This window comes from Mesorhizobium sp. WSM4829 (assembly GCF_055811475.1).
In genome coordinates, this window is record NZ_JBVVQJ010000008.1 from 117,155 (window position 1) to 203,923 (window position 86,769).

General features: G+C 61.3%; 81 protein-coding genes, 3 tRNA genes and 1 pseudogene (1 of these 85 running past the window's edge). 30 read left to right on the forward strand and 55 right to left on the reverse strand.

Features of this window, described 5'->3' with window-relative positions:
- From AC0L17_RS10440 to AC0L17_RS10455, 4 genes are all read left to right on the forward strand, one after another.
- Window positions 1-324 carry the final stretch of a cytochrome c oxidase subunit 3 gene (locus AC0L17_RS10440; protein ID WP_091596997.1) on the forward strand. It extends 381 nt beyond the left edge of the window, so only the last 324 of its 705 coding nucleotides appear in the window; its start codon lies off the left edge, out of view; the stop codon is at window positions 322-324.
- A 13-nt stretch (window positions 325-337) separates the two neighbouring features.
- Window positions 338-1,060, forward strand: coding sequence for a heme-copper oxidase subunit III family protein (locus AC0L17_RS10445; protein ID WP_473515759.1), 723 nt, complete (start codon window positions 338-340; stop codon window positions 1,058-1,060).
- A 31-nt stretch (window positions 1,061-1,091) separates the two neighbouring features.
- On the forward strand, window positions 1,092-1,496 hold the full coding sequence (locus tag AC0L17_RS10450; RefSeq protein ID WP_473515760.1) for a cytochrome C oxidase subunit IV family protein: 405 nt from the start codon (window positions 1,092-1,094) through the stop codon (window positions 1,494-1,496).
- A gap of 179 nt (window positions 1,497-1,675) precedes the next feature.
- Window positions 1,676-2,149 (forward strand): aminoacyl-tRNA deacylase, encoded by a 474-nt coding sequence (locus AC0L17_RS10455; RefSeq protein WP_023802548.1) that lies wholly within the window; start codon window positions 1,676-1,678, stop codon window positions 2,147-2,149.
- Window positions 2,150-2,207: 58 nt separating this feature from the next.
- Here AC0L17_RS10455 and AC0L17_RS10460 read toward each other — a convergent pair whose 3' ends face one another.
- The 3 genes from AC0L17_RS10460 to AC0L17_RS10470 all read right to left on the reverse strand — a co-directional run bounded on the left by AC0L17_RS10460 (window position 2,208) and on the right by AC0L17_RS10470 (window position 4,874).
- Window positions 2,208-3,026, reverse strand: a complete 819-nt coding sequence (locus AC0L17_RS10460) for a DUF2189 domain-containing protein (protein ID WP_473515761.1) — start codon at window positions 3,024-3,026, stop codon at window positions 2,208-2,210.
- A gap of 408 nt (window positions 3,027-3,434) precedes the next feature.
- Window positions 3,435-4,382 carry a heme o synthase gene (locus tag AC0L17_RS10465; protein ID WP_473515762.1) on the reverse strand — a complete coding sequence of 316 codons (948 nt, stop codon included), beginning with the start codon at window positions 4,380-4,382 and terminating at the stop codon, window positions 3,435-3,437.
- A 111-nt stretch (window positions 4,383-4,493) separates the two neighbouring features.
- A complete protein-coding gene (locus AC0L17_RS10470; protein WP_023802551.1) occupies window positions 4,494-4,874 on the reverse strand; it encodes a c-type cytochrome in 381 nt (126 codons plus the stop codon).
- Between the two features lie 284 nt (window positions 4,875-5,158).
- Here AC0L17_RS10470 and AC0L17_RS10475 point away from each other — a divergent pair, with 284 nt between their 5' ends.
- A complete protein-coding gene (locus tag AC0L17_RS10475) occupies window positions 5,159-6,040 on the forward strand; it encodes an alpha/beta fold hydrolase (protein WP_473515763.1) in 882 nt (293 codons plus the stop codon).
- A gap of 64 nt (window positions 6,041-6,104) precedes the next feature.
- Window positions 6,105-6,431, forward strand: coding sequence for an antibiotic biosynthesis monooxygenase family protein (locus AC0L17_RS10480; RefSeq protein ID WP_473515764.1), 327 nt, complete (start codon window positions 6,105-6,107; stop codon window positions 6,429-6,431).
- A gap of 61 nt (window positions 6,432-6,492) precedes the next feature.
- On the opposite strand, the gene tig is transcribed toward AC0L17_RS10480, so the two are convergent.
- Window positions 6,493-7,965, reverse strand: a complete 1,473-nt coding sequence (tig, locus tag AC0L17_RS10485) for a trigger factor (RefSeq protein WP_091597207.1) — start codon at window positions 7,963-7,965, stop codon at window positions 6,493-6,495.
- A gap of 638 nt (window positions 7,966-8,603) precedes the next feature.
- Window positions 8,604-9,446: a hypothetical protein gene (locus AC0L17_RS10490; protein ID WP_473515765.1), complete on the reverse strand. Its 843-nt coding sequence runs from the start codon at window positions 9,444-9,446 to the stop codon at window positions 8,604-8,606.
- Window positions 9,447-9,873: 427 nt separating this feature from the next.
- On the opposite strand from AC0L17_RS10490, the gene AC0L17_RS10495 reads away from it, so the two are divergent.
- The gene (locus AC0L17_RS10495; protein WP_473515766.1) at window positions 9,874-10,359 is read left to right on the forward strand and encodes a DUF5343 domain-containing protein; all 486 of its coding nucleotides are present in this window, start codon (window positions 9,874-9,876) and stop codon (window positions 10,357-10,359) included.
- A gap of 174 nt (window positions 10,360-10,533) precedes the next feature.
- Complete coding sequence (locus AC0L17_RS10500) at window positions 10,534-11,019, forward strand: TIGR02391 family protein (protein ID WP_473515767.1); 486 nt, start codon at window positions 10,534-10,536, stop codon at window positions 11,017-11,019.
- 6 nt (window positions 11,020-11,025) lie between these two features.
- Here the strand turns inward: AC0L17_RS10500 and AC0L17_RS10505 are convergent.
- The 3 genes from AC0L17_RS10505 to AC0L17_RS10515 form a co-directional block, all read right to left on the reverse strand.
- Window positions 11,026-11,110: transfer RNA gene (locus AC0L17_RS10505), tRNA-Leu, on the reverse strand.
- Window positions 11,111-11,430: 320 nt separating this feature from the next.
- Window positions 11,431-12,012 carry a GDYXXLXY domain-containing protein gene (locus tag AC0L17_RS10510; protein ID WP_473515768.1) on the reverse strand — a complete coding sequence of 194 codons (582 nt, stop codon included), beginning with the start codon at window positions 12,010-12,012 and terminating at the stop codon, window positions 11,431-11,433.
- The gene (locus AC0L17_RS10515) at window positions 12,009-13,124 is read right to left on the reverse strand and encodes a DUF2157 domain-containing protein (RefSeq protein WP_473515769.1); all 1,116 of its coding nucleotides are present in this window, start codon (window positions 13,122-13,124) and stop codon (window positions 12,009-12,011) included. The genes AC0L17_RS10510 and AC0L17_RS10515 overlap by 4 nt, the downstream gene beginning before the upstream one ends.
- A 236-nt stretch (window positions 13,125-13,360) precedes the next feature.
- Between AC0L17_RS10515 and AC0L17_RS10520 the strand changes: the two genes are divergently transcribed.
- Together AC0L17_RS10520 and AC0L17_RS10525 are read left to right on the forward strand one after the other, a co-directional pair.
- Window positions 13,361-13,501, forward strand: a complete 141-nt coding sequence (locus AC0L17_RS10520; protein WP_006335194.1) for a DUF1127 domain-containing protein — start codon at window positions 13,361-13,363, stop codon at window positions 13,499-13,501.
- 54 nt (window positions 13,502-13,555) lie between these two features.
- On the forward strand, window positions 13,556-13,696 hold the full coding sequence (locus tag AC0L17_RS10525; RefSeq protein ID WP_023802557.1) for a DUF1127 domain-containing protein: 141 nt from the start codon (window positions 13,556-13,558) through the stop codon (window positions 13,694-13,696).
- Between the two features lie 369 nt (window positions 13,697-14,065).
- Here AC0L17_RS10525 and AC0L17_RS10530 read toward each other — a convergent pair whose 3' ends face one another.
- Complete coding sequence (locus tag AC0L17_RS10530; protein WP_473515770.1) at window positions 14,066-14,665, reverse strand: hypothetical protein; 600 nt, start codon at window positions 14,663-14,665, stop codon at window positions 14,066-14,068.
- Between the two features lie 99 nt (window positions 14,666-14,764).
- On the opposite strand from AC0L17_RS10530, the gene trmFO reads away from it, so the two are divergent.
- From trmFO to AC0L17_RS10545, 3 genes and pseudogenes are all read left to right on the forward strand, one after another.
- Entirely contained in the window at window positions 14,765-16,174 is a 1,410-nt protein-coding gene (trmFO, locus tag AC0L17_RS10535) for a methylenetetrahydrofolate--tRNA-(uracil(54)-C(5))-methyltransferase (FADH(2)-oxidizing) TrmFO (protein ID WP_473515771.1), read from the forward strand.
- Between the two features lie 72 nt (window positions 16,175-16,246).
- A complete protein-coding gene (locus tag AC0L17_RS10540; RefSeq protein ID WP_473515772.1) occupies window positions 16,247-16,549 on the forward strand; it encodes a type II toxin-antitoxin system ParD family antitoxin in 303 nt (100 codons plus the stop codon).
- Window positions 16,521-16,858, forward strand: a pseudogene (locus AC0L17_RS10545) (type II toxin-antitoxin system RelE/ParE family toxin). The gene AC0L17_RS10540 and the pseudogene AC0L17_RS10545 overlap by 29 nt, the downstream one beginning before the upstream one ends.
- A 61-nt stretch (window positions 16,859-16,919) precedes the next feature.
- Here the strand turns inward: AC0L17_RS10545 and AC0L17_RS10550 are convergent.
- The 4 genes from AC0L17_RS10550 to yajC all read right to left on the reverse strand — a co-directional run bounded on the left by AC0L17_RS10550 (window position 16,920) and on the right by yajC (window position 21,395).
- The gene (locus AC0L17_RS10550) at window positions 16,920-17,771 is read right to left on the reverse strand and encodes a phytoene/squalene synthase family protein (protein ID WP_287345735.1); all 852 of its coding nucleotides are present in this window, start codon (window positions 17,769-17,771) and stop codon (window positions 16,920-16,922) included.
- A 1-nt stretch (window position 17,772) separates the two neighbouring features.
- Complete coding sequence (locus AC0L17_RS10555; RefSeq protein ID WP_023802563.1) at window positions 17,773-18,162, reverse strand: Mth938-like domain-containing protein; 390 nt, start codon at window positions 18,160-18,162, stop codon at window positions 17,773-17,775.
- 15 nt (window positions 18,163-18,177) lie between these two features.
- Window positions 18,178-20,730, reverse strand: coding sequence for a protein translocase subunit SecDF (gene secDF / locus AC0L17_RS10560; RefSeq protein WP_473515773.1), 2,553 nt, complete (start codon window positions 20,728-20,730; stop codon window positions 18,178-18,180).
- 326 nt (window positions 20,731-21,056) lie between these two features.
- Window positions 21,057-21,395: a preprotein translocase subunit YajC gene (yajC, locus tag AC0L17_RS10565; protein WP_023802565.1), complete on the reverse strand. Its 339-nt coding sequence runs from the start codon at window positions 21,393-21,395 to the stop codon at window positions 21,057-21,059.
- Window positions 21,396-21,672: 277 nt separating this feature from the next.
- Here yajC and AC0L17_RS10570 point away from each other — a divergent pair, with 277 nt between their 5' ends.
- Window positions 21,673-22,548 (forward strand): ATP-binding protein, encoded by an 876-nt coding sequence (locus AC0L17_RS10570; RefSeq protein WP_473515774.1) that lies wholly within the window; start codon window positions 21,673-21,675, stop codon window positions 22,546-22,548.
- A 226-nt stretch (window positions 22,549-22,774) separates the two neighbouring features.
- Here the strand turns inward: AC0L17_RS10570 and AC0L17_RS10575 are convergent, their stop codons facing one another.
- From AC0L17_RS10575 to AC0L17_RS10635, 13 genes are all read right to left on the reverse strand, one after another.
- Entirely contained in the window at window positions 22,775-24,280 is a 1,506-nt protein-coding gene (locus AC0L17_RS10575; protein WP_473515775.1) for a peptidoglycan DD-metalloendopeptidase family protein, read from the reverse strand.
- Window positions 24,281-24,479: 199 nt separating this feature from the next.
- Window positions 24,480-25,145 (reverse strand): protein-L-isoaspartate(D-aspartate) O-methyltransferase, encoded by a 666-nt coding sequence (locus AC0L17_RS10580; RefSeq protein ID WP_473515776.1) that lies wholly within the window; start codon window positions 25,143-25,145, stop codon window positions 24,480-24,482.
- On the reverse strand, window positions 25,142-25,900 hold the full coding sequence (surE, locus tag AC0L17_RS10585; RefSeq protein WP_027156218.1) for a 5'/3'-nucleotidase SurE: 759 nt from the start codon (window positions 25,898-25,900) through the stop codon (window positions 25,142-25,144). Before surE ends, AC0L17_RS10580 begins: the two co-directional genes overlap by 4 nt.
- Window positions 25,900-27,204 (reverse strand): serine--tRNA ligase, encoded by a 1,305-nt coding sequence (gene serS / locus AC0L17_RS10590; RefSeq protein WP_473515777.1) that lies wholly within the window; start codon window positions 27,202-27,204, stop codon window positions 25,900-25,902. The genes surE and serS overlap by 1 nt, the downstream gene beginning before the upstream one ends.
- A gap of 125 nt (window positions 27,205-27,329) precedes the next feature.
- Window positions 27,330-28,139: a twin-arginine translocase subunit TatC gene (gene tatC, locus AC0L17_RS10595; RefSeq protein ID WP_051407946.1), complete on the reverse strand. Its 810-nt coding sequence runs from the start codon at window positions 28,137-28,139 to the stop codon at window positions 27,330-27,332.
- Between the two features lie 44 nt (window positions 28,140-28,183).
- Complete coding sequence (gene tatB / locus AC0L17_RS10600) at window positions 28,184-28,864, reverse strand: Sec-independent protein translocase protein TatB (RefSeq protein WP_473515778.1); 681 nt, start codon at window positions 28,862-28,864, stop codon at window positions 28,184-28,186.
- Window positions 28,865-28,893: 29 nt separating this feature from the next.
- Window positions 28,894-29,115, reverse strand: a complete 222-nt coding sequence (locus AC0L17_RS10605; protein ID WP_023802572.1) for a twin-arginine translocase TatA/TatE family subunit — start codon at window positions 29,113-29,115, stop codon at window positions 28,894-28,896.
- 178 nt (window positions 29,116-29,293) lie between these two features.
- Window positions 29,294-30,073, reverse strand: coding sequence for an SMC-Scp complex subunit ScpB (gene scpB, locus AC0L17_RS10610; RefSeq protein WP_287229315.1), 780 nt, complete (start codon window positions 30,071-30,073; stop codon window positions 29,294-29,296).
- Entirely contained in the window at window positions 30,070-30,870 is an 801-nt protein-coding gene (locus AC0L17_RS10615) for a segregation and condensation protein A (RefSeq protein ID WP_023802574.1), read from the reverse strand. Before AC0L17_RS10615 ends, scpB begins: the two co-directional genes overlap by 4 nt.
- A gap of 126 nt (window positions 30,871-30,996) precedes the next feature.
- Window positions 30,997-32,016 (reverse strand): beta-N-acetylhexosaminidase, encoded by a 1,020-nt coding sequence (gene nagZ / locus AC0L17_RS10620; RefSeq protein WP_473515779.1) that lies wholly within the window; start codon window positions 32,014-32,016, stop codon window positions 30,997-30,999.
- Window positions 32,017-32,179: 163 nt separating this feature from the next.
- Window positions 32,180-35,959 carry an SPOR domain-containing protein gene (locus AC0L17_RS10625; protein WP_473515780.1) on the reverse strand — a complete coding sequence of 1,260 codons (3,780 nt, stop codon included), beginning with the start codon at window positions 35,957-35,959 and terminating at the stop codon, window positions 32,180-32,182.
- A gap of 103 nt (window positions 35,960-36,062) precedes the next feature.
- Window positions 36,063-37,820: an arginine--tRNA ligase gene (gene argS, locus AC0L17_RS10630; RefSeq protein WP_473515781.1), complete on the reverse strand. Its 1,758-nt coding sequence runs from the start codon at window positions 37,818-37,820 to the stop codon at window positions 36,063-36,065.
- Between the two features lie 67 nt (window positions 37,821-37,887).
- Window positions 37,888-39,102, reverse strand: a complete 1,215-nt coding sequence (locus tag AC0L17_RS10635) for a deoxyguanosinetriphosphate triphosphohydrolase (protein WP_473515782.1) — start codon at window positions 39,100-39,102, stop codon at window positions 37,888-37,890.
- A 129-nt stretch (window positions 39,103-39,231) separates the two neighbouring features.
- Between AC0L17_RS10635 and erpA the strand changes: the two genes are divergently transcribed.
- Genes erpA through xth form a run of 3 tightly spaced genes read left to right on the forward strand, consistent with a single transcriptional unit; the run spans window position 39,232 to window position 40,777 of the window.
- Entirely contained in the window at window positions 39,232-39,579 is a 348-nt protein-coding gene (erpA, locus tag AC0L17_RS10640) for an iron-sulfur cluster insertion protein ErpA (protein ID WP_006335221.1), read from the forward strand.
- Window positions 39,580-39,582: 3 nt separating this feature from the next.
- Window positions 39,583-39,975, forward strand: a complete 393-nt coding sequence (locus AC0L17_RS10645) for a VOC family protein (RefSeq protein WP_473515783.1) — start codon at window positions 39,583-39,585, stop codon at window positions 39,973-39,975.
- Between the two features lie 7 nt (window positions 39,976-39,982).
- Window positions 39,983-40,777 carry an exodeoxyribonuclease III gene (xth, locus tag AC0L17_RS10650; protein WP_473515784.1) on the forward strand — a complete coding sequence of 265 codons (795 nt, stop codon included), beginning with the start codon at window positions 39,983-39,985 and terminating at the stop codon, window positions 40,775-40,777.
- A 454-nt stretch (window positions 40,778-41,231) separates the two neighbouring features.
- Here xth and AC0L17_RS10655 read toward each other — a convergent pair whose 3' ends face one another.
- The 9 genes from AC0L17_RS10655 to AC0L17_RS10695 form a co-directional block, all read right to left on the reverse strand.
- Window positions 41,232-42,068 (reverse strand): tetratricopeptide repeat protein, encoded by an 837-nt coding sequence (locus AC0L17_RS10655; RefSeq protein ID WP_473490380.1) that lies wholly within the window; start codon window positions 42,066-42,068, stop codon window positions 41,232-41,234.
- Complete coding sequence (gene ilvD, locus AC0L17_RS10660; RefSeq protein ID WP_473515785.1) at window positions 42,055-43,779, reverse strand: dihydroxy-acid dehydratase; 1,725 nt, start codon at window positions 43,777-43,779, stop codon at window positions 42,055-42,057. Before ilvD ends, AC0L17_RS10655 begins: the two co-directional genes overlap by 14 nt.
- Window positions 43,780-44,069: 290 nt before the next feature.
- Window positions 44,070-45,317: an OmpP1/FadL family transporter gene (locus tag AC0L17_RS10665; RefSeq protein ID WP_473515786.1), complete on the reverse strand. Its 1,248-nt coding sequence runs from the start codon at window positions 45,315-45,317 to the stop codon at window positions 44,070-44,072.
- A gap of 434 nt (window positions 45,318-45,751) precedes the next feature.
- Window positions 45,752-48,535, reverse strand: a complete 2,784-nt coding sequence (locus AC0L17_RS10670; RefSeq protein WP_473515787.1) for a valine--tRNA ligase — start codon at window positions 48,533-48,535, stop codon at window positions 45,752-45,754.
- Between the two features lie 377 nt (window positions 48,536-48,912).
- Window positions 48,913-49,800 carry a PopZ family protein gene (locus AC0L17_RS10675; RefSeq protein WP_473515788.1) on the reverse strand — a complete coding sequence of 296 codons (888 nt, stop codon included), beginning with the start codon at window positions 49,798-49,800 and terminating at the stop codon, window positions 48,913-48,915.
- A 214-nt stretch (window positions 49,801-50,014) separates the two neighbouring features.
- On the reverse strand, window positions 50,015-51,415 hold the full coding sequence (locus tag AC0L17_RS10680; protein ID WP_473515789.1) for a TolC family outer membrane protein: 1,401 nt from the start codon (window positions 51,413-51,415) through the stop codon (window positions 50,015-50,017).
- Window positions 51,416-51,601: 186 nt separating this feature from the next.
- A complete protein-coding gene (locus tag AC0L17_RS10685) occupies window positions 51,602-52,270 on the reverse strand; it encodes a protein-L-isoaspartate O-methyltransferase family protein (RefSeq protein ID WP_473515790.1) in 669 nt (222 codons plus the stop codon).
- A gap of 131 nt (window positions 52,271-52,401) precedes the next feature.
- A tRNA-Cys gene (locus AC0L17_RS10690) sits at window positions 52,402-52,475 on the reverse strand.
- Window positions 52,476-52,809: 334 nt separating this feature from the next.
- Complete coding sequence (locus AC0L17_RS10695; protein WP_023802589.1) at window positions 52,810-53,070, reverse strand: hypothetical protein; 261 nt, start codon at window positions 53,068-53,070, stop codon at window positions 52,810-52,812.
- Between the two features lie 221 nt (window positions 53,071-53,291).
- Here AC0L17_RS10695 and AC0L17_RS10700 point away from each other — a divergent pair.
- Window positions 53,292-53,366 (forward strand) — tRNA-Asn (locus AC0L17_RS10700).
- 776 nt (window positions 53,367-54,142) lie between these two features.
- Here AC0L17_RS10700 and pcaF read toward each other — a convergent pair.
- The 6 genes from pcaF to AC0L17_RS10730 form a co-directional block, all read right to left on the reverse strand.
- Complete coding sequence (gene pcaF / locus AC0L17_RS10705; RefSeq protein WP_473515791.1) at window positions 54,143-55,345, reverse strand: 3-oxoadipyl-CoA thiolase; 1,203 nt, start codon at window positions 55,343-55,345, stop codon at window positions 54,143-54,145.
- 2 nt (window positions 55,346-55,347) lie between these two features.
- On the reverse strand, window positions 55,348-56,019 hold the full coding sequence (locus AC0L17_RS10710) for a 3-oxoacid CoA-transferase subunit B (RefSeq protein ID WP_473515792.1): 672 nt from the start codon (window positions 56,017-56,019) through the stop codon (window positions 55,348-55,350).
- Window positions 56,016-56,738, reverse strand: coding sequence for a 3-oxoacid CoA-transferase subunit A (locus AC0L17_RS10715; RefSeq protein WP_473515829.1), 723 nt, complete (start codon window positions 56,736-56,738; stop codon window positions 56,016-56,018). Before AC0L17_RS10715 ends, AC0L17_RS10710 begins: the two co-directional genes overlap by 4 nt.
- 322 nt (window positions 56,739-57,060) lie before the next feature.
- Window positions 57,061-58,152, reverse strand: coding sequence for a Gfo/Idh/MocA family protein (locus tag AC0L17_RS10720; protein WP_473515793.1), 1,092 nt, complete (start codon window positions 58,150-58,152; stop codon window positions 57,061-57,063).
- Window positions 58,153-58,241: 89 nt separating this feature from the next.
- Window positions 58,242-59,126 carry a sugar phosphate isomerase/epimerase family protein gene (locus AC0L17_RS10725; RefSeq protein ID WP_473515794.1) on the reverse strand — a complete coding sequence of 295 codons (885 nt, stop codon included), beginning with the start codon at window positions 59,124-59,126 and terminating at the stop codon, window positions 58,242-58,244.
- Between the two features lie 107 nt (window positions 59,127-59,233).
- A complete protein-coding gene (locus tag AC0L17_RS10730; RefSeq protein WP_473515830.1) occupies window positions 59,234-60,217 on the reverse strand; it encodes a LysR family transcriptional regulator in 984 nt (327 codons plus the stop codon).
- Between the two features lie 42 nt (window positions 60,218-60,259).
- Here AC0L17_RS10730 and AC0L17_RS10735 point away from each other — a divergent pair, with 42 nt between their 5' ends.
- Genes AC0L17_RS10735 through AC0L17_RS10765 form a run of 7 tightly spaced genes read left to right on the forward strand, consistent with a single transcriptional unit; the run spans window position 60,260 to window position 65,889 of the window.
- Entirely contained in the window at window positions 60,260-60,613 is a 354-nt protein-coding gene (locus AC0L17_RS10735; protein ID WP_077378143.1) for a Dabb family protein, read from the forward strand.
- Entirely contained in the window at window positions 60,610-60,897 is a 288-nt protein-coding gene (locus AC0L17_RS10740; RefSeq protein WP_091600589.1) for a YciI family protein, read from the forward strand. Before AC0L17_RS10735 ends, AC0L17_RS10740 begins: the two co-directional genes overlap by 4 nt.
- A gap of 5 nt (window positions 60,898-60,902) precedes the next feature.
- The gene (locus tag AC0L17_RS10745) at window positions 60,903-61,979 is read left to right on the forward strand and encodes a maleylacetate reductase (RefSeq protein ID WP_473515795.1); all 1,077 of its coding nucleotides are present in this window, start codon (window positions 60,903-60,905) and stop codon (window positions 61,977-61,979) included.
- A gap of 8 nt (window positions 61,980-61,987) precedes the next feature.
- Window positions 61,988-62,773: an SDR family NAD(P)-dependent oxidoreductase gene (locus tag AC0L17_RS10750; protein ID WP_473515796.1), complete on the forward strand. Its 786-nt coding sequence runs from the start codon at window positions 61,988-61,990 to the stop codon at window positions 62,771-62,773.
- Between the two features lie 26 nt (window positions 62,774-62,799).
- Window positions 62,800-63,600, forward strand: coding sequence for an SDR family NAD(P)-dependent oxidoreductase (locus tag AC0L17_RS10755; RefSeq protein ID WP_473515797.1), 801 nt, complete (start codon window positions 62,800-62,802; stop codon window positions 63,598-63,600).
- On the forward strand, window positions 63,575-64,822 hold the full coding sequence (locus tag AC0L17_RS10760; RefSeq protein WP_473515798.1) for an MFS transporter: 1,248 nt from the start codon (window positions 63,575-63,577) through the stop codon (window positions 64,820-64,822). The genes AC0L17_RS10755 and AC0L17_RS10760 overlap by 26 nt, the downstream gene beginning before the upstream one ends.
- The gene (locus AC0L17_RS10765) at window positions 64,819-65,889 is read left to right on the forward strand and encodes a 2,3-butanediol dehydrogenase (RefSeq protein ID WP_473515799.1); all 1,071 of its coding nucleotides are present in this window, start codon (window positions 64,819-64,821) and stop codon (window positions 65,887-65,889) included. Before AC0L17_RS10760 ends, AC0L17_RS10765 begins: the two co-directional genes overlap by 4 nt.
- Window positions 65,890-65,960: 71 nt before the next feature.
- Here the strand turns inward: AC0L17_RS10765 and AC0L17_RS10770 are convergent, their stop codons facing one another.
- The 4 genes from AC0L17_RS10770 to AC0L17_RS10785 form a co-directional block, all read right to left on the reverse strand.
- Entirely contained in the window at window positions 65,961-66,749 is a 789-nt protein-coding gene (locus AC0L17_RS10770; RefSeq protein WP_473515831.1) for an intradiol ring-cleavage dioxygenase, read from the reverse strand.
- Window positions 66,750-66,853: 104 nt separating this feature from the next.
- Window positions 66,854-67,633: an ATP-binding cassette domain-containing protein gene (locus AC0L17_RS10775; protein ID WP_473515800.1), complete on the reverse strand. Its 780-nt coding sequence runs from the start codon at window positions 67,631-67,633 to the stop codon at window positions 66,854-66,856.
- Entirely contained in the window at window positions 67,633-68,745 is a 1,113-nt protein-coding gene (locus AC0L17_RS10780) for an ABC transporter permease (protein ID WP_473515801.1), read from the reverse strand. The genes AC0L17_RS10775 and AC0L17_RS10780 overlap by 1 nt, the downstream gene beginning before the upstream one ends.
- An 80-nt stretch (window positions 68,746-68,825) precedes the next feature.
- The gene (locus tag AC0L17_RS10785; protein WP_473515802.1) at window positions 68,826-69,779 is read right to left on the reverse strand and encodes a sugar ABC transporter substrate-binding protein; all 954 of its coding nucleotides are present in this window, start codon (window positions 69,777-69,779) and stop codon (window positions 68,826-68,828) included.
- Window positions 69,780-70,294: 515 nt separating this feature from the next.
- On the opposite strand from AC0L17_RS10785, the gene AC0L17_RS10790 reads away from it, so the two are divergent.
- Window positions 70,295-70,528 carry a hypothetical protein gene (locus AC0L17_RS10790; protein WP_473515803.1) on the forward strand — a complete coding sequence of 78 codons (234 nt, stop codon included), beginning with the start codon at window positions 70,295-70,297 and terminating at the stop codon, window positions 70,526-70,528.
- Between the two features lie 476 nt (window positions 70,529-71,004).
- Here AC0L17_RS10790 and AC0L17_RS10795 read toward each other — a convergent pair whose 3' ends face one another.
- The 7 genes from AC0L17_RS10795 to AC0L17_RS10825 all read right to left on the reverse strand — a co-directional run bounded on the left by AC0L17_RS10795 (window position 71,005) and on the right by AC0L17_RS10825 (window position 79,760).
- Complete coding sequence (locus tag AC0L17_RS10795; protein WP_473515804.1) at window positions 71,005-71,898, reverse strand: LysR family transcriptional regulator; 894 nt, start codon at window positions 71,896-71,898, stop codon at window positions 71,005-71,007.
- A gap of 232 nt (window positions 71,899-72,130) precedes the next feature.
- Entirely contained in the window at window positions 72,131-74,377 is a 2,247-nt protein-coding gene (locus AC0L17_RS10800) for a xanthine dehydrogenase family protein molybdopterin-binding subunit (protein ID WP_473515805.1), read from the reverse strand.
- An 11-nt stretch (window positions 74,378-74,388) separates the two neighbouring features.
- Entirely contained in the window at window positions 74,389-74,862 is a 474-nt protein-coding gene (locus AC0L17_RS10805; RefSeq protein ID WP_473515806.1) for a (2Fe-2S)-binding protein, read from the reverse strand.
- A 537-nt stretch (window positions 74,863-75,399) separates the two neighbouring features.
- On the reverse strand, window positions 75,400-76,224 hold the full coding sequence (gene pssA / locus AC0L17_RS10810) for a CDP-diacylglycerol--serine O-phosphatidyltransferase (RefSeq protein ID WP_473495626.1): 825 nt from the start codon (window positions 76,222-76,224) through the stop codon (window positions 75,400-75,402).
- A gap of 32 nt (window positions 76,225-76,256) precedes the next feature.
- On the reverse strand, window positions 76,257-77,942 hold the full coding sequence (locus AC0L17_RS10815) for a sulfatase-like hydrolase/transferase (protein ID WP_473515807.1): 1,686 nt from the start codon (window positions 77,940-77,942) through the stop codon (window positions 76,257-76,259).
- A 676-nt stretch (window positions 77,943-78,618) separates the two neighbouring features.
- Window positions 78,619-79,155, reverse strand: a complete 537-nt coding sequence (locus AC0L17_RS10820; protein ID WP_473515808.1) for a c-type cytochrome — start codon at window positions 79,153-79,155, stop codon at window positions 78,619-78,621.
- Window positions 79,156-79,457: 302 nt separating this feature from the next.
- Window positions 79,458-79,760, reverse strand: a complete 303-nt coding sequence (locus AC0L17_RS10825; RefSeq protein ID WP_473515809.1) for a DUF982 domain-containing protein — start codon at window positions 79,758-79,760, stop codon at window positions 79,458-79,460.
- Window positions 79,761-80,511: 751 nt separating this feature from the next.
- Between AC0L17_RS10825 and AC0L17_RS10830 the strand changes: the two genes are divergently transcribed.
- Both AC0L17_RS10830 and AC0L17_RS10835 read left to right on the forward strand, forming a co-directional pair.
- Window positions 80,512-81,243: a DUF1236 domain-containing protein gene (locus tag AC0L17_RS10830; protein ID WP_473515810.1), complete on the forward strand. Its 732-nt coding sequence runs from the start codon at window positions 80,512-80,514 to the stop codon at window positions 81,241-81,243.
- Window positions 81,244-82,087: 844 nt separating this feature from the next.
- On the forward strand, window positions 82,088-82,672 hold the full coding sequence (locus AC0L17_RS10835; RefSeq protein ID WP_473515811.1) for a hypothetical protein: 585 nt from the start codon (window positions 82,088-82,090) through the stop codon (window positions 82,670-82,672).
- 34 nt (window positions 82,673-82,706) lie between these two features.
- On the opposite strand, the gene AC0L17_RS10840 is transcribed toward AC0L17_RS10835, so the two are convergent.
- The 3 genes from AC0L17_RS10840 to AC0L17_RS10850 all read right to left on the reverse strand — a co-directional run bounded on the left by AC0L17_RS10840 (window position 82,707) and on the right by AC0L17_RS10850 (window position 85,383).
- The gene (locus tag AC0L17_RS10840; protein ID WP_473513718.1) at window positions 82,707-83,381 is read right to left on the reverse strand and encodes a LuxR C-terminal-related transcriptional regulator; all 675 of its coding nucleotides are present in this window, start codon (window positions 83,379-83,381) and stop codon (window positions 82,707-82,709) included.
- Window positions 83,381-84,784, reverse strand: a complete 1,404-nt coding sequence (locus AC0L17_RS10845; RefSeq protein WP_473515832.1) for a sensor histidine kinase — start codon at window positions 84,782-84,784, stop codon at window positions 83,381-83,383. The genes AC0L17_RS10840 and AC0L17_RS10845 overlap by 1 nt, the downstream gene beginning before the upstream one ends.
- Before the next feature lie 278 nt (window positions 84,785-85,062).
- Window positions 85,063-85,383, reverse strand: a complete 321-nt coding sequence (locus tag AC0L17_RS10850) for a DUF3606 domain-containing protein (protein WP_473515812.1) — start codon at window positions 85,381-85,383, stop codon at window positions 85,063-85,065.
- Window positions 85,384-85,737: 354 nt separating this feature from the next.
- On the opposite strand from AC0L17_RS10850, the gene AC0L17_RS10855 reads away from it, so the two are divergent.
- Complete coding sequence (locus tag AC0L17_RS10855) at window positions 85,738-86,037, forward strand: DUF1236 domain-containing protein (RefSeq protein WP_027156174.1); 300 nt, start codon at window positions 85,738-85,740, stop codon at window positions 86,035-86,037.
- A gap of 320 nt (window positions 86,038-86,357) precedes the next feature.
- Window positions 86,358-86,657 (forward strand): DUF1236 domain-containing protein, encoded by a 300-nt coding sequence (locus AC0L17_RS10860; RefSeq protein ID WP_031256955.1) that lies wholly within the window; start codon window positions 86,358-86,360, stop codon window positions 86,655-86,657.
- The last annotated feature ends 112 nt before the right edge of the window (window positions 86,658-86,769 follow it).

Here is an 86,769-nt window from a genome sequence, read left to right on the forward strand (position 1 = left end):
ACCGCTCTTGCCTTCCTGGTCGGACAGCTTGTGGCCTGGCGGGAACTGACCGCCGACGGCTACTTGCTGACCGCCAATCCGGCCAACAGTTTTTTCTACCTGATAACCGGGATGCATGGGCTGCACATACTGGGCGGGCTGGTGGGCCTGGGCAGAACAACTGCCGGCGCCTGGAACGGAGCACGGCCGGAGCGGCTTCGCCTCAGCGTCGAACTGTGCGCCATGTACTGGCATTTCCTGCTTTTCGTCTGGCTCGCCATTTTTGCACTTCTGGCCGGCTGGGCCGCGACTTTTATCGAAATTTGCCGACAGCTGCTGACCTAGGAGGGCCGGACGGATGGCAGACACGACAGTGACGCATACCGGCCAAGCACAGGCGCGGCCGGCTGGCTTGCAAGGCGTCGCCGCCGACTGGTCCTCGGATCAGCGCGCGTTCAAGAACGTGTCCTGGGGCAAGGCCATGATGTGGATCTTCCTGCTCAGCGACACCTTCGTCTTCGGCTGCTTCCTGCTCTCCTACATGACCGCGCGCATGTCCACCCGAGTGCCGTGGCCCAATCCGAGCGAGGTCTTTGCCCTTCATATCCGCGGCTCGAATATTCCACTGATCCTTATCGCCATCATGACTTTCGTGCTGATTTCGAGCAGCGGAACGATGGCCATGGCGGTGAATTTCGGCTACCGCCACGACCGCCGCAAGACGGCGATCCTGATGCTTTTGACCGCAGCGCTCGGCGCAACCTTCGTCGGCATGCAGGCCTTCGAATGGACCAAGCTGATCTCCGAGGGGGTACGGCCCTGGGGCAATCCGTGGGGTGCGGCGCAGTTCGGGTCATCCTTCTTCATGATCACCGGCTTTCACGGCACCCATGTGACATTCGGAGTGATCTTCCTGATCATCGTGGCGCGAAAGGTCTGGCGCGGAGATTACGAAACCGGCCGGCCCGGGTTCTTCACCAGCCGCAGGGGCAGCTACGAGCACGTCGAGATCATGGGACTCTACTGGCATTTCGTCGACCTGGTCTGGGTGTTCATTTTCGCATTCTTCTATCTTTGGTGAGAGGCAGACATGGCTTTGGTGAGAGGCAGATATGGCTGAAGCAACCGCAAACGGTCTGGGGCAACATACGCTGCACGGAACGCAAGCGCATGATCCGGCAGCAGCAGGCATTGCCCCTGCGGAGGTCCATCAGGAGCACCCGATCAGGCTCTATCTGGTGGTCTGGGCATGGCTGTTCATCCTCAGCGCCTGCTCCTATCTGGTCGACTATGTCGGCCTCCACGGCTATCTCAGATGGTCGCTGATCCTGATCTTCATGATGCTCAAGGCCGGGCTGATCGTCGCGGTCTTCATGCACATGGCCTGGGAGCGGCTGGCACTGACCTATGCGATCATATTGCCGCCGATCCTGGTGCTGGTGTTTGTGGCAATGATGGTCTTCGAATCGGAGTACACGCTTCTCACCCGGATGCTGTTTTTTGGGGCCGAGCCCTGACGCGCAATCCGGGTTCGGGCAGCATTTCCCGTCGAGGGCCGGAGGGGCTGTTCACGGCCCGCTCTGCGTTGCCTTGAAACGGTCGACAGCTGGCCCATTTTTGTCACCACCGGAAAACGACAGAAGGAGAACGATTTTCGTCGGTTCTCCGTCGTGAACTCCAGGAAGGGAGGCTCAAGATGACGATCGCAAACAGATTGAAGGACTTTATCGACGAGAAAGGAATTTCCTACGATACCGTCGAGCACCACCGCACGTCGACAAGCAGGCAGTCCGCCTTAGCGGCACATGTGCCCGGCAGCATAATGGCCAAATCGGTGGTGGTTCACCACGACGGTGGCTATGCGCTGGCCGTGGTCCCGAGCACGCACAGGATCGAGCTCGGCACATTGCAGGACGTCATGCACCAGCGCATTGGGCTCGCCTCCGAGGACGAGGTGGTTTCGCTCTTCGAGGATTGCGACACCGGCGCAATCCCGCCGATCGGCGCGGCCTACGATGTGCCGGTGATTGTCGATGAAAGCCTCGGCAATGCCGGCGATATCTATTTCGAGGGTGGCGACCACAGGACGCTCGTGCATGTCAGCGGCAAGGATTTCCGCAACCTGACCAGCGACGCACAGCAAGCCCGCTTTAGCTACCCGGCTTACTAAAACGCTCTTGCCAACCTGCCGCAGCGGCCTCTCGCCGGTGCGGCAGGGCAGGGTTTTTTCAGTCCGCCGGTCTGGTGGAGGCCGGCGATTTCACGACTTTCCGATAGACGTGCCAGGTGGCGTGACCGAGGATCGGCAGCACCACCGCCAGCCCGGCGAACACCGGCAGCGAGCCTATGATCAGGGCGACGGCGACAATCAGGCCCCAGACAGCCATCACAATCGGGTTCGCCAGGACCACCCGCACCGAGGTGTGGATGGCTTCGTAGGCGCCGACGTCGCGGTCGAGCAACAACGGGAACGCGACGACCGTGGTGCACAACACGACCGCGGCGAAGACGAAGCCGATCGCGTGGCCAACGATAATCAGCGTCCAGCCGCGCCCGGTGGCGAATATTTCACTGATGAAGCTGGACAGTGATTCCGGCGGGGCTGGACCGAACACCTGCTGATAAAATATCTGCGCGGTCAACAGCCAGGCGACGAAGATCGCAAGCAGCATGATCCCGACCGCCGCGATGGCCGGCAGCGCTGGAGAATTCCTGACCTCGAAGGCGTGGCTCCATGAGGCGTCGAGCCCGGCCTCTCTCCGCCGGCTGATCTCATAAAGGCCGAGCGCCGCGAATGGACCGATCAGCGCAAAACCAGACACCAGCGGAAACAACAGCGGCAACGTGTTGTTGCCCGACGTCCAGACAGCGAGCACGACGCCGACAAGTGGATAAATCAGGCAGAGGAAAACGATGTGCGACGGTTTGACCATGAAATCGTCGACGCCACGCTTGAGCGCGTCGAAAAGGTCGGAAACGCCTATCTTTCGAATTCTGGTGTGCTCCAGCGTCTCGCTGGCGCCTGCAATCACATGAAAACTTGCCATGACCATTCCTCCAGACCAGGTCCGGTAAAGGTCGCGATTTCACGGTGCTGTCGTTCAGCGTGACTGGCCACGCAAAACCGCGACCTGCACCATGATCAACATACGCTCTTGCATGCCATTTGTCGCGGCCCCTTTGTCTGTGGGGACGGCTCCGGTGATCCCGCTGGCTCTAACGGCCTTTCTTCGCTAGTCTCAAAGCTGGGTTGAAGGGGTGAAGGTCATGGATGGAAAGACCGTTCTTATACTCGGCCTTGGCATAGTTATTCTGCTGGTGCTGGGATTCTGCGCAGTGCCAACGTGAGGTTTGAGCAGGTTCGGACGCACCTCGTTCAGCCATCGCCGATTCTCAACCCGGCAAACAATCCGAGAACATCAGGATTCAATGCAGCCACGAGGCAGGTCCTGCCGTCAATTTCCGGCTGACATGACGACACGCATTGCAACGGTATCGGCAAGCAGCACGGCAAAGATCGCGAAAAGATAGAGAATCGAATAGGCAAACAGCGCCTTTGCGCGTTTCATCTCCCGTCCTTCAGCCAATCTTTTGTCGACCAGAAGCTTCCAGGCATGCCAGATGAAACCCGCGCCCAATGCGGCCGAAACAATCCCGTACAATCCGCTCGCGAATCCGACAGCCCAAGGGAGCACGCCGATTGGTGCCAGGATCAGCGAATAGACGAAGATTTGCTTTCTGGTCGAAACCTGGCCGGCCACGTTCGGCATCATCGGAATGCCGGCCGCGGCATAGTCGCCGATCTTGAACAGCGCGAGCGCCCAGAAATGCGGCGGAGTCCAGAGGAAAATGATCAGAAACAGGACGAGACTTTCAACCCCGACGGCGCCGGTGGCGGCGGCCCACCCGATGACCGGAGGAAGCGCACCCGCGGCGCCGCCTATGACGATGTTCTGCGGCGTCGAGCGTTTCAGCCACATCGTGTAGATGACGACGTAGAAGAAGATGGTGAAGGCCAGCAGCGATGCGGCGAGCCACCCCACCAGCACGCCGAGCGTCATGATCGAAAGTACGGAAAGCACCATGCCGAAGCCGAGCGCTTCGCCTGGCGTGACCCGGCCTGACGGGACCGGCCGCTTTGACGTGCGCGACATCAACGCGTCAATATCGGCATCGTACCACATGTTGAGTGCCCCGGCCGCCCCCGCTCCAACCGCAATTGCACCGATTGCAATCACGGCGATGACCGGATTCATCGCCCCGGGCGCCACCATCAAGCCGACGAAAGCGGTAAAGACAGCAAGCGCCATGACGCGTGGTTTCAAAAGCGCGAAGAAATCACTGACCGTCGCTTCAGAGATCTGGATACCGGTATCCTTGAGGCCGCTTTCCCGAGCCGACATTTCAGGCGACTACCGATTGGCACACGCAATCTGGCCGGCCCATCGGCCGACGGAAGAACCGGGTTACTTCCTGGCGGAAGAACCGGGCTACTTCCTGGCGGAAGAACTGGGTCATTTGGAGAATTGCTTCAGATAGGCGATGACATTGGCGAGATCCTCGTCCTTCTTGAGGCCGGGAAACGCCATCTTCCCACCTTTGATCATGGCCTTGGGATCGCGAAGATAATTCGTCAGCGTGGCGTCGTCCCATTTGACGCCGGATTTACCCGCCTCGGTCATGGCTTTGGAATACTTGAACCCGGGATGCGTGCCGGCCGTCCGGCCGATGACGCCGCTCAGCGACGGACCGACCTTGTTCTGGTCCTTGTCAACGACGTGACAAACCTTGCATTTGGCGAAGACCTTCTCACCCGCGGCGGCATCCTGTGCCTGGGATTGGCTCGTGACAAAGGTCGCAACGGACACGACTGCGAAAAACGCGATTGCACGCATGGCATATCCTCCCGATCGCCAAATCTGCCTTGGACGATCAGCGCGTGCCGACACGGCATGCGCCCCTTCACGACAGAGCGGAATATCCGCCTCTCCCGCATGGAATTGCGGCATCTACATACCACAGAATCCGGCCGGCAGATAGAAGAAGTCGACCCGCGGGATCGCGGCAGAGGCGACGAGGCAGGCCGATCGGCGTCGAGCGCAATCGGAACGCATACCGGATAATGGCGTTAGATCAGCTACGGTTAAACATCTGGAAGATCAAAAGATCAGAGAAGTGTATGAACGACAGGAGCGACCTGGAGGTGCGCCACGGCACCCGCACGATCGACGGCGACACCGTCTTTTACAGACAAGCAGGTCCTGAAACCGCGCCGGTGTTGCTGCTTCCGCATGGCTATCCCTGCTCATCCTTCCAATATCGCCGGCTGATGCCGGCGCTCGCCGATCGGTGGCGGACGGTCGCGCCGGATTTCCCCGGCTTTGGCTACAGTGGCGATCCGGCACGGTTCGGTTATGATTTTGATGCCTATGCAACGTTCCTTGAGCGGTTCACCGACGCGCTGGAGCTCGGTAGCTACGCGCTATGGTTGCACGACTACGGCTCGCAGATCGGCCTGCGCCACGCCATAGCGCACCCATCGCGGATCAGGGCCCTGATCATCCAGAATGGCGACATCTACGCCGATGCTCTTGGCCCGAAGTATAAAACGATCCGGCGTTTCTGGCGTGATCCTTCACCAGCGAACCGTGCGCCGCTCGAGCAGGCGGTGAGCGAAGACGGCTTTCGCGCCGAGTTCGTAGGCGAAGTGGATGACGACGTCGCTCGACGTGTCCCGCCCGATCTGTGGAAGTTGCATTGGCCGCTGATGGATACGCCTGTGCGCCGTGCGCTTTCAGTCGGACTGATGGAGAAGCTCAAGGCTAATCTCGACTGGTTCCCTCGTTACCAGGCATACCTGCGCGAGCACCGGCCACCGGCAATGATCCTTTGGGGACCGAAGGACGAATACATGCCCGAGCCGGCAGCGCGCGCCTATCTGCGCGATCTCCCCGAGGCCGAGCTGCATTTGCTGGACGACGCAGGGCACTGGCTGCTGGAGACACACTTCGAGGTCGCCCTGCCACTTGTGCGACGGTTTCTGGGCAAGGTCCTGCATTAATCGCCCGCACAACGCCGCAGCGGATTCCGCCATTGCTGACCACCCATCGAGAGGAGCGCACTCCATGATCGACAACGCCACAATCGCCCGGATCTGGCGGGGAACGACACGCCGTGACTTGGCGGACGCCTACGAGCCATATCTACGCCGCGAAGGCATTCCGCCGCTTCAGGAGAAGGCACTTGGCGTGCAGTTGTTTCGCGAGGATCGCGAAGAAGAAACAGAGTTCGTGACGATCTCGTACTGGCCTGATGTCGAAGCAATGGCGAGCTTCACCGGCGGTGACCCGCACAAGATCCATCACCTGCCGCGTGACGAAGAGTTTCTCGTTGAGCTGCCCAAGCGAGTAACCGTGATGCGTATCCTCGTCAGCCAATTGGCTCACGAGTAATGCGGCGCGGCGAAAAAAAGGCCGCCTCTAGGGCGGCCTTTCACATCCAGCAGATGTTGTGCTATTCGGCGTCCTTGGCAGCTTTCTTCTTCGGCGCGGCCTTCTTCTTGGGCTCTTCCGCATCGTCGGCCTTGTTGGCGTCGGCCTTCTTTGCTGCGGCTTTCTTCGCCGGCTTCGCCTTGGCCGTCTCGCTGTCCTCGTCGTCGGCCATCAGTTCTTCCTTGCTGACCTTGACGTCGGTGACCGAAATCTGGCTGAGCAGATGGTCGACCACCTTCTCCTCGAACAGCGGCGCGCGCAACGTGTTCAGCGCTTCAGGATTGCTGCGGTAGAATTCGAAGGCTTCCTGCTGCTGGTTGGCCGGATAGCGGCGCACCTGCTCGAGCAGGCCGCGCTGCAATTCCTCGTCCGACACGGTGACGCCGGCCTTCTCGCCGATTTCGGCGAGAACCAGGCCGAGACGCACACGGCGCTCGGCAAGCCGCATATATTCGGCGCGCGCCTCTTCTTCCGTCGTCTCCTCGTCGGCGAAGGTGCGGCCGGCGGCTTCCAGATCGCGGTTGACCTGGTTCCAGATGTTGTTGAACTCGGCCTCGACAAGCTTCGACGGCGCTTCGAACGAGTAGGCGGCATCGAGCTGGTCGAGCAGTTGGCGCTTGATCTTCTGGCGCGTCATCGAGCCGAACTGGTTCTCGATCTGGCCGCGCACCACCTCACGCAGGCGCTCCAGCGACTCCAGGCCGAGGTTCTTGGCCATTTCGTCGTTGATCTCCAACGCACCGGGCTGGGACACTTCCTTGACGGTGACGTCGAAGGTGGCTTCCTTGCCGGCAAGATGCGCCGCCTGGTAGTTTTCCGGGAACGTGACCGTGACCTGCCTCTCGTCACCGGCCTTGCTGCCGATGAGCTGATCCTCGAAGCCGGGAATGAATTCCTTGGAGCCGAGCACCAGCGGCTGGTCGGTGCCGGCGCCGCCGCTGAAGGCTTCGCCATCGATCTTGCCGACATAGTCGATCGTCACGCGGTCGCCCTCGGCGGCCTTGCCGGTCTTCGGTTCGTAGGTGCGCGCCGATTCGGCGACACGCTTGACCTGCTCGTCGATTTCCGAATCCGGCACGTCAAACACCTGACGCGTCACCTTGATGTCGGAGAAATCCTTGATCTCGATCGGCGGAATGATCTCGTAGTTCAGGCGGAACTCGAAGTCGGCGCCGCCGGCCAGGATCTTCTCGGCCTCCTTCTCGTCCTCGGTCATGATCACTTCGGGCTGCATGGCAGCCTTTTCGCCACGGCCGGTAATGATCGAACGGGTCGAATCGTTGAGGATCTCGTTGACCACTTCGGCCATGAACGACTTGCCATAGACCTTGCGCAGGTGCTGCACCGGCACCTTGCCGGGGCGAAAGCCGTTGATGCGGACCTTGCTCCTGGCATCTGAAAGCCGCGCCATCAGCTTGGCTTCCATATCACCGGCCGGCACGGTGATCTTGATCTCGCGCTTGAGACCGGAGTTGAGCGTTTCGGTGACCTGCATCATAGAACCTTCGTTTCCGCAGCCAAACGGCTCTTGCCGTTTACAGCCTGCCGGTATGATCTTGCCGGGAGTGGCTTTTGGTGCGGGACTTGGCGATCTGTCCACTCAACGTGGCTCAAACCGTCCAGAAACACGCTCCAAAATGTGAATAAGTCTTTGTTTTTCCGATTTCTTATCACATTCTGCAGAAGTGGATCGTCGCATCCCGTCACATTCGACACGCCTTTTGTCACAGGCGCGGCCGATTTTCAACCATCTTCGCGTCTACAGCGCCGCGCGTCATCTTGGACGCGCACAGGAAGCTGGAGCACCTTGATTTTGGCGCATGATCCCCAAAAATACGATTTTCGGGATCATGCGCCGGCGAACGGCCGTATTTTGACCGCGACATTGACAGAATGATGGCTGCCTGCCGGGCAACGCGGATGCGGCGGAATTGCTGGCCGCGCTGGATTTTAGGCACCACTCCGACTTGGCTCCCGCTGGTGTAGCTACCCCGAAGTCGTCATCCGCTCAGCGCAGCGGTCCTGACGCAGAGAAACCCGCCACCTTGCGAGTGGCGGGCCGGCCGCGAGGCCAGGAGAGTGTTGTCAAGCCTGTACGGCCGATGCGACACTCCCGTCTGCGCAACAGTTTTCTCAGCGGCGTGCGATCAGCAAGCAAAGCTCACGCAGGTCGCGATCGTATGTGCCGCCGCTCCCGAGCACATCCACGCAGCGCTTCTTCATCCGTATCAACTGGCTGCTGGACATCTGCGCGACCACGCTCACGCCAGGAGTCCCGGGTGTTCCAGGAGTCGCGGGTGTGCCAGCAAGGGTCCCGCCGCCGACGCCTACACCGACGCCGACCCCGGTCGTCCCACCAACATTGGCACTCACACCCGCTGCAACGAGGCCGGTGCCGCCTACATTTGCGCCTGCGCCAGCAGTGATACCGCCGGTGCCGTCGGCATTGGCGCCCAGGCCGGCCGTGACGCCACGAGTGCCGCCGAGATTGGCACCCAGGCCAGCCGTGACGCCACGAGTGCCGCCGACATTGGCGCCCAGGCCAGCCATGACGCCACGAGTGCCGCCGACATTGGCGCCGGCACCAGCGCTAATGCCCCTGCTGCCGCCGATCGATGCACCGGCGCCGGCATTCACCCCGCTTCGGCCCCCGATCGAAGCGCCGACACCCGCGATAATGCGTTTCTTGCCGCCGATCGATGCGCCGGCTCCCGTATTTACCCCGCTGCTACCGCCGATCGAAGCGCCGACTCCCGCATTGACGCCGCCACTGCCGCCGATCGAGGCGCCGAGACCGGCGTTTACGCTGCCTCGGCCGCCAACCGATGCGCCGAGACCGGCGTTTACACCGCCTCGGCCGCCAACCGATGCGCCGGCGCCGACGCTAATGCCGCCTGCGCTGGAGGGAAAAGAAAGAGATAAAACAAGTGCACTACAGGCCAAAGCTGCGGCGAAACTGTTAACGACGTTTGCCATGACACTCTCCTTTGGAAATTACCCCACAGCAGCAGTTTCAAATTTGCTACTTTAGCAACAACGAACCCAGAGCGTGTTTGAATCGCTAACACGAAACAATGTTTGCGGTCGTGACTTACGGGTAGAAAAATATTCCGAATCAATTTGAAAGAATTTGAATACATCCTTGGGCAGGTAGACCCGGCCGCCGACGAGTTCGTTCGCGCCGCAAACTGTCACTCAAGCCATTTCGAGCGCATTACGATGCAATTGACCAGCTGCGCAGGAACCTAAGAAGGCCCTCAACTTATTAAACGATAGGCCGGCGGGCTACGAGAAGCCCCATGCAGCGCCGATGTCGCGGGCATAGGCTACTAATTACTCTGATCCTCAGTTGACCGGCTTCTAGACTCGGTAGAACTTACCCCCTCAACTACTAGGGGGAAAAATGGCGACGCACCCGTATATTTCAGGCCCAGGCAACGTCACGCAGATGATCCAGTTTCTGCGGAAGAACTTTCCGGCAACTGTTAATTCAGACACGGTGAAAAGACTTGGCCTCGCCTCAAACAACGAGAGCTACGTAATCAACGTACTCCAGTTTCTCAAGCTCGTTGACGAGCAGGGCAAGCGTACGGATAAGGGGCATGAGGTCATGACGATCCATGACGATCCTTCCTTCCACGAAGCCTTTAGCGATCTGGTCCGGACGGCCTACGCCGACCTTTTTGAACTCAGAGGTGATGACGCCTGGAATTTTACTCGAAATCAGTTGACGAATTACTTTAGGTCAGTGGACAAAACGAGCGACATTATTGGGTCTCGTCAGGCAGGAGTTTTCATAGCGCTGCGTGAATTGGCGGGTCATCAAGCTTCGGAACCCGATGGCAACCTCTGGCCCAAGGGCAAAGCCTGCCACTTCAGTGAGACCTAAGCCCGCGCAGGCGTATGCTTCAGGGCCGCCCCCAGCAGCGTCCACTCCGCCCCCTACCGCGAAAGTGAAGGCCGACATGGCCCTCACTGTTAGGATTGAGATCAATTTGCCTGCCGAAGGCACTCAGGAAACGTATGACGCCATCTTCAAAAGCATTAAAGCCAACCTGTTTCCGTGATCGACCGGCTGACCCAATTTGAACGGGTTGTCAGGGTAGCGAAGAATGTCGGCGCGACACTCGACAAGGCTGATCGACGCACCGCGCATCCGTTCGATGAGCGCAACATTCACACGGACATATCGTCGGTATCCCTCAAACTCTTTGACAATGGCCATTTTTCTCAAGCCACGTTCGAGGCGTTCAAATTGCTCGAATATCGCATACGGATGCTATCCGGCTTAGAGGAAACAGGCTTCAGCCTTATGATGAATGCCTTCAATGAAGGTGGCCCGAAGATCGCTCTGACCGACCTGATAACGATCAGCGACAAGGATGAGCAAAAGGGATTCAGGCATATCTTCGCTGGCGCTCTGGCCGGCATTCGAAATCCACGCGGCCACGACATACGAGTAGATCCAATTGATCTCTGTTTGGATCACCTCTCTGTGGCATCGGTGTTGCTTCGTACGCTGGAGGCCCGAAAGTCACCGCCGGCATGACCGCTATGGTGCGCGTGAAGGGACTCGAACCCCCACACCTTGCGGCGGCAGGACCTAAACCTGCTGCGTCTACCAATTCCGCCACACGCGCTCCGGCGCTTCCTCTACAGGCACCGGACACTTGGCGCAAGACTGTGCCCGAAAGTGTGTCCGGTATGCCCGTACTGTGCCCCGGCATGTCCAGCGTATTGTCAAATTACGCAATGAAATCAACGCAGCACTGACACCGTCCATGGGATTTAGGTTCTGGCGTAAGAACGTCGGGGTTCGAGTCCCTCTATCCGCACCACTGCTCCCCTTGAACAGTGGATTAAGGTTTTGGTGAAGACTCCTCGAACACCTGGAGCGTGAACCATCTGTCAATTTCGCAGATTCAGGTCCCAGCATGCGATCGTCGCCGACCGGCCAATACTAATAGAGCGGTTCCTCGAACAGCGTCTTGTCGCCGTCCATCAGCGCCTTGATCTGCGCGGCGCCATCGGTTGCGATTGCGACGCGGACGCCGAACGGCCGCACCCGCATGTCGTTCTGGATCGCCATCCCCTCGCCTTCCGGCAGATAGAAGCGCTCGATGCCGTAATTCGGCGCGATCGTCGTGGCTGCGCTGAGATCCCACCCTTCTGACACATGCCCGACGATATCGACTTCATCGGATGCTGCCGGTGCCGGCGCTTGCCCGAACCAGGCCGTGGTCGCGCCCCAATAGCCGTCGGAGCCCCGTCTCAGCCTGACCACGATCGGCGTATCGTCGCTCGTGAGCTTGCCGGTCGGAATGTTGGCGATCAGCTTCACCGGCAGGCGCGAAATATCATAGCTGAGTATAATGTAGTCGCCGCGCAGCAGATCGCGCGGGTCGATCGGTTCGACCCTCAGCAGCACCTGCTTGCCGTCGCGCAGGATCGCCGCCCGGCCGGCGATGATCCAGCTCAGGAAGCCGATCTGGACGAGTGTCAGCACCAGCGCTGAAATGATCAGTTTTTTGCCGGTCATCATGCCGCTGCTCCTTCTACGCTCGGGAGCCTCATGCGCTTCTCCACGCGGAGGATGACAAGGGCAAGCAGGCCAAGAAGCACAGCGGCTGCAAGGAAGAAGCCTGCCGTGTCGAGCATCGACTGCAGCATCACCACATAGATGATGGCGAGTTCGAAGGCGAAGCCGGCATAGGCAACCCAGCGCAAGCCCCTGCTCTCGCGGCCGCCCAGCACGATTGCCGCGACAATGCCGGCAAGCGCAATGGCCGAGGCAATGCCAAAGCCGCTGTTATTGCTTTCACTGGCCAGTTCGAACTGGATCATCGCCAGGCCGGTGAGAAACCCGATCAGCGCGTGCAAGGGCAGATGGCCGCCAAGCTGCAATATCCGGTCGACGGGCTCGGCAGCGAGGATCGCAGCCGCGAAAAGCAGCGCCGACACGACAATGAGCGGGACGGCGACCTGCAGCGTTTCGTATTCCGTAAACAACAGCACGAGATAGAAGATGACCGACAGGACGATCAGATGCCGCGCCGCCTGGCTGCGGGTCCAGAACGAAATGGCGAACAACACGATCGCCATGGCGACGAAGAGGTGCGGAAATTCCGTGCGCCTGAAATAATCGAACCCTCTCAGGAACAGCCACGCGTCGGCAATGCCGACAGAAGCGACGGTCAGCGGGTTCGAGCGCAGCGCAACTGCCGCCAGGGCGGTGCCCGCGCCCCAGGTGATCAAGGCCGACGCTTCGTCGCCTGACAAATGATACATCTGGCCGATCAGCGCGATCGATCCGCCAAATGCCGCCGCGGCGACGATCCAGAGTGCCTCGCCGATTGCAGCATGGTCGCGTGTCTTCAGAACGGCGCCGCCGACATAGCCGGCGAAGATGATGGCGAAGAGGGCTGCCACCCGCGCCAGCCGCGGGATGGCTTCCCAGTTGGCGGCGACGAAGATCAGGACGGCCGCACCAAAAAGCAACGCCGCCATCATCGCCAGGATCGAGCCGAAGCTCAGCGATTTGCGCTCATTGGCCTCGACGTCGCGCGTCAGCGCGTCGGCCGTCGAGGCGTCGATCAGGCCAGCCTGCAGCCATCGTGCGATATCGGCCCTGACCCGCGACGAATAGCTCGCCATGCCTTTCTCCTCCAGCTTGGTCGTCTCTTCAGCCGACCCGGACAAACCGTTGACGCTACGGCATTTTCCGATTCTGGCCTATCTATGTCGAAGACGGGAATTGCGGGCGATTGTGCATTGCACAATTTGCATTGCTGCCATGCACCAATAGCGCTTTTAAATCGATATGACCCGACCTATCTTCAGGGCGTACACAAAGACGGAATGATCCGGAAGAAAGACGAAACGAGAATACCATGAACCTGATCCGCAACTACCGCAACTGGCGCCGCTACCGGGACACCGTTTCCGAGCTGAGCCGCCTGAGCAACCGTGAACTGACCGACCTCGGCATCAGCCGCAGCGACATCCACTACGTCGCCCGCAAGGCGGTCTAATCCTCTTCGGACCGCAAATGGTCCGAACCAGTTTGACTTGAAAAGAGAACGACAATGAACCTGATCCGCAACTATCGTAACTGGCGCGTTTATCGCTCGACGGTTACCGAGCTGGGTCGCCTTTCGAACCGCCAGCTGCATGATCTCGGCATCGTCCGCGAAGAGATCAAGAGCATCGCCCGCAAGGCGATCTAGTCAGAATTTCGCCAGGGTCGACCTCCTCCCCGACCCTGACGGATACGGTCAGCCTTCACCTCCTCCCGAGGGTTGACCACAAAAACGGCGCCCGCCGCACCTCCTCCCGCGGCGGGCGCTGTTTCCCCCAGGGCGAAGCAATTTCGTCCAAAAGGGTTTCGCCCCCTTTCATCAGGCGAAAGGAATTTCGTCAAAGCCGACCTCCTCCCCGGCGATGGCGAATACGGTCGATCTTCACCTCCTCCCGAGGATCGACCAGCAAAACGACACCCGCCGGATCCTCCCCCGGCGGGTGTTGTTGTTTTTCAGGCTCGACGCACGCTCTGAGAATCGTTCTGGGAATTCGTTCTGGCGGGGAAGTCCCTGTCGTCAGTCGAGCGCACCGCTTTCCAGCACACCCCTCTTCTTCCACTGGCTGAGCGGAAAAATGTCCGGTGCGCCGCCCATCGGCGCATACCAGGAATCCACCACCCACTCGGTGCCTCTGCGGTCGCTGATCACCGCCGTCCAATGGGGATAGCGCCCGTCGACAAACAAGCCTCGCGAGGCCTTGTCCTCGACCTTGTGGAACCTGAGCAATTTTCGCTCGGCAAGATAGACCAGCAGCGCATGGGTATTGGTCGATTCGTCGACACAATCCATCTGGCCCCTGATGCGCGATGCGCCGAATTCCGACTGCGGCAGATCGCGAATGCCGGTGGCCCGGAAAATGCGCTGCTCGAAATAGCGAACAGCCTTCGAAATGGCGGCTCGCTCGGCTTGGGGCGAACCGGCGCCGGCACGCAGGATAGAGCGGAAACGCGCGCCGTCACCGGAGCCAAGCGCCAGCATCGTGCGATAGTTGCAACTGTAGCCGTGGCAGATGGGGATCCGCTTGGAAGCCGTCGCAGCCAGTTCGCCGGCGGCCGCTGATCCGCCCACGGCGATCACGACTGTCAGAAATGTCGCTCTGGCAAAGATCCCAAGCATTCCGTCCATTCTCCGACAGTAGACGATTGCCGCGCTTGGCGGCAACAACGCCGGCTCGCGTAATTGCAATCGCAGCTACAAAGGATTATTTCGGCGCTCATGAACAAGAATCCCATTCACGTCGTCGGCGGTGGCCTGGCCGGTTCTGAAGCCGCTTGGCAGGCGGCCGAAGCCGGCGTTCCCGTCGTGCTGCATGAAATGCGCCCCATCCGCGGCACCGATGCGCACAAGACGGATGGATTGGCCGAACTCGTCTGTTCCAATTCCTTCCGCTCCGACGATGCGCAGACCAACGCCGTCGGCCTGCTGCACGCCGAAATGCGGCTGGCCGGTTCGCTGATCATGAGCGCCGGCGACGCGCACCAGGTGCCGGCCGGCGGTGCGCTGGCTGTCGACCGCGACGGGTTTTCCGGAGCGGTGACAAAAAAGCTCGAAGCGCACCCGCTCATCACCATCCAGCGCGAGGAAGTTCCAGGCCTGCCGCCCGCGGATTGGGACCAGGCGATCATCGCCACCGGCCCGCTGACCGCACCTGGGCTCGCCCAATCGATCGCGGAGGTGACCGGGGCCGATGCGCTCGCCTTCTTCGACGCCATCGCGCCGATCGTCCATTTCGACACGATCGACATGGACATCTGCTGGTTCCAGTCGCGCTACGACAAGGTCGGACCTGGCGGCACCGGCAAGGATTACATCAACTGTCCGATGGACAAGGAGCAATATCTTGCCTTCGTGCAGGCGCTTGTCGACGGCCAAAAGACCGAATTCAAGCAATGGGAAGGCACGCCCTATTTCGACGGCTGCCTGCCGATCGAGATCATGGCCGAGCGCGGCGTCGAGACGCTGCGCCATGGGCCGATGAAGCCGATGGGGCTGACCAATGCGCACAATCCGTCGGTAAAGGCCTATGCCGTCGTGCAGCTTCGCCAGGACAATGCGCTGGGCACGCTCTACAACATGGTCGGTTTCCAGACCAAGCTGAAGCACGCCGAGCAGGTGCGCGTGTTCCGCACCATCCCGGGCCTCGAAAACGCCGAGTTTGCCCGCCTCGGCGGCCTGCACCGCAACACCTATATCAATTCGCCGACGTTGCTTGACCGATCGCTGCAGTTGAAATCACGGCCCGGCCTGCGCTTCGCCGGCCAGATCACCGGCTGCGAGGGCTATGTCGAAAGTGCCGCCATCGGCCTGCTTGCCGGGCGCTTTGCCGCCGCCGAGCGGTTGGGCCACGCGCCGGCGCTGCCGCCGATGACCACAGCCTTTGGCGCGCTGCTCAACCATATTACCGGCGGCCACATCGTTTCCGACGACGAGCCGGGAAAGCGCTCATTCCAGCCGATGAACATCAATTTCGGCTTGTTCCCTCCGGTGGAAGCGCCGAAAGCCGAGGGAAAACGCCTGCGCGGCAAGGACAAGATCGTCGCCAAGCGGCGTGCTGTTACATCGCGTGCGTTGGATGATTGCCGGCAATGGCTAGGGCTGCCTTCGCGGGCGGAAGCAGCGGAGTAGCCTTTTCCGGTCTTGTCGATCAGTTGATCGGAGAGTAGGATATTATCCTACCTCGCCACAGGGAGCAATTCCATGGAGCCCGCCGAGAAACTGTCCGTCACCGTCACGCCCGCCATGGCGCGCATGATCCGCGAAAAAGTCGAGGATGGTACCTTTGGTTCGGCGAGCGAGGTGATCCGCGCAGCACTTCGTGCCTTACAGCGCGAGGAGGAAGAGCATGCCGAGCGGATGGCGTCGATCAGGGCGCTCGTAAAGGCATCGATCGAGGATACAAGGCCCGCTGTTTCGCTCGAAGAAGCAATCGACAGGGTAAAGAGCCGGATTTCACAACGCGAGCGAGACAATGATGATACAGCGTCTCGCCGTCGCTCTTAGCGAAGAAGCTATTGCCGATCTCGAAGCGATGGCTGCCTACATCCTTGAGAGCAGCGGCAGCGAAAGCATCGCAAATGGTTTTGTCGATCGGATTAGATTAAACAACGCTGCCAGAGCATCGGCAATGCGCCTCGCGGTGGCCGGTCGGGCGATGACATTGCGCCGGGATTGCGGACAGTGCCGTTCGAGCACTCTGCCATCATCGCTTACGTTGTCGATGACGAACTCGTCCGCATCGTCAACATCTTCTATGGCGGTCGCGACTATGAGGCGCTGATGCGCGATGGCGGATCGAGCGACCCATCGTGACAGAAGTCTACGGCTGCCGTGATAGTTCCAGCTTTCCGGATTCCTTCATCCTTGGCAGCCTTCAGGCGTCCGGCCAGCCTCGCGTCGCGCGGCGCAACAACAGAAAATGCCGGCGCCAGGCCGAGAGCCGCGCCACCTCGTTCAGAGGTGACTGACGAGAACTTTCCATCTTGCCGAGATAGGCGCGCGACAAGGCCAGCGGCAAAAATGCTGGTCTGAGCGAATCCGGCAACGACGCTGCGCCCTGCTCGAATGCTGCAAGATGTTCTTGCGCCAGCGCGATCATCGCGGCGACGGCGCGTTTTGCTCCAGGCCCGTCATCGCCCGCAACGAACTCCTCGGAAGACGATCCTGCCGCGGCCAGAATGTCGGCCGGGACAAAGCATTGCCCACGCTTGCGATGCAATGGCAGCAGCAGCAAAAGGCCGGTCATCGCTTGTGCGCAACCTGCCCTGCCCGCAAGTTCGGCGAAACGCGGCGCTTCGACCGGATCGAGCACCATGGCTGCAAGCTGGATGAGCGCCGCTGCTGTCTCGCCGCAATAGCCTTCCAGATCGGTGCGCGACGGCATGGGGTCGTCATAGAGATCGAAAATACGGGCTTCGAGCATGTTCTCGAAGGCGGGCTTCGGCAGGTGATGGGCGGAAATCGTCGCCTTCAACGCGTCGGCGACGGGATGGCCTGTGCCTACCCCGGCGTCCTCGGCGGCGATGACATCGCGCCACCATTGCAGTCGCACCTCGCCGGGCAGTGCCTCGCGGATACGGTCGCGAATGCCTGATATCTCGGCATTGAAGGCATAGAGCGAAAATAGCGCGTCACGCTTGTCCTCGGGCGCATAGAGCGCGCAAACATAGCGATCATGGTCGGCGGCGCGCACCGTTTCCATGACGATTTTGGCGTTTTCGCTCACGTCACTCGACGGCAATCAGCGCGGCGGCCACCGCACGATTTTCCGCCAGGAGAACATTGTAGGTCCGCACGGCAGCACCAGTCGACATCGGATCGGCCGCAATGCCCGCCGCCTTCAACACAGCACGCAGCGCCGCCGGCAACGGCCTGAGATCCTTGCCGGCGCCGACCAGCAGGATCTCGACCTGGTCCGCCTCGTTGAGCAGCTTGGCGAAATCCGCCGCCGTCAGTGCCAGGGGATCAGCCGGCTCCCAGCCATAGATGCCCGACGGCAGGCACAGGAGCGAGCCGCGATGCGACATGTCGGCGAAACGAAACCCGCCATTGCCATAGGCCTCGATCGGCGCACGGCCGGGGAAATGCGCCTCACGGATGACAATGCCTTTGGTCATCCCGTTGGCCGCCCGTCAGGTTGCTATGGCTTTGCCGCCGCTCACCGGCTTCTCCACATCGGCCGTCGCGGTTTCCGGCCGCAGCTTGAACAGGATGAGCAATGGCGCAGCGATGAAAATCGACGAATAGGTTCCGAAGACGACGCCGAACAGCATCGCCAGCGTGAACGAGCGGATCACCTCGCCGCCGAACAGCACCAGCGCCAGCAGCGCGAGCATCGTCGTCACCGAGGTCAGCGTCGTTCGCGACAGCGTCTCGTTGATGGCGTTGTTCAACAATTGCGGCAGCGGCATCCTCTTGTATTTTCGCAAGTCTTCGCGAACACGGTCATAGACGACGATCGTGTCATTGAGCGAGTAGCCGATGATGGTGAGTATCGCCGCAAGCGACGATTGGTTGAATTCGAGACCGGTGATGACAAAGAAGCCGATGGTCATGACCACATCGTGGACCGTGGCGATGATGGCGCCGACCGCGAACTGCCATTCGAAGCGGAACCAGACATAGACCAGGATTCCGAGCAGCGCGATCAGCATGGCGATGGTGCCTTGCTTGGCAAGCTCGCCGGAAACCGTCGGTCCCACCACCTCGACGCGGCGGAAATCGTAATGGTCCTGCAACTCGCCACGCACCTTGTCGATGACGGTCTGTTCGGCGTTCTCGCCGCCCTCCTGCGTGCCGACGCGAATCAAGACGTCGTTCGGGTCGCCGAACTGCTGCACCTGCACTTCGCCGATATTGAGTTCCGAAAGCCTGCCGCGGATGTCGGCAATATCGGCGGTGCCATCCTTGGCCTGGACCTCGATCAGCGACCCCCCCTTGAAGTCGATGCCGTAATTGATGTCGACGGTCATGAACAGCACGACCGCCAGGATCGACAGCACGCTGGACAGCGCGAATGTCCAGCGGCGGATGCCCATGAACGGAATTCGCGTGCCCGGCGGGACGAAGGTCACCGGCGCGCGCGGCAATTCCTTCGGGCGGGCGCGGCGAAGCCAGATCGACACCAGCAGGCGGGTGAAGGTGAAGGCGGTGAAGACGGTGGTCAGAATGCCGATGGCGAAGGTTACGGCAAAGCCCTTCACCGGGCCGGTCCCGAGCCAGAACAGCACCACGGTCGCGATCAGCGAGGTGACGTTCGAATCGACGATGGTCGCCAGCGCTTTGGAAAAGCCCGTGTCGATCGCCTGGATTACCGACCGGCCGTTTCGCCGCTCTTCGCGGATGCGCTCGTAGATGAGGACGTTTGAATCGACCGCCATGCCGATAGTCAGCACGATGCCGGCGATGCCGGGCAATGTCAGTGTCGCGCCAAGCAATGACAACAACCCGATGATCATCGCGACATGCACCGCCAGCGCGATGTTGGCAATGAAGCCGAGAAAGCCATAGGCCACGAACATGAACACGACGACGAGGATGGAGCCGATCACGCCGGCAACCTTGCCGGCGTGAATGGAATCCTCGCCGAGCCCAGGGCCTACCGTGCGCTCTTCGATCACCGTCAGCGTCGCCGGCAGCGCGCCGGCACGCAACAGCACGGCGAGATCGTTGGCGCTCTCGGCGGTGAAATTGCCTGAGATCTGGCCGCTGCCGCCGAGGATCGGTTCGCGGATTTGCGGCGCCGAAATCACCTGATTGTCGAGGATGATGGCAAACAGCTTGCCGACATTCTGCGAGGTGGCCTGGCCGAAACGCGCCGCCCCCTTGGAATCGAAGGTGAACGAAACCACCGGCTCATTAGTCTGGGAATTGTACGTCGCCTGCGCATCGACGAGACTCTCGCCAGAAACGATGACGCGGTTCTCGATCAGATAGGGAACCGGCGGATCATCCTGCGAATACAACACCGAGGATCCGGCCGGCGGACGACCGTTGAGCGCGTCCTGCACCGGCATCGACTGGTCGACCATCTGGAAGGTCAGCTTGGCGGTCTGGCCTAGAATGTCCTTCAGCCGTTGCGGATCCTGCAGGCCCGGCACCTGCACCAGAATGCGGTCGTCCCCTTGGCGTTGCACGATCGGCTCGGTGGTGCCGAGTTCGTTGACGCGGCGCTCGACGACTTCGAGCGACTGCGCCAGCGCCGTCGACGTGCGATATTTGATGCCGGCATCGGTGAAGGCGAATTTGAGCAGGCCGGACTCGGTATCATCCAGCGACATTTCCTGGACGGAGCCGCCGCTGAACAGGCCGGCGGCCACCGGATCGGTCAATGTCTTCAGCGCCGTCTTGGCGGCTTCGACCTGACCGGGATCGGTGATGCGGACCTGCACGGCCCGGCCTGATCCGGCAAGGCCGGTATAACCGATCTTGGCATCGCGCAGCCGCGTCCTGATTTCGTCGCGCGTCGTCTCCAGCCGATCCTTGATCAGATCGTTCGGATCCATCCTGAGCAGGATATGCGAGCCGCCCTGCAGATCGAGGCCGAGCGTCATCTGGCGCTTCGGCACCCAGTCGGGAAGCTTGGCGAGCGTGCTTGCCGAAAAAAGATTGGGCGCAGCCAGGATCACTGTGGCGGCCACGGCCAGCCAGATCAGGATCATCTTGAAGCGCGAGAAATAGAGCATATGGCGTCGTCCGTCACGGCATTCGGGCGGATCGTTCCGCCTGGAATTGGGTTATTTCTAGGCGCTCTGGTTCGCCACTGGCTCGCCGTGGTCCGCACAAAGGTTGATGTCGAGCACAAGGCAGTTCACTTTGATGCTGCCATCGGGCTTTCTTCAACTATTGTCAATCTTGCCGGCATGGGACCAGCGCGCAATGGCATCACGAGATCGTTGGCGCCCCGTGATACCGGCGGCCAGCCAGATCAGGTTCGTCCTGAAGCGCGAAAATACAGCAAATGGCGTTTGTCGGTCTGGGTGTATCCGCAGATCGTTCGCCGACAATCGGTTTATTTCTTGGCGTTCTGGTTCGCCACTGGCTCGCCCTTGACGCGCACATCGGCAATCGTCGAGCGCAGCGCCGTTACCTTGGTGCCACCGCCGAGATCGATCTCGAGCTCGTTGTCGTCGATGACCTTGGTCACCTTGCCGACGAAACCGCCGCCAGTGACGACCGTATCGCCGCGGCGCACCGCCGCCAGCATCTCGCCGCGCTTCTTCAACTGCGTGCGCTGCGGCCGGATGATCAGAAAATACATGATCACGAAAATCAGGACAAACGGCAAAATGCTGATGAACATATCCGGGGAGGTGCCGACGCCTTGGGCATATGCCGGTGTCACGAACATCGAAGTACTCCTGAATTTTGAAAAACAGCCGCCAAACGGGTAATTTGGCGGCCCCGTGAAATTTGGCCGGAATATAGTCGGTAAAGTTGCCAATGCAACTGCGGCCGAGCATTTCAGCTGCTTTTCCGGCTGGTTGAGCCGTGTTAGAGCATGGTCCCGAAAGATGGAGCGCGGTTCTCGAAAAAGATCGTGCCCTAACAAAAGGTTGGAGCCGGTTCCGAAACCGCCGGAATCAATAGGTTCCGTTGCTTCGTGAATGCAAAAACAAAAGACAAGAATGACCGACAGCACCATCGAAGCCCTGAACAGGAAGCTCGACCGCCTGATCGAGGCGGTCGCCCGCCTCGCCCCGCCTCCGGTGCCGGAAACCGATCTCGGCGGGGCCGACTGCTTCGTCTGGCAGGCTGATCCCGGCTATCTGGAGCCGGTGCGCAAGGTCAACCGCGTCGACATCGGTCTGATCCGCGGCGTCGACCGCGTCCGCGACATACTGGTCGACAACACCGAGCGTTTCGCGTCCGGTTACGCAGCCAACAACGTGCTGTTGTGGGGCGCACGCGGCATGGGAAAATCCTCGCTGGTCAAGGCCGTGCATGCGGCGGTCAACGCATCGGCAAAGCTGGACCTGCCACTCAAGCTCATCGAGATCCACCGCGAGGACATCGACACGCTGCCGAAGCTGATGGCGCTGCTGAAGGCAGCGCCTTACCGTTTTATCCTGTTTTGCGACGACCTTTCATTCGACCGCGACGACACGTCCTACAAGTCGCTGAAGGCGGCGCTCGAAGGCGGGGTCGAGGGCCGCCCGGCCAATGTGATCTTCTACGCCACGTCGAACCGGCGCCACCTTTTGCCGCGCGACATGATCGACAACGAGCGCTCGACCGCCATCAACCCGTCGGAAGCGGTCGAGGAAAAAGTCTCGCTCTCCGACCGTTTCGGCCTCTGGCTCGGCTTCCACAAATGCTCGCAGGACGAGTATCTCGACATGATCGACGGATATGTCCGCCATCACGGACTTGCCATCGATCCCGAGACGCTGCGCGCCGAGGCGCTGGAATGGGCGACGACGCGCGGCAGCCGTTCGGGCCGCGTCGCCTGGCAGTACACCCAGGATCTGGCAGGCCGGCTCGGCAAGTCGCTCCAGGATTAGACCATGATCCCGAACCGAAGGTCAGCGTAGCAAAAAGTGGAGCCCGGTTTTCGGACAAGATCATGGTCCGGAAAAGCCCCTGAAAAAGCCCGCCCCTTGCGGAGCGGGCTGAGCCGGCGGGCCGGACTGGAGGTCAGGCGGCCCGCAATCGCTTTTCTTGTTCTATTCAAGATAGGTCGAAGGATCGACTTTCTTTATTCAAGATAGGTCGAAGGATCGACTTTCTTTATTCAAGATAGGTCGAAGGATCGACCGGCGCCGAATTCTTGCGCACTTCGAAATGCAGTTTCGGCGAGTCGGTGGTGCCGCTCATGCCGGACTGCGCGATTTCCTGGCCGCGCTTGACCTTCTGGCCGCGCTGGACCTCTATCGAACGGGCGTGACCATAGACTGTGACCAAACCGTTCTCGTGGCGCACCAGCACCGTATTGCCGAATTCCTTGAGGCCATCGCCGGCATAGATGACGACGCCGTTCTCGGCCGCCTTGACTGGCGTTCCTTCCGGCACGGCGATGTCGACACCGTCCTTGCCGCCGCCGAAACTGGAGATCACGCGGCCGCGCACCGGCCAGCGCATCTTGCCGATACCGGTGGCGTTCGGCGCGACCGCGTCGTCGTCCTCGGCCTGCTGGATGACCTTTTCCTTCTTCGGCGGCGTGTAGGCGGCGAGCGTTTCCGACGGCGTCGTCTTCGCCGCAGGCGGGGTGGTGGCAGTCGTTACCGGATCGACCTTTGCCGGCTTGGCGTTGGCAACTGTCGCGGTTCCGCCGGCCGGCACCTTCAATGTCTGGCCGATCTTGAGCAGACCGTCCTGCATGCCGTTCGCCTGCTTCAACGCAACCACGCCGACGCCGGTCTTCCTGGCGATGGCCGACAGCGTATCACCCTGCTGCACGGTGTAGGCGCCACCGGCACCAGCCGCCTTGGGTGCGGCGTCCTTCGGCTGGCTTGCTGCGGCCGATGCATCCACCTGCGCGGCGGACTTGCCCTCCTTGAGCTTGGGCTGCTGCGGCAGCACGGCGACCATCTCCGGCGCCTTGGCCGGCACATCGTGCTTGGTGTCGTTCGCAGGCTTGGCGTCGGCAAGCTTCGGCGCCGGTTTCTTGCCCGAATAGGCATAGGCCGGGATGACGATCTTCTGGCCGGTCTTCAGCCCGTTGGTCGCGCTTAGCCCATTGACCTTCATCAGGGCGTCGGCGGGCACGCCGTAGCGCCGCGACAGGCCGGAAATGGTCTCGCCGTCCTTGACGATGATCTCGGTGGCACGCGGTTCGCCGCCCGCCGTCGCCATGCGCGGAGCATCGGGCTGTGACTCTTTGAACGGCTTTGCCACGGTTCCGGTCGCAGTCCGGTCGACCCGGGGAGCGGCTGGCGCCGAAGCGGTGCGAGCCGGACTGGCGGCGGGCGCCGACGCGGTAGCCGGCTGCGCCTGGTCGACCGGCGGCAATTGCTGCGTCGTGACCGGTTCGAGGCTTGAACGGCTTACCGACTGGGTGTGGCTGCCGTCGAGCGGCGCGGCCGAAACCGCGGCGGCATCGCCGGGATAGGGCTGGGCGGCGTCCTGCTTGTCGATGATGGCGCGCTGGTTGTTTGTCGACGACGTGAAGACGTCGTCGACACTGTTGAACCGCGAGACCTGGGAGCTGCATCCCGCTGTAGTGCCCGCAACCATCAGGACGGCGATACCCCGCGCCAGGTTGCGTCCGTTTGCCTTCAAAATACTGAATTGCATCGCATTTACCCGCAGATACCCGGTACAGACTGACCGTGATTAAAGCGCGTTAATGTTACCGGCCGGTTAAACCTCTAGAATCAGACGCAAATTTTCTTAAAATATTTAAAGCTGCATTGGACGAGCGTGATTCAGCTGAGGTAAGCCGGAGACGGACCAGACAGGTGAGTTGCGGGCATCACCTGAATATCGACAGATCCTAGATGACGGCGGCCACGCTGCGCAGGATCGGCTGCAGGCGTACGAGACCGATGTCCTCGCGTTCGAAGCGGCTGCCGACCTTGGTCAGCTTGGCCAGCACCTGCTCGCCCTCCTCGGGTCCGATCGGGGCGATGACGATGCCGCCGCTCGACAATTGATCGAGCAGGAAGCGCGGCAGGCTGTCGAAGGCCGCCCACGCGACGATACGGTCGAACGGCGCTTCATTGGCCAGTCCGTTGGAGCCGTCCGCCTGGCGCACGACGACATTGCCGATACCGAGCGCCTCGAAGCGCTGTTTGGCCTGCTCGACCAGCGTCTTGTAGCGATCGATTGTGACGACGCGCGCGGCGAGCCGCGACATCACCGCCGCCGTGTAGCCCGACCCGGTGCCGATCTCGAGCACCCGGTTGCCCGGCTCGATGGCAAGTGCTGCGATCACCGCAGCCTGCAGGTCGGCGCCCTCGATCGCCTCGCCGCATTCGATCGGTAGCATGCGGTCCGACCAGGCGATCGGATGGAACTGTGCGGAAAGGAAGCCGCGCCGCGGCGTCGCCTCGAAGGCGGCGATCAGCGCCTTCGGCACCACGCCCTTGCCGCGCAGACGGAGCAGGAAAGCGGCGAAGCCTTCGCGGTCATCGGCCGTCGGACCATGGTTCAGGTTCATGCGAGCGCCTTGGTCAGTTGATCGCGAATTTCATGCGCCGTGAGATCGAGCTGCAGCGGCGTCACCGACACCAGCCGGTTGCGCATGGCATGGAGATCAGTGCCTTGCTTGCCCTCGACCGGCTCGCGGCCGAAGCGCAGCCAATAATAGGGAAGCCCGCGGCCGTCGCGGCGCTCGTCGACCCACAGGCTGTGGACGAGCTTGCCTTGCGAGGTGACCACCGTGCCGGCGATCTCTTCGGGAAGGCAATTCGGAAAATTGACGTTGAGCAGCACGCCATCCGGCAGCGGCATGGCGACCAGTTTTTTGAGCAGCGCCGGCGCCAGCGCCTCGGTGGTCTCGTAAGGGACGAGGCGATCCTCGCCGACATAGGAATAAGCCTGGCTGAGCGCGATCGAGCGCACACCGAGCAGCGCGCCTTCCATGGCGCCGGCAACGGTGCCCGAATAGGTGACGTCGTCGGCGATGTTGGCGCCGGAATTGACCCCGGACAGGATCAGGTCTGGTGCTGCGGGCAGGATTTTTTTTACGCCCATGATGACGCAGTCGGTCGGCGTGCCGCGCACGGCAAAGTGCTTTTCGCCGATCTTTCTCAGGCGCAGCGGCTCCGAGATCGACAGCGAATGCGCATAGCCGGACTGATCCTGCTCCGGAGCCACCACCCAGACATCGTCCGACAGCGTGCGGGCGATGCGTTCGAGCGATGCAAGGCCCTCGGCATGGATGCCGTCATCATTGGTCAGGAGGATGCGCATTATCTCGATTCGATCTTTTCCAGACCGCCCATGTAAGGCCGAAGCGCTTCAGGAATGGTTACGCTGCCATCCTCATTCTGGTAGTTTTCAATGACGGCAATAAGGGCGCGGCCGACGGCGGTGCCGGAACCGTTCAGCGTGTGGACGAAGCGGTTGCCCTTGCCGTCCTTGTCCTTGTAGCGGGCATCCATGCGCCGTGCCTGAAAATCGCCACAGACCGAGCAGGACGAAATCTCGCGATAGGCGTTCTGGCCCGGCAGCCAGACCTCGATGTCATAGGTCTTGCGCGCGCCAAAGCCCATGTCGCCGGTGCACAGCGTCACGGTGCGGAACGGCAGGCCGAGCCGCTTCAACACTTCCTCAGCGCATTCGGTCATCCGCTCGTGCTCGGCAAGCGAGGCGTCCTGGTCGGTGATCGACACCAGTTCGACCTTGTAGAACTGGTGCTGGCGCAGCATGCCACGCGTGTCACGCCCGGCCGAGCCCGCTTCCGAGCGGAAGCACGAGGTCAGCGCGGTATAGCGCAGCGGCAGTTTTTCATGCGGCGTGATGTCTTCGCGCACGAGATTGGTCAGCGGCACTTCGGCGGTGGGAATGAGGCCAAGCCTGCCGTCCCCATGCGGGGCGAAGAACAGATCCTCCTCGAACTTCGGCAGTTGCCCGGTGCCGAAAAGAGCTTCGTCGCGCACCATCAGCGGCGGCTGGATCTCCTCGTAGCCATGCTCGGTCGTATGCAGATCCAGCATGAACTGGCCGAGCGCGCGCTCCATCCGTGCCAGTCCGCCCTTGAGCACCGTGAACCGCGAACCGGACAGTTTCGCCGCCCGCTCAAAATCCATCATGCCGAGCGCTTCGCCGATCTCGAAATGCTCCTTCACCCAGTTCGGGCGGGCCGGCACCTTGCCGACGGTGCGCTTGACGACGTTGTCGTGCTCGTCCTTGCCGACCGGCACGTCGTCGAGCGGCACGTTGGGCAGCACCGCCAATGCGTCATTCAGCGCCTTGTCGAGCTCGCGTTCGCGCGCCTCGCCGTTCTGGATGAAGGCCTTGATCTCGCCGACCTCGGCCTTCAGTCTTTCGGCAAGGGCGGCGTCGCCCGAGCGCATGGCGTTGCCGATTTCTCTCGAGGCGGCGTTGCGGCGCTCCTGCCTGGTCTGCAGCTCGGTCAGATGTTCGCGCCGCGCCTCGTCCCTGGCGATCAGATCATCGACCGTGGACTGCGCCTCCGCAACCGGCCACGAGCGCTTCTGGAGCGCCTCGACAAGGGCCTTCGGATTGTCGCGAATCCATTTGATGTCAAGCATGGTCTGTTCGTCCTCAAGTAGGCTAGAGGGGGCGTAAACCGCATCCTTGACCGATGCAAGATGTGAAGATCGAGTTCCCTCGCGCCCCGCGCTGTCCCGCAAACCTGAAGATAACGGCGATGCCGCTAGGTCGATGACGCGTCCGCCGGCTTTTCGGCCGCCGCTTCCGCAGCCTCCCGCTTCTCGCGCGCCAGACGTTCCCGTTCCTTGCTGCGCTCGATCAGCCGGGCCGACCAGATCGAGACCTCGTAGAGAAGGATGGTGGGAACGGCCAGGCCGATCTGGCTTATCGGGTCGGGCGGCGTCAGAATAGCCGCGACGACGAAAGCGATGACGATTGCCCATTTGCGCTTTTCGACCAGCGCCTCGGACGACAGCATGCCCACCCGCGTCATCAGGCTGGTCACCACCGGCAACTGGAACACCAGACCGAAGGAGAAGATCAGCGTCATGATCAGGCTGAGATATTCCGACACTTTCGGCAGCAGCGAAATCTGCACCTGGTCGTCGGTGCCGGCCTGCTGCATGGCGAGGAAGAACCACATCACCATCGGCGTGAAGAAGAAATAGACCAGCGACGCGCCCATCAGGAACAGGATCGGCGAAGCGATCAGGAACGGCAGGAAGGCGTTGCGTTCATTCTTGTAGAGGCCGGGCGCGATGAATTTGTAGATCTGGGTGGCGATCAGCGGAAAGGCGATCACCATGCCGCCGAACATCGCCAGCTTGACCTGGGTGAAGAAGAATTCCTGCGGCGCCGTGTAGATCAGCTCGACCTTGTGCGGGTCGAGCCCTGCCCATTGCGTCGCCCATTTGAACGGGATGACCAACAGGTTGAACAACTGCTTGGCGAAGAAGAAGCAGAACAGGAAGGCGACGAAGAACCCGCCGATCGACCACATCAGCCGCCGGCGCAACTCGATCAGATGCTCCATCAGCGGAGCCGCCGACTTGTCGATCTCGTCCTTTTCCGAAATGCTCACTTGGCGGCTCCCGCCGTCTTTTTGGCGGCTGCGGCCGGCTTCTTCACCGTTGCCGGTACGGGCTTCGGCTCGGCCTTTTTAGCCGCGGTCTTTGTCACAGCAGGTTTTGCCGCTGGCTTCGCTGCGGCCTTGGAGGCCGGCATCGCTTTCGCTGGCGCGCCCTCCGTCTTCGCCGCCGAGGCCTTTGGCGATGCGGCCGGCGCCGCCGTCGCGACAGGCGGTGTCACCGAACCATCGGTCATCGCCGGAAAGGTCGGCGCCGCCGGCGCCGCTTCCGGGGCATCGACGCCCGGCAGCACCGTCGCGCCATTGTTCAGCGCGGTATCCTGCGGCGTCGAAGCAGCCGGCGCGACCGGGTCTGCGGCCGGCTTCGGCTTCATCACCGCGTCGACGCCTGAACGGACGTCGGCCGCCGCCTGCTCGAACGGGTTGAGCTGTTTCCTGATCTCGGCGGCCGGGTTGAGGCTTCTGAGTGAATCGACCGACTTCTTGACGTCGTCAAGCTCGGCCTCCTTCAGCGCATCGTTGAACTGTTTCTGGAAGTCGGCTGCCATGCCGCGCATCTTCGCCGTCGTGCGACCAAAAGTGCGCAGCATCTTGGGCAAATCCTTAGGCCCGACGACCACGATCATGACGATCGCGATCACCAGCATCTCGGTCCAGCCGATGTCGAACATGGCGATACGTTCCGACTAAAGTTTTGGGCTCAGCTCTTGCTGGCCTTTTCCTTCGCTGCCGAAACGGTTTCGTCGGCACGGTGCTCGACGGTGCGCTTGTCCTCGGCAACCTCGTCGTCGGCGATGCCCTTCTTGAAGCTCTTGATACCCTTGGCCATGTCACCCATCAGCTCGGGAATCTTGCCGCGACCGAACACCAGCAGCACGATCACCAGCACGATCAGCCAATGCCAAATCGAAAATGAACCCATAACAATCTCTCTCGAAAGTTTTCTCTGACGATGATCTATGCGCTTTCGCGCCGGGATTCAAACACAACCGCGACAGAGTTTATAAATGAGTGGCCGAAGTCACGCAGTTTCGGCGCCTCAGCCCGCTACCTATCGGCGCAGCCGCTAAATACCATCGCTTTCGGCACGTCGTTTGCGGTCAATCTTCCTCGACGCGCGGCGTCAACAGGCCGAGTTCCTCAAGGTCGATGTCGGTCAGCGGATCCTCGTCATCGGTCAGCACGTCCGGGTCGGCCGGCGGCATCGGAATGGAAAAATTCGACGGCATGCGGCCCGAAAGCAGCCCGGCACCCTTCAATTCCTCCATGCCGGGAAGATCGCGGATCTCCTCCAACGCGAAATGGTCGAGGAAGATGTCGGTGGTGCCGTAGGTGACGGGACGGCCGGGCGTGCGGCGCCGGCCGCGCATCTTCACCCATTCGGTCTCCATCAGCGTGTCCAGCGTGCCCTTCGAGGTCTCGACGCCTCTGATATCCTCGATCTCGGCGCGCGTCACCGGCTGGTGGTAGGCGATGATCGCCAGCACTTCGAGCGCCGCACGGGACAGCTTCTTCTGCTGCACCGTGTCGCGGCTCATCAGGAAAGCGAGATCGCCGGCGGTGCGGAACGCCCAGGCATCGCCAACGCGCACCAGATTGACGCCGCGCCGCGCATAAATCTGCTGCAGCTCAGCCATCGCCGCGGCAATATTGATGCCGTCGGGCAGGCGCCCGGCAAGCTGCCTTTCGCTGACCGGTTCGGCGCTGGCGAAAACGATCGCCTCGGCCATGCGCACGGCCTCTGCCATATGCAGCCGCTCGCCGGGATTCTGGGACAAGTTCTGGGCCTGACTTTCTGCCGGCACCTCGGCGAGCACACCGTCTTCGGTCTCGTCGTCGACCTTGAACGGAATGACCGAAGCGTTGGTGCGCTCGCTCATGATGCCACCTCAACTGCCCTGATGCCTTGCGCACGACCGCGCAGATAGAGCGGCGCGAACACGTCGTCCTGCCGCATTTCCATTTTGCCTTCGCGCACCAGTTCCAGCGTCGCCGCAAACGAACTGGCAATCGCGGTACGCCGCTCGTCCGGGTCGGTCAGATATTCGACCAGGAAACGGTCCAGCGCCGTCCAGTCGGCAAGCGTGCCGATCAGCCTGTTCAGGATGTCGCGCGCATCCTTGAGCGACCACACACCGCGCCTGGCGATCGTCACATTGGTGATCGCCTGCTTCTGGCGTTGCGCCGCATAGGCAGTCAGCAGATCGTAGAGCGAGGCCGAATAGGCGTTGCGTTTCTCGACGATGACCATTTCCGGCATGCCGCGGGCGAACACGTCGCGCCCGAGCCGATTGCGATTGACCAGGCGTGCCGCCGCGTCACGCATCGCTTCCAGTCGCTTCAACCGGAATTGCAGCACCGCCGCCAGTTCCTCGCCGCTTTCACCGTCGTCGCCGGGTTGCTTGGGGATCAAGAGCTTCGACTTGAGAAACGCCAGCCACGCCGCCATCACCAGATAGTCGGCGGCAAGCTCTAGCCTGAGCGCCCTCACCTTTTCGACGAAAGCCAGATATTGCTCGGCCAGCGCCAGGATCGAGATGCGCGACAGATCGACCTTCTGGTTGCGGGCAAGATGCAGCAGAAGATCGAGCGGGCCCTCGAAACCGTCGACATCGACGACCAGCGCGGGATCGCCGGTCAGCCGCGAATCGTCGTTCTCGGCCCAAAGACGGTCCATCGGTGCGGCCTTGCCGGCCTTGCTGTCCAACGTTTCCGCCACTTCCTGTCGCTTCCTTTGCTTCTAACTTCGTGTTTGACCGTGATCTGTTCCGAAAAACCGGCTCCCACCGTTCGGGATCATGGTCTAGGCCACCGCATCGAAATAGGTGGCGAATTCGGCGCGTATCTCGGTTTCATCAGCCCGATCGCGGTTCTTGATATAGGTCAGTGCCCGCTGCGCGCGTTGCAGCGACGTGCCTTCAAGCCCCGTTGTGCGCGACGCAATGCCGACCATCTCCTCGAAAACGCCGTTGCAGTGAAGGACCAGATCGCAGCCCGCCGCAAGGATCGCCGCCGCCTTTGTCGGGAAATCCCCAGAAAGTGCCTTCATCGAGGTGTCGTCGCTCATCAGCAGCCCGTCGAAACCGATTTCGCCGCGGATGATCTCGTCGATGACCTTGCCGGAGGTGGTGGCCGGGTTCTTCGGGTCGATCGCGCTGTAGACGACATGCGCCGTCATCGCCATCGGCAAATGATTGAGCTCCCTGAACGGGGCGAAATCATGCCGCTGCAAGTCGCTCATCGAGGCATCGACGGTCGGCAGTTCGAAATGCGTGTCGGCAAAGGCCCGTCCATGCCCGGGAATATGCTTCATAACCGGCAGCACGCCTCCCGACATCAGGCCCTCTGCCGCGGCGCGGCCCAGTTCGATGACGGCACGAGGCTCCTTGCCATAGGCGCGCGCGCCGATGACGTCGCTGGCGCCCTCGATCGGCACGTCGAGCACCGGCAGGCAATCAGCCGTGATGCCGTAGCGCAGCAGGTCGAAAGCATGCAGCCGCGCCATCAGCCATGCTGCGCGGTTGCCGGCATCGTGGTCGTTGCGCCACAAGGCGCCGAGCGCGCCACCGGCCGGATAATTCGGTGCCAGCGGCGGCCGCAGGCGCTGCACACGGCCGCCTTCCTGGTCGATGAACACCGGGGCGTCCGGGCGCTCGACACAATCGCGCATCGCGGCGACCAGATCGCGGATCTGCTCGGCCTCGCCGATGTTGCGGGCAAACAGGATGAATCCCCACGGGCATTCGTTGCGATAGAAACTGATTTCGTCGCGTGTGAGCGATTTCCCGGCGCAGCCAAGGATCATGGATTTTGATTCGGTCATGGGCGGGAGTTTAGAGCTTCACGCAGACAAAGGGAATCGCATCGAGCCACATCGCTCGAGCCGGAACCCTTCCACACGAGGAACTCCTTCCACCATAGAAAACCGGCGCGGTCTGTGACCGCGCCGGTTCTTTCGGCCCAAGGGCGGGAGATTTGAAAAATGGTTAGCGCGACACGAAACAGTTGCCGCCAGCAGCCTTGTAGTTGGTGCACAGGCTGATCGCATCGTTGCGCGACTTCGCCGGGACGCGAACGCGATAGAACGTTCCCTTGCCGGCGATCTCGGCCTTGACGATGTTGGCCGTGTGGCCGGAAAGCACGCTGCCATAGCGACGCTGCAAATCCTGATAGGTCGACTGGGCGCTTTCGACGGTCGGCTGCGAGGCGATCTGCATCGACCACGAGCCACCGCCGGTCGAGGCCGCCGCCGGACTGATGGACGCAACCTGGTCGGGCTTGACCTCACCGACGACGTCGACCGGCTGGTCGGACGGACGCTGCGGCGCCACCGGAACCGTGGCCGGCGTGTTGGCAGGCTGGTTGGTTTGAGCTTCAGCCTCAGCCGTGGGCACGGCGGCCAGATTGACTGCTTCCGGCGTGGCGGTTTCGGCCCGGTCGCCGGCCACTGGGTCGCCCACCGGATCGCCGCCCAACAGGTCGCCACTTGCCTGGTCGGCAACAGACGCTACGGTACCGGTCTGCGCCGCGTCGCCGGCCTGACCCGCCGGGGCCACAAGCTGCGGCGCCGGATCGACAGGCTCGACGGCAGCCACCTGCGATGCCGCGGGCGCCGGATCCTCGCGCGCAACCAATGACCCATCTGATTTGACGACCATGGTTCTCACCTTGCGTGGCGCAACGGCGACGACATCCGGCTCGATGCCCTGCTCGGCCTCTTGCAGAACCTGGGCGATACGATCCTCGGACTTGGGTGCCGGCGCGGCATTCCCGGCCGCTTGCGTGCCGCCGGCAGCTTGCGTGCCGCCGGCAGCTTGCGTGCCGCCGGCAGCTTGCGTGCCGCCGGCCGCATCGGCGGCTTCAGCCGTGTCGATGTCGTCGGGCGTAAGATCGACCACACGGCTCTGCGGCGGTTCCTTGGCCGCCACGTCCACCGGCTCTTCGGCGTTGGTGACCAGTTTTTCCTGGACCGGTTCGGCAGGCCTCGCGCCCCCCTTGGCCACGGCGTCGTAAACCTTGTTGTCCTGGTTCGGCACGACGGTGCCGCCCGGGTTTTCCGGCCTGACCTTGATCGGTGCGTTGTCCGCCTTGACGATGACCGGCGCATCGGTGCCGCCGTTGCCGCCGAAAGACAGCGCGAAGGCGCCGAGACCGCCGGCGATCGCCACGGCGCCGACGACTGCGGCGACCAGCAGGCCGCGGCTCCGGGGCCTCGCGGCATCCTGCTCGGCCAGGCCTGGAACCGACATGGCCTCATCCAGTTCGGGGTCGTAGTCGAGTTCGTCCAGGGCAAAGTCGTTGGCTTGCGCTTGCGAAACCGGCCGGCCGCTGGGCAAGTCGCCCAGATCGAAGCCGCTGGCGGCATCGGCGTAAGACGCACTGACGGGCGCTGCTGCCGGTCTCGCCGCATAGGTCCGCGTTTCAACGCGGTCGGGCTCATGGCCTGACTGGAACCCGGCCGCTGACTGGAACCCTGCCCCCGGCTGGGGTCCGGCCCCCGGCTTGAATCCGGATTTGTAGGATTCGTCGTCATACGCCGTGCTGCGCGCCGGGCCGGCAGCGACGTCCACGGCATTCATTTCCGAGAGAAGGTTGGCGAACTCGGTATCGAGATCGTCATAGGCAGGCGCCGGCGGTGCGTCTTCATTGACGTCGAGTTCCGGAATATCGAGGTCGTCCGCCAGCGCTACGACGCGCTCGGGCACATCGACTGTCTCGACATCGGGCATCTCGTCATATGAAGAGGCTTGTTCGCTTTGCACCGGCGCAGGCGCCGCATCGACGGCATCGCCTTCGGCCGGCTCATCCTGATAGGCCGGCTCATCCTGATAGGAGGGTGCCGCAGCGGTTGGCGGTGTCGTTGTTTCTGTGGTCGCCGAAGCCGCCGGCTGGGCTGCAAAGGCGGGTTGCGGCTGTGCCACCGGCGTTACGCGGCTCCACGAACGGGCCGGCGCAGGCGCGGCGGAGGGTGCCGCCATCCAGCTGAGCGAATCATTCGGATCCTGCTGTGGAGCGGCGTCATCGCCATGATCCAGACCGATGTCCTTGGCGAAGGCGGCGTGCAATGCATCGTCGTCGAAATCGACATCAGCCGGTCCGGCAGCGTCTTCGGCGCCGAAATCATGGCCCACGAGCCCGTCGAGGAGAACGGTGTCGAGGTCGGCGTCGGCGGCCTGGACCGCGTCTTCATTCGACTGCTCCGAAAGGTCTTGCTCGTCAAGGCTCCCGGCCAGTTCGTCGGTGGGATCCACTGGTTCGTCGGCGGCTTCTCCAGCCGCGGCTACAGGTTGCTGGACCATGGCGGCCGCGGACGCTGCCACCGGGGCAGCCCGTGCGCTCATGGTGCCCAACAGCGCGTTCAATTCGTCTTCGAGGCTCCGCTCCTCAGCGACGGCGGCTGGCGCCGTCGGTTCGGCTGCAACGCCGGGGGCCCGAGTAGCCGGCTCCTCGGCTTCATCGGCAAGCGTGTCGTCGAAGCTCAATTCAAAATCGTCGTCGAACGCATGTTCCGGGGTCGCGGCGGAAGGCTCGTCGTCGTTGGCGGCGATAGAATCCGGCTCGTCAATTTCTGGCTCGTCGACTTCGACCGGCTCAGCCGTGCGAATGTCGAAATCCATGTCGACGTCATCCATGGCGACGTCGGCCATAGTGTCGTGGTCGGCAAAGTCCTCGTCGGACTCATCCGAAGCGGCCCAAACAGCCGCAGCGGGAGCCTCGACAGCGGCCTCGATCGGCTCATGCTCGTCGAGCGTCAGCTCGTCTTCGAGCGAGCTTGCGACGGCGTTGTCGAATTCATCGTCGAACGCGGGTTCGGCGGCCGGCGCGGCGATGTCGGCGGCTTCGGCAGCCTGCTCCACCTGCACGTGCTCGTCGAGCGTCAGCTCGTCTCCGAGTGAGCTGGCGACGGCGTTGTCGAATTCATCGTCGAAGGCGGGCTCAGCGGCCGGCGCGGCGGTGTCAGCGCCGGTATTTTGTTCGTCCGCCGCATCGTCGTCCAGCCGGAAATCCTGTTCGAGCGACGCAGAGAGTTCGTCGTTTACCGGCAAATCGTCTTCGAACGGCGACACGTCTTCGAGCGAACTGGCGATCGCATGGTCAAAATCGTCGTCGAACGCCGCTTCAACAGCCGGCGCGGATACTTCGGCAACACCGGAACCCAGGTCGGCGGCGGCAACGGCATGGGCAGTTTCGTCCGCCGTGTCGTCGTCCAGCCGGAAATCCTGTTCGAGCGACGCGGCAAGCTCGTCGTTCCCAAGCTCGTCGTTCCCAAGCCTGTCGTCCACCGGCAAATCGTCTTCGAATAGCGACACGTCTTCGAGCGAACTGGCGAGCGCTTCGTCGAAATCGTCGTCGAAAGCAGCTTCAGCAGCCGAGGGAGTTCCGGCAACGCCAGAGCGAACATCGTCGATAGCAACGGCATCGGCGATTTCGTCCGCCGCTTCATCGTCGAGCAGGAGATCCTGTTCGAGCGACGCGACAAGCTCGTCGTCGATTGGGTCAGTAGCAGCCGCGTCGAAAGCCGGCTCGCGAAGCTTGGCTGCGCCGTCATTGGCGTCGCCGCCGAATTCGCCCATCAACTCCTTCTCGAGGTCGATGCCGAAATCGCCGTCGTCCGCTGGCTGACTTGCTGCAGCCGCCGTCGACTGGGCCTGCGGCTTGACCGGCTGGCGCGGGTCGAAGCCCATGATCCTGGTCAGTTCCGCGAACGGATCATCGTTGGCGATATCGTTTTGGGCGGCTGCTTTCAGCTGGGTTCTGTCTGCCATTATTGTTCCCGAACTCGCACTCATTCGGACGCCGTTGACGTCGCGCAGGGTTGGCCCTTACCAGCGCAATGTGGGCAAAAGGTGACAGGTTTTTTAGTCAAACCTAACGCATTTCGGTGGGCGCATCGGCTCCGATCAGCGTCAGGCCGGACGTCAAAACGTCCGAAACAGCCTGCACCAGCCCTAGTCTGGCATGGGTCAATTGTCGGTCGTTAACCTTAACAAAACGTAAGTCGGGATTTTCGGTGCCGCGGTTCCAATGTCCGTGGAAGCTGGAGGCAAGATCGTAGAGGTAGAATGCCAGCCGGTGCGGCTCGAGCGCAAGTGCCGCGGATTCGATCAGCCGCGGATATTCGGCAAGCTTCCTGATCAGGCCGATCTCGCCTTCGTCGGTCAGCGAAGCGGTGGCGGCGGCCAGCCGATTGCGGTCGAAATTGGCCTCACCCAGCTGTTCGCTCGCCTGCCGGAACACCGAATGGCAGCGCGCCGAGGCGTACTGGACGTAGAACACCGGATTGTCCTTCGACTGCTCGGTCACCTTGGCGAAGTCGAAATCGAGCGGCGCATCGTTCTTGCGGTAGAGCATCATGAAGCGGATCGGGTCGCGACCGACCTCCTCCACCACTTCGCGCAGCGTTACGAAATCGCCCGACCGCTTCGACATGCGCACCGGCTCGCCCTCGCGAAAAAGTTTTACCAACTGGCAAAGCAGCACGGTAAGCTTCACCTCGTCGCCGGAAATCGCCCTGGCAAGCGCTTCCAGGCGCTTCACATAGCCGCCATGATCGGCGCCAAGCACATAGATCAGCTCGACGAAACCGCGATCGACCTTGTCCTTCAGATAGGCGACATCAGCGGCAAAATAGGTGAAGGTGCCGTCCGACTTGACCAGCGCCCGGTCCATGTCGTCGCCGACCGCTGTCGAGCGGAACAGCGTCTGCTCGCGATCCTCCCAGTCGTCCGGCTTCTCGCCCTTGGGCGGCGGCAGCTTGCCCTTGTAGATATGGCCCTTGAGGGTCAGGTCGTTGATCGCCGAGCGGATTTTCCGGGCGTTGTCGGCATGCAGGGTGCGCTCCGAGAAAAAGACGTCGTGATGCACATTGAGCAGCGCCAGATCCTCACGGATCATTGCCATCATCGCGTCGATCGTCCTGTCCTTGACAATGGCAAGCGCTTCCTCATCCTGCATCTGCAGCAAGGAACGGCCAAATTCGCTTACCAGAGCCTGGCCGACCGGCACGAGATAGTCGCCTGGATAGAGCCCGGCAGGAATCTCGCCGATGTCGTCGCCGAGCGCCTCGCGGTAACGCAGCATGGCGGAGCGGCCGAGCACGTCGATCTGCGAACCGGCGTCGTTGATGACATATTCCTTGATCACGTCATAACCGGCGAAGGCCATCAGATTGGCGAGCGCATCACCCACCACGGCGCCGCGGCAATGGCCGACATGCATCGGTCCGGTCGGGTTGGCCGAGACATATTCGACATTGGCCTTCTTGCCGCCGCCAACGGTCGAGCGGCCGTAATTGCGGCCTTCGCCGAGCAGCGCAGTCAGATGCACCTGCCAGAACTCGTCCTTGAGCCTGAGATTGACGAAGCCCGGACCGGCAATTTCTGCAGCGGCGATGTCCGGGTCGGCGCGCAGCGCTTGCGCCAGCCTTTCAGCCAGTACGCGCGGCGGCTGGCCGGTCGGCTTGGCCAGCACCATTGCCGCATTGGTCGCCAGGTCGCCATGGCTGGCGTCGCGCGGCGGCTCGACGGCGACGCGCGACAAGTCCAGCGAACCGCCGTCTTTGTCTTTCAAATCAAGCGCTTCGACGGCCTTTATAATTCGCGCGTTGAAATCGGCGAAGATGTTCATTGGTGTGGCCCTGGCTCTGGCGGCTTTGCGGGATTCCGGCCTATTGGCCGGCAAAATCGAGCCCCGCCTAGCTTAATTCAGGCGTATGGTCAAACAAACGGCGGTGTTCCTTCAAAGCGTAGGTATCCGTCATGCCCGCCAGGAAATCGGCGACGCTGCGCGCCTTGATGCGATCATCAGCCCGGTCGAGCCCTTCGCGCCAGCCATCGGGCATGGCGCGCGGATCGGCGATATAGACCTCGAACAGGTCGTTGACGATCTGCTCGGCCTGGTTGCGCACGCGCACGACTTCGCTGTGTCGATAGAGATGCTTGTAGAGAAAGGCTTTCAATTCCTCTTCGAAAGCGGCCATTTCGGCTGAAAAGGTCACCATCGTCTCGCCTGCCGCCCTCACCGCGTCGGCGCTGTCCGGCTTGATGCGGGCCAGATTGGCGGTGGTGGAGATGATGACATCCTCGACCATCATCGTGATCTGCCGGCGCATCAGTTCGTGCCCTGTCCTCACATCGTCCAGCGCCGGATAGCGCTGACGCACGCCGTCGAGGATCGAGCCGGGCAGCGAGACATTTTCCAGCATGTCCAGCTTCAGAAGGCCCGACCTCAGGCCGTCATCGATGTCATGGCTGTTGTAAGCAATGTCGTCGGCGATCGCCGCGCACTGCGCCTCGATGCCGGCGAAGCGGTCGAGCTCGAGGTCGTGCAGCTCCGAATAGTCGCGGATCGCTTGCGGCACCGGCCCCTTCAGCCCGTTTCCGCTGGCGTCGGTCAGCGGTCCGTTGTGCTTGACCAGCCCCTCCAGCGTCTCCCAGGTGAGGTTCAGCCCGTCGAATTCGGCATAGCGGCTCTCCAGCCGCGTCACCACGCGCAGCGACTGTGCATTGTGGTCGAAGCCGCCCCAGGCCGCCATCTTCTGGTTCAGCGCATCCTCGCCGGTATGGCCGAAGGGCGTGTGGCCGAAATCGTGCACCAGCGCCACCGCCTCTGCCAGGTCCTCGTCGCCGCGCAGCGCCCGCGCCAGGGCGCGCGCGATCTGCGCCACCTCGATCGAATGCGTCAGCCGGGTGCGGTAATGGTCGCCCTCATGCGCGACGAACACCTGCGTCTTGTGCTTCAGCCGGCGGAAGGCCGTCGAATGGATGATGCGGTCGCGGTCGCGCTGGAACGGCGTCCGGGTCGGGCTCTCCACCTCGTCGAACAGCCGCCCGCGCGACTTTGCCGGATCGCAGGCATAGGCGGCGCGTGGCCGATAGCCGAAACCGATGTCGCCCAACTCATTTGTCATCGCCCCAACCGATTTCCATAGCCCCAACCAATTTCCATAGCCCCGCCAATTTCCATAGCCTACGCCGCAGTTGACTTGCCCCCTCGCGCTTCATACCTATCATGTGAAACCGAAAGCAAGGTGACGCCCATGGGCGCTGATGCCAAGACCGCCATGAAAGTCGAGATGACCGACGCCGCCGCCAGGCGGATTGCCAAGATTGTGTCTGGCGAAGCCGGCAAGACGGCGCTGCGCGTTTCGGTCGAGGGCGGCGGCTGTTCCGGTTTTTCCTACAAGTTCGACCTGGTCGACACCCGCAACGATGACGACGTCGCCATCGAGAAGGACGGCGCCACCGTGCTGATCGATGACCTCTCGCTGGTCTATATGGGCGGCTCGGTGATCGATTTCGTCGACGATCTGATGGGCCAGTCGTTCCAGATCAGGAACCCGAATGCGGTCGCCTCGTGCGGCTGCGGCACCAGCTTCAGTATTTAGAGAATGCCTACCATTGGCGCGGTCCGTCAGGTCGCGCTTTCAGCCGGGCGCGATCTCGATGCAACGCTGGCGTTCTGGCAAGACGTGCTTGGCATGGCCGTGCACGTGCGCTTCGATCCGCCTGGCATCGCCTTCATCATGGCCGGCGATGTGCGGCTGCTGTTCACCGATGGCTTGCCGGCTGGCACCGTCTACCTCGACATTTCGGGCCTTGACGATTTCCACGCCTCGGCAAAAGCCGCCGGCGTCCCCTTCACTGCGCCGCCGATGCTCGTCCACCGCGATACCCAGGGCCTGTTCGGGCCGGCGGGGGAAAGCGAATGGATGGCCTTTCTAAAGGATCCGGCAGGCAATACGATCGGCCTCGTCGAACGCCATCCGCCCGAGCAGCAATGAGGCCGTCATGAAAATCGTCACCTGGAACATCAATGGCGTTCGGGCCCGTATCGGCAATTTGACCCACTGGCTGACGGAAAGCGCACCCGATATCGCCTGCCTGCAGGAGATCAAGACGGTCGACGAGCAGTTTCCGCGGGCCGAGATCGAGGCGCTTGGCTACAACGTCGAAATCTATGGCCAAAAGGGATTCAACGGCGTCGCCATCCTGTCGAAGCTGCGCTTCGACGAGGTCATCAGGGGCCTGCCGGGCGACGATGCCGACGATCAGGCGCGTTTCATCGAGGGCGTGTTCTCGACCGACAAGGGCGCTTTGCGCGTTGCCTCGCTCTACTTGCCGAACGGCAACCCGATCGACGACGAGAAGAAGTTCTCCTACAAGCTGTCCTGGATGGCGCGGCTGGAGCGCTGGGCCGAGGCAAGACTCGCGCTCGAAGAGGCGCTGGTGCTGGCCGGCGATTACAATGTCATCCCCGAACCGATCGATGCGAAGTTCCCGGAGAACTGGCTCGGCGATGCGCTGTTCCAGCCGCAGACCAGGCAGGCGTTCCGCCGGCTGAAGAACCTCGGCTTCACCGAAGCCGTGCGCGCGGTCAGCGACTCGCCGGACATTTTTACGTTCTGGGACTATCAGGCCGGCGCCTGGCAGAAGAACAACGGCATCCGCATCGATCACTTGCTGCTCTCGCCCGAGGCCGCCAATCGCTTTTCCTCGGCCTCGATCGAAAAGCATGTGCGCGCCTGGGAAAAGCCCTCGGATCACGTGCCGGTCGCCATCGAACTGGGTTTTGCGCCAATCTGATCATTCGGGGCCCGAACTGCCGGATTCCCGGTGGATGGACCGTCATATCGCCACAATCGGGGTTTCCGCTGCAATTCGGGTTCGGCCGGGGTTCAGGATGACGATCAGGCTTTTAATTTGCCCATGTGCCGCCGCGCTCGCCCTCGCGGCAACGTCGGCGTTTGCCAATCCTGCATGCCTGGCCAACGGAACATCATTCCAGATCGGCCAGGTCGCCTGCCTGACGCTTTCCGGTCGGAGCCATCTCGCCCGCTGCGACATGGTGCTCAACAACACGTCATGGACAAGGATCCGGGACGATTGTCCTAAAACCAAGCTGGCGCCGCCGGCCACGCCGATTTCAACGCCGGAGTCCGGTCCCGTTCCGACAAAACCGACCGTGAATTGATCCCGACTTTTTCGAGATCCCCACTCTTTCTATTGACCCAGTCTTTCCCAGCCGTTGGCTTCGCGACTACCGGTCGCCGCCACCCTTGGTGAGGATGTCGTCGGCCAGCGAAATCGCGGTGCGGCGGTCGGCCTCGCCCGCGGCGGCAAACGCCTCTTCCTGCATGCCGCGTATCCATGGCTGGTCGGAAGGCGCGGCCCGTTCAAGCGCCGCGGTCATCATCGCCAGCCCCCGAACGATCTTGCCGCTCTGGAAGAGCAGGTGACCGAGCGTCGCCTGCGCGCCGGCATGGCCCTTTTCCGCAGCGAGTTGGAACCAGCGTCCGGCCTGCTTGATGCTCGCCTTGACGCCGCCCTTGCCATTCAGGAAGATCTGGCCCATCTCGAACTGGGCATTCGGGTTGCGGTAGTTGGCGGCGGCGCGCATGTAGTACTCTTGGGCCGCCACCTCGTTCTCTTTGATCGGGCTGCCGGGGATGCCCGTCCTCAGATAGTCGCCGAGCGCCACGAGCGCATCCGAAACATAGCTCTCTTCCGGCGAGCCGGGCTCGACGTCCTGGTCGACGATCTCGCTGAAGAACTTGAACGCCGCGTAGTCGTCGCGCTCGACGCCGTCACCCTCGGCATACATGCGCGCAAGCTTCCAGGTGGCGCCGATCTGGCCGTTTTCGGCCGCGTATTTATAAGCCTCAGCAGCCTGCTCCTTGCGGCCGTTCTTGTAGGCGGAGAAGCCGAACTGGAACACCGCCCACGGGCTCGACTGCGGCTTCACGCCGGTCTTGTCGTCGAACACCTTGTCGTCGAAGGCCATGGCCTGGCCTGCGGCGCCCAAGGTCGCGCCAAAAGTGGCGATCGCGACCAGTGCCGAAAAGACAGACAGCCTCAGCAACTCAGATATCCGCATAACAATGTGTTTCTCTCGCACCACCGGGATGGGTGACCGCCCCGTCGCGGGCAGGCCCTACCGTTTGTGCATATTTCCAGATCGCGCCCGACTGATAGTCGGTCGCGCGCGCCTTCCATGCCTTTGCCCTGGTCGCCAGTTCGGTGTCGGACAGCGCCACCTCGATGGTGCCGTTCACCGCGTCGATCGAGATCAAGTCGCCATCCCTGAGCAGCCCGATCGGGCCACCCACGGCGGCTTCCGGCCCGACATGGCCGATGCAGAAACCGCGTGTCGCGCCCGAAAAACGCCCGTCGGTGATGAGAGCCACCTTGCCGCCCATGCCCTGGCCATAGAGAGCCGCCGTCGTCGACAGCATTTCGCGCATGCCCGGACCGCCGCGCGGTCCCTCGTAGCGGATCACGAGGACCTCGCCTTCGCTGTAGCTGCGATCCGTAACCGCCTGGAAACATTCCTCTTCCGAATCGAAGCAGCGTGCCGGGCCAGAGAATTTAAGCTCCGACATGCCCGCGACCTTCACGATCGCGCCTTCGGGGGCAAGGTTTCCCTTCAAGCCCACGACGCCACCCGTTCGGGTGATTGGTCGGTTGGCGGGACGAACCACATCCTGGCTATCATTCCAGGCAACGTGCTCCATATTTTCGGCTAAAGTGCGGCCGGTCACGGTCAGGCAGTCGCCATGCAGATAGCCGTGGTCGAGCAACGTCTTCATCAAGAGCGGAATGCCGCCGGCCTCGAACATGTCCTTGGCGACATATTTGCCGCCCGGCTTCAGGTCGGCGATATAAGGCGTCTTCTCGAAAATGCTGGCGACGTCGAACAGGTCGAACTTTATCCCCGCCTCATGCGCGATCGCCGGCAGATGCAGCGCCGCGTTGGTCGAGCCGCCGGTGGCCGAGACCACGGTCGCCGCATTCTCCAGCGCTTTCAGAGTGACGATGTCGCGCGGGCGAATATTTTTTGCGATCAGTTCCATGATCTTTTCGCCGGAGGCGAAATTGAAGCGGTCGCGCATCTCATAGGGCGCCGGCGCCCCGCAGGAATAGGGCAGCGCCAGCCCGATCGCCTCGGCGACGGTGGCCATGGTGTTGGCGGTGAACTGGGCGCCGCAGGAGCCGGCCGACGGACAAGCGGCTTGCTCGATTTCGAGGAGTTCGGCGTCGCCGATCGTGCCGACCGAGTGCTGGCCGACGGCCTCGAACACATCCTGCACGGTGATCTGCCGGCCCTTGTAGGAACCGGGCAGGATCGAGCCGCCATAAATGAAGATCGACGGCACATTGAGCCGCACCATGGCCATCATCATGCCGGGCAGCGACTTGTCGCAACCGGCAAGACCGACCAGCGCATCGTAGCAATGGCCGCGCATGGTGAGTTCGACCGAATCGGCGATGACCTCACGCGACACCAGCGACGATTTCATGCCCTGGTGGCCCATCGCAATGCCGTCCGTGACGGTGATGGTGCAGAATTCGCGCGGCGTGCCGTTCGCCGCGGCGACGCCCTTCTTGACCACCTGCGCCTGGCGCATCAGCGAGATGTTGCAGGGCGCCGCCTCGTTCCAGCAGCTGGCGACGCCGACCAGCGGCTGCGCGATCTCGGCCGCCGACAAGCCCATCGCATAAAGATAGGATCGGTGCGGCGCACGCGCCGGACCGACGGTCACATAGCGGCTGGGCAGCTTGGCTTTGGAGATGACTCTGGCGTTCATTCTCTTCCCTTGCCCCGGGGCGATGAGACCTGCGGTGCGACCTGCCCCAACGCCGAGCCTTTTGGCATGCCTGGGACGCATTCGAGGTGCGCCGGGTTTATGGCGGGAAGTAGGCAATGTCGGCGGGCGCGGTTGTGGCGCGAGGGTTGTTCAGAAACTGTTGCCAAAACATCACGATCGCGTGAGGCAGAGGGAAGCGGCGTCGTTGCAGCGCCGCTTTGGTCGCGGGCAAGCCCCTCAAGCAAAAAGGCCGGGCATCGTCCGGCCTTTTTGCTATTGAAAACAGATGTTTAGAACTTGACCTTAACCGAAGCTGAGCCGGCAAGGAGCAGATCGTCGTCATATGTGTAGGTGACGGCATTTGCCGTGTCGCCAACACCGGTGAAGGTCGACGACCCACTGGTCAGGACACCGATCGAGCCACCAAGTCTGACCTCGATCCTGTCGTTCGGCGAATAGGAGACGCCGCTGGCCACGGACCAGGTGTCCGACTGATAGCCGGAGGTCGTCGAGGTTCCACGATCCCAGGTCAGCGAAACCGCGGCCGACAACTGGTCGGTGAACTTGTGCGCTATGCCGCCCGAAACCGTCCAGCCGTCGCGATAGAGCAGGTCGAAGGAAACGGGCGAGTCTGGGGAGCCAGGTATGCCGCCGGTTATAGGGCTGCGGACACCTTGGATCGGAATTATGCCAAGCTTGCTCCATTCCTGCCAGCGGATAGAACCAAACGCCAGCCAGCCAGGCGCTATACCGCTCTGCAGCTTGAGTTCCACGGCCTGGGGTATTTCGGCCGAGGCGGACACAGGGAACACCCCCGTAGAGCCTGGAACAAGATCCGCCGGAGGGGTGCCCCTGAAACCGGTGGAGTCGACGGTTCCCGACAACTCGTCATATTTGTAGCGCGAAGAGTAGACCAGGCTTGCGCGCAAGGCGATTTCGGGAATTTCATAGGCGGCACCCACGCGCCAAGCCCATGCCTCATCGGAAAGCTGGAATTTGCCAAGGCCGGTATTGCCGAAGGCCAGCAAGGTCTGGCGCGACAGAAATGCATCGACCTCCTGGTAGGAGATCCCGCCAATGAACCGCAGGGCGCCCTTGCCGACATTCACCTTGTAGGAACAGGTAAGGCCGAAATCATTTGTTCTGACGTAGTATTCGACCGCTGATGGCGAATAGGCATTGTTCATTCCGAAGTCCGCCTCCGCGCCATACGGTTCCGTATAGGTCGCAAGGCAATCCACTGGTTCAAAAATGTTGGCCTTGATGCCGACGCGCGGCACCGCATAGTCGCCACCAACGTCCACTGACGAGGACGACAACGCAACCGGGGCTGGCGGAGAATCCAGGCGCCGCACATTCTTCAGTGTGCGCTGTGGCGAAACATAGGTGACGCCGGCGTCGAACGAATATGGCGCGGCATCGAACAACTGGTCGATGTTGACACCGCCCCGGTCGAAGCCGCCGGCGTTGGCAACGCCCGACATCAATAGCGAAAAGCACCCCGCCCCCAGCAGCGCTTTCAGACGCAAATTGTTCATGAATCTCCTCCCCTAGTACGAATGGACTAAGCTAGAACCAATTCGAGTTAACGGCGCAACAACGAATTCTCGATGCGTACATGTACGCCTTCGCCGACCGCATTTCAGACAAAGTGACAGATCCACAGCAAAGCCGGAAAACGGCTTGTTTGGCTGCAAATCGAGCAAAAACTCGGAAAAACGCACATGGAACGGCGCAAAAACCGCCCGTTTTGCGGCAACTGAGCCCATTGTTACATTATGGCAACAATGGGGCTAAAACATTCCGTTTACGTCAAGATTTACGCTGCGGAATGCCTATTTTTCGTGCAGGAAGCCGCCCGAAAAGCGCGTTCGCAGGACTCGCGAATCCTGAGCATCAGGCGTCCAACAAGCGGAAGCCGGTTGGCAAATCCGCTCCTCCGCCAATTCGGTTCTCAAATATCACAGATGGGTCAACCGGCTTCGCGCACGCGTGTCAGCGCCACCGAAAGCTTCTCTTGCGCCTCGCGATACTCGGCGAGTTTTTCGCGCTCGGCTTCGACGACATCTTCCGGCGCGTTGGCGACGAATTTGTCGTTGGACAGCTTCTTGTGCAGGCGGGCGATCTCTTCGGTCACCTTGACCAATTCCTTCTGCAGCCGCGCCGCCTCGGCGGCAAGGTCGATCAGGCTGCCGAGCGGCAGGCAGATGGTGGCCTCGTTGAGCACGATCTGGGCGGAGCCCTTGGGCGCCGTATCAACAAGCGAGATGTCGCCGACCCGCGCCAGTCGCTTGACGGCCGATGCCTGACGCTCAAGCCTTTCGCGGGTTGCGGTATTGGCGCCGATCACCATCAGCGGCGCGATCGCCGCCGGCGGCACGTTCATTTCCGAACGCACGGAGCGGATGCCTGAGACCAGGTCGATCAGCCAGTTGATGTCGGCGGCCGCTGCCTCGTCCTCGAAGTCGGGCGACGGCCACGCGGCATGGCAAAGCAGCGACGGCCGTTCCTTGCCCTCACCCGATGTCTCAGCCCACAGCTCTTCGGTCATGAACGGCATCATCGGATGCAGCAGCTTGTAGATCTCGTCGAGCACGAAGGCGACGCAAGCCCGGCTCTCGGCCTTGGCTGCCTCGTCCGCGCCCATGAAGACCGGCTTCAGCAGTTCCAGGTACCAGTCGCAGAACAGGTTCCAAACGAAGCGGTAGGCAGCAGTCGCAGCCTCGTTGAACCGGTATGAAGTGATGCCATCGGTGATTTCGCGCGCCGCGCGTGTCAGTTCGGTCAGGATCCAGCGGTTGACCGCCAGCTTGGCGTCGTTCAGCCAGAAATCGTCGTTTCTCGCGACGTCGTTCATCTCGGCAAAACGCGTCGCGTTCCACAGCTTGGTGCCAAAATTGCGGTAGCCGGCGATACGAGCCGGATCGAGCTTCACGTCACGCCCTTGCGCGGCCATCACCGTCAGCGTGAAGCGCAGTGCGTCGGCGCCATATTCGTCGATGAGATCGAGCGGGTCGATGACGTTGCCTTTCGACTTCGACATCTTCTGCCCGTTCTTGTCGCGCACCAGCGCATGGACATAGACGGTGTGGAACGGCTCCTCCCCCATGAAATGCAGGCCCATCATCATCATGCGAGCGACCCAGAAGAAGATGATGTCGAAGCCGGTTACCAGCACGTCGGTCTGGTAGTAGGTCTTCAGCTCCGGCGTCTGGTCCGGCCAGCCGAGCGTCGAGAACGGCCACAGCGCCGACGAGAACCATGTGTCGAGCACATCCTCGTCGCGGGTCAGGATCTCGCCCGGCTTGAAATTCTCGAGTTTGTCCTCGACCCAGGCCTTCCACGGCCCTTCCAGCGCCAGATAATATTCGATTGCGGCGGCGAGCGCCTCCTCCTCGGTCTTCTCGACGAAGATGCGGCCGTCCGGCCCGTACCAGGCCGGGATCTGGTGTCCCCACCAGAGCTGGCGCGAAATGCACCAGGGCTGGATGTTCTCCATCCAGTCGAAATAAGTCTTCTCCCAGTTTTTCGGCACGAACCTGGTGCGGCCCTCGCGCACCGAGGCGATCGCCGGCTTGGCGAGCTCCGCCGCGTTCGCATACCATTGTTCGGTCAGGAACGGTTCGATCGGCACGCCGCCGCGATCGCCATGCGGCACGGTATGGCGATGCGGCTCGACCTTTTCGAGGAAGCCGCCCGCCTCCATCAGCTCGACGATCTTCTTGCGCGCGACGAAACGATCGAGGCCGTTGAGCTCATCCCAGACGGCCTGACGCTCAGGAGTTACCTCCAGCCCGGCGAGAAAGTCGTCATTGTCGGTGAGCGCGAGCGCCGCCTCGACGGTGAGGATATTGATGGCCGGCAGCTTGTGGCGCCTGCCGACCTCAAAATCGTTGAAGTCGTGCGCCGGCGTGATCTTGACCGCGCCGCTGCCTTTCTCCGGATCGGAATATTGGTCCGCCACCACCGGGATCTTGCGGCCGACGATCGGCAGGACGAGGTTCCTGCCGAGCAGATGCCGAAAACGCTCGTCGTCGGGATGCACCGCCACCGCCGTATCGCCCAGCATCGTCTCGGGCCGCGTCGTTGCCACGATGATGAAGGTTTTTGGATTTTCCGGATCGAAGACCTCGCCCTCGACGGGATAACGGAAATGCCAGAGATTGCCGTTGACCTCCTGCTGTTCGACCTCGAGGTCGGAAATCGCGGTCAACAGTTTCGGGTCCCAGTTCACAAGGCGCTTGTCCTTGTAGATCAGGCCTTCCTTGTAGAGGGTGACAAACACTTCGAGCACCGCCCTGGACAGACCCTCGTCCATGGTGAAACGCTCTCGGCTCCAGTCGGCCGAGGCCCCCAGCCGCTTCAGCTGGTTGAAGATCGCGCCGCCGGATTCGGCCTTCCACTCCCAGACCTTCTCGACGAACTCATCGCGCGTCAGGTCGCGGCGGTGGATCTGCTTCTCCATAAGCTGGCGCTCGACCACCATCTGGGTGGCGATGCCGGCGTGGTCCATGCCGGGCTGCCACAGCACGTTCTTGCCGCGCATGCGCTCGAAGCGCACCAGAATGTCCTGCAGCGTGTTGTTGAGCGCATGGCCCATATGCAGCGAGCCGGTGACGTTCGGTGGCGGGATGACGATGGTGAAGGCTTCCGCGCCCTCCTCTGCGCCTGCGCCGGCACGAAACGCGTCGGCCTCCTCCCAGACTTTGGCGATCTTCGGCTCGACGATTTTTGCGTCGTAGGTTTTTTCGAGCATGGGAAGGCGTCCGGGCTGTCGGGTTTTTGCTGGTCCGGTTGTAAATCGGAAGGTTTTGGCCAAGTCAACCGCAAGCAAGCGGCAGACGGGCCATGCCAGCAAATAGCGCCTGGGCAGATCGGGGCAACTTGCAGAAGTGAGCGTCGCAGGGCAATCGCTTAGAGGTTTGCGCTGCCCCTCATTGCCCTGCCAGGCATTTTCTCCCCGTATAGTGACGGGGAGAAAGACACATCGCAAAAGATTTCGCCAATTTCCAGCGTTGCAGAAAGTGCGCCAAGGTTGCGGCCAGCCCTTCTCCCCGTCCCTATACGTCACTATACGGGGAGAAGATGCCGGCAGGCAGATGAGGGGCGGCGCCGACTTCGGCGATTTGCCGGTTACTGCGCGCCGCGCGCTACGCGTTCGATTTCTTCGCGTACCAGCCGCTCGACCAGCGTCGGCAGATTGTTGTCCAGCCAGTCCTGCAGCATGGGCCTCAGCATCTCCTCGGCCATCTCGTCGAAGGTTTTCTTGCTGCGGCTGGCGAACGCATCGGAAAGCTCGCCGAAGGCGGCGGCAACTTGCCGGCCGGTATGTTCGGAAAGGATCGCCGGACGAGCGGACAGTGCCTCGCTCGTCGCCGGGCGCGCCAACCCGCTTCGCGGCGGGGCCGGCTCGAAAGCAGGTTCGGCCGCGTCCTCGATAATTTCGGCCTTCGGTTCGGCATCCGGCGTCTGTCTCAGATCAGCCCTGTCTGGGGCCCTGTCCGGCCTCGCCAAGGTCTTCGCTTCGCTAATTGCGGCGATATCACGCCGCCACCCGGCAACGATACTGTCGGTCGTCTCCGCAACCCTTGCCGTCGCAGGCGCATTCGGCTCCGGCTTGGCGGCCGGGGTCGCTTCGGCCGCGACCCTGTCACCAGCAAGCGTCACGGGCGATTTGACCGGAGCCGAATCGGAACGCACCGGCGGCTCGACGCGCGCGATGACGGGCTCGACGGCCGACGGTTGCGCCTGCACCTCGGTCAGCGTGGCCGGCCTCCTGGCGTCGAATCCCGGACGCAACTCGGCGCGAAACGCGCCTGCCTCCGGCGGAGCCCCGCCTGCCGCCGGTGCCGGCACAGCTACCGCCGGTGCCGACACGGCTACCGACGTCAGATCCTGCAGCAGGTCGTCCGTATCGTCCGGCTGTTTGCGGCCGGTGTCGTTGTCCTCGATGATCCTCCTGATGGAAGCCAGTATCTCCTCCATGGAAGGTTCGCGCTGTACGCTGCTTGCCGTCGCCATCGTCACATCCGCCGCCCTTGTGACTCGTTGCAGATTTCCTGTCCGGCCCAAGCCGGATTCGAATCATGGCAACAGCGTAACCCACGGATCGCCTTACGAGAATCCCCAATCTGAGGGCATGTTGGATTTCAACAGATTAGAGCCCGCGCGACCTTTTGGACGCGCGGGCTCTAAATAGCTTGAAACTGGACGGAAGTTGAAACTGGTGAGGGGATCAGCGGCCGTCTGGCGTGCGCAGGCCGAACCACTTGTCCTTGACCGCATTGTAATGTTCTTCGGGCTTGTATTTCACTACCTGAAGGGCGAGACGCTCGACCGAAAGATGACCGATAGCCGACAGGATGGCATAGCTCGCCACCACCAGATCGCGTTCGGCGCTGGCCTGGTTGATCTTGGCGGTGATGAGCGTGGCCTGGGCGTTGAGGACGTCGAGCGTGGTGCGCTGGCCGACATTGCGCTCTTCGATGACGCCGCTCAGGGCAAGCTGTGCGGCGGCAATCACCTGCCTGTTGGCCACCACGGTTTGCTGGGCGGCGATATATTGCGTCCACGCCGAGGTCACGGCCTGCCGCACGGTGTCGCGGCTGACATCGACCTCGATCCGGGCCTGGCTGAGCGATTCCTTGTTCTGACGCACTATCGCCGACGTCCGCCCGCCCGAATAGATCGGTATGGTCAGCGTGGCACCGATGCTGGCCGAATTGGTTGTGCCGTCCTGCCCCGTATCGGCGGAGCCCGGAGCCGTTCTGCGATAGGCGCTGGAAACGCCGGCGGAAGCCGAAAGCTGCGGCAGCAGCGCGCCTTCGGCCGATTTCACCGAAAACGCCGCCGCGTCGACCAGGTGCTGGGTGGCGAGGATGGCCGGGTGCTCGATGGATGCAATCGCGATAGCCGCATCGAGGTTCGACGGCAACAGCTTCGCCAGCGGCGAAGCGGCCCTGAGCCTGCCTGGCTCGTCGCCGACGATCTGGCGATAGGTCGCAGCGCTCGCCAGCGCCTGCGCGCGGGCGGCCGCCAGTTCCGCCACAGCGGAGGAGCGCTCGGCATCGGCCTGCGCAACGTCGGTGCGGGTGCCTTCGCCGACCTCGAAGCGCGAACGCGCGGCGCGCGCCTGCTCGGTCAGGAACTGCAGGTTTTGCTCCGTCAGCACCGCCACTTGGCGGTCGCGAATCACGTCCATATAGGCGCTTGCCGCATTGAACAGGATGTTCTCTTCGGTGTTGCGCAGGCTCTCGAACGAGGCGCGGACCTGCGCTTCGGCGGCGGCGACGTTGTTCCTGGTCTGGAAGCCGTCGAACAGGGTCTGGTCGATCTGGACGCCGAAGTTGCCGGTGGTTAACGAAAGGTCTCGACCCGGCCCGCTACGGGGATCGAAATGGCTTCTGGAGAAGTCGATGTTCGCGGAACCGGTGATGGTCGGGCGCCAGCCGGACTTGGCGATGGCAACGCCCTCATCGGTGACGCGGACGCCGGCGCGGGCCGAATTGAGCTGGGAATTGTTCTGATAGGCTTTTGAAAGTGCACCGAGAATGGTTTCCGCCGAGGCGCCTAGCGGAGAAAGCGCGGTCGCCGAGAAGAGGACGGCGGCAAAAAGACTCTTTCGTAAAGACGGCACGTTATTCCCTCATTCGTTTTGCATGGGAACCACACCGCGCCGGCTTCCCCCATTCGAGCAGCCGGCGCCGTGTGTTTCAGGTTCCCTGCTGTCTGCCCCCAAAAGAACACCCCGGTTGTGCGGATCAGCAACAATTGTTCAAGCGCAAGCGAACATGACAACGGCTTTGCTGCAAGCCAAAATCACTCAGAACTCGAACGCACGAATACGATCGAATCCCGGTAGTGGCTTAATTGCCGCATTAAAGGCGCCTCTTCCGGTTACGACCCCCCCTGTTTTCAGGAACAATCGGGCCACGCCCGAATTCCCCTGCCCTTCGACGGCGACGAGCCGACCGCCTTCCGCAAGCTGGTCGAGCAACGGTTCCGGCACTTTCTCGACGCTGCCGCCGATGAAAATGACGGCGTAGGGTGCTCCCGCGCCATGCCCTTCCGGCAGCGGTCCGTTGACCACGCTGACATTGTCGCAGCCCAGCGCCGAAAGCGTCGACATCGCGGTCTCGGCCAATGCCGGATCGCTTTCCAGCGCAACGACGGACTTTGCCAGCCGCGACAGGATCGCCGCCGCATAGCCGGTGCCGCAGCCGACATCGAGCGCCGAATCGCCAGGGCCGATCTCGGCCAGTTGCATCAGCTTGGCCAGCGGCGAAGGCTCCATGAGATAGCGCGGGCCGTCCGCGGTATTGGCAATGCGGATGTCCTCGTCGATATAGGCCAGATCGCGCTGATCGGGGGCGACAAAGGCTTCGCGCGGCACGACAAGCATCGCCTCGAGCAGCGGCGCGCTGGTTACGTCGGTGGTGCGGACCTGGCCGTCGACCATTTTTACTCGACGTTCGGCAAAATCAGCGCTCATGTTCCAACCAATCCGCCCAAGACCAACCTGTTCAAGATCAATCCGCCCAAGATCGATCCGCTTTGCCGCGCCAGACCGCGGCTCATGTCGACCGGAACCCCCTGGCGCTGGTGCGCGGGAGCTTGGGCAACTGGAGGCCTCGCCCGGAATCGAACCGGGGTGCAAGGATTTGCAGTCCTCTGCGTAACCACTCCGCCACGAGGCCTCATTGCTCCCGGCGTTCCACCCGGTTCCAATAGGTTGCGGCGAAAATGCCGTCAAGCGGCCATGGTGCATTCCCGACGGTTTCCCCTCGGCCATGATGCCACGCGCCGAGCCAACGACACGCATGCTCCGAGAACCGGAGCGCAGCGGACGTCAGAGCGCTGCGCCACCAATTGGACGCGCGGCGCTGCAGGTATGCGGAGAAACGCCATCATCTGGCCGTCGGAGGAGAATTTCCAAACAAGGCTCTCAGCCAGTCCGGGCATTCAGCCAAGTGAGTCGAGCCGGAAAGACGCCTTCGCAGGGCTTGCCGGCTGCCGAAGTCGGTACAGCCGTCAGTTCGGGCGCCGCCGCCGTTCCCACCACACGACGAGCCGGCGCCGGTGGCGACGCACGACGGCAAACTCGTAGGAGAGCACCAGCAATCCGATCGGCACCATCCAGAAGCCCAGGATCGGCAGAAAGCCGAGAATGCCGCCGAAGATCAGCACGACGCCGATTGCAATCCTGAGGCCGCGCGAGCGCGGCATGGTGAACTCACGGCCGAAGACCGATATTTTCCGTGCCGGTGGGTGGTTGTGGCTTGCTGCGCTCATGTCTGATCAGTGGTCCGTTCGGGCAAACTAAAAGCACTAGCTGACGAAAGCCGCAACCGCCTTTTCGGTTCCGCGCACCCCGCCAGACGGCTCATATGAGGACGCGCGCACATGATTGCCAGAAATCGTGGCGCGAAAAAGCGCCGAAAAATACGAAATGCTTCTTTGCAAAGCCGAAACGGGTTTGCTATAGGCTGCGCCACTCACATGAGAGCCTCTGTTCCCCGGTAGCTCAGTGGTAGAGCAACCGGCTGTTAACCGGTTGGTCGCTGGTTCGAATCCGGCCCGGGGAGCCACCGCCCTTTCTACGCTAAGGCGCGAGATTGTGCGCAGACATGCGATTTTTTCTGCGCATCGATCCGATTCGTTCTCCTGGAATGGCTCGCAAAACGCAGAGATGCCGATCGAAGTCAGTGATAGCCTAGCGTAGCGCCCTCCCCTCGCCTAGGCCTGCAAGGCCCTCTTCGTAGATTCGGCGGCCACATCGTGAAAAGACCTACGGCCGGCGCGATTGCGCCGAAACGAGCCGCTACATAGATTCGGCCGGCGAAACCTTCCAGCTCGAGAACGGGAAGAATTGACCCTAAGGCGACCGCTGTCAGGCTGCCACTGGACGACAGCCTTGCGCCTCCTTTTGGACATTGCGAGAGATGCCCGGAAGGTCGCGTCAAACCCTTGCGTCGTTAACCTTAGCCGGGAAGCCGCTAACCAGTCGGGTGCACGCCGCGACAAATTTGTCGCTTGGCATGCGGCCATCCGCATCGCGCGAATACTCCGGCTTTAGCCGGTTAAGGAAAAACATTTCGAGCCTGCGCCCATGCTTGGTTTCGATGGCGCCTCACGGCTTTTCGGCCATCCTACTGGGGCAGCATTTGGCATATTGGAAGCGGTGTTTTGGCGCGAACGTCTTCACCAATAACGAGCCGCGCCGCCCCGAAATATGCGCGAGTCGAGCCGTGCCTGGCCTCAATGACAGAGCCATGAAGCGCGAGGGCGCAAGATAACTTGCCTTCAGCGCCGACATCGCGGTCGTCTGAAATCGCACTATCGCTCCAGCCCGTCGCCCAGTCGTCTAAACCCGCTGCAGTGCGATAGCGATCCCCTGCCCCACGCCAATGCACATCGTCGCCAAGGCGTATGTTTTCCCAAAGGCGGCGAGTTCGAGAGCTGCGGTTCCAGCTATCCTCGCGCCGCTCATGCCCAAAGGGTGCCCCAAGGCAATGGCGCCGCCGTTGGAATTCACTTGGCTTGCGTCCTCAGGGATCCCCAAGTCGCGAAGCACTGCGATGGCCTGGCTCCCGAAAGCCTCGTTGAGTTCGATCACCTCGAATTCCGCCGGTGCAATCCCAAGGCGAGCGCAGAGCTTCTTGGTGGCCGGTGCCGGCCCAAAGCCCATAATCCGAGGTGGCACGGCGGCGACCGCACCACCTAGTATGCGGGCAATCGCTGTAAGCCCGTAGCGCTTGGCCGCTGCCTCCGACGCGATGATGAGTGCCGCAGCGCCGTCGTTCACGCCTGAGGCGTTGCCAGCGGTGACGCTCCCTCCAGAGAACAGCGGCTTGAGCTTCGCCAGGGCTTCCATCGTGGTGCCGGCTCGAGGGTGCTCGTCCAGCTCGACGGGGATTGCGCCCCCCTTTTTCTGAGGGACCATTACGGGGACGATTTCCCGAGCAAGCCTGCCGCTCTTCTGCGCGGCGATGGCCTTGTCTTGGCTGCGCACCGCAAAGGCATCCTGCGCCTCGCGCGACACGCCAAAGTCCCGAGCGACGTTCTCACCGGTTTCCGGCATGGAATCCACGCCGTAGTGCTCCTTCATGCGCGGGTTGACAAAGCGCCAGCCGATGGTCGTGTCGTAGATCTCAGCATTGCGAGAGAAAGCCGTCTCGGCCTTGGGCAGCACGAACGGGGCTCGACTCATGGACTCGACGCCGCCGGCGATGACCAACTCCGCCTCACCGGACTTGACCGCGCGGGCTGCCGTGATCACAGCATCCATTCCGGAGCCACAGAGGCGATTGATTGTGGTGCCGGGGATGCTCACAGGCAGGCCGGCCAGAAGCGAGCTCATACGAGCAACGTTTCGGTTGTCCTCGCCAGCTTGGTTGGCACAACCGAAGATCACGTCGTCGACCGCGTCCCAATCGACACCTGAGTTCGCAGCGATCAGGGCCCTGAGAGGAACGGCACCCAAGTCGTCCGTGCGAACCGAGGACAGGACGCCCCCGAAGCGGCCGATGGGCGTGCGTTTGTAGGCGCAGATGAAAGCTTCGCTCATTCCTAGACCTCCGGAACAATTAAGTCACCGATCGTGCCGTCGACGAGAAGCTCGGCACCCGTTACCGCTTGCAGTACGTCGAGGCTGAGCTTGGGAAGCTTCTCGCGCAGCACGAAACGCTGGCTCTCGATGTCAACCACGGCAAGGCTGGTATAGACGCGGGTGACGCAGCCAACGCCGGTCAGCGGCAGGCCGCAGCGTTTGACCAACTTGGGGCGTCCGTCCTTCGTCACGTGGTCGGTGATCACAGCAACGCGCTTGGCGCCATGCACCAGATCCATGGCACCGCCCACGGCCGGCACGCCCTTAGGGCCCGTCGACCAATTGGCGAGGTCGCCATTTTCAGCTACTTCGTAGGCACCCAGGATGGCGACGTCGAGATGGCCCCCCCTGACCATGGCGAAGCTGTCGGCATGGTGGAAGAAAGCTGCGCCGGGCCGCAGCGTGATTGCCTTCTTGCCGGCGTTGATCAGATCCCAGTCTTCCTCGCCTTCCGGAGGACTTTTCCCAAAGTTGAGCACGCCGTTCTCAGTGTGAAAGATCGCTTGCCGGCCGGGTGGCTGGAACTTGGCCACCATCTCGGGGAATCCGATGCCCAGGTTGACATACGCGCCGTCACCAATGTCCTGAGCGGCCCGCCAGGCGATCTGTGCGTTGGTGAGTTTCTCGGTCATCCGTAGGCCACTCCTGCCCGCATAAGGGCCTCTTCCTGTTGGGCATCCGCGACTTCCACGATGCGGTTGACGAAAATGCCCGGGGTAACGATCTGCTCCGGATCGATCCCACCAGGCCGGACGATCTTTGAGGCCTGCACGACGGTCAGCCTGGCGGCGGCGGCCATTAGCGGCGAAAAGTTACGCGCCGCCTTGCGATAGGTGAGATTACCCATGGTGTCGGCCAGTTCGGCCTTGATCAGGGCCGCGTCCGACTTGAGCCAACGTTCCTGCACGTACATGCGACCATCAAACTCGGCGACAGGCTTCCCCTCCGCCAAATCGGTGCCGAAGCTGGTCGGCGTGTAAAAGGCCGGAATGCCCGCGCCGCCGGCACGGATACGCTCGGCCAACGTTCCCTGCGGCACGAGTTCGAGCCCGATCTGGCCAACACGATACTTCTCGGTGAATGCGCGCGGATCGGCCGAGCGAGGAAACGAGCAAACCATCTTTGCGACCATGCCGGCGTCGATCATTGCCGCGATGCCGATCCGCCCATTGCCGGCATTGTTGTTGATCACGATGAGTGCCTTGGGAGAGCCGGTGGCGCGAAATCGATCGATCAGGGCGTGGATGAGTTCGATCGGGGCACCTGAGCCGCCAAATCCACCAATCATCAGCGTCATCCCGTCTTCGATCCCGGCTACTGCTGTGGCGAGATCGGGAACCGTCTTATCCATAAAACCATCCTTCACGGCGAAGGCCGCTGCATCAATCGGGTGCACGGGCTGATGCCCGTGCACCCGATAAGACAGTGGCGAGCGCAATACCCGAAGCGAAGAATAGTCGACGGTTGATAGCCATGTTCTCCTCCTGATGACGGCTGTCCTAAAGAGCGCTCCTCCTATGAATGCGCCCGTCCTCTCAATCGGGTTATTCTCGCATGGCGGCTGGCGCGATAAAGCGCGCGAACATGGAAACAGTGTTGCGGTTGTTGCAAAAATGACTCACGAAAAAGCCCGACAACGTGGAGGTCACCGGGCTAGAAAGTTAAAGGTGAGCCTACGACGCGACTGAAACTTCAGCACCCGCTTGTTCGGACGACCTGAACATGCCTTCGAGAAGCCGATTGACGTTGTGGGCCTGCGTTGCCGGCACGACCGACGGCGAGCCCGACCGCAGTGAGGCAGCGAACGCCGCTGCCTCGCGGTCGAAGTAGATCGGATTACCAATCTCGGCGATTTCAGGCGAATAGACGGTCTTCTTCGTCGCCCAGATTTCCGGGAAACTCGTCTCTCGCCACTCCGTCCAGCCTTGGTGGTGGCCGTTCTTCCCGCTGTCGTAGATCTTGTACGAGGCCGGCAGAGGGCACGAGTGCATTATTCCATCGGTCCCGTATGCCGACAGGTCCCAACTCTCCGTCCACGACAGCGGATCCCATGACATGAAGTCGACGGTGACCAACTTGTCGGTGTAGTTGAGGATCGCGCCACCGGCGTCTTCCCGGGACTCGGCGCCGAACACCAACGGAAACTTGGTAATTCTAGCATTGACTGTATCGGGCATGCCGAAGTGGAGCAGGATGCGATCGATGAGGTGGCAGGCGATGACGAACATCGCTCCACCTATGTCTCCAGGCTGATTCATGTGGGCGGTAGCTGCCTCATTGTGAGAGCAGCCGGCATGCGCCCTGACCTGGAGAACTTTCCCCAATCGCCCGCTTGCCAGAACCTCCTGCATCTTTCCGATGGAAGGCGCGAAACGCCAACAGTACCCAACCTGAAACAGGCCATCCGTCTGGTCGACGGCGGCGACGATACGCGCGGTGTCGGCCGACCCTCGGCCGGCCGGCTTTTCACAAAGCACGGCTTTTCCCGCTTCAAGCGCCTCGATGGCAAAATCCGCCATAGCGTGGCTTTTGGGATGCACAAGCACCGCATGGACATCGGCATCCGCCAGGATCGCGTCCTTACTTCGGGGCTCCAACCCAAGCGCATCGACAAACGGCGTCAGCAGCGGACTTTCGTCATGGGCACCCAGCAGGCGCACCCCCGACATTCTCTGAAACGCCTTTACCCTGCCGGATGTGTGGGGGTGCGTAATTCCCAAGCAAGCGATGCCGAGCATGGCATCTTCACCAATAGCGTAGCCCATGGCCGTTGACCTTCGTTTGTGGAGAAAAGAAGAAGGGGCGATCCTCGTTGATCACCCCCTCCAAAAAGCTCGCGCTGCCGTTGGTCCGATCAGAGATCAGCAAACTGAGCCATGGAGGACCTGAAAACTCGCTCGGCCATTTCGTCCAGTCCTAGCTTGCGGTGTTTGGCCGAAAGGATCTCCGTGCCGTACACGCCGCGATAACCGGCAGCCTGCACCTCGCGCAGAAACGCCGGGACATCGAGTTCCCCTTCACCGCAAAGCTCGCGATAAGCGATCGTGTCTTCCCAAATGTCTGGTACCGGCGCCACCTTCAGCGCGTCGTCAATTTCCACCGCCTTTATGAACTGGGAAGGTATCTTGCGGATTTCGCTATAAGGAATGTTGCCACGGGCCATATGCCATATATCGATGAGCAGGCCACCGTTCTTGCGATTTGCACCGGAGACAATCGCCAGGCCGGTTTCGATGGTACGCACATTAGACCAGGGCATGATTTCCAACACGATGTCGGTGCCGAAGGGCGCCGCCTCGTCGCATAACTTGCCCAGTTCGTCCGCCATCAGCGGCACGTCGGCGGGAAAATCCTCGAAGCCAGGCCCGACCTTGATATCCTTTAGCCCCAATTCCGCCGCGACCTCGAGCATAAGCTTGCGGACCTTGTCGGACTCCTGACGCTTCTCGTCGCGGCGGAACCAATTGGTCAGGAACTCGATCTCGAGGTGCTTGATGCCGTTCGCCTCCACGACCCGGCGCATTTCCCGGTAGCCGATCTGATCCCTGACATGAACTACATCCTCCGAATGGAGGCCAAAGCCCTTGAATCCGGCGCGGGCGGCGGCCTCGACACGGTCCTTGAACGGGAAGGGGCTGATTTCCGTCGGGCCCAACGGAAAGACGTCTCCAGAAAGGGCGAAGTAGGAAATCAGGAGTTCAACGTCTGCAGCCATCACGATGTCCTTGCGGGAATGCATACCGTGCCTCCGCGAACAGCGCGGCACCCGTTTTGGCTAACGTTCTACCGTGCGAGAATAAACCCGGTCGCTGGGAAAACTGTGTTGCGTGGCGCGCAAAAATCGGCCTACCGAGTCCACAGTTCCTCGTAGTTGTTTGCGCGGAACTGCTCGACGAGAAAGTCGAGGAACAGCCGGGTCCGGGCAGGCATGAAGGATTTGCTCGGATAGGCGATATTCATTGTCAGCCTCGGGAGATCCCAATCATCGAGGACGCGGACAAGGCGCCCGGCTTCGAGATCTTTCTGGATGATGTACGTTGGTTGCGCCAGGATCCCAAGACCGTCGCGAGCGGCCGCGCAAATGAGCTGGCCGTCATTGGCATTGATGATGCCATCGACCTCGACGGCTACAGCATTCTCGCCCTTGCGGAAGTTCAGGTGATTCCAGTTGTCGGCCAGAGTGTAGAGGATCAGGTCGTGGTCCTTGAGGTCGCTGGGATGCTTCGGGACGCCGCGGCGATCGAGGTACTCCTGTGACGCCGCCAACAGCCGGCGCGTCTCGGCCAGCTTTCGAATAGTAATGGAGCTATCGGCCTCCACGCGACGCGTGCGGATCGCAAGATCGAGTCCATTTTCGATGATGTCGTAATAGCGGTTGGATGCCACCACTTCGATCAGCACACTGGGGTAGCGCTGCCTAAACTGCTGAACCACCGGCATCAGATGCAGCAACGAAAACGACAGAGAGGCCCCCACCCTCAACCTGCCGGTTGGCGCATGAGCCCGGGCCGTAACGTTTGCCTCGGCCTCCTCCCAGTTCGCCACGATGTCTCGGGCGTCCAAGTAGAGCTGCTGGCCTTCGGTGGTCGTGCTGAGCCGGCGAGTGGATCGTTGAACCAGCCGGGCACCGAGCCTCGTCTCCAGATTCACAAGGTGGCGGCTAACTCCGGAAACCGAGAGGTCAAGGGCATCCGCCGCCTTTGTCATGCTCTGTTCCTCAACGATCTTGAGGAACACCTGTAGCTCGGTCCAACGATCCACTTTTTGCATCCGGCGGAAAGGTGTTTTGAGAAAGCCAGTCTTCATCGCTTCCCAAGCAAATGCAATCACTTCCGTCAAAGTCGCGCGGTCACTTGGCTTGAGAGGGAACGGATGGATCAGCTGGCGGCACAGAAGGGGCAAAGGGAGCGGGTTAAACATGTCGTCATGTGGAACCTCCTTCCAAGCGCCGACGGCCAGAAAGCCGCTGCGGTAGAAGCGGTCAAATCGCGCTTTGAGGCATTACTCGGAGCGATCCCGGGCCTTCTGCACATTGAAGTAGGCGTGGATTTCAGTGGCGTCGATTACGCCTGCGACGTGGTGCTATACTCAGAGTTCGAGAGCGCCGAAGCTCTGGAGGCATATGCCAACCATCCCGCCCACCTGAAGATACGTGACGAGCTCCAGGGTGTGCGTATTGCGCGGTACCAGGTCGACTACGTGTCAACGGAGGAACCCTCGCCATGAAGGTTGCCGTCCACTGCATCGATCATCCAGACGCGATCGATATCCGTCTTGCTCACTACGATGAGCATAAGGCCTATCTGGCCGCGGGAAAGATGAGGACCGTAATCTCCGGACCGCTGTTAGCGGCCGACGGCGCCACAATGATTGGGTCGCTGTTCGTCTTTGAGGCCTCCAGTGTGGCTGAGGTTGAAGCATTCAACGCTGCCGACCCCTTCAACCGGTCGGGCGTATGGGCCGAGATCAGCATCAAGCAATTCAACCTGCGCGTTGACAATCGGGAGTGAGCAAAATGGCAAGGCTGCCTGAGAGTTTCGTCTACAGCGCCAATGCGTCACGAGTGGTCTTTGGCGCGGGATCGGTTGGAAAGGTCGGAGAAGAAGTCGACCGCCTGGGGCTACAGCGGGTTCTGGTCCTCTCGACACCCCAGCAGGAGGACTTTGCGCTGACGGTGGCCTCCCGTCTCGCCGCGAAGTCAGTTGGGGTGTTCTCGGGCGCCGCGATGCACACTCCGGTGAATGTCACCGAACAAGCGATGCGAGACATTCAGGAAAAGGATGTCGACGGGCTCATCGCCATTGGCGGTGGTTCGACGACTGGCCTGAGCAAAGCTTTGGCCCTGCGCACCGATCTGCCGCAGATCGCCATCCCGACCACCTATGCCGGCTCTGAGATGACGCCCATCCTCGGTGAAACGGCGAACGGTCAGAAGAAGACGATCACTTCGCCGAAGGTCCTGCCTGAAGTGGTGATCTACGATGTCGACCTGACGCTTTCCCTACCGGTCGCCCTCTCAGGAACCAGCGGCATCAACGCTATCGCACACGCGGTTGAGGCGCTCTACGCTCAGGACCGGAATCCGATTATCGACCTGATGGCGGGCGAAGCCATCGGTGCATTGGCCAAGGCCTTGCCCACGATCAGGCTTGATCAGCGGGACAAGGAAGCACGATCCCTGGCCCTGTACGGTGCTTGGCTGGCGGGAACGTGCCTGGGGGCCGTGGGCATGTCCCTGCACCACAAGCTTTGCCATACGCTCGGCGGGACGTTCGACCTCCCGCATGCAGAGACGCACACCATCATGCTGCCTCATGCCCTCGCCTACAATGCGCCGGCAGTCCCGGATGCCATCGATCGCCTGAAGCGCGTTCTGAAAACCGACGACCCTAGCCTAGCGCTCTACGAACTCGCCGGCCAGGTAGGAGCCGCGCGCGCTCTCAAGAACATCGGCATGCCGGAAGAGGGTCTTGGTAAGGCCCGCGCATTGGCTCTGTCCAACCCCTACTGGAACCCGCGGCAGCTCGATGAAGATCGGATTGGGCGACTCCTCTATCGCGCCTACGCCGGCCTCCCCCCTCTGGTTGAATAGGTGATCGAATGGGTTCGCTTGAATTGCGGCTGCCCGACATCGTCGTTGTGACTGGGACAGCGTCGGGTCTCGGGCTCGAAGTGGCCAGGCAACTGCTACAGAGCAACTGTCAGGTGGTCGGCGTCGATATGGCGCCATCTGCACTCGAATCCGTTACCCGGTACCAACAGGTCACCGGCTCGATCGCTGATACAAGTACCTGGAACAGGGTGGTCGATCTCCTCGACGCCCAAGCGTCCGCAACGCTAGGGCTCGTGACCTGCGCCGCAATCCTTGACGTGGGCAATCTACCTGAAGCGACACCCCAGCGCATCGAGCGCACCATGTCGGTGAACGTGACCGGCACCGCCTTGGGGATGGCGATGATCATCCCTCGGATGGAGGCGAACGGCGGTGGCGCCATCGTTGCGGTTGCGTCAGTCAACGCCACCTTGGCCGAGCAGCAGCTGGCCATCTACAACGCATCGAAAGCAGCCGTGCGTCAGCTGGCTCGAACAGCAGCACTCGACCACGCACGGCGAGGCATCCGGATCAACGTTCTGAGTCCCGGTCCCATGATGGCTGGCCTCTTCAAGCGACACGTCGAGAGCGCCACCGACAGCTCCAGGTTCCTGGCAACCCGGGCAAATCGACAGCCGCAAGGCCGCATCCTCGAGGCAAGTGAGGTCGCGCAAGCAGCGTTGTTCCTCTTGTCGGATGGGGCAACGGCACTCCTTGGCGCAGACGTGATCGCCGATGGTGGATTGACTGCTGGTTTCGATTTCCGAACCGGCGCCGAAGGGGCGTCCGTCTAAACTCACGATCGTTGGGAGGAAGCAATATGGACACTGGTCTCAAGGCAAAGGTCGTAATCATCACCGGCGCCGCCAATGGCATCGGCCGCGCCACGGCCTTGGGTTTCGCCAAGGAAGGCGCCGACCTCGGACTGTTGGATATCGACGAGAAAGGATTGGCAGAGGTCGCTGCCGTCGCCAGTCACCATGGTGTCACGGTTCACTCCGCAAGCGCCGATCTCTCGGAAGCGGCTGGAGTGTCTCGCGGCATGGACGAGCTTCTGAAAGGCTTCGGGAACCGCGTTGACGTGCTCGTCAACAACGTTGGTTCCGGCGCCATCCGCAGCTTCGACGACGTCGATGACGCGGCGTGGGATGCAACGCTTTCGCTCAACTTCATGAGTTATGTACGAGCGACCCGCAAAGCGCTTCCAATCCTGCGGGCCAATGGCGGCGTGATCGTCAACAATGCGTCGGACCTGGCGCGACAGCCAGAACCGGTGCCGGTCGACTACTCGGTATCGAAGGCCGCAATCCTCGCCCTCACCAAGGCATTGGCCCGAGCCGAGGCTCCCAAGATCCGCGTCAACGCTGTTGCTCCCGGCCCCATCTGGTCGCCTTTTTGGGAGAAACCCGGGGGCTTCGCCGAGACGATGGGCAAGTACCATAAGATGGAGCCGCAGGCGGCCGTCGAGCACGAAATGAAACTTCGGCAGCTGCCGCTGCAGCGGCTCGGGACGCCGGACGAAGTCGCGAACGTCATCCTGTTCCTCGCCTCTGATCTGGCCTCGTTCGTTACGTCCTCGGTCTGGGGCGTCGACGGTGGCTCGATCCGATCCATCATCTGACGTGAATGTCTCCGTCCCCAATGATCGGCTGCCGGCTGGCTTCGAGTTCGCGGTCGCCTGCGTTTGCGGTGCTATCGTCGCGAACCTCTATTTCGCACAGCCCATCGTCGGGGAAATTGCCGGCACGCTTGGGTTCGCGCCCGAAGGTGCTGGTATCATCGTGACGCTTGCCCAGCTGGGCTATTGTCTTGGCCTGCTCCTTTTGGTGCCGCTCGCTGACGCGCTCGAGAACCGACGCCTGGCTTTGGCAGTGCTCGTCGTCGGCTTCGCCGCCTCGATCACAATGGCACTGGCAACCTCGCCGACGCTCTTCCTATTCGCGTGCTTCGGTATCGGCGTCGGGTCAGTGTCCGTCCAGATCCTGCTTCCCTATGCGGCCGCGCTTTCCGACCCGAAGCGCCAGGGGTTGATGGTTGGGCGAGTCATGTCCGGCATCCTGACTGGCATCATGTTGTCTCGGCCTGTGTCGAGCCTGATCACCGGACCCCTTGGCTGGCGGTCGGTCTTCTTCGTCTCTGCCGCCATCTGCCTGGGCGCCGCTATGCTGATCCTCGCTCGGATGCCGGCGCGACAGCCGGAAAGCAAGCTTCGCTATGGAGCGATGCTGAAATCCATGGGTTCCCTCGCTCTGGGCAACCGCCTGCTTCAGCGTCGGGCCGCCTACCAATTCTTGATGTTCTATTCCTACACCCTCTTCTGGACGGCCCTGCCCCTGCTTCTGAGCAGGCCGCCATACAGCCTCGACCAAGTTCAGATCGCACTCCTGGCGCTGGCGGGAGCCGCCGGCGCGATCATGTCACCTCTGGCCGGGAGAGTAGCTGACCGCGGAGCGATCACCTTGGGAACGACGCTCTCCCTCAGCGCCGGCGTCCTGTCCTGGCTCGTTGCCGGCTGGGGTGGATCGGGTGGCGTGGTTGGGCTGGCGGCCCTTCTGGTTGGTGCCCTCCTTCTCGACGGCGCCGTCCCCGTGTCCCTGGTGATGAGCCAACGTGAGCTCTTTTCCGCTCACCCTAACGAACGGGCTCGCCTCAACGGCCTCTTCATGGCAGCCTTTTTCGTCGGTGGGGCGGCTGGCGCCAGCGTCGGCGTTTGGGCGATTGAGAGCTTTGGTTGGCTTGGCGCTGTGATTGCAGGCGCTTCAGGCCCCCTGCTCGCCCTGACACTGCATCTGATTTTTCTGGCGCTGCAAGCGCCGCCACTTTCCAAAGGAGTTCGAAAGTGAGAGCTGCCCGCTTCTACGCCAAAGGCGACGTCCGAGTTGAGGAACTTCCGGATCCGGTCGACCTGCAGCCGGACGAAGTTCTTGTCCGCAACAGGTTGTGCGGCATTTGCGGCACCGACCTGCACGAGTTTGCCGACGGACCCCACTTCATATCTGCTCAGCCCAACCCTTTCTCAGGGGCCTCAATTCCGCAGATTCTCGGCCACGAGTTCAGCGGTGAAATCGCGGCCGTTGGGAGCGACGTGTCCCACCTGAAGCTCGGAGACCGCGTGGCGATCCAGCCGCATATGGGCCCGGCCGATGGTTACTTCGGCGTTCGCGGCCTGCATTTCCTTGGCACCCGCGGGGCCGCGACTGGCCTGACATGGAATTGGGGAGGGTTCGCGGATTTCGCGGTCATGAAGGCATCCGCGACCGTCAAAATGCCTGACACCCTGACTTTTGAACAGGGAGCGATGGTGGAGCCGGCGGCTGTCGCGGTGACCGCAGTCGACCGCAGCGGGCTTGAGCCGGGCGGCTCGATCCTGATCACTGGTGGCGGCCCGATCGGGGCGCTTACGGTCATGGCCGCCGACGCCGCTGGCGCCGGCAAGATATTCCTCAGCGAACCCAATGCGGCCCGCCGCAGGCGCATCGAGTCGTTGGGCATTCCGGTCATCACGATCGACCCTAGCAAGACGCCGCTTGCAGACTTCATTCGAGAGCACACATTCGAGCGCCTCGGATGCGATTCAGCTATCGAGTGCGCGGGCAACCCGCGAGCCATTGCCGACTGCATCAAGTCGGCGCGCTCGCAGGCAACGGTGGTGCTGGTCGGCCTCACCAACGCCAAGGTTGAGTTCTCACCTTTTGACCTGATCACGCGCGATATTCGACTGCAGGGGTCGCTCTGCTACCCGACGACACTATGGCCGCGGGTCTACGCAATGATCGAAAGCGGCCGTTTGCCCGTTGAACGCCTAATCGATGACACGATTGCCTTGGACGACATCGTCGAGCAGGGATTCAAGCCGTTGCTGGATCCGAGCGGGACCAAAATGAAGATCTTGGTCGAGCTGGGCGTTTAGCTGCCGGGCCTGCGGTCGCCGACGCAGCTGCGCGAATGTCCGCCCTTTGCCGTGAACCGCCGGCGAGGGTTCTACAGTCGCTTCAGAACGAAGTCGAATTTAGCTTCCCACTTGGTCGGCGCGTCGACGAGCGGCTCGAAGGCGACGATCAACGTATCCTTCACCCCAAACACGGAATCCGACTCCAGGTACGGGTCTCCCGCGACGAAGATGTGCGTGCAGAGGCGATCGTAGCCATTCGCGCCAACCAGGAAATGCACGTGCGCAGGGCGGAAAGGATGACGCTCGAGCTTTTCGAGCATCTGTCCCACCGGACCGTCGTTTGGAATGGGGTATGAAGTCGGCTTGATCCCGACAAAGCTGTATCGACCGTCCAAGCCAGTTCTGAAGATGCCGCGGTTGTTGAACGGCGGCTGTATGTCGGGCTGCTGAACGTCGTAGAAGCCTTCGTCGTTGTCTGACCAGACGTCGACATAGGCGTTCTCTATCGGATTGCCGTCAAGATCGAGGACACGGCCCTCGTAAAGACAAAGCTCACCTTTGCCATCGAGGTTGATGTTGTCACCCATCTGCCGTTCGGGCGACCCGTCGACGTGGAATGGACCAAACACCGTGTTCTCCGTGGCACCGGTGGGACGCCGATGGTTGATCGCGTCCACGAGCATCGAAACACCGAGCACGTCCGAAAGCAGGATAAATTCCTGCCGCGTGTCGCTGCACATCTGCCCGGTGCGGGTCAAAAACGCGATTGCAATCTCCCACTCTGCCTCGGTGAGTTCGATATCGCGAATGAAACCATGGAGGTGATTGATCAGCGACTCCATAACGGTACGAAGACGAGCATTCGTTCCATCGCCCATCCTCGCGAGGACCGTTTCGACCGAATTCTGTTCATTCAGGTACCTTGACAATTCGACCTCCTCTCGGTCGGGCTCCCAATCCGGGCCGCCCTCCGACGCGATCCCTAGATCGTTTTTCCGAGCGACGCTTCGAGCTGGGCGAGTTCCTGCCCACCGGCCATCAAGCTTTGCAGTTCTTCCGATGAGATATGCCCACGATCGGCCGTGCCAAGCGTCTTGCCGCGGTTGAGAACGGTAAACCGGTCTCCGACCGCCATCGCGTGCCGGACATTGTGGGTGATGAACACGACGCCGATGCCCTTCTTGCGTACCCGGTCGATTGTCGTCAGCACATTGGCGGTCTGGCGCACGCCAAGTGCCGAGGTCGGCTCATCGAGAATGAGCACCTTGGCGCCGAAATAGACGGCACGCGCGATCGCGACGGTCTGTCGCTCGCCTCCCGACAGAGTGCCAACCGCCTGACCCGGCTCCCGCAAATTGATACCCATTTGCTTCATCTGCTCGAGTGTGATGGCATCGGCCTTCCTGAAATCCAGCCAGCGTAAGGGGCCGAAGCCGGCCTCTGGCTCGCGGCCGAGCCAGAAATTCCGGCTGACGCTCATCAGCGGGATCATCGCAAGGTCCTGATAGACGGTGGCGATACCGGCAGCGAGCGCCTCGCGAGGGCTTGTGAAATGAACGGTGTCGCCTGCTACCCTCATCTCGCCACCAGTCGGGGTATGGGCTCCCGACATCGTCTTGATGAACGTCGACTTACCGGCGCCGTTGTCGCCGAGCAGACAGTGACATTCACCCGGCATGACACTGAACGACACGCCGGACAGGGCGATGATGCGGCCAAAGTGCTTCTGGATATCGATCATTTCCAGGATTGGCGTGGTCATCACCTTTCTCCAGTGATCGAGCGGCGGATGTACGTGTTGGCCACAACTGCGCCGAGAAGGATCGTGCCAAGGAACACTCGGAAGAGTGAGCTCTCGACGTTGGTGAAGAACAGACCCTGCTGGACCACACCGAAAATAACGGCACCCAGAGCGGCACCCACCACAGACCCGTAGCCACCGGTGAGCAATGCACCGCCGATGACGACACATATGATCGCCTCGAATTCCTTCATAATGCCGCGATCAGACGCAGCCGACCCGAACTCGATCGCTTGGGAGATGCCGAGGAGCGCTGCGCATATTGCGGCAACGATAAACATCAGTACCTTCACTCGAGCCACGGGGACGCCGACGTTGCGGGCAGCCTGTGGGTCACCGCCGGCGGCGTAGATCCAGTTGCCGAATTTGGTACGGGTCAGAATCCACTGCCCGACAATCACCAGGCCGATGGCCCAAAGTATCAGCATGGGAATGCCATCAACGATCGGTTGCCCTGCCCGCGTACCTCGGGTGTACGTTTCGATGATGCCCTGCTGACCCAGCCAGAGGAACAGGCCCGTGAACGCCTTACCTCCGAAGAGCCAGGCGATGGGGTCGCCCGCTGCAGCATCACCGATCCCCGATACGACCGGCTGTTTGTTGAAGGTGATAGCACTCCAGATCGTCGCGCCGCGAAGGATGAACATGAAGGCCAGCGTCACGACAAAAGACGGAAGACCCGTGCGAATGACCAGGACGCCGTTGATGGTGCCAATCAAGGCACAGACCACAAAGGTCAGCACGATCGCTACCCAGACCGGAATGCCGACGTGGATGACCTGCAGGCCGAAGACCATGCCGGAAAAGCCCACCATTGACCCGAGTGACAGATCGAACTCGCCTGCGATCATCAACAACGACACGCCCACGGCCAGCACGATGAACTGCGCCGAAACGGTGCTCCAGTTAATGACACCGTCCAGGGCGAACATCTGGGTGCCGCCGGCGAGAATGAGGAAGAAAGCGAACACGGCTGCCGTGCCGCCAATTGCTCCAAGCTCCGGGCGAACGAGCGATCGACGCAGGAGTGAGTTCCGCTTGAGGCGCTCGTCGGTGCTAGTTGTGGACGTCATCTGATCTTGCCCGGAAAAGGGATCTGTAGGAAAGGAAGGGCGGAAGCGCAGGTCGCTTCCGCCCCCGGGAGGCGAGGCGCTTACCGGTACTTGCCGGCCAGCGACTCGACGAGAGTAAGGTTGTCCTTGGTGACGAACCCCGGTCCCGAAAGCACCGAATTGGCCTGCAGCACGCCATAGCGGAGATCATTGGTCAGCGTGATGACCGGCAGGTAGCCCTGCAGGAAAGGCTGCTGGTCGATGGCGAAGTTGATGACGCCATCTTTGATCGCCTGCGAAATGTCGGGGTTGAGATCGAAGGTCGCGAAGTAGATGTCGCCCGCCATACCGTTGTCCTTCAGCGCTTTGATCGTCGGAATCGCGGTCATGGGGCCGAGGGTCAAAACGGCGCCCGTGTCCTGATGGCTCGAAAGGTAAGCCTTCACTCGGTTGGCGATTTCCGCCGCGTCGGTGCCGGAGTCGATCATCTGCTCGCCCAGAGGCACGCCCAGACCTTCCGCGAAGCCTTCACAGCGCTGCTGCCCTGCCACATTGGGGAACAAGCTGTTCACGCAGAGGAACGACTTCATGCCTTCGGCTTTTGCTCGTTCACCGGCGCCCTTGCCGGCTTCAAATTCAGGCTGACCGACGTGCAGCAGAGCGCCGAGTTTCTTGGATTCCTCGGCCGTGCCCGTGTTCATCGTCACAACAGGAATACCTTGGGCAACCGCGTCCGCGATTGCGCCGCCCACTGTTTCAAGATCGGGGATCGTAACGATGATCCCGTCGGGCTTCTCGGCGGTCGTCTGCTGGATAATGCGCACCATGTCCGCCAAGTCGCCGGACGGCGGATTGCGGAACGTGACGGTTGCACCAACTTCCTCTGCTGCCAGGCTGGCGCCGTTCTTGACGGTGTTCCAGAACGTCTCGCTGTCAGGCGAATGGTGGATAAGGACGTATTTCTCGTCGGCAGCGCTTGCTGACTGTACGACGCCCATTGCGGCTGTTGCGGCGAGACTCGCCAACAGCATCGCCTTAAACGATAGGTTTTTCATCTGCTCCTCCACGTTTTTGACTGTCGCTCTACTGGCGCAATCGGGTTCTCCGCTTTGCGCCACGGTCCCCCTCAACCGCCAGCGTGGGATTTATGCAGCTATCTTGTCGTGGGATGAACTGGGGCCAGCACAAAACACTATTGCAGATCACGCAATAATTGCCGGCAGAACGCCGTCCGCATCACGACCAAGGCAAAGTCGGCATGAATTGCGCCATTGGTCCGACGTCGTCGTTCACCTTGCGACTAGGCGAGCTCGCGGGGTGAGAAAGCGTTGATGGGAGAGGACGTGCACGCCCAATCCCACACTCGACGGACCAGTGACGGTTAGAATGGGAGATCGTCACCCGCTTAAGTGCGATCTCTAACGCATACCGGGCACTAAAAAGGCGGGCGCCCCTTTCCGAGGATTTATTTCCAGATGGGGCTGGTTGGTTCTGTGGTCCGCTACCGAGGGCCTATGCGCTCGCCCAGGCCGAGTCGAAGGATTTCCGCGGCTGTCCGTTGCGGCACACGGTGAGCGAGCTCACCGATGCCGCGCATCCGGCGCGCTCCATCGCTCACGATCAGCGAGCGTGGTTCGCGGAGCGCCTCCGGGAGTGGACGACGGCGGCCGGAGTGAAGGACTCCGAAGCGACGGCTCGCGCGCTGATGGTGCTCTTCGACGGCGCCGTCGCGGGGTCCGAGGTTGACGGACCGCAACGGGCGAGCGATGCTCAATGGATGGCCAGGAAGTTGTTGGCCGGCTGAACGCGCGCGCTGTCCTCACTTCGACGACAATGTCTCGTCCGAAATATGTATACAGATTTCGGACAGCCGCAGCACCCGGCTGGATTCGAACCAGCGGCCTCTGCCTTCGGAGGGCAGCTCTCGCCCTCGATGTCGAACGTGGGCGGACGTCGCCGATTTCTCGCCAAGGCTTCCATTCGCGCGATCGAACCGCTGCAGACATTGCCATTCTCCGGGAATTGGCCAAGATCGGATCATGCCGCCTCATGATTGGTGGCGCGATAAATGCCGATAGCCGACCTTGATGAGCAGGCCCTCGTCGCACATGCGGGCCAGATAACAGCGGGGAATTCCAATGTCAGTTAGGTCGCACGTTCGCACTTCACCCTTTTCGCGGGCGAGTGCGACAGCGCGTTCTCTGAGGGGTCGCGCCGGCCGATTAGACGGCATAATCGGCATGAAGTTAGAAATCAGATTGATCAATGGTCGGCCGCCCCTTATCCCCTGTATCGGAGAGCGTCGACCAGAAGCGTGAAGGCGGCAGTATGCTGCCGCCGGCTTGGATAATAGAGGTGGTAGCCCGAATATGGCGGGCACCAGTCTTCCAGCACCCGGACCAGGCGGCCGTCCGCAATATGCTGGGATATCTGGTTTTCGAACGTGTACACCAAACACAAGCCATCGACCGCGGCATGCAAGAGCATCTCGTTGTCGTTGAAGATAACCGGTCCATTGACCCGGACCTCAAGTTCGACACCGTCCTGTTCGAACTCCCAGGCATAAAGGCCGCCCCCGGTGTTCTGGCGATAGCTTGCGCATCGGTGTTCGCTCAAGTCGCGGGGTGTCTGCGGGGCGGGACGATTGGCAAAGTAGGCCGGGGATCCCACGACTGCCATCCTGACGTCCGGGCTGATGCGGACCGCCACCATGTCCTTTTGCACCTGTTCGCCCATGCGGATACCGGCGTCGAAGCGCTCTGCGACAATGTCGGTGAGACCTTCATCGACATGGACCTCAACCGTGATGTCGGGATAGTTCTGCAGCAGTTTCGACAATACCGGCCACAGGACAGTTTGGGCGGCATGCCGGAACGTGGTGATGCGGATCGTGCCTGCAGGCTTGTCGCGAAGCGCCGTGAGCGCAGCAATTTCACTGTCGATATGGTCGAATGCCGGCCGCAGGCTGATAAGCAGCCTTTCGCCTGCCTCGGTCAGCGACAGGCTGCGCGTCGTTCGCGAGATCAACCGCACACCGATCCGTTGTTCGAGCATGCGCACCGCATAGCTGAGCGCGGATTGGGAGAGGCCGAGCTTTGCGGCCGCGCGTGTAAAACTCCCCTCCTCGGCGACCGCGATAAACACAGCCCATTCGCTGAAGTCGCCTCTTCTCACCTATAAACCTCATTTCTATATCCATGAGGATCATGGCGGATAATCAGCATGCCTGTCTCGACATTTTTATGCTCCGCGCAGCCTCGCCGGCACGAGCCAGCATTCGGGACTGCCTGGTACCGCGGGGATTCCGAACGCCCCGATGGCAGCCGAGCGCCGACAGGGCGGTTATCTGCCTCGCTCGCTGCCGGAACAGCAAGCAGCGAGCAGAAGCGGTCTGGCGTAAAAACGGCTACGTCAGATTGAACGGCAATTGACGCAGCGGTTTTCCCGTGAGCCGTGCTATTGCGTTGGCAAATGCCGGCGCCAATGGTGGCAAGCCGGGCTCGCCCATGCCCGTGGGCGGTTCGGCGCTAGGCACGATATGGATGTCGAATTCCGGCACGTCGGTGATGCGCGCCACCGTATAGTCACTGAAGTTGCTCTGCTCGACGACGCCGTCCTTGAGCGTTATTGCAGAGCCTGCCAAGCACATCGACAAGCCCATGATCGCCGCGCCCTGTACCTGCGCCTCCACGGTCAGAGGGTTGACGGCCAGATTGCAGTGAACCCCGGCCGTGACCCGATGCAGTTTAGGCTGTCCATCGGCAACAGAGGCTTCCACCACGTAAGCGACCACTGAGCTGAAGGACTCGTGCACCGCCACACCCCAGGCCCGCCCCTCGGACAATTGCGTCTTGCAGTACCCGCTCTTGTCAACCGCCAGTTGCAATGCGTCACGATGGCGGATGTGCTGATCACCGAAGAGCTGCATGCGGTAAGCTACAGGGTCTTGGTCGGTTGCACGCGCTATATCGTCGAGCAGGGTCTCCATCACATAAGCCGTATGGGTGGAGCCGACGCTGCGCCACCACAGAACCGGCACGTTGTCCTTGGGATGATGCACGGTCAGCCGCATTGGAAGCGGATAGGGAGCCCGCATGCCCTCCGTCGTGGCGGCGTCGATGCCGTTCTTCACCATGAACTGCTCGAACACGGTTCCGGTAAGTATCGACTGGCCGACGATGCTGTGATCCCAGGCCAGCACCTTGCCCTTTTTGTCGAAGCCGATGCGGGCGCGGTGCAGGTGCAATGGACGGTAGTAGCCGCCCCTCATATCGTCCTCGCGGCTCCAAAGCGTACGGATCGGTGCATTCAGCCCCGCCGACCTGGCGGCCTTGGCTATTTCGCAGGCCTCGACCACGGTGTCGGAGGTGCTGGAAAAGCGCCGACCGAAGCCGCCGCCCGACATCTGCACGTTAAGCACGACCTGTTCCGGCTTGAGGCCGAGCGCGGCTGCGGCAGCGGCGGCATCGGGTCCGGCACTTTGGCTTCCCATCCAGATCTCGGCACGATCATCGGCAAGCCGTACCGTGCAGTTCAGCGGTTCCATCGCTGCGTGGGCGAGATACGGGAACACGAACTCAGCTTCCAGCTTCAGCGGCGCCGTTTCCAATGGCACCATGTCGGAATCGAACTGGCGCGGGCCGGGGCGAGTGGCCATCTCGCGATAGTGCGCGAGTTGCCGTTCGCTATCGACCTTTTCGACGGCAGATGTGTCCCACTCCACCTTGAGGGCATCGCGGCCCTGAGACGCCTGCCAATATCCGTCGGCCACGACGGCCACGCCCTCGGCACCGCGATCCAGCGGCACGCGCAGGACGGCCTTCACGCCCTTGACCGCCCGGGCTGCGCTGTCGTCCAGGGTGGCTATCTTGGCTCCGAAGACGGGAGGACGAGCCACCACGGCCGTCAACTGTCCCGGCAGCTTGAAGTCGATGCCAAAACTCTGTTGGCCGCTGCTCTTGGCTTGAGCGTCCAAACGCCGGGTGGGTTGGCCGATGATGCGGAAATACTTGGGATCCTTCAGCGCAATCTTCTGCGGCACCGGCAAGGCCATGGCCGCCTCGGCAAGCTCTCCATAACCGAGCTTGCGGCCATCGGAGGCCAGAACCGCGCCGGCCTCGGTTCGCAGAGTGGACACATCCACATTCCAGCGGGTCGCAGCGGCCGCCAGCAGCATGGCGCGAACACGAGCACCCAGTTCGCGATACTGCGTAAAGCTGTTCTTGATTGTGTTCGAACCGCCGGTAAGGTGCATGCCGAAGAGCGGATCGACATAGGCGATGTCATTGGTGCCGAGTTGGCTGCGCACCAGGTTCCAGTCCGCATCGAGTTCTTCGGCAAGGATCATGGGCAATGCCGTTTGGACGCCTTGACCGAACTCCAGCCGGTTGATCGTAACCGTAACCTCTCCATTGGGCGCGATGTGGACAAATGCAGAGGGCTGCTCGGTCGGCTTCAGACTGGCTGCCGCCTCATCGGCCTCGGACGACTGCGCGACTGCCAAATCAGGGAAAATGCCGACAGCCAGGCCGAGGGTCCCCGCCAGCTTGAGAAAGCTGCGGCGTGGCATCGCCTGGACCGTCGTTGAACGGCCCCGTTCCATGATGTGTTGCAGCGCACTCGGCAGCTCTTTGTGATCCACGTTGGGGAACATATGCGTCTCCTTCAGACGAGGGTGCTGGCGGCGTCGGCTATAGCGGCGCGGATACGGACATAGGTTCCACAGCGGCAGATGTTTCCGGCCATGGCGGAGTCGATCTCTTCGGCGGTCGGCTGCGCTCCGGGCGACAGCGACGCGAGCAAGGCCGTCGCGCTCATGATCTGGCCGCTCTGACAGTAGCCGCATTGTGCCACGTCGTGCCTGACCCATGCAGCGTGGACAGCCGCGCCGACACGGTCGGTGCCGTCCGTTGTCTTTTCAATCGTGGTGATCCTGCCGCTTTCAACGGCGGAAACCGGTGTGCTGCACGAGCGGATTGCCTCGCCATCCAGATGCACCGTACAGGCGCCACAGAGCGCTGCGCCGCAGCCGAATTTGGTGCCGCCCATTCCGAGCGTGTCACGCAGGACCCAAAGGATCGGGGTTTCGGGGTCAACGTCAACCTCGTGCTCTCGCCCGTTGATATTCAGTGAGATCATGGCCGGTAGGTTCTCCTGGGTTGCTCCACCCGAACAGGTTTCCCAAGCGGCCTGGGGCTTCCCGGCCGACTGAGACATTGGCAATCTGGTGGCTAGCGCTAAACCTAGCTCGCCGGGCGATGCTGGATTAGACTGCGCAATTTGCATGACCTTAGAAACGTGGTTTCTGAATGCGTCACACAGGCGAGGCACGTCCGCGTTTGCGCGGTCAGCGCCGGCATTGCCGTTCACGGGGATCGAAAAGCAGTAGATGCGCCAGTTGCGGCGAACGGCCCTGAAAAGGACTGCTGCTTCCGCTTCGGAAGATCAACACCTAGGCCGCCAAACGTTCAGCGCTGTGCATAAACCCGGCTAGAGTGGATTGAATCGAACGCTTGGTACCCGCCCGAGACCGTCCTCACAGATCGGGGAAGAGCGGCGCGGCCCTGCTCGTTGCAGACGTTCGGAAGGTCGCCATAGGTGGGAGGCGGCCGTTGCCGCGAGGTAGTTGCTGCCTGCCCGAGCCGGGACCTGGACAGCCATCAAGGCTTCCAGATGTCATTCCACTACGCGAGCGGTTTCGACATCGATTTCGTCGTGAATTTTCTCATCATGACGGAAACTGATCCAGCTGATCGGAATGGAGGCGAGATAAAGGACAGTCAGAACAACCAGAAACTCGCTGGGGTAGAGCACGACGGCCGCAACTAGCCCTGCAACTGCTAAGAACAACGCGATCATCATCCACTTGGGGACTTGGCAAGCCCACTTCTTCCCGGAAAAAGTCGGGATCGTCGAAACCATCAAGAAAGCGATCAGAGCGGCGTGCAGCCCCGCAATCTGAACAGTTGCAGGTGTCGGCGGAGCCAGCGATATGGGCAACAAAACCGTTAGGGCAGCGGCCGGTGTCGGCATCCCAGTGAAATACGCTTTCTGCCATGCCGCTGCTGCCGAATTTGACTGCGCATTGAAGCGCGCCAGGCGCGCGGCCGAAGCAAGAGCGAATGCCATTAGGCACAGGCTGAACGGGCCGGTCATCAATGCCTCGCCCCAAAAGAAAAGCAGGACGATCGGCGCTACGCCGAAGCTAAGAAAATCCGCAAGACTGTCAAATTCGGCTCCGAACTGTGACGACGCATGCAATCGCCTCGCCAGACGGCCATCAAGACCGTCGAGCACTGCTGCCACGACGATCGCCAACAGTGCGAATTCGAACTCGTTTTCGATCGAGAAGCGAACGGAAGCCAAGCCCGAGCAAAGCGCCAGCGCTGTTATGGCGTTGGGTATCTGCTGGACAAGTCGAGAATGTGTTTTGCGGCCATCCGATAGCGTGTTCTTGCTGTCGTTCAATGCCGCGTCAGCCGACTTGCGTTCTTTCGCCATTGTCGATCTTCCTTTTTCTCTGCCATCCCCTGCTATTCGCTCGAGATTGGTTCTGGTTCTGCGACGCAGCCAATGCCGCCCTCGCAAATATTCGGAAGCGAGTTCGTCAGCGTAACCAGGAGGTCAAGCCGCTGGCGACCCTTTTGAATCGTTGGATCGACGGAGTGCCAAGCGGGACGATTGGAGAACAATCCGAGGATATCGTCTGTTACGAACTGAAGCTGCGATGTAAGGCCGTGAAGGAGGGAGCTTTCGTATCGAGCCGATATTTCGGATGGTCGGTACCCCATCAACTCCAACAGCGTTGGCGCTATCGCAAAATGAGTGGCCATGTTCGGATATTGCTTGGCGACTTTCTCAAAGCGGGCCCGAAGCTCCTCATCCCCGGTTGAAACCAACATTGGAACTATGGCTTCGTTCGGGTCTACATTCGTATATGAACTGCAGTGCGTGAGACGGCCGACGCTGAAATTTTGTCCATGGTCCGACGTGTAAATCATCGTTGCGTCCCTCCAGTCGGCCCCATCGATCAAACGAGACAAAGTGCGGTCTGTCGACCAGCGCACCGCGTTTGCATAGGATTGAAGCGTCCCTGAGGTGCCGGCGTCGGATGCAAACTCCGCAGGCGACCCGTCACTGTATGGAAAATGCGCGCCATTCTTGTTCGCGTATATAAAAACAGGATCGCCGACGCTCATTTCCTTGAGCACGATATTAACGAGTTCATCGTCGAGATCATGCGTTCGAATTGCATTGTCCAACTTGTAGAATCGGTCGATCGAAATCGCTTCGGCGGGCGTCATGTAGTTTTGCAGTTTGCCATAGACGGTGACGAAACCTGCCTGGGCGTCTATGAACACGGTGCGATAACCTGCCCTCTTTGCATACTGCCAAACTGTCGGGCTCGCCTTGACTGACTGGATTAGATCTCGAGGATAGGCCATGAAGCGAAGCAATGCGTTCGATTGAAGAGAGCAATTTGAGCCGGACACAGCGGGGCCAAAATCAATCAATCGGCTTCTGAGTTCGGCCAGTTGCGGAGTGACGGGGTTACGGGGCTCAAGACTTACGAAGTCGGACCGAATGCTTTCGTCGACCAGCAGCACGATAGCCCGCGCCTGTTTTCGTTCCGGCGTCATGGATACGATTTCCCGTTCCGGGAACGTTCCACTGTTCAACTTGTAAGCTGCGATCGCTGCCAGGGACAGCGGCGAGAACTGCTTTGGCAACGCTTCTGAACCTTTGCCCTCTCGATAAATAACCACGCCCGCAATGAGGACGATCGGCAACATGGGCACTAGTGGTGACCAGTATCTGGTCTTGCGTGTCGCCAGTGGCGGAAGGGAGGGGGGCATGGCGATTGCGACAACACCCAATATCGCGACAGCGACCGACCACCAAATCGCGTTGGAATAAAATTCGGATGCCCTGTGAGCCTCGTGACGGACCGTCCAGAAATTGAGAACGTCGAAGATGAAGAACTCGGACCCTTGGACAAGGTAATAGCCATAGGCTGCGGCGCTTGATATCGCGAGGGGGACGGCCCACAGGAGCCGAATGATCCAGTTGGGATGAAAGGCAGCGGCCAACACTGCCAACACAGAGATGACCCAGATGATGCTGAAGATCATCAAGGTCAGCTGGCGCTGATCGTCAATGAGCAACCGGATGCGGTCGATAAAGCCATGATTGGTGAGGAGGATCACGGCGAGCAGCAACGCGCATTTCAGGGCAAGAAGTGCCCCCCTTGTCGCATTGACACCGCCTTGCCTCCCCATTCCCTCCCCCCTTCCCAGTCGCCCAGCATTGGCCACGCTTTGGGGTGTTCAGGCAGGGAGTCTATCGTCGGCTAAGTTTTCGGGAAGTTCACAATATGACAGATAGATGACGTTGTCGGACAGCAGAAAGGCGGTGCCTCACAGGCCATGCACCAAGCAAAGGGAGTAGAAGCAGGCCTAGCATCAGCCCGATGGGGAACAGGATACCTGCGCAACGTCCTCGGACGCCTCTCTGACGGACCACGTGCGGACGGAATCATGTAGGCAAAGACATTACGGTTCAAAGTCTGGAACGAAGCCGGCGTGCGCGGCGTCGAACACCGCTCACCTTCGAAAAGCACCTGGCAATGTTGGGGTGGACGTCAGAACAAAGCGGGTCCGTTGCCGCAGGTCGCAGAGACTGCACGTGTGCTCAGGGTTGGAGGCCGGCGCATTGCGGAAGGTGGCTCGCCACTTTCCGATGGCGGGCGGATTCGAAAACGATGCCCGCATTCCGGGATGCAAATTCGAGCCTACTGCGACAAGGACTTCAGGTATGCGACAATATTCTGTCGGTCCTCAGGCTTGGACACGGCCATCGTCATCGTCGTTTTCGGAACAACCTCGCGGGGCGCCGCTAGAACCGGTCGAGCGTTGCCTCGTCCCACACCAATCCGGACGACTTCAGGGCTTCCGAATAACGGAACCCCTCCATAGATCCGGCGGGCCGTCCGACAATGCCGCCGAGGCCGGGGCCGGCTTTTCCCTGGTCGGCGGTTGAATGACATCCTGAGCAGCGTTGAAACGCTCTTTGCCCCAGCGCAGCATCTCCCTCCGCAAAGGCAGGGACAGATACCGACAGAAGGGCCAAGGCAGAGGACGCGACGCTGAGCAGAATTCTTTTCACGCTAATTGTTCCCGAATTGGACGGCCAAAAAGCCCGACCGGAATTGCTTAGTGAAGAGATGATCCGACTTCGATTTGCTCGGGCTTCTATCTGGCGACGATAACCTCTGTGCCAAAGCCGGATTAGCTGGCGTTCGTTGCATAAGCCCAGAAGTGCGATTTCTAAGTACGCAGTTCCGATCGGCGAGCACGCCGCTCCAAATCGGCGAGCGCGCGCAGGTAAAGCCCCTCGAACAAACAACGTTGGAATGGAAATCCCCTGAGGCATAGGCAGGCCCGGCGAACTTCCGCGATCACGCCATAACCGATGTGGCACACTTTGCTACGCTTCCTTCGTGGCGAACCCCAACGCCGCCTGGCCGGCGCCAACCTAGGCAACCCCACCTCCCCGCTCCCTGCGGCGCCGGCCATGTTTCCGCTGATGCATGTCGCGCAAAAGCACGTCCTCGGGCTGGAACCGAGGGTGCGCAGCGTTTTGCAATACGGCGTGCATAACTTCAAAAAACTAAGCGCGCCGCCTGCGTCGCACGGGTCCATTCCAACGCGACGCGCTTTAGGCAGCTACATCGGTTACGCCGTCACGCCACCGCGACCGGTTTTCTGTGCCGTCATCCAGGGCATAGCTGCAGAGGCGTCCTCGAGGATTTTGGCCGATCTCGCGAAGCTGGCGAGAGCCTCGCGTGCAACGGAAATGGGAACCTGGCCATCATAGGCGCGCTGGCAGGCGCGGAACGCCGTGTCAAAGATTGCCCCTCGGCGATTGTTCGGCCATTCCTGCAGGAACTCGAAAGCATCGGCCAAGCATTCGATTTCCTCCACCATGAACTCCCCTTTCCTGACGAAAACAGGCCGGTCGAAAGTCCTGTCGTTCATTACAACCTCCATTCAACTGAACGAGTGTTTGAGCTTCCACGAGAGCCGTGAGCGACGGCTGCGGAAAATATGTGAAGCGCACTTTTTGCTGTCAAGGAACGGCCAATTCGGGACTGAAGCAAACCTCCTCGCAGGACAGGGACCGCATGCGGAACGTCGCTGTGTAGCGCTGCAACCCGCAGCCGAGGACGGTCTGAACGCCATCGCTCCCGATGAAACCGAACTCTCGCAAAGGCCGTCGGCAGCATTCGTCATGCCGGAAAGCCTGGACAACAGCAGAAAGCCCGCGCCCTCGGGGAGAAGACGCGGGCTGACCGGAGCTACCGATCTCGCAGCATTGTATGAGGGGACAATACTACACTGCTGGCACTAAACTTTCGTCCCAGGACAGTGTTCCAGCCTCACAGGCTGGCGCAGGCAAAAAAGTCCGCCGTACCCGCAGGTGCGACGGGGCGATCAAGCGGTCACCAAGCACGGCTTGGGGGCTGAGAATGTGCCCGGTGCGCGCGGACCGAGAAAAATCATTCGCGTGCCGGCTGCCCGGCGTCTACCAACCGCCAGTTGGAAGAGTGGGCCGAACGGAGAGCCCGCGCCTCTGCTGGAACAAGGACACGGCCTATTCGGCGCGCTTGCTGGCTCAGTCCGGCGCGCGCCTGGACGCGGCTTCCGCGCCCGGTCAATTCGCCTGGAACAAAACATTCCAGAGGTGGTTTTCCCCATGAAGGGACAGACTTTTCGAAGGAGACGTCTCGTGAAAAAAGTTCTGATCACCAGTATGCTGGCCATAGGCGTTGGCTGTGGCGCAGCATTCGCTCAGGAACAGCAGCCGGCCCAAAGCCAGTCCGGCACCGACTGCCCGGCCGGCTCGGCCGGTTGCCCGGAAGGTGCGATGGGCGAACAGGGTAAGGCCGGCGCCACCACCGAGGAGCAGGCTCAAGGCAAGGCGAAGATGCAGACCGACGAGCAAGCCCAGGGTAAAGCCGGCGTAACCACTGAGCAGCAGACCCAGGGCGAGGCTGGCGCCACAACCGAGCAACAGGCGCAGGACAAGGCCAAGACCGAGCAGCAGACCCAGGGCGAGGCCGGCGCCACAACCGAGCAACAGGCGCAGGACAAGGCCAAGACCCAGACCGAGCAGCAGACCCAGGGCGAGGCCGGTACTGCCACCGAGCAGCAGACTCAGGGCACTACTCAGTCACAGGATGAGACGGAGACCGGCGCGATCAGCAATGTGACCGTTGAGCAGAAAACGCAAGTCACCCAGATCCTCAAGCAGGAAAAGGTCGAACCGGTTGCCGACGTCGACTTTGACATCTCAGTCGGTGTCGAGGTTCCGCGGCAGAGGGTTGAACTGCGTCCTCTGCCACGGCGAATCATCGAGATCGTCCCAGCTTACGAAGAGTACCAGTATTTCGTGTTGGCCGATGGCCGTATTGTCATCGTCGACCCGGATACATTCAAGATCGTCCTTATTCTGACCTGACGCCCTAGTTCGGGTTAATCGAGGGGTCCGCTGCCCCCACGGCGGACCCCTCGTCTGCATCGACAAGTCTCTGCCACCGAAGGCACGGCTATTACGCCTGTTCAAACTGACAGGCTTTCTGCGTGTCGAGGTTCCTTCCAGCCGCTTCCCACCTGGATTACATCTGGACGGCGTCCTCCCTGCTCAAAAGGCCTGAGCTAGGACTTCGGTCTGGCCGCTTGCCGACCATGGGCTGGCTCAGGCAGTGCTTTGGTCCGGGACCGCTATGGCAAAAGCCTGAAATGGGGGAGTTTGTAGGAACCGAGTTCCTGCAGGCGTCGTTGCGATGCCGACACCGTGACAGGAGGCTGCAATGGACCCCAGCATTCACCAGGCACGTTGGCTGCTTTTTCCGGTATTTGGCCTGGTGTTCGGGGTCGCCGCCGTCGGGCTTTTCATCGGCTGATGAGGTCCACCGATGAAGGCAACGCACTCGCGCAGTCATGAGTCCCTTCCTGCGCCAGCGAGACCCACCGGTTCTCCCCCTTGAGACTGGTGGGTCTTGACACAGCCCGATGATGGCGAAAGCCTGATAAATCGGTGCAGTTCAGAAGATTGGCTTGGGCGAAGGATTGACTTGGGCGAATTCGAAATAGGCAGAGATGCAACATAGGGCGTGACGGCAAAAGGATATTCTGGCGTGCTATTGGCAAATTCATTGATCACAGACGCAATACGGCCGCAGCGCCCGAAGCATTGTGAGACAAGAGTTCTCGCCGGTGCGCGGCCTGCCCGGCCTCAATCGCAGCGCAGTCTCAAATCTCTTCGAGGGCTTCGCGTCGCCATCTGCCTGAGCGCATCAGCCTTGGTTCTCGTCGTCAGCCCCTACCGTGTGGCACAGGACGGCCTGTCCCTGACGCTAAGCCCACAGGCCGCCTGGGCACAAGGGAACTCTGGGAACGCTGGGAACTCAGACTCCGGCAACTCTGATTCCGGCAACTCCGGCTCCGGCAACTCTGGCTCCGGCAACTCCGGCTCCGGCAACTCTGGCTCCGGCAACTCAGGAGACACTGAAAGCCCCGGCAACTCTGGAAACGCTCCTGGAAATGCCACAGACCCTGGAAATGCCACAGACCCTGGAAATGCCGCAGCCCCACAGGCCACGGACCCGAACGGCAATGCGAACGAAACAAAAGCACTGAACGTCACGCCGCCGACAAATCCGGCTACCGCGCTAAATCCTGGCAACAAGCCCAAGACGTATATTAACGTGACCACTGGAGACCGGATCGAGGTGCGCGGGGCAAGCGTGGGTGTGGTGCATTCCAACGGGCTGAGCGAGCGCATCGACGGCGGCCATTACGAGATGCGCGATGCCATGGGCCGCACCATCATTCGGCGGCAGGCAAAGAAATCCGATCGGGCAAGACTGCTCCGGATGATCGAGTGATGGCGCGTTCCACAGGCCGCAAGGCTGTCTTGCTTCATGCAGGATCGCGGACAGGCGGATGCTGATGCTCGGTCGCGTCGCGCAATGTCATCGCGGCTTCGGTGCGGTTGCTCACATTGAGCTTGGCCAGAATCCGCGTCATGTGATGCTTTATGGTTTTCTCGTGCAGGTTCAGCTGAAGACCGATCCGCTTGTTGCTCAATCCCGCGGCAACGAGCGTCAGGATCTCTCTTTCGCGACTGGTGAGTTCGGCCAGAACGTCGGGTTTCTCGATCGCGGTTGGTTGGCTGGACAGGTCGACCAACACGCGCGCCGACAATTGCGGACAAACATACCGTTCGCCCATCGCCACCGTGCGCAGTATGGCGGCCAGGGTTCTCGATCCGACACCTTTTAGGACATAGCCTCTTGCCCCGCTCTGCAAGGCGGTCATGACGTGCTGGTTTTCCTCCGAAACGGTCAGCATCACGATTTTCAGATCCGGGTGCCGCTCCAGAGCCGGTTCGACCGCGCTGAGGCCCCCTCCAGGCACCGAGATGTCCATCAGCAGAATATCGAGCTGCTGGTCTTCCGATATCCGCAAGGCGTCATCTCTACTGCTGCCTTGGGCAACGATCTCGAACCCGCCGATCTGCTCGAGGGTGCGCACAACGCCTTCCCTGAACAGCGGATGGTCATCGACAATGGCGAGCTTTATGGCCGCTGCCATCACGCCTGTCCTATTTCGACTGTGTTGAGAACCATTTTCACCACCGTGCCATCCTGTGAAGATGTTACATCAAATTGGCCGCCGAGGCTTTCTACCCGCTCACGCAGCCCGATGAGCCCCAGCCGTTCAGGGTGGATGATCTTCGGGTCGAAACCTGGGCCGGTGTCGGAAACCTCGATAGAAACGCGCTCCCCGTCGAAATGTTTCGCGACTGATTGACCGGCACCCCCGGCATGGTGGAAGCCGTTGTTCAGCGCCTCCTGAATGAAGCGAAAGATGCAGATCTTGGCCGCTGGCGACAAGGGTGTGTGGTTCCCGGTCATGGACAGCATCACTTTGACGCCGGTCCGCTCTTCGTGCGCTCGCACGGCAAGCTCGAGGATTTCCGTCAGCTCGGCATTCTCGACATGTGGCAGCATAAGACCCTTGCTGACATTCCTGATTTCTCGCATTGCATCGTCCAGATTCGCTTTGACCACCTGCAATTCCCGCGCGCGCGCCGCAGCCGGGGTGGCAGGATCGGCTAGCACGGGGCTGTCAATCCCTAGCGCAGCGAGGGCAACCAGTTGCGCCGGCCCGTCGTGCAGGTCAGCGCCGATCCGCCTGAGGTAACGTTCGTTAAGTGCCGTGGCGCGCTGCGAAGCACGCTGCACCCGCAGCCTCAACATTCTGTTTTGAGCAACCAGGACGGAAAGTTCGGCAATGCGCTGCTTCAAGGAGCGGCTCTGCGAACGAATCGTGCGGCTGCCACGAAAAACGATCACCGAAAGACCGATGAAAAAAACCGCGGTGACGGCTGCGACATCGAACCAGGTCCGAACGAGTGCCTGCCGGAGATCCTTTTCAAAATCGGTAGCGATCTCGTCGAATTCCAAAACAGCCACAACTTCGCCCGACCATGGCTGAAGCATCGGATTATAGATTTCAAGAAGATGCAGGCCGCTGTCCCTCTCAGCCTGGTTATCGTAGTGCCTGTCCATTTCAGCAACCATGTCGCCGGCGAATGCGGCCCGGAGATTGTCGCTGAGTGGAAAGCGCTTCCCGACCAGATTTTTATTGGTTGAATAGAGGATGGTGCCATCGCGGCGCCATAGCTTGAACGATTCGAGCCTTTTGCCGAGCGCGCCTTGTCCCAGCGTTTCATCCAGCGCGTGCGCAACACTCTCGTCCAGCATCTCGCTCCTGCGCATGTCGGGAAGCAGCGGCGCGATGACGCTGTCGACGTAAAGAGCGGTAGAGGCGGCCGAGTTCCGGGTGACCGCAGCTTCAATCTGGCTTGTCACGGACATTCCCACCACGATCATCGCCGACAGCGAGAACAGCCCGCCGGCGAGCAGAAACTGAGTGGCCAGCGACAGTGCATTCCACCGATCGAGCAATCTTGTCGGTCTGTATGGCGCCATATCTCCACCGGCCCGGTCGGCGGCGCGTCGCGCCAGCGGCACGATTCGAGAGAACCAGCCAATCTGTCGTCGAACGACGCTAAATGACGCCATCTTTGATCTGCACCGATCAATAACAAGGGAACTTAGGGCTTGCGGGCTGGACGAAAACCGCAACGTTGCGGTTTTTTGCGCAAGCACCACTGCCATGGTTGAGCGAGGCAGCAAATATGACGCCTCAACCACGTGCTACCGGCACCTGTCGCCCCCCTGGCAGCGGCGGAAGGTGCTGCGTACTTTCACTTCCGGTCGCGCAATGTTCTCACCGCTTGCGTAAGGGTCATCCGATCGTTGCCGTTCTTTTTGATCAGCCTGCTGACCTGGCTGGGCGAAACGCCATTTTCTCGCGCGAAATGCTCCACCTCGTAATACTGGTCCACCGACAGGCGGTCGCGGTCGAGAAACGATCGATCTTTGTTGTTGTCGTCCATTTCCGTTTTCCCACTGAAGCTCGTTTGAACATTGGACGCAAACGAGGGACCACCCGCCAAATCGAGGAATGGCGGGTGGTCCCTTATCGGCGCAGGAAGGGACTTAGCTGCGCAGATATCTTCGTCCATCAGCCCCATCGTCAAGTCGGTCGTTCGTCAGCTGACGACTATTCCAATTGCCAGGAAGGCAATGGAGACAGCGAAGACCGGTGCAAGTAGCCAGCGGGCTTGGTGAACACTATTCTCCATCGATTCCTCCCGTGACGCACGGCGAGCAACGAGTGCTGGCAGTCGTGGTTCCGGGCCACACGCCATCGTCGCCCTTTGCGCACGACAATTCAGACTTAGGTCCAACGGCATGGCGTCTCTGGTCGGACCGAAGCCCAGCCGCGGAACGTTTGCAGCTGTCTCGTTGTTGAAGGCGAGCTTGGCGCGACGAAGATGCGTCCCAGCGCAAGACAGCTCATTAGGAAGGAAAAACTTATGAGAATGCATCTTTCCACTGCAGCCGCAGGATTTCTGCTGCTGGCAAGTGTCGGCGCCGTGGCTGCCCAGGACGTGATCATCCAGCCCGAACAGGAGACCGTCATCAGGGAGTATGTGAAAAAGCAGCCGCTCGCCTCGGTGAACCTGCTTGGCGTGGAGCTCAATATCGGCTCGGCGCTGCCCGAGACGGTCGAGCTTCATGAGGTTCCCGACGTCCAATATCGCTACGTCGTCGTCGACAATCGGACCGTTCTTGTTGATCCAGGCACACGCAGGATCGTTAAAATCATCGATTGACTGAAATGGCCTGGGGAGGAGAAGCTCGCCGCTTGGACGCGGCGGGCCTTCTTGCCGTTTCGCTGTCGCCTACGGTTCATAGCGCCTACGGTTTCATAGCGCCCATGGTTCATAGCAATTGAAGCGTGCAGTCGGTGCGCCCCGACACCCGCGGCATCGTCCTTTGGACGCGTCAGACTTAGGTCCTACGCAAAGGCCTGCCGAATCGGACCGAAGCCCAGCTAAGGAACGTTTGCGGCTGCCTCAAGTTTGGGTAAGCAAGGCGCTGATGCCGTCCGGCGCAAATGGGCTTACAAATCACAGACATAAAGGAGGCAGTTATGAGAATGCATCTTTCCACCGCAGCCGCGGGCCTTTTTCTGCTGGCCAGCGTTGGCGCTGTTGCCGCTCAGGACGTGATCATCGCGCCTGAACAGGAGACCGTGATCAGGGAATATGTGAAAAAGCAGCCGCTCGCATCCGTGGAACTCCCTGGGGTGGAACTCAATATCGGTTCAACGATACCCGAGACGGTCGAGCTTCACGAGGTTCCCGACGTCGAGTATCGCTACGTCGTCGTTGACAATCGCACCGTTCTTGTTGATCCCGGCACACGCAAGATCGTCAAGATCATTCAGTGACCTGAACGCGAGGGGAGGAGAGGCCCGGGGCCCGCGCGAGACGGCGGGGGGGGGGGGTGGGAGGGGGGGGGTGGTATAGAGTAAAAGGAAAGAAGAGTGATTTACTCACGAG

Excerpts from the sequence above, each read along its gene's own strand:
- trmFO (WP_473515771.1), top strand. The coding sequence starts at position 14,765 with ATGAACAAGAATCCCATTCACGTCGTCGGCGGTGGCCTGGCCGGTTCT.
- AC0L17_RS10670 (WP_473515787.1), bottom strand. The coding sequence starts at position 48,535 with ATGCTCGAAAAAACCTACGACGCAAAAATCGTCGAGCCGAAGATCGCC.
- xth (WP_473515784.1), top strand. The coding sequence starts at position 39,983 with ATGAAAATCGTCACCTGGAACATCAATGGCGTTCGGGCCCGTATCGGC.
- scpB (WP_287229315.1), bottom strand. The coding sequence starts at position 30,073 with ATGAGCGAGCGCACCAACGCTTCGGTCATTCCGTTCAAGGTCGACGAC.
- AC0L17_RS10710 (WP_473515792.1), bottom strand. The coding sequence starts at position 56,019 with ATGACCGAGAAACTCACCAACGCACAGATCGCCTGGCGGGCCGCTCAG.
- AC0L17_RS10475 (WP_473515763.1), top strand. The coding sequence starts at position 5,159 with ATGAACGACAGGAGCGACCTGGAGGTGCGCCACGGCACCCGCACGATC.
- AC0L17_RS10570 (WP_473515774.1), top strand. The coding sequence starts at position 21,673 with ATGACCGACAGCACCATCGAAGCCCTGAACAGGAAGCTCGACCGCCTG.
- AC0L17_RS10495 (WP_473515766.1), top strand. The coding sequence starts at position 9,874 with ATGGCGACGCACCCGTATATTTCAGGCCCAGGCAACGTCACGCAGATG.
- AC0L17_RS10785 (WP_473515802.1), bottom strand. The coding sequence starts at position 69,779 with ATGAAAAACCTATCGTTTAAGGCGATGCTGTTGGCGAGTCTCGCCGCA.
- AC0L17_RS10665 (WP_473515786.1), bottom strand. The coding sequence starts at position 45,317 with ATGAACAATTTGCGTCTGAAAGCGCTGCTGGGGGCGGGGTGCTTTTCG.
- pssA (WP_473495626.1), bottom strand. The coding sequence starts at position 76,224 with ATGGCGAAAGAACGCAAGTCGGCTGACGCGGCATTGAACGACAGCAAG.
- AC0L17_RS10840 (WP_473513718.1), bottom strand. The coding sequence starts at position 83,381 with ATGGCAGCGGCCATAAAGCTCGCCATTGTCGATGACCATCCGCTGTTC.
- AC0L17_RS10715 (WP_473515829.1), bottom strand. The coding sequence starts at position 56,738 with ATGGATAAGACGGTTCCCGATCTCGCCACAGCAGTAGCCGGGATCGAA.
- serS (WP_473515777.1), bottom strand. The coding sequence starts at position 27,204 with ATGCTTGACATCAAATGGATTCGCGACAATCCGAAGGCCCTTGTCGAG.
- AC0L17_RS10720 (WP_473515793.1), bottom strand. The coding sequence starts at position 58,152 with ATGGGCTACGCTATTGGTGAAGATGCCATGCTCGGCATCGCTTGCTTG.
- AC0L17_RS10635 (WP_473515782.1), bottom strand. The coding sequence starts at position 39,102 with ATGACAAATGAGTTGGGCGACATCGGTTTCGGCTATCGGCCACGCGCC.
- tatB (WP_473515778.1), bottom strand. The coding sequence starts at position 28,864 with ATGTTCGACATCGGCTGGACCGAGATGCTGGTGATCGCGATCGTCATG.
- AC0L17_RS10805 (WP_473515806.1), bottom strand. The coding sequence starts at position 74,862 with ATGATCTCACTGAATATCAACGGGCGAGAGCACGAGGTTGACGTTGAC.
- AC0L17_RS10725 (WP_473515794.1), bottom strand. The coding sequence starts at position 59,126 with ATGCATTCCCGCAAGGACATCGTGATGGCTGCAGACGTTGAACTCCTG.
- AC0L17_RS10465 (WP_473515762.1), bottom strand. The coding sequence starts at position 4,382 with ATGTCGGCTCGGGAAAGCGGCCTCAAGGATACCGGTATCCAGATCTCT.
- AC0L17_RS10755 (WP_473515797.1), top strand. The coding sequence starts at position 62,800 with ATGGACACTGGTCTCAAGGCAAAGGTCGTAATCATCACCGGCGCCGCC.
- AC0L17_RS10820 (WP_473515808.1), bottom strand. The coding sequence starts at position 79,155 with ATGCCTCAGGGGATTTCCATTCCAACGTTGTTTGTTCGAGGGGCTTTA.
- erpA (WP_006335221.1), top strand. The coding sequence starts at position 39,232 with ATGGGCGCTGATGCCAAGACCGCCATGAAAGTCGAGATGACCGACGCC.
- pcaF (WP_473515791.1), bottom strand. The coding sequence starts at position 55,345 with ATGAGCGAAGCTTTCATCTGCGCCTACAAACGCACGCCCATCGGCCGC.
- AC0L17_RS10850 (WP_473515812.1), bottom strand. The coding sequence starts at position 85,383 with ATGGACGAAGATATCTGCGCAGCTAAGTCCCTTCCTGCGCCGATAAGG.
- AC0L17_RS10735 (WP_077378143.1), top strand. The coding sequence starts at position 60,260 with ATGGATCAGCTGGCGGCACAGAAGGGGCAAAGGGAGCGGGTTAAACAT.
- AC0L17_RS10675 (WP_473515788.1), bottom strand. The coding sequence starts at position 49,800 with ATGGCGACGGCAAGCAGCGTACAGCGCGAACCTTCCATGGAGGAGATA.
- AC0L17_RS10645 (WP_473515783.1), top strand. The coding sequence starts at position 39,583 with ATGCCTACCATTGGCGCGGTCCGTCAGGTCGCGCTTTCAGCCGGGCGC.
- AC0L17_RS10470 (WP_023802551.1), bottom strand. The coding sequence starts at position 4,874 with ATGCGTGCAATCGCGTTTTTCGCAGTCGTGTCCGTTGCGACCTTTGTC.
- AC0L17_RS10580 (WP_473515776.1), bottom strand. The coding sequence starts at position 25,145 with ATGAACCTGAACCATGGTCCGACGGCCGATGACCGCGAAGGCTTCGCC.
- AC0L17_RS10770 (WP_473515831.1), bottom strand. The coding sequence starts at position 66,749 with ATGGGCGATGGAACGAATGCTCGTCTTCGTACCGTTATGGAGTCGCTG.
- AC0L17_RS10740 (WP_091600589.1), top strand. The coding sequence starts at position 60,610 with ATGAAGGTTGCCGTCCACTGCATCGATCATCCAGACGCGATCGATATC.
- tatC (WP_051407946.1), bottom strand. The coding sequence starts at position 28,139 with ATGGAGCATCTGATCGAGTTGCGCCGGCGGCTGATGTGGTCGATCGGC.
- AC0L17_RS10605 (WP_023802572.1), bottom strand. The coding sequence starts at position 29,115 with ATGGGTTCATTTTCGATTTGGCATTGGCTGATCGTGCTGGTGATCGTG.
- AC0L17_RS10515 (WP_473515769.1), bottom strand. The coding sequence starts at position 13,124 with ATGGCGAGCTATTCGTCGCGGGTCAGGGCCGATATCGCACGATGGCTG.
- AC0L17_RS10685 (WP_473515790.1), bottom strand. The coding sequence starts at position 52,270 with ATGAGCGCTGATTTTGCCGAACGTCGAGTAAAAATGGTCGACGGCCAG.
- AC0L17_RS10455 (WP_023802548.1), top strand. The coding sequence starts at position 1,676 with ATGACGATCGCAAACAGATTGAAGGACTTTATCGACGAGAAAGGAATT.
- AC0L17_RS10480 (WP_473515764.1), top strand. The coding sequence starts at position 6,105 with ATGATCGACAACGCCACAATCGCCCGGATCTGGCGGGGAACGACACGC.
- AC0L17_RS10615 (WP_023802574.1), bottom strand. The coding sequence starts at position 30,870 with ATGGACCGTCTTTGGGCCGAGAACGACGATTCGCGGCTGACCGGCGAT.
- surE (WP_027156218.1), bottom strand. The coding sequence starts at position 25,900 with ATGCGCATCCTCCTGACCAATGATGACGGCATCCATGCCGAGGGCCTT.
- AC0L17_RS10625 (WP_473515780.1), bottom strand. The coding sequence starts at position 35,959 with ATGGCAGACAGAACCCAGCTGAAAGCAGCCGCCCAAAACGATATCGCC.
- AC0L17_RS10780 (WP_473515801.1), bottom strand. The coding sequence starts at position 68,745 with ATGACGTCCACAACTAGCACCGACGAGCGCCTCAAGCGGAACTCACTC.
- AC0L17_RS10745 (WP_473515795.1), top strand. The coding sequence starts at position 60,903 with ATGGCAAGGCTGCCTGAGAGTTTCGTCTACAGCGCCAATGCGTCACGA.
- AC0L17_RS10575 (WP_473515775.1), bottom strand. The coding sequence starts at position 24,280 with ATGCAATTCAGTATTTTGAAGGCAAACGGACGCAACCTGGCGCGGGGT.
- AC0L17_RS10860 (WP_031256955.1), top strand. The coding sequence starts at position 86,358 with ATGAGAATGCATCTTTCCACCGCAGCCGCGGGCCTTTTTCTGCTGGCC.
- secDF (WP_473515773.1), bottom strand. The coding sequence starts at position 20,730 with ATGCTCTATTTCTCGCGCTTCAAGATGATCCTGATCTGGCTGGCCGTG.
- AC0L17_RS10695 (WP_023802589.1), bottom strand. The coding sequence starts at position 53,070 with ATGAGCGCAGCAAGCCACAACCACCCACCGGCACGGAAAATATCGGTC.
- AC0L17_RS10525 (WP_023802557.1), top strand. The coding sequence starts at position 13,556 with ATGAACCTGATCCGCAACTATCGTAACTGGCGCGTTTATCGCTCGACG.
- AC0L17_RS10490 (WP_473515765.1), bottom strand. The coding sequence starts at position 9,446 with ATGGCAAACGTCGTTAACAGTTTCGCCGCAGCTTTGGCCTGTAGTGCA.
- AC0L17_RS10530 (WP_473515770.1), bottom strand. The coding sequence starts at position 14,665 with ATGCTTGGGATCTTTGCCAGAGCGACATTTCTGACAGTCGTGATCGCC.
- AC0L17_RS10460 (WP_473515761.1), bottom strand. The coding sequence starts at position 3,026 with ATGGCAAGTTTTCATGTGATTGCAGGCGCCAGCGAGACGCTGGAGCAC.
- AC0L17_RS10520 (WP_006335194.1), top strand. The coding sequence starts at position 13,361 with ATGAACCTGATCCGCAACTACCGCAACTGGCGCCGCTACCGGGACACC.
- AC0L17_RS10800 (WP_473515805.1), bottom strand. The coding sequence starts at position 74,377 with ATGTTCCCCAACGTGGATCACAAAGAGCTGCCGAGTGCGCTGCAACAC.
- AC0L17_RS10655 (WP_473490380.1), bottom strand. The coding sequence starts at position 42,068 with ATGCGGATATCTGAGTTGCTGAGGCTGTCTGTCTTTTCGGCACTGGTC.
- nagZ (WP_473515779.1), bottom strand. The coding sequence starts at position 32,016 with ATGACCGAATCAAAATCCATGATCCTTGGCTGCGCCGGGAAATCGCTC.
- AC0L17_RS10845 (WP_473515832.1), bottom strand. The coding sequence starts at position 84,784 with ATGGCGCCATACAGACCGACAAGATTGCTCGATCGGTGGAATGCACTG.
- AC0L17_RS10775 (WP_473515800.1), bottom strand. The coding sequence starts at position 67,633 with ATGACCACGCCAATCCTGGAAATGATCGATATCCAGAAGCACTTTGGC.
- AC0L17_RS10750 (WP_473515796.1), top strand. The coding sequence starts at position 61,988 with ATGGGTTCGCTTGAATTGCGGCTGCCCGACATCGTCGTTGTGACTGGG.
- AC0L17_RS10450 (WP_473515760.1), top strand. The coding sequence starts at position 1,092 with ATGGCTGAAGCAACCGCAAACGGTCTGGGGCAACATACGCTGCACGGA.
- AC0L17_RS10855 (WP_027156174.1), top strand. The coding sequence starts at position 85,738 with ATGAGAATGCATCTTTCCACTGCAGCCGCAGGATTTCTGCTGCTGGCA.
- yajC (WP_023802565.1), bottom strand. The coding sequence starts at position 21,395 with ATGTTCGTGACACCGGCATATGCCCAAGGCGTCGGCACCTCCCCGGAT.
- AC0L17_RS10510 (WP_473515768.1), bottom strand. The coding sequence starts at position 12,012 with ATGATGACCGGCAAAAAACTGATCATTTCAGCGCTGGTGCTGACACTC.
- AC0L17_RS10540 (WP_473515772.1), top strand. The coding sequence starts at position 16,247 with ATGGAGCCCGCCGAGAAACTGTCCGTCACCGTCACGCCCGCCATGGCG.
- AC0L17_RS10555 (WP_023802563.1), bottom strand. The coding sequence starts at position 18,162 with ATGACCAAAGGCATTGTCATCCGTGAGGCGCATTTCCCCGGCCGTGCG.
- AC0L17_RS10825 (WP_473515809.1), bottom strand. The coding sequence starts at position 79,760 with ATGAACGACAGGACTTTCGACCGGCCTGTTTTCGTCAGGAAAGGGGAG.
- argS (WP_473515781.1), bottom strand. The coding sequence starts at position 37,820 with ATGAACATCTTCGCCGATTTCAACGCGCGAATTATAAAGGCCGTCGAA.
- ilvD (WP_473515785.1), bottom strand. The coding sequence starts at position 43,779 with ATGAACGCCAGAGTCATCTCCAAAGCCAAGCTGCCCAGCCGCTATGTG.
- AC0L17_RS10445 (WP_473515759.1), top strand. The coding sequence starts at position 338 with ATGGCAGACACGACAGTGACGCATACCGGCCAAGCACAGGCGCGGCCG.
- tig (WP_091597207.1), bottom strand. The coding sequence starts at position 7,965 with ATGCAGGTCACCGAAACGCTCAACTCCGGTCTCAAGCGCGAGATCAAG.